Raw genomic sequence first — 115,343 nt, 5'->3', positions numbered from 1 at the left:
ATGCTGCCCTCGCTGAAAACCGACGCCGACGGCGGCCTGACCCTCCATGTGCAGCACCAGCCGCCGGCCAAGGAGCTGCAAAGCAACTGGTTGCCGGCCCCCGACGGCCCCTTCTACGGGGTGCTGCGGATCTACCTGCCCAAACCCGACGTCAGCAACGGCCAGTGGAAGATGCCGCCGCTGACGCCGGTCGCCCCTGAACAACAATAAGCGGAGCCCGTCATGCCCAGCCCTTCGCCCCTGCGTTCATCCCTGGCCCTTTGCCTGCTGGCGGCCAGCCCCTTGCTGCATGCCGCCGAAGGCGGGGTCGGCCGGCCCATCACCGGCCAGCAGATCTACTCCAATGCCGGGATCATCCCCCCGGAACCGGGCTGGGTGATGTCCCTGACCAGCATCTACTACGACGGCGAGCTCAAGGGCAGCGGCCAGGTGCCGATCATCGGCGATCTCAGCTCGGGGCTGAAAATGAAGGTGTCCTACACCATGGGCAACTTCACCCGGGTCTGGGACACCGGCAAGGGCCGCTGGAACTACGCCTCGGCCATCGGCGTGCCGGTGCAGTACACCGACATCCAGGCCAGCCTCACCGGCCCCCGCGGGCGCACGGTGGGTACCCAGGACAGCGGCACCCAGTTCGCCGACCTGCTGGTCACGCCGATCGCCGCCGGCTACCACATCAACGAGCGCGACCATATCGCCCTGTCGCTGCCGATCTACGTGCCCACCGGGGCCTACAACGACAACCGCCTGGCCAACCCCGGGCAGAACAACTACACCTTCATGCCGACCATCGCCTTCACCCATCTGGACGGCAAGGGCGGCGAATTCAGCCTGATGGGCGCCCTGGAGTTCTACACCCGCAACGACGCCGCCGACTACCGCAACGGCGACATCCTGCGCCTCGATGGCTTGTGGACCCACGGCTTCGGCAGCGGCTGGAACGCCGGGCTGGTGGTCGGTTACATCCAGCAGATCAGCGACGACCAGGGCCCCACCGCAGACAAACTCAACGGCTATCGCGGGCGCTCCGTGGGCGCCGGGCCAACCCTGGGCTGGAGCGGCAAGTTCGCCGATGCCCAGGCCAACATCAGCGCGCGCTGGATCCCCGAGTTCGACACCAAGAACCGCCCCGAGGGCAACGGCGTCAGCGTCAACCTGACCCTGGCCTTTTTCTGACAGGAGTGCGCCATGCCGCCTTATCCAAGGGTCCTTGTCGCCCTGCTCGGCCTGCTCTGGGCCGGTGCCCCGCTGCACGCCGCCGATGAGCTGGAACCTCGTGCCCTCGGCGCCCTGCAGCAGATGGGCAGCTACCTGCGCAGCCTGCGCGAGTTCGCGATCCAGGCCGACAGCGTCACCGACCAGTTGCTGGAAAGCGGCCAGGCCGTGGAGTTTCGCCACCACACCGAACTGCTGGCCCAGCGACCCGACAGGCTGCGGGTCAGTGTCGAAAGCCAGGGCGCGCGGCGCAGCCTGTACTACGACGGCGAAGCCTTCACCCTCTACGACAGCCGCGGCCCCTACTATGCCCGAGCCCCGGCGCCCGCCAGCATCGACGCTCTGGTACAGCGCCTGAGCGACAACTACGGCATCGAACTGCCCCTGGCGGACCTGTTCCGCTGGGACGCCGACACCGCGCAGAAGGTCGGCCTGACGTCGGCGCTGTACATCGCCAGCGAGACCCTGGGCGACCAGCGTTGCGCCCACTACGCCTTCCGCCAGAGCGACATCGACTGGCAGCTGTGGCTGCGCGAAGGGCCCCGGCCCTTGCCCTGCCGCCTGGTCATCAGCCGCCGCGACAGCCCCGAGCAGCCGCGCCACAGTGTCGATTACCGCTGGCAACTCAAGTCGGCGCCAAGTGCCGCAAGCTTCGCCTTCAAGCCCCCGGCCGGCGCCACGCAGGTGCCATTGCGGCGCCTGGAGCGCAGCGCAGCACAGGGGGAGGTACAGCCATGAAGCGCAATCACTGGTTGCTGTACAGCGTCCTGACCCTTGGCCTGCTGCAAGTGTCCGCGGCCCAGGCCTGGCAATTGCGCGGCGGTGGCGGCGGTGCCCGCACCTTCGTCGTGCCCCACGGTGGGGGTGGGGGCGGCCCGGCGCCGAGGCCCATGCCCCAGCCGCGGCCGATGCCGCACCCCATGCCCCAGCCACCGCAACCGGGGCCGCATCCCGAGCCCCATCCCTATCCGCAGCCCCATCCCGGGCCAGGACCAGGGCCCGGCCCGCATCCTTATCCCGGCCCGGGCCCTGAGCCACACCCCTATCCAGGGCCAGGGCCCCAGCCTTATCCGGGGCCGCCCGGGCCACCGCCACCACCACCCGATCACGGCGACGACTGGTACCACCCCTGGGCCGCAGCGGCGGTGGTCGGCGCCACCACCGCCGCGGCATTCGCCATCGGCACCCAGGTCGACAGCGTGCCGCCGGACTGCGTTTCGGTGGTGGCCAGCGGCGTGGCCTACCAACACTGCGGCAACACCTGGTACCAGCCGCAATACATCGGCGGCAGCCTGCGCTACGTGGTCGTGGCGGCCCCCTGGTAATGGCTATGCACAAGGAACCGAGCATGAGCGCACGTAACGATATACAGGCCCTGCAAGCCAGCATCAGCGAAGCGGTGCTGGGCCAGGAAGCGGTGATCCGGCAGATCGTCATCGGCCTGCTGGGCAACGGCCACCTGCTGCTGGAAAGCCTGCCCGGGCTGGCCAAGACCCGCACGGTCAAGGCCCTGGCCCGGCACCTGGAAGCCAGCATGCGGCGCATCCAGTTCACCCCCGACCTGCTGCCCTCGGACATCACCGGCGCCGAAGTGCTGCACCAGGAACAGGGGCAGAACCAGATCCGCTTCCAGCCCGGGCCGCTGTTCGGCAACCTGATCCTGGCGGACGAGATCAACCGCGCTCCGGCCAAGGTCCAGGCAGCGCTGCTGGAAGCCATGGAGGAACGGCAGATCACCGTGGCCGGCACCAGCCATGCCCTGCCCGAGCTGTTCATCGTCCTGGCGACCCAGAACCCCATCGAGCAGGAAGGCACCTACCCCCTGCCGGAAGCGCAGATGGACCGCTTCCTGATGAAGGTGCTGCTGGACTACCCCCAGCCCGAGGACGAAAGCCAGGTGCTGCGCCTGCTGCGCGCCGAGGAACAGGCCCTGGGCAGCGCCACGCCCGGGGTGCCGGGCTTTGCCTTGTCCCAGCAGGTGATCTTCGATGCCCGTCGCGAAGTCGGCGCGGTGGCCGTGGCCCCGGCCATCGACCGCTACCTGATCGACCTGGTCAACGCCACCCGCCACCCCGCCGACTATCACCCGGACCTGGGGCGCTGGATCGCCATCGGCGCCAGCCCCCGGGGCGGCATCGGCCTGGACCGCTGCGCCCGCGCCGATGCCTGGTTGCAGGGCGAGGATTTCGTCAGCCCGGACAACGTGCGCAGGGTGCTGCACCCGGTGCTGCGCCACCGCCTGCAACTGAGCTACGACGCGGTGGCCGACGGCGTCGGCGCCGACCAGGTGCTGGACCTGCTGCTCGACAGCGTGGCCATCCCGGCCTGAGGAGAACCGCCATGGCAACGCCACTGCACGAAGCCGACGGGCAGGTCTATGTCGCCCTGAGCCAGCTGATGGCCCTGGAGTTCCAGGCCCGTTCCCTGAGTTTTGTCGCCCGCCAGCCACAAGCCAGCATCCTCGCCGGCAACCACGCCTCGCGCCTGCGCGGGCGCGGCCTGAACTTCGACGAACTGCGCCGCTACCAGCCCGGCGACGATCTGCGTCACCTGGACTGGCGCGCCACCTTGCGCACCGGCAAGGCGGTGGTGCGTACCTTCACCGAAGAGCGCGACCGCCCGGCACTGATCCTGGTGGACCAGCGCATGTCGATGTTCTTCGGCTCGCGGCGGGCCTTCAAGTCGGCCCTGGCCGCAGAACTGGCGGCGCTGGCGGCGTGGATGGTGTTCCAGGCCGGTGACCGGATCGGCGGCCTGGTGTTCAACGACCAGGGCATCGACAGCCTCGCCCCGCTGCGTAGCCGCAAGCGGGTGGAAGCCCTGTGCAGCCGGATCGTCCAGCACAACCAGCAACTGCACGCCGGCAACCCCGACCATGAGGGCGACGCGCAGTTGGACCGGGTGCTGCAGCAATGCCTGAACCTCGCCGCCCACGACCATCTGGTCTGTATCGTCAGCGACTTCGCCGGCACCAGCCCGCGCACCCTGCAGTACCTGCGCCAACTGGCCCGGCACAACGACGTGATCGCCCTGCAGGTCTACGACCCCCTGGCCCTGGAACTGCCGCACAACGGCCGGCTGCTGGTGACCCAGGGCCAACTGCAAGTGGAACTGGCGGTGGAGCAGCGCCAGGTGCACCGGCCCCTGGGGGACTTCCTCAGTGGCCGGCTCAAGGACGTGGCCAGCCTGCTGCGCCGCAGCCAGGTACCGCTGATGATGTTCAGCACGGCCCAGGAGGCCCTGGGACAACTGCGCAGCGAGCTGGGCAGGCTGGGAACGCCGCGGCGATGAACCCGACCCTCCCCAGCATCGACCAGTTGCAGGAAATGCCCCTGCCACCACCGCCCGCCTACCTGCCGCAGACCTGGGGCTGGGCCGTGCTGCTGGCCCTGCTGCTGCTCGGCGCCCTGGCCTGGGGCGCCCGGCGCTACTGGCGCTGGCGCCGGGATGCCTATCGGCGCGAAGCGCTGGCACAACTGGCCCGGCTGCAAGCCAGCGACGAGCGCATCCATGCCCTGCGCGCCTTGCCCGAACTGCTCAAGCGCGTGGCCCTGTCCATGCCCCCCGCCCCCCACGCATCCCGTGGGCGCCGGCTTGCCGGGGAAGCCCTTGCCACAGCCACCCGCGCTTTCACGGGCAAGCCAGCGCCTGCAGGCCCGCGGGGGGTGGCGGGGCTGCGAGGGGCGGATTGGCAGGCCTTTCTGCAACAGCATTGCCCGCTACCGCTGCCCGATGACTTCAGCCAGCAACTGGCCCTGCTGGCCTACGCGCCCCAGGCGCAATTGCAGGCCATGTCGCCCGCACAGCAACAACAGCTGTTCGAGCAGTGCCGCACCTGGGTGGAGCAGCATCATGTGGCAGCTTGACTCTCCCTGGCTGTTGCTCCTGCTGCCGCTGCCCTGGTTCGGCTACCGCTGGCTGCCCGCCTACCGCGAGGCCCGCAGCGCGGTGCGGGTGCCGTTCTTCGCCGCCATGAGCCGCGCGGTCGGCCAGGCGCCGCAACCGTCCGGCAGCCGCCGCAACCGCGGGCAGTTGCTGCTCAACCTGCTGGTCTGGGCCCTGCTGGTGCTGGCGGTGGCGCGGCCGGTGTGGGTCGAGCCTCCCCTCGAACAGCAGCGGCCGGTACGCGACCTGATGCTCGCCATCGACCTCTCGCAATCGATGCAGACCCAGGATTTCAACGACGCCAACGGCCAGCGGATCGACCGTCTGAGCGCAGTGAAAGAAGTGGTCCAGGGCTTTATCCAGCGGCGCAAGGACGATCGCCTGGGGCTGATCGTGTTCGGCAGCGGCGCCTTTGCCCAGGCGCCCCTGACCCTGGACCACGCCAGCCTGAGCCTGCTGCTCGAAGACAGCGGGATCGGCATGGCCGGGCCCAACACCGCGATTGGCGACGCCATCGGCCTGGCGCTCAAGCTGCTGGAACAGGCCAATGAACCAGAAAAAGTGCTGATCCTGCTCACCGACGGCAACGACACCAGCAGCGCCATCACCCCACAACACGCCGCCGCCATGGCCGCAGCCAGAGGCGTAGTGATCCATACCATCGGCATCGGGGACCCCAGCGCCGAAGGTGAAGCCAAGGTCGACCTGTCGGCCCTGGAGCAGATCGCCCGGACCACCGGTGGCCGCTACTTCCGCGCCGAGGACCGCAGCGCCCTGGACCAGGTCTACGCCACCCTCGACCGCCTCACCCCCCATCAAGTGCAGACCCTGCGCCACCAGCCCAAGCGCGATTTGTTCCATTGGCCCCTGGGCGCGGCCCTGGGCCTGCTGGTGCTGTATCACCTGCTGGCCTGGCTGGCGCCGCGCCTGCGCCCGAGCCGGGTTCGCCCGCAGGAGGCCTGAAATGCAGATCAACCTCAGCGACCTGCACCTCCTGCGCCCACTGTGGCTGCTGCTGATCATTCCCGGGGCCTTGCTGCCCTGGCTCTGGCAGCGCCGGCATGACCTGCAGGCCCGCCTGCGGGGCACCATTGCCCCACACCTGCTGACGCACCTGCTGGTCACCCCGCAGGACTCCCAGCGCCTGCGGCCGGTGCATCTGCTCAGCGCGCTGCTGGTGCTGGGCGCCCTGGCCGCTGCCGGCCCCACCTGGGAACAGGACCGCCCGGATTTCCTGCACAACCGCGCACCGCTGATCATCGCCCTCGACCTGTCCCCCTCGATGAACGCCAGCGACCTGCCGCCCAGCCGCCTGGAGGCCGCCAAGCACAAGCTGCAGCAACTGGTGCAGCAACGCCGTGGCGCCCGCACCGGGCTGATCGCCTACGCCGGCAGCGCCCACCTGGTACTGCCGGCCAGCGACGACCCGGCCTTGCTCGACAGCTTCATCCAGGCCCTGGGCAGCGATCTGATCCAGCGCCCGGGCAAGGATGTGCTGGGGGTGATCCGGCAAGCCCAGCGCCTGCTCCAGGCCGAGCACAGCCCCGGCAGCCTGCTGCTGATCAGCGACGGCGCCGACACCTCGCAATTGGCGGCGATCAAACAGCAACTGGCCGACAGCCCCTTGCAGGTACTGATCCTCGCGGCCGGCAGCAGCGACGGCGGGATCATCCGCGACGCCAGCGGCCAGCCGCTCACCGACAGTGACGGCCGCCCGCAACTGGGGCGTTTCGACAGCGCCGCGCTCAAGCAACTGGCAGCCGCCAGCGACGCGCCCTTGGGCAGCCTGACCCTGAATGACGACGACCTGGACTGGGTGCAGTTGCATGCCCAGCAGCATTTCACCGCGGCCAGCGCCCCCGACCGGCAACTGCAATGGAAAGACGCCGGCTACTGGCTGTGCTGGCCACTGCTGCTGTTGGCGTTCTGCTGCGTGCGCCGCGGCTGGAGCCTGAACTGGCTGGGTGCCCTGCTGCTGGGCCTGGGCTTGAGCCTGCAAGCGCCGACGGCCCGGGCCAATACCTTGGCCGACGCCTTCTTCAGCGCCGACCAGCAAGGCCGCTGGGCCTTCGAACACGGCCACTACCCGGCCGCCGCCGCGCTGTTCACCGACCCCTACTGGAAAGGCATCGCGGCTTATAAAGCGGCGGACTTCGATCTGGCCCTGGCCAGCTTCGCCCGCCTGGACAGCGCCGCGGCGTATTTCTACCTGGGCAATATCCATGTGCGGCGCTTCAAGTTCGACGAGGCCATCGCCGCCTATCAGCAAGCCCTGAAGTTGCAGCCCCGGTTTGCCGAGGCCCGCGCCAACCTGGCCCTGGCCCAGGCGCTGAAAAAAGACACCGAGAGCGCGCAGCAGAACGCCCCCGAGGTCAAGCCCGATGCCATCAAGTTCGACAAGCCTGCGGGCAAGGGCCAGAGCAAGAAGGTCGAGACCCAGCAGGCCGCCAGCGACGAGCTTTGGCTGCAGAACCTCAGCACCTCCCCGGCGGCGTTCCTGCGGCAGAAGTTCAGCCTGCAGGATCTCGACAACACCACGCCGCAGGTGACGCCATGAACCCTGTAGCGCTGAGAGGGCTGTGGGCAATGGCGCTTGGGCTGATGCTCTGGGGCTGGCAGGCGCTGGCGGCAGAGCCGCAGTTGCGGGTGCAGGCCCAGTTGCAGCCCGATACCTCGGTGATGGTCGGGCAAACCCTGCAGTTGCAGGTCGATGTGCTGACCAATACCTGGTTCACCCAGGCCGCGACCCTGCCGGAGCTGCAACTGCCCGGGGCCCTGGTGCTGGCACCCGACGGCGAAGCCGAGCACTTGAACCAGACCCTCGACGGGCAGCCGTTCTTCGGCATGCGCTACCGCTACCGGATCACCCCGCAACAGGCCCGCTCGTTCCAGATCCCGCCCCTGGTGGTGCGCGCCACCCCGGCCCAGGCCAGCGCCGAACAGTCGGCGCAGACCCCGCCCCTGGCCTTCAGCGCCAGCCAGCCGCCGGGCTTCGCCCCGGGGGAAACGGTGCTGGTGGCCGATGATCTGCGCCTGACCCAGACCCTGCGCTTGTCCACGACACCAGCGGCGGTGGGCGACACCCTGGTCCGCGAACTGACCCTGCAGGCCGACGGCCCGCCGGGGTTGTCCCTGCCGCCGCCGCACACGGCCGCCGTGGCCGGCCTGGAGGCCTACCCGGTGGCCCCGCGCATCAGCAACCTGGATGACGGTCGCGGGCATATCAGCGGTGGCCAGCGCATCGATCGCCTGAGTTACAGGATCCAGCGCCCCGGGCACTACCAACTGCCGGCGCTGCGGATCAAATGGTGGAACAGCCAGGCGCATCGGGCCCAGGTCAGCGAGTTGCCGGCCTTGAGTTTCGAGGCCACGGCCGCCAGCCGCTATCAACCGGTGTTTTCCATCCGCGACGATCTCCAGGCCCTGGGCCGGCAAAACCCCTGGCGCATTTCCCAGTACCTGGTCGGCCTGGCCCTGCTGCTGGCGCTGGGCGTTGTGGCGCTGTACCTGGGCCGCCCCTGGTGGCAACGCGGGCAGCAGGCCTGGCAACACTGGCGGGCCGCCCGCCAGGCCGCCTGGGAGCGCTCTGCCGCCTGGGCCTGGGAACAGGTGCCGGGCCAGCTCAAGCAGCAGCCGCCGCAACTGGGTGCCCTGTACCTGTGGTGTCGGCGCAGCAGCGGCCGCCTCGATCTGGCCAGCCTGGGCCCGCGCCTGCGCGCCCTGCTGCAGGCCTGCTATGGCCCGGCGCCCCACGCCGGCGCGGCCCTGGAGCAACTGCGCCAGGCGCTGCCGGCGCTGCACGCCGAAGGTACGCCGCAAGCCCCTCCTCAAGGCCACGGCCTGCGCCCCCTCAACCCCCGTCACGAGAAGGATTTCCCATGACACTTCCAGCCCCCTGGCGCGTGCGCCACCTGCCCCTCCTGCTGCTGTTGCTGGCCGCCCCGCTGCTGGCCCTGGCCAACAGCGACCCCTTGCCCTCGTGGAAGGACGGCCCGAGCAAGCAGGGCATTCTCGCCTTCGTCCAGGCGGTGACCACCCAGGGCGGCCCGGACTACGTGAAACCCGCCGAGCGCATTGCCGTGTTCGACAACGACGGCACCCTGTGGAGCGAGCAGCCGGCCTATTTCGAGGTGCTGTTCGCCTTCGACGAAATCAAGCGCCTGGCGCCCCAGCACCCCGAGTGGAAGACCCGCCAGCCGTTCCAGGCCGTGCTCGAAGGTGATCACCAGGCCCTGGCCGCCAGCGGCATGCACGGCCTGCTGCAGATCATCGGCGCCACCCATACCGGCATCAGCAGCGAGGCCTTTATCGACAATGCCCGGCGCTGGCTGGCCGAGGCCCGCCACCCGAAGACCGGGCGGCCGTTCAACCAGATGATCTACCAGCCCATGCTGGAAATGCTCGACTACCTGCGCAGCCAGGATTTCAAGACCTACATCGTCTCCGGCGGCGACACCGCCTTCATGCGCGCCTTCGCCGAAAGCGCCTACGGCATCCCGCCGGAACAGGTGATCGGCAGCAACTTCGTCACCCAGTGGCAGTTCCAGGACGGCCAGCCGTCGATCCTGCGCACCGCCAAGCTGGCCCACAACGACGACGGCCCGGGCAAGCCGGAAAGCATCGACGGGATCATCGGCCGGCGCCCGCTGCTGGCCTTCGGCAACTCCGACGGCGACCTGCAGATGCTGCAGTGGACCGCCGCCGGCAGTGGCAAGCGGTTCATGGCCCTGGTGCACCACACCGACGCAGCGCGCGAGTGGGCCTACGACCGCAAGTCCCAGGTCGGGCGCCTGGACCAGGCCCTGGATCAAGCACAGCAGCACGGCTGGACGCTGGTGGACATGGCCGCCGAATGGCGGCGGATCTACCCCTTCGAGCCCCTGGCACCCGAGCAAGCGCAATGACCACAGGAGAAGCAACAACAGACGCAAGGCAGGACAGCACTCAACGTGGCTCGCCCCAGGCGAGCGAACCCGAAAAAGGAGCAAGTCAGATGACTCGCATACGCAAGTGGCTACCCAAGGCCGCCCTGGTGGCGACCGCGGTGATGGCGTTCTCGGCAACTGCCGGGGCGGCAGAGAAACCCAATATCCTGGTGATCTTCGGCGACGATATCGGCCAGACCAATATCAGCGCCTATTCCATGGGCGTGGTCGGCTACAAGACACCGAACATCGACCGCATCGCCAAGGAAGGCATGCTGTTCACCGACTACTACGCGGAGAACAGCTGCACCGCCGGGCGCTCTTCCTTTATTACCGGGCAGACGCCGCTGCGCACCGGGCTGTCCAAGGTGGGCATCCCCGGGGCCCCGGTGGGCCTGCAAAAACGCGACATCACCATCGCCCAGGCGCTGAAGTCCCAGGGCTACGCCACCGGCCAGTTCGGCAAGAACCACCTGGGCGACCGGGATGAGTACCTGCCCACCGCCCACGGTTTCGACGAGTTCTTCGGCAACCTCTACCACCTCAACGCCGAAGAGGAGCCCGAGCGCCCCTACTGGCCCAAGGACGACCCGGACTTCGTCAAGGCCAACTCACCACGCGGGGTGATCCACAGTTTTGCCGACGGCAAGATCGAGGACACCGGCGCCCTGACCAAGAAACGCATGGAGACCATCGACGACGAAACCACCGCCGCCGCCCAGGCCTTCATCGAGAAGCAGGCCAAGGCCGACAAGCCGTTCTTCGTCTGGATGAACACCACGCGCATGCACGTGTTCACCCATGTGCGCGAGTCCATGGCGGGCCAGAGCGGCATGCCCGGCAACGAATACGCCGACGGCATGGTCGAGCACGACAACGATGTGGGCAAACTGCTCAAGACCCTCGACGACCTGAAGATTGCCGACAACACCATCGTCGTCTACACCACCGACAACGGGCCCAACCAGTTCTCCTGGCCGGATGCAGCGACCACGCCATTTCGCAACGAGAAGAACTCCAACTGGGAAGGCGCCTACCGGGTGCCGGCGATGGTTCGCTGGCCGGGCAAGGTCAAGGCCGGGGAAGTCTCCAACGAGATGTTCTCGGGGCTCGACTGGTTCCCCACCCTGCTGGCGGCGGCCGGCGACAGCGGGGTCAAGGACAAGCTGCTCAAGGGCTGGGCCCCCACCACTGGTGGCGCCAGCTTCAAGGTGCACCTGGACGGCTTCAACCAGTTGCCCTACCTGACCGGCCAGCAGCCCAAGGGGGAACGCCACGAGTTCTACTACTTCAACGATGACGGGGTGCTGGTGTCGATGCGCTTCGACAACTGGAAAGTGGTGTTCTGCGAGCAGCGCCAGCCCGGCGGGTTCAGGGTCTGGAGCGAGCCGTTCGTATGCCTGCGGGTACCGAAGATCCTCAACTTGCGGATGGACCCCTACGAGCGGGCGGACGTGGTGTCCGACCAGTTCTATGACTGGAACACCAAGAACGTCTACCTGGCCGGGGTGGCGGTGACCAAGTCGGCGAAGTTCCTCGAGACCTTCATCGAATACCCACCGAGCCAGAAACCGGCGAGCTTCAGCATCGACCAGATCCGCGCCGCGGTGGATGCCAAGATCGCCGAGAAAATGAAGGCTCAACCGGCCCAATGACCCGACGCCGCCCGGCCCACCGGGCGGCCTCTCCCCCCCACACAGCAGGCGTCGGCTTGCCGACGAAGAGGCCCGCAAGCCCTGCGTCATCCTCGCCAACGCCTTCGCTGGCAAGCCAGCTCCTACGGGCGGGTACGCACATTCCCTGTAGGAGTCGGCTTGCCGACGAAGACGTCCGCCAGTCTTGTACTACGCTTGAGTCCGCATTCGCCGGGACTCCGGCACCTGCCCATCCGTAGGGCATTTCGATTTCTGCATAAGGCCATGGAACATGAGTTCTCCCCTCTCGCGGCCACACCTTGCCAGCCACAGCCTCGATACCCGCGCGCAGTGGTTTCCGGCACTGCTGTTATTCGTCTCCGGCGCTGCGGCGCTGATCTTCCAGGTGCTGTGGATCAAGCAACTGTCCCTGGTGGTGGGGGTCGAGGTCTATGCCATCACCACTGGTATCAGCGCCTTCTTCGCCGGGCTGGCCCTGGGCGGCTGGCTGTTCGGCCGCCTGGCCGACCGGGTGGCCAATCCCTGGCGCCTGTACGCGCTGCTGGAATTGCTGGTGGCGCTGACGGCCGTGGGCGCGACCCTGGCCCTGGCCGGCGCCGCCGCACCCTTCGCTGAACTGGCCCTGCACCTGGGCCTGCTGGCCTGGGGCCTGCCACTGCTGCTGGTGGGCGCCCCGGCGGTGCTGATGGGCGGCACCCTGCCGGTGCTGGTGCGAGCCCTGGCGGCCGACCCGGGGCAACTGGGCCGCGCCGGTGGCAGGCTGTACGCAGCCAACACCGCCGGGGCAATTGCCGGCACCCTGCTCAGCGCCTTTGTGCTGATTGCCACCCTCGGCGTGCGCGGCAGCGCCCTGGCCGCCGCGCTGCTGAACCTGCTGGCGGCCCTCGGTGCCCTGGCCCTGCAACAACAGCAGGCCCTGCCCGCCAGCGCGCCGGCAAAGCTGGCCCGCAACCCGCGGCCGGCACGCCTGGCCCTGCTGCTGTACAGCCTCGCCGGCGGCGTGGCCCTGGGCTACGAGGTGGTCTGGTCGCAGTCCATCGTGCCGTTCATGAGCACCCGCACCTACGCCTTTGCGGTAGTGCTGGCTACCTACCTGGGCGGGCTGTTCCTGGGCAGTAGCCTGATGGCCTCGCGGGCCGACCGGGTACGTGACCCCTGGGGCCTGTTCGGCCTGCTGATTGCCGGTGCCGGGCTGCTGGCCCTGCTGGAAATGGCGCTGCTGGGGCGCTGGCTGATCCTCGCCCAGACCCAGGTCGAAGCCCTCATCCTCAGCCTGGGGGGCAGCCCGCTGCTGGGCATGAGCGGGCGCTTTGCCGTGGCCGCGCTGTGCATCGTGTTCGTGCCCACCCTGCTGCTGGGGGCGGCCTTCCCCCTGGCCCTGCGCCTGTGCTGTGACGGCCGCGCAGTGGGCCGCGACGTTGGCGCCGTGCTGGCCTGCAACACACTGGGCGGGATCATTGGCGTGGCCCTGTGCGGCTTCGTGCTGATCCCCTGGCTGGGGCTGGTGCGCACCCTGGGGCTGCTGGCGCTGATCGCAGCGCTGGTGGGCCTGCTTGCCGTGCGCCAGGGCCCCGGGGTGAACAAGGGCCGGCGCCAGGGGGTGGTTACCCTGGGGCTGCTGTCCCTGGCCGTGGCCCTGCTGACCCCGCCCCAGCGCCTGGCGCAACTCCTGCCCGGGGCCCGCCACGCCGAACTGAGTTTCTACCAGGAAGGCCGCGGCGCCACGGTGGCGGTGGTGACCCAGGGCCAGCCCGAGCGGCGCTTCCATCGCCTGTATATCCAGGGCGTGTCGAACACCGGCGATGCCATGCCGTCACTGCGCTACATGCGCATCCAGGCCCTGCTGCCGCTGCTGATCCACAACGGCGAACCGCGCTCGGCGCTGGTGATCGGCTTCGGCACCGGGATCACCGCCGGGGCCCTGCTGCGCTACCCGGGGCTGGAACAGCGGGTGGTGGCGGAATTGCTACCGGCGGTACTGGAAGCCGCGCCGCTGTTCCAGGGCAGCTTCAATGCCGCCAGCGACCCGGGCATTCAGATCCGCCTGCAGGACGGGCGCCAGGAACTGCTGCGCAGCCCGCAGAACTATGACCTGATCACCCTGGAACCGCCGCCGCCCTCCGCTGCCGGGGTGGTCAACCTGTACTCCCGGGACTTCTACCAACTGGCCGCGCGGCGCCTCAACACCCAGGGCCTGGTGGCCCAGTGGCTGCCCCTGCCGACCCAGAACACCGAAGACTCCCGCGCCCTGGTGCAGAGCTTCCTCGAGGTCTTCCCCTACGCCACCCTGTGGACCAGCGAGTTCCACGAGATGCTGCTGGTGGGTTCCCCGGACCCCATCGAGCTGGACGCGGCCAGGATCGAGCGGCGCTTTGCCCAGGACAGCGTGCGCAGCGCCCTGGGGGAAGTCGGGGTCAATTCCGCCCAGGCGCTGCTGGCCACCTGGGTCAGCGACCGCGACGGCCTGCAGCGCTTTGCCGGCGATGCCCCGGCGGTCACCGATGACCGGCCGCGCATCGAGTACGCACCCTGGGTGCGGCCAAGGGAGATCAACCGGGTTCTGCCGGAGCTGCTGAACCTGCGCCATCCACCGGTGCTGGTGAATGTCAGCCCCGAGTTTCGCCAGCGGATGAACCAGGAAAGCCGCAACCTGATGCAGTTCTACCGCGCCAGCCTGCACGCTTATGAGGGCGACCGCGAAGCCTGGGCCCGGGAGATCCGCGAACTGCTCCAGGTGGATGGCGGCAACCCCTACTACCGCTGGTTCGTCGGCCAGTGAGCTGAAGCGCCCATCCCGGGCCGTTGCATGCGGCCTGGGACTTTTTTTCAGGAAACCGGTAGGGTGCGCAGTTTCAGCGCGCCACTGCCCGGGCGCGGCGGTCTTTCATGGAGTCGTACCGCCCAATGAGTTGCTGGACCCTGCTCGGCCTGCCGGCCACCGCCGATACCCGCACCATCAAACGCCACTACGCCAGGCTGCTCAAGCAGACCCGCCCGGATGAAGACCCGGTGGCGTTCCAGCGCCTGCGCGAAGCCTATGAATCGGCGCTGGAGCAAGCCCGGTGGCTGGGCATGCAGGAGCAGGATCCACATTCGGACGAAGATCCGGTGCCGCTGGCCGGGCAGGCGCCGCAGGGCCCAAAGCCGCTGTCGCCGGCGCAGCGAGTCGCCCCCTTGCTGGAGGGCATCCGCATCGAGCAACTGGACCTGCGCTATCAGCAGGCGATCCAGAGCGACTGCCTGCTGGAGTTCGAGCTGGGCCTGTTGCGCCACTGCGTGGAACGCCCGGACCAATCGCAACAGCTGCTGGCCTGGGCCTTTGCCACGTTCCACTGGCTCAGCGCCTGGCAGCGCCTGGAACTGCCGGAGTACCTGATCGATGCATTGCTGGAACAGTGCCAGGAAAAGCTCTTGCAGCCCCTGCAGGACGCCCTGGCCCAGCGCGACGACCAGGCTCTGCTCCAGGCCTACGCGCAACGCCAGCAGCAGCCCTGGCTGAACAGCCTGGACCAGGGCCAGTGGTTCAACCTGCAACTGGTGGAGCTGCTGCTCAACAGCCCCTACTGGTCCAGCCCGGGGTTCGCCGCGGTGTGTGCCGGCCAGGGCTGGCACAACGGTGCGGACAACGCCTGTCCGGCGCTGGAATGGGAGCGCCTCAAAGCCCGTGACGAAGCACCGGTATTCATTGCCCGCCAGCAGGCCCTGGCCACCCAGGCGCCGGCCAGCCCGCAACAGCGCGCCGCCTACCTGCTGCTGGCGCCCATCAGTTTCACCCGCCGGCGCAACTTCGCCCGGCGCCTGCGCCCCGATGACTGGGCCTGCTGCCGCCAACTGAGCTCGCGGCTGCACGCCAATCACCCCGAGGTATCGGCCGGCATGCCCGGCGGCACGCCGTTCTTCTGGCGCGACTGGGAGTTCGCTTTCAACGCCTGGCCCATGTACCTGGGCATTGTCCTCGCCTGCCTGGCGGGGGCCGTGGCCCGCTATGCGCCGCAAGCCGGCAGCCTGGGGGAAATCATTGGCGTGACGCTGTTCTGGAGCACCTGTTTTGCCGGCGCCGGGGCCCTGCTGGGGTGGCTCTGGCAGCCTCTGGCTCACCGCCTCTGGGTACGCGACCAGGCACTCGGCGCACGCCTGCCGCACTGGCTCGACCCGGATCGTGAGGTGCTGGTCCTGCGCGACCTGCTGCCGGCCCTGCTGATCAGCGGTGCCCTGGGATATTTCTGCGGCCCGGTCAGCGCCGCCACTTACCTGGCCGTGCTGCTGGGGGTGGCGAGCCTGCGGCGCCGCGAACTCAAGGCCCAGGCTTCCTGGGAAAAACCCGCTCCCTGGCGCCGGCGGCTGTTGATCGGCCTGGGCTGCATGGTGCTGGTGGCAGGCCTGGGCAGCCTCCAGCTGTTCACCAGCCAGCGCACGCTCAACCCCAACCAGGGCCTGCAGCAATGGAGCGAACGCCTGTGCGCGCGCATGCCCGCCAATGCCGAGGGCTGCGCGGCCCCGGCCACCGCCCGCCAGTGGTACGGCCAGGAGAGGCAGCCATGAACCCCAATTGGTTGCTGCCCATCGGCCTGGTTCTGGGGTTGACGCTGGTCGGCCTGGCCGGGGCCAGCAAGCCCCTGGGGCGCCTCGACCTGTGGCTGGACCACCAGGACAGCCCGAGCACCGCCCAGGCCAATGCCCTGGCACCGATCGTCAATTGCATGAACCAGGTGGATGTGCCCTGGCGCCTGGCCCACCAGGCCTTCATGGCCGAGGGTGCGCCCCGGGCCAAGGCGCCCGAAGCCTACGACCTGTATGCCTACAGCCACCAGGACATCGACGCGCTGTACCGCCTCAACTGCCCCGGCAGGATCACCGACAAGTTGCAGGTCCTGGCCCCGGACAGCCCTTTGCTCCCCGCCACCGTGCGCTATCTGCAAGTGCTCGGGCCCTTCGCGGCCCTGACCAAGGATTCCTTCATGCGCAAAATGGGCATCGGGCGGCCCCTGACCGAGGCGCAACTGGATGAGTTTGCCCGCCAACTGGCGCAACAGAGCGAGGCTTACCTGGAAGCTTCCAATGCCGTGCGCCAGTTGCTCCCGGCCCTGGATATCGAACCGCGCAGCCAGCAACTGCTGCGCCTGGAGCAACGCCTGGGGCGCAATGCCCATTGGGCATTGCTCGATTACATGATCCAGGCCCGCAGCACCGTGGAATTTGTCGAGGCAGGCGTACGCCAGCAAAGCCTGACCCCGGACCAACTGGCGCAGGTCACCCGGCAGTTGCGCCAGACCTGGGACGCTCGGCAGCAGTACCTGAAAACAGGCCAGCCGGACAAGAACACCGAGCAGGTGCTGTACCTCTGGCAACTGATCGCCCAGCCCGGCGAACAGTACCTCAAGGCGCTGGACACCCTGCACCGCGACTGGCAGCAACATGCCGAGCCGCAACGCCTGAGCGACGACTACCACGCAGTGACCCAGGGTTACGACCAGATGCTCTACCACTACAACAAACTGGCGCGCAGCCAGTACTGAAACCGAACGATGGCCGCGGCACCTTTCAAGATGCCGCGGCCATCAACGGTCGGTCACTTTTTCTTCAGTTGCAGGTAGGACTGGTGCATGTCATAGGCCCAACCGTCGATGACGTTCTTCACGTCGCTGGCCTGCATCACCTGGGTGTCGTTTTCCAGGGGCTTGCCGGTGCCTTTGCGGACCACTTCGGCAATCACCGCGTGGGTGCTGCCATCCAGGAACGCCGCCTCGGTGGCCAGGGTGGTTTCCTGGTCGCGGATGCCACTGGCGGTGCTCACCGCCGCCGCCACCAGGGCCACGGGAATGATTTCATAGGGCTTCAGGCCCTCGGTCTTGCTGGTGACTGCGGTAATCGCCGCGCGCACCACGATCACCCCCGGGCCCGGGCCGGTGGCCAGTGGCAGGGATTTGCTCACCTCGCGCTGCAGTGCCTGGTCGTAGTAACGGGTGATGGCGGTCAGGGTGCTCTGGGGGATCTTCGCCGTCGGCTGCGGCTGCGGGTAGAACTGGGTCGGTTCGATGTACACGCTGCTGTAGTTGCTCAGCTTGAGCTTGGGATCGATCCAGCGCATCACCTCCACGCCGGAGGGCGACTTGGCTTCCTTGAGCTGGCTGTAGTCGCTGAGAAACCCGGAGTACTCGTCAGGCTGGGGCACTTTGCTGGAACAGCCCACCATCCCGAGGGTGGCAAGGCCCAGCGTGCTGAGGGTCAGAGCAAGCTTCATGTGTAACTCCTGTAGGTGCAGCAGCCAGGGACTGGCTAGGGGAAATTAAGGTATAGCCAAAAGCCGGCGCTTTGCCCCGCCGGCGCGGGTTGTTTGTCACGGCTTGCGGGCTGATTCACAGCCCGGATTTGACAGACCGGCAGCTGCCGTCAAAGCTCCATCGAGCCTGAGAGTGCCGATCAAGGCACCGCATTCTGGATACGGACGTCGCAATGCCCAAGCCGAAGAAGAATAACCCACGCCCGACACCCCCTGCTTCAACTGCACCTTCGCCCCACCGCTACCTGTTCCCCTTCGGCGCCCTGCTGTTGCTGCTGGTGCTCGGCGGGCTCGTCTGGTTCCTGCTGGCCGAACCGCCCCGGCTGGCGGCGCCGCAGGTGGCTGCGGCCCAGCCCAAGGCCGTGCCGGCGCTACCGGCCGCCCAGTACGTCGATGAACAGGCCTGCCAGGGCTGCCACCAGGCCCAGGCCAGGGACTGGCAAGGCTCGCACCATCAACTGGCGATGCAGGAGGCCAACCCGCAGACGGTGCTGGGCAATTTCAATGAACAGCGTTTCAAGGCCGAAGGCGAAAGCACCCGGTTGTTTCGCCGCGGGACCGAGTTCTGGGTCAACACCCCCGGCGCCGACGGCAGGCCCGCGGACTTCAAGGTGGCCTACACCTTCGGCATTGAGCCCTTGCAGCAATACCTGATCGAGGTCGGCCAGGGACGCCTGCAAGCCCTGGGCGTGGCCTGGGATACCCGCAAGCAGCAGTGGTTCCACCTGTATCCGGGCCAGGGCGTTAACTTCAAGAACCCGCTGCACTGGAGCAAGCCCAGCCAGAACGCCAACTTCATGTGTGTGGAATGCCACACCACCGGCTACCAGCGCAATTTCAGCGCCAGCCAGGAGCGCTTCGACAGCCGCTGGAACAGCCTCGGCGTTGGCTGCCAGGCCTGTCACGGCCCGGCCTCCAACCATCTGCAGGCCACGGCCAGCAAGGCCACCCTGGCCAACGCCGGCTTCGCCGTGGACCTCAAGGCCGCAAGCGCCACCCAGGAGATCGAGACCTGCGCCCGCTGCCACGCGCGGCGCGCGCCCCTGGGCGACGGCTACCACGTCGGCCAGCGCCTGATGGATGACTACCTGCCCAGCGCCCTGACCCGGGAGCTGTACGCCCTGGACGGCAAGATCAAGGACGAGGTATTCGAATACGGCTCCTTCGCCCAGAGCAAGATGTTCGACAAGGGGGTGCGCTGCAGCAATTGCCACAACCCCCACAGCACCCAGCTCAAGGCCCCGGGCAACGCCGTATGCCTGCAATGCCACAACCCCGCCGGCAAGAGCGCGGCAGCCGGCATCGACGGACGCGGGTTGCAGGCCAAGGATTACGATTCCCCCGACCATCACCGGCACACCCCCGGCCAGCCCGGTGCGCAATGCGTGGACTGCCACATGCCGGGCAAGGTCTACATGGGCAATGACTATCGCCATGACCACAGCTTCAGCCTGCCCAACCCGCTGCGGGCGCAGAAGCTTGGCACGGCCGATGCCTGCCTGGGCTGCCACCAGGGGCAACAGGCCGGCGAACGCATCAGCCGGCAGTTCCAGTTATGGACCGCCAACAGCCCACCCCAGCCACCGCGCTACGACGACAGCCTGTGGTTGATCCGCGGCGGCCACCCAGGGGCAGCCCAGGCGTTGCAGGAACAACTGCAGCGCAGCGATCTGCCACCGATCCGGCGTGCCACCCTGCTGGCCGAGCTGGCCAACTATCCCAGTGCCCAGGCACTGCAACTGGCTACCCAGGCCCTCGGGCATGCGGACCCCCAGGTGCGCGAAAGCGCGGTGCGAGCCACCAGCGCCCTGGTGCCGCCAGCCGAACGTGGCCCGCTGCTGGTGCCCCTGCTGCAAGACCCGGTCAAGGCCGTGCGGATCACCGCGGCTCGCGATCTGCTGGGCGCCGCGCGCAGTGGCCTGGGCCCGGCTCAAGGGGCCTGGGACAAAGCCCTTGGCGAATATGAAGCGGTGCAGTTGAGCCTCGTGGAGCGGGCCGAAGCCAACCTCAACCTGGCCATGCTCTACCAGGCCAGCGGGCGCGGTGCCGAGGTCGAACCCTACCTGCGCGCAGCCTTGCGCCGCGACAGCGACTTCTTCCCGGCCCTGGTGACCCTGGGGCAGTGGCTGGAAGCCAATGGCCGCAGCCAGGAGGCGCAGCAACTGCTGGCCCAGGCCCTGCAACAGCACCCGGAGTCGGCGCTGCTGCAGCACACCCGGGGCCTGAGCCTGATTCGTGGGGGCGACACTGCCCGGGCCATGGCCGCCTTGAAAAAGGCCGCCGAGCTGGAACCGCAGAATGCTCAGTACGCCTATGTGCTGGCAGTGGCCCTGCACGACAGTGGCCAGCAGGACGCTGCCAACCGTCAGTTGCAAGCCCTGCTGCAGCGCCAGCCGACCCAGCGCAATGCGCGCCTGAGCCTGATCCAGTACTACCTGGAGAGCGGCCAGGAACCCAAGGCCCAGGCACTGATGCAGCAATGGAAGCAGCTCAACCCCGGGGACCCGGCGTTGCAATAGGCAGGGTGGCAAGGAGGGCTCGGTTACCCGAGCCCCCCAAAACCAATCAAACAGGATTAACTATCAACTTTAATCCATTGATTTTAAACGACTATTTATTCTAGAAATTACATTAACCAGCGCAACCGCGCGCCACCTTCAGCGCCGACGAAACAGCGGCCGCGGCTCGATCACCGAGCGGCCATAGAGCACGCTCATCCCCGCCAACCCTTTGAGTGCGTCCAGCGCGCACTTGTCTTCACGCACGGCAAAGCTGTCGAAACCGCATTGGCGCATATGGCTCAACTGGTCGCGCAGCACATCGCCAATCGCTCGCAATTCGCCCATCCAGCCCAGGCGAGTGCGCAGCAGGTAGGCCTGGCTGTAACCCCGGCCATCACGAAAGCTGGGGAAGTCCACGGCGATCAGCGGGATCAGCTTGAGCCAGGGCTTGAGGCTTTCCACCTCGTCGTCCGGGCCTATCCATACGCCGTCCCGGGCCGGGTGATGCTCGATGCGGCGCATCAGCCACAGGGCCAGGGGCAGAATCAGCGGCCCGTCCGGCAATGCGTCGTCGACCCCGCGCACCAGGCTCCAGGCATCGTCTTCCACCCGTTGGGCTTCGCCTTCGTGCAAACGCAGCAGGTTGTTCATGCCAGCGCCTCCACGGCCTTGGGATAGACCCGCTCCTTGAACGGCTCCAGGCCGATGCGCTGCAGGGTCTCGACGAAGGGTTCGTCGCTTTCCCGGTAGCGTACGAAGGTGGCGATGATGCGTTCGATCACCTCGGGGATTTCCTCGGCGCTGAAGGACGGGCCTATCACCTTGCCCAGGGCGCTGTCACGGCCCTTGGCCCCGCCCAGGGTGACCTGGAACCACTCGCTGCCGTTCTTGTCGACGCCGAGGATGCCGATATTGCCGATGTGGTGATGGCCGCAGGCGTTCATGCAGCCGGAAATGTTCAGGCTGATGTCCCCCAGGTCGTGGAGGTAGTCCAGGTCGTCGAAGCGCTGCTGGATGGCCAGGGTAATGGGGATCGAACGGGCGTTGGCCAAGGCGCAGAAGTCACCGCCCGGGCAGGCGATGATATCGGTCAGCAACCCGGCGTTGGCGGTCCCCAGGCCATGCTCGCAGGCCCGCTGCCAAAGCTCGAACAGGCGCGACTTGGGCACATCCGGCAGGACGATGTTCTGTTCGTGGGCAATGCGGATCTCGCCAAAGCCGTAGTCCTCGGACCAGTCGGCCACCGCTTCCATCTGCTGGCCGGTGACGTCACCGGGTGGCGAGGCCGGGCCCGGCTTGGTCGACAGCACCACGCAGGTGTAGCCCGGCACCTTGTGCGGGTGCACGTTGCGCGCCACCCAGCGGGCGAAGGCCGGGGACTCGGCCAGGTGGCTGCCGTACTCCAGGTCGGTGTCCGCCAGGCGCTCGTAGATCGGCGGCACAAAGGCGCTGGCCACCCGCTGGAATTCGTCCTCGGTGAGCTGCGCCGGGCCGTCCCTGAGGTGCTGCCACTCCTCCTCCACTTCCCTGGCGAAGGCCTCGATGCCCAGGGCCTTGACCAGGATCTTGATCCGCGCCTTGTACTTGTTGTCCCGCCGGCCGTAGCGGTTGTAGACCCGCAGCACCGCTTCGACATAGGACAGCAAGTGCTGCCAGGGCAGCCCGTCGCGGATCTGCAGGCCGAGGATCGGCGTGCGCCCCAGGCCGCCGCCGACTATCACCCGCAGGAGCATCTCGCCGTTGCGGGCACGGTAAAGATAGAGGCCGATGTCATGCATCATGATCGCCGCGCGGTCCTGCTTGGCCGAGCAGATGGCGATCTTGAACTTGCGCGGCAGGAACAGGAATTCCGGGTTGATGGTGGACCACTGGCGCAGGATCTCCGCCAGGGGGCGCGGGTCCAGGTATTCGTCGCCGGCCACCCCGGCAAAGGCTTCGGTGGTGATGTTGCGCACACAGTTGCCGGAAGTCTGGATGGCGTGCATCTCCACTTCGGCCAGGCGCTGCAGGATGTCCGGCACCTGGGCCAGCTCGATCCAGTTGAACTGCAGGTTCTGCCGGGTGGTGAAGTGGCCGTAGCCGCGGTCGAAGTCCCGGGCGATGCTGGCCAGGGTACGCATCTGACGGGCGCTGAGGGTGCCGTAGGGAATCGCCACCCGCAGCATGTAGGCGTGCTTCTGCATATACAGGCCGTTCTGCAGGCGCAGGGGCAGGAACTCCTCCTCGCTCAGTTGGCCGCCCATGAAGCGCTCGACCTGGTCGCGAAACTGCGCCACCCGCTCAAGCACCAGGGCCCGGTCATAGTCGTCGTACTGATACATGTCCCTACCTCATCGAAGCTGATCGTGCTCTAAACGGCGCGTGTTGTGAGGGGGCGACTATGCGCGTACGGCGCAGAGCGTTACAGATTCAGGTAAAAACTAAAAAACCATATCAGCCAAGGCTGCACCACCGTAGGCATGAGGAAAATCTGATCCGTATTAATGTGGTTTTTCTGAGCCTGTTTTGTTTCCCCGCTGATTCCTACAGTGCACCCCGTGCCAGACCGGGTGGCCTGGCAAGACTTTGCAACCGTGGAAGCATTGACCATGAACTCAGCAACAATCGGACAGGCCTACAACTACAAGGTGGTTCGCCAATTCGTCGTCGCAACAGTGGTATGGGGCGTGATCGGCATGGCCATGGGGGTGTGGATTGCCTCGCAGCTGGTGTGGCCGGAGATGAACCTCGACCTGCCCTGGAGCACCTTCGGCCGGCTGCGGCCGCTGCACACCAGCCTGGTGATCTTCGGTTTCGCCGGCAGCGCGCAGTTCGCCGCCAGCTACTACGCGGTCCAGCGCACCTGCCAGGTGCGGCTGTACTCCGACACCCTGGCCGCCTTCACCTTCTGGGGCTGGCAGTCGGTGATCGTGATCATGCTGATCACCCTGCCCCTGGGCTACACCACCACCAAGGAATACGCCGAGATCGAATTCGCCGGCGCGGTGTGGATGGCGGTGGTCTGGGTCGCCTACGCGATTGTGTTCTTCACCACCGTGGTGCGGCGCAAGAGCCAGCACATCTACGTCGGCAACTGGTTCTTCGGCGCCTTCATCCTGGTGATCGCCATGCTCCACGTGGTCAACCACCTGTCGATCCCGGTGGACTGGTTCAAGTCCTACCCGGTCTATTCCGGGGCCACCGACGCCATGGTCCAGTGGTGGTACGGGCACAACGCCGTAGGCTTTTTCCTGACCACGGGCTTTCTCGGGATGATGTACTACTTCGTGCCCAAGCAAGTCGGGCGCCCGGTGTACTCCTATCGCCTGTCGATCGTGCACTTCTGGGCGCTGATCACCCTGTACATCTGGGCCGGCCCGCACCACCTGCACTACACCGCGCTGCCGGACTGGGCCCAGTCCCTGGGCATGGCCATGTCGCTGATCCTCCTGGCCCCGAGCTGGGGCGGCATGATCAACGGCATGATGACCCTCTCCGGGGCCTGGCATAAGCTGCGCACCGACCCGATCCTGCGCTTCCTGGTGCTGTCCCTGGCGTTCTACGGCATGTCCACCTTCGAGGGCCCGATGATGGCGATCAAGACCGTCAACGCCCTGTCCCACTACACCGACTGGACCATCGGCCACGTACACGCCGGTGCCCTGGGCTGGGTGGCGATGATCACCTTCGGGGCCATCTACCACATGGTGCCCAAGGTCTTCGGCCGCGAGCAGATGTACAGCGTGCCGCTGATCAACCTGCACTTCTGGCTCGCCACCATCGGCACCGTGCTGTACATCGCCTCGATGTGGGTCAATGGCATCACCCAGGGCCTGATGTGGCGCGCGGTGAACGAAGACGGCACCCTCACCTACTCCTTCGTCGAGGCCCTGGTGGCCAGCCATCCGGGGTTCGTGGTGCGTTTCGCCGGCGGCGTGTTCTTCCTCAGCGGCATGCTGCTGATGGCCTACAACACCTGGCGCACCGTGCGCGTTGCCGATGAGCGCCTGGCGCTGAGCGACGCCCGGATCGCCTGACCCACCTGCCCCACGTCGGCCCCCGTGGCCGGCGTGTTGCGTTTCAGGGAGCCTGAAAACCCATGGATATACTGCTCAACCTGCTGGGGGTGGCGTTTCTCTACCTCTGCATCGAGTACTGCCTGCGTCACCAGAGTGCCAAGAGCCTGGACGACGCCAGCCTGATCCCCTTCGCCGACGACCCCGACGTAGCCCGCCGGGTGGAGCTGGCCACGGGCAAGAAAATCAACGCCGTGGCGCCGGAGGAAGCCAAGCCGGGTTGGATCAACCTGGACATGTAGAGCGCTTTGGCTGGCAAGCCAGCTCCTACAGTGGGGGTATTGGCCGGGTCAGGCGCGCTCGCGGGGGATCAGGCTCTGCAACTGAGCGGCGAGGAAATTGCCGTCAAAGGCAAAGACGTCAGGGTCCTTCAAGCCGTTGGTCTTGCGCCATTGCCAGCCGCCCGAAGCCTCGCCGACCAGGGACACGCTGCCCAGCCGCGCCGCAGTCAGGCCGATCACCGCCAGGGAAATCTGCCCTTGGGGGCCCATCACATCCGGCACGAACTCCACCGGTTTGCCGGCGATATGGATGGTCAGCTTCTCGCTCTTGAAGGTCGAGACCTCCAGCGGCACCGCCGGGCTGAAGGCCACATAGGGCTCGCGCTGCAACGCCAGCAGGTCCGGCAGCAATACCGGCGCCAGCCAGTCTTCGATCTGCCCGAACAATTGATGAATGCGACGCGCCCAGACCACCGACTGGCTGTCGAACAGCTGCTTCTTGTGGGCTTCACTGGCCGCGTAGTGGCGCAGCATCTCGCCCAGTTGCTGGATATCGTCCATTGTGCTGTGTCCCTGGCTTCGACCTTTGAGAACAGCAGGTCGCCGGCCCTGAGCATGGCAGATGCCGGTGTCGGGCGTTGAGTTGTTTGCCCGCCGGCTCGCCGAGCCCTGTAGCTGCGTCCATCGATGATGATCCTGCGGTCCGCTGGCGACGATCACTGGCAAGGCATTACCAGGCAAAATCTACAGCGCAGTATCCGCCGCTCGGCACTGAAACTGCAGCCGGTACTGACGCGGCGTCAGGCCGGTGGCTTGGCGCAAGGCGCTGCCCAGGTGGGACTGATGGGCAAAACCACAGTCCTGGGCAACCGCCGCCAGGGGCAGGTCCGTGTGCTCCAGCAGCCGCCGGGCCGCTTGCAGCCGCACCTCGGTGATCCAGGCATGGGGCGTGATGCCTACAGCACGACGAAAGTCGCGCAGCAGGCGCAGTTCGTTGTGGCCGTAGGTCAGGGCCAGTTGCGCCAGTGACAGGGGCCGGGCGTATTCATCGGCCATCTGTTGCAGCACCTGCCCCAAATCCGGGGCCGGGGCTGGCGCCGCACGACCGGGCTGGGCCAGCCCCAGAAACGTCAGCGCGCATTGCTCCAGGGCCAGCTCATCGGCCTCGGGCGCCAGCAACAGGCGCCTGGCTTCGCGCCCCAGGGCCAGGGCGCGGGCATGCCCCGGGCTCTGCATCCGGCGCTGGCCAGGAACCAGCGGCGTCGCGCCCTGCCAGCGCAGCAGCAGGTATTCGCCGCCCATGGCGGATTCGGAAAACACCTCAATGCCTGCGGGCGTCAGGGCCAGGGTGCCGGGCCAGGTATCGAAATCCTCGCGGCGGTCGGAGTCGATGGCATGCACCCCGCGCTGGCGTTCCAGGGTCACCCCCAAGGTCTGCCACTGGGCCGGATCGCGGGCGCTGTAGGCCGCGGCCGGCAGCAGTTGCAGCAGCAGGCGGCCGTCCAGCAGGCGATGTTCGAGCACCTGGGGCATGTGAAATTTCCTGATAGATCGCCACCCGTGGCGGCGTGAAACTGAGGCTTACCCAACCGCACCACAGAGGAGTTGCCCATGCGCACCATCGGCCTGATCGGCGGCATGAGCTGGGAGTCCAGCGCCGAATACTATCGCCTGATCAATCAGCAGGTTCGCGATCGACTGGGGCCGCTGCGTTCAGCGCGGCTGTTAATGTACAGCGTCGACTTCGGGCCTGTCGAACAGGCCCAGCATGCCGGGCGCTGGGACGACGCGGCGGCGATCCTGGTGGAGGCAGCCCGGCGCCTGGAAGCCGGCGGCGCCGAATGCGTGGTGCTCTGCACCAACACCATGCACAAGGTCGCCGGGCAGATAGAGGCCGCCATTGGAGTGCCCTTTGTGCATATTGCCGACCCCGTGGTGCAGGCCGCCCAGGCAGCCGGCACCCTGAGCGTGGGGCTGCTGGGCACAGCCTTCACCATGGAGCAGGCGTTCCTCAAAGGCCGCCTGGAAGACCAGGGCCTGAAGGTGCTGGTGCCCGATGCAGCGCAGCGCCAGGCGGTGCACCGCATCATCTATGAGGAGCTGTGCGTGGGCGTTGTCAGCGAGAGCTCGCGGCGGCTGTACCAACACGTGATCGACGGGCTCCAGGCCCGTGGTGCCGAGGCGATCATCCTCGGCTGCACGGAAATCGGCCTGCTGCTCAAGCCCGAGCACAGCGCCCTGCCCCTGTTGGACACCACCGAATTGCATGCCCGGGCGGCGGTGGATTTCGCTTTGCTGGAGTGAACGTCAAGGCCCGCAGGGCCTTGCATGGCGATCGCCTGGATCCCTGCCTCTGCTGCGGAGCCGGTCGTCCGAACGCGGCCCGAGCCTGCGGCAGCGGCTACACGAACCCGGTCTCAACGACGCAAGCGCGCCATGCTCAGCACATCGACATAACCGCCGTCGCGTACGGCGTAGTCGCGCAGCTGGCCTTCGGTTTCGAAGCCGAACTTGCGGTACAGGCCGATGGCGGCCTGGTTGTCGGCATACACCGTCAACTCCACACGGCGCAGGTTCATCCAGTTGTCGGCCACCTCCAGCACGGCCGCCAGCAGGCGGCTGCCGATGCCCTGGCGTTGCCAGGCCGGGGATACGCCCATGCCGATATCGGCGCAATGGGCCCGGCGCACCCGCGCCACCTGCAGCAGGCTGCAACTGCCGATCACCGCACCCTGGTGCAGGGCAACCAGGGCCACCAGCCCCTCGTTTTCCTGCCCCAGCCCGACGCGCTTGCGCCACAACTCGCGGGACTGGTAAGGCAGTTGCAGGGTCTGGGCCGCCACACTGGGTTCGCTGTACAGCGCCGTCAGGCCGTCGATATGAGCTTCGTTGCACCGCTCGATGACGATGGTGGGATGGGCGTTGGGCATGGCGAGGTCATCCTTGAAGTCGAAATGGCCGTCGAGTGTACGGGCATGCGCCTCTGGATGACGAGGACAATGGTGCTCGTTCGCCGGCAAGGAACCGCCTCGCAGGCACACCCGTAGGAGCTGGCTTGCCAGCGAAGGCGTTTCCGGAACCGGCGCAGGGCTTGCGGGCCCCTTCGCCGGCAAGCCGGCTCCTACATGGAATAGCGGTGGGTGCCCCTGGTAGGAGCTGGCTTGCCAGCGAAGGCGTTTCCGGAACCGGCGCAGGGTTTGCGGGCCCCTTCGCCGGCAAGCCGGCTCCTGCATGGAATAGCGGTGGGTGCCCCTGGTTGGAGCTGGCTTGCCAGCGAAGACGTTTCCGGAACCGGCGCAGGGCTGGCGGGCCCTTTCGCCGGCAAGCCGGCTCCTGCATGGAGTCGCGGTGGGTGCCCGCTCGTGGGCGTGGGGTGAATATCTGCAAGAGCGGGCGGGTCCGTTCAGACGAACCAGTCCTGGCGTTCGCTGAAGGTGTTGAGGATCAGTTCCACCAGTTGCTGTACCTGCTCTTCATGCTCCACCTGGGCATTGACCGCCAGCCAGGCGCGGCGTTGCATGCTTTCCTCGAACAGGCCCGGCAAGGCGGTGAGGCCGCGGTCGAAGCGGCTCATGTACTGCGGCAGCAGGCCAATGCAGGCGCTGCAGCGGATCATCTCCAGCATCAGTTCATAGGAATGCACCTGCACCACCCCGGCCAGGCGCTGTTCCACCAGGCTGTTCCAGGGCCGGAACGGCTCGATATGACGGTCGTGCTGCCACTGCACCAGCATGTAGTCCGCCAGGTCGTCCAGGCTGTCGGGGCGGGCCGCGACCCGGGAGTAGCGCTTGGCGATGTGCGGCAGGTAGTCGATGCGCGCCAGGGGCATGGGTTCGCGGGTGGCGAAGCTGGGGCCCGGCAGGGGTGAGTCCTCGGCCGCCAGCCACAGCACCAGGTCGGCGCTCAGGGCCTGCAGGGACAGGTCGCTGTCGATGGAGATGATTTCCAGCCGCGCGCTGGCGTTGCGCCGCAGCAAGGCGATCAGGTCACGGCCAAGGATGTCGTGGAGGATGGTTTCCGCCACGGCCACGCGGATCAGGGGTTGCTCGATCACCGGCAGCCGCCGCTGGTGGGCCAGGGCAATCAGCTGGGCCTGCAGTTGCAGGCCTTCGCGGCTCAGGCTCAAGGCATTGCCCTGGTAGCAGAACAGCGAACGGCGCAGGTGCTCCTCCAACTGCGCCAGTTGCTTGCGCAGCAGCGTGGCCTTGATGTTCAGGCTGCGGGCCGCCTGCATGAAGCAGCCGCAACGGGCGCTGACCAGAAAATACTGGGCCACCGCAGGTTCGATGCCGGCGGCCAGGGCCAGCCAGGCTTCCCGGGGTTCCTGGGGCGCGGTGTATGGCGCAAAGCCCTGGAGTGGAGCGGGTTCGAGAAATGACATTGATGACTCCCTGTCTTGTTGAATGTTGCTTCCTTGGCGGGCGGACGGCGGGGCCGTGGGATCGCCTTCGCGGGCAAGCCAGCTCCTACAGTTGCCGGTGCTGCGTATTGCCTCGTAGGAGCCGGCTTGCCGGCGAAGGGGCCTGTGAGATCGCCTTCGCTGGTAAGCCAGCTCCTACAGCTTGTCCTCCAGGACCTGGTTCAACACCGCGCCATCGATGCTCAGGGTCGCAGTGTTGAGCATGCCTTCCAGGTAGGCCTTGGCGATCTGCTCCTGGCGCTGGGCGCGCAGGGCCTGGGTCAGGCGATCACGCAGTTCGTCCAGGCTGGCGGTCCGTGCCGGCTGCTGTTCGGTGAGCTTGAGCACGTGGAAACCCGCCGCGCTCTGCACCACCTCGGACACCCCGCCCACCTTGAGCCGGGCCACCGCGCTGCGCACCTCCGGCAGCAGTTGCTGCAAGGGCTGCAGGCCGGAGTCGCCACCGCGCTGGGCGCTGTCCCGGTCCTGGGAGTACTGCGCCGCCAAGGCGGCAAACTCCCCCGGCGCGGCCTGGGCCTTGCGGCTCAGCTCCTGCGCCTGGCGGCGTACCTGCTCGGCCGCCTGGGGCTCGGCGACCCCGAGGAAGATCTGGCTGACCCGGTACAACGGCGGTGTCATCCACGCCGACTTGCCGCTGTCATAGGCCTGCTGCAACTCCGCCGGGCTGGGGTAGTCCGCCGGCACCTGGCTGACCGACTGCAGATAGTCGCGAAACACGATCTGTTCGGTGGCGGCGCGGGTCTGCTGCTCCACCTCCGGCCGCTGGCGCCAGCCCTGGGCATCGGCCTGCTCCAGCACGGCCTTTTCCGCCAGCCGTGAACGAATCCAGGCTTCCAGCGCCGGGCGATTGCCGCGCAATTGCCCCCGGGATTCCTCGGGCAGGCTGGCGAACAGGCGCTTGAGCTCCTCGGCCGCCACCTGCTGATTGCCCAGGCGCGCCACAGCGGGCGTAGACGCCACTTGTTGTTGCAGCAGGGTCGGGGCCGGCTGCTGCGCCGCCACCGGGTCATTGCCCGGGCGCAGGGCCAGGCCCAACGCCAGGCCGAGCAAGGTCAGTGCCCCGGCACCGACCACCAGGGTGGGCTTTTTCACAGGGTGGCCGCCTCTTCCCGGGGTTGGCTTTGCGCCGCCTGGGGCGCTTCGGCCTGGGCCTGCAACTGGGCCGCCTGCTGGCTGTATTCGCGCAGGTAGACGATGAACTCCTGCAGCAACCGATCCCACAGCTCCAGCTGGCTGCGCAGGTGGGTCTCGCCGACGCCGGCCACCACCACGTCCATCTCCATCACCAGGAATTCGCCCTGCAGCGACAGCCGGGCAAAGCGCCGTGAGGCGTTCCACAGTTCCGCCAGCCCGGCCGGCAATTCGCCCTGCACCCGCAGCGCGCAGCTGTAGGTGAAGTCCACGTAGTGCCCGGCTTCGCTGCCCGGGTTACCGAAGCGCACGGCGTAGCCGATGCCCTGGCTGGCGCTGAGCAGTTGCACGATGCCGTTCTGTTCGGTCTGGTTGACTCGGTAGCCGGCGCCTTGCAGCAGGTCGGTGAGGCTTTCGGTGGTGACGCTGTTAATCAAGGTCATGGTCATCTCTTCCCTGGTGATCAGTGGGTGCTCGCCGCCCGCGGGGCGTCGAACTGGGTCTGGTAAAGCTCGTCGCCAAAGCCCTGGGCCAGTTCCTCGAACTTGACCCGGGCGCTGCCGGCGAAGGGCTGGCGGATTTTCACCACCTCGGCCACGTCGATGTTTTCGTAGGCCGCCAGGATCTGCTTGGCGATGCCGTACATCTGCTGATTCTTGACCGCACATTGCTGCACTTGTGTGTCACGCTCGCTCAATTGCGCCTGCAACCTGGCCCGTTCGGCTTCCTTGCCCCGGGCCAGCACCAGCAGGTCCTCATAGGCCTTCTTGAACTTGCCCAGTTGCTCGCTGCTGGCGGCCGCCTGGGCCTGGGCCTGGCTGTGCAGGCTCTGCTGCTGGCCGGCCAACTGCTCTGCCACACCGCGGGTCTTGGCCAGCTCGGCCGTCAGTTGCTTGACCTGGGCCTGGGCCTCCCTGGCCGCGTTCTCGGCGGCGACCCGCGCCGCCGCGGCCTGGGCCTGTTCGCTTTGCAGGGCCTGCAGCTGCTGGGTGGTGCCGCGCAACTGGGTGCGCAGACGCTCCTCCATGCCTTCGGCGCTGGCGCCGACACTGGCCAGCACGCCCCAGACCAGCAACAGGCTCGCCGCCCCTGCCCTCGCTCGGCTGTTCATAACCTTCCTCCCTGCACTTAGAAGCGCGTGTTGAGTTCAAGCTGCATCACGTCCACCTCGTAGCGCGGCCCGTAGACTTCCGAGGCGCTCATGTAGCGGGCCGTGGCATAGATGTTCTTGTCGATGCCGTAGTTGCCGCCCAGGAAATAGCCCTTGGCGTTGGTGCCCCCCAGGTGGAACGAGGAATCGTTGAAGCCGTCGGGCAAGGCATCGGGCTGGATGTACTTGTAGCCGGCCAGCAGGTTCCAGTCGCCGGACTTCTTCATCTCCAGGGCGTTGCCCAGGGTGAACTGCACCATCAGCGCATTGCCGCCGCTTTCGAACTGGCCCTGGCTGTTGATGTTGTTGACGATCTCGCCTTCGCTGCGCTTGAGCATCTCGCCCTTGTCGTAGGCCAGGTTGCGAATGAAGTTGGTCTGGCTGCGCAGGCGCAGGTCGTCCGGCAATTCGGTGTCCCAGGCCAGGTTCAGGTCGAGCACGTCGAACTTCGAGGCCAGGCCCACGAACTGCGGCTGCGGGGTCAGGCCCGGCGTGGCCGGGTTGGGGGTGATGTCGCGCAGCAGGAACACGCTGTTGCCCTTCTGCATGAAGGCGACCCGCGAGCCATCGGTGTCGCAGCCCGGGGCCCCGGCCCAGGGCGCGCAAGGGCTGGAGCGCTGGCCCTCGATGTCGTCGAAGCGGTAGTAGGCCAGGGCACCCTTGAGGCTGTTGCTGCGGTTGATCTTCCAGTTGGCGCCGACCTGCCCGCCGAACAGCCACTTGGTGTCGCTCTCGTTCTTGTCGAAACCGTTGCTGGTGGCGGTGTCGTTGGTGTACTCCACCGGGAAGGCGCCGAGGGTGCCGAACAGGCCCCAGTTGCTGCTCAGCTTGTGGTTGAAGATCGCCGCCACGCCGTCGAAATTGAGGTCGTTGGAGTACAGCATGTCGGTGGAATAGAACGGGTTGGCGATCCGCCCGCCGGTCAGGGTCAGGTCCTGGGTGGCCTTCCAGGTCAGGTAGCCCTGGTCGAGCCAGATGTCCTTCTTGCCGAAGCCGCCGCCCAGGGTCTGGGTGGTGGACACCGGATTGTTGTCCGAGCCGGTGCCGATGCGGATGCCGGCGGTCCATTCCGGCGAGATCACCGCCTTCATCCCCAGGCGTGCCCGCAGGCGGAACAGGTTGTCACGGTCCTCGCGGGTGTTGAGCAGCGGCGGCAGCTTGCTGTTGGTGTCCTTGTTGACGTCGTAGGGGCCACTGTCGTTGAGCTTGGCGTAGTCGACGATCTCGTTGCTGTTGTTGTCGGCGAAGAACCGCGACTCGTCGCGCAGGCGGATGTCGCCGTCGAAGCTGATGCGCGAGATCCAGTCCGGGAAGGTGTTGGGCTGGGCCCAGTTTTCCTGCTTGGCGGTGGCCATGACCTCGGCCTTGACCTGATCGCGGATCTGGTCGCGGACGATGGCCGGCACGTATTGCACTCGCACATCACCGGGCGCCGCAGCCGGGCCGGTTGCCGCCACGGCGGTGGCCGCGCGGGCCTGCTGGGCTTCTTTCTCGGCCTGGGCGATCAGCCCGTCGGCCTGCTCCTGCTTCAATACCCCCTGCTGCACCAACAGACGGATCAGGTTGATCGTGGCGTTCTCCGAGGGCGCGGCCGCGGCGGCCGTGGCCTGTCCGGCCAGGGTCAGGGCGACCATGCCGAGCGCCAGGGTCAATCGATTCACGGTGGAAATCATCTGCACACAACTCCTGTAGAAACTGCAAATAGGGGTTTGCTCATTCCGGTCGCCGGCCCTTGAGGGACAGGCGTACCGGCAAAGTCAGGGAGGCCGGCATGCGCTCTTTCAGGCGCGGCGTGGCCCGCAGCGCCGCCAGCACTTGCTGGTCGGTCTCGGGGTTGCCACTGGAGCCGGCCAGCTCGGCGCGGGTCACCTGCCCGTCGGCGCCCAGCCACAGGTCCACCTGCAAGGCATAGGCTTTCTTGCGCAACTCCGGGTCTTCGCGCAGCGCGCGCTGGAAGGTCGCCGCCAGGTACTGCTTGTAGGTCCCGGTGCCCAGCCCGCCGCCACCGGCGCCGGCCATGCCGCCGCCCTTGCCGGCACCGACGTTGAAGCCGTCGTTGCCGGACTGGGCGTCGCCATCGATCTGCATCGGGTTGGCCAGATCGTCCGCCGGCGATGGTGGTGCTTCCTCCTCCGGCTTGACCTCCTCCGGGGTGGGCGTGGGTTCGGGCTCCGGGATCTTTTCTTCCACCGGCTCCTTGGGTTTCTCCGGCGGCGGTGGGGGTGGAGGCGGCGGAGGCGGCAGCGGGATGATGGTCGGCACCTTCGGCGCTTCCCGGCGCACCCCGGCCATGTCATTGGCCCACTGCCACAGCAGCCAGGCCGCCACGGCACCCAGCAGCAGCCCCGCGCCCCACTTGAGCAGGCGCAGGGCGCGCGGCTTGTTCTGTACCGGCGGCAGCTCGAACGGTTGATGTGCGCTCATGGCTCAGCCCTGGCTCGGTTTGCCGGTGACCAGGCCGACCTGGGACAACTCCAGGCGACGCAGCAGGTCGAGGACTTCGATGACCTTCTGGTACTGCACCGTGGCATCGCCACGGACGATGATCGGGAAGTCCGGGTTCTGCGCTTTCTCGATGCGCAGGCGCTCTTCCAGCTCGCCCAGGGTCACCGGGTAGGCGTCGAGGAACACCTGGCCGCCATCGTTCACCGAAATGGCCTTGGTCTTGGCCTCGGACAGCGACACCGAGGCGCTGGCCTTGGGCAAGTGGATCTGGATGCCCGAGACCTGGGCGGTGGCGGTGAGGATGAACATCACCAGCACCACCATCAGCACGTCCACCAGGGGCGTGATGTTGATGCTGTCGACGGCGGCATCGTCTTCGTCGTCATGGGAGGCGTTCACGGAAGCCATGGCAGTTCTCCTCAGGCCGGAACCGACGCGTTACTGTGGCTGACCCGCCAGTGGGCGTTTTCGCTGTGCTGGCTCTCGCCATGCAGCTCCGCCAGCCGGGTGATGAACTCGTCGACGAATACCCGCATGTCGGCGCCGACTTCCTTGTTGCGGGTGATCAGGCGGTTGTAGCCAAACAGCGCCGGGATCGCGACGAACAGGCCCATGGCGGTGGCCAGCAGTGCCGCGGCCATGCCCGGGGCGATGGCGTTGATGTTGACGTCACCGGCCATGGCGGTGCCGAGGAACACCACCATGATCCCCAGCACCGTGCCCAGCAGGCCGATGTAGGGGCCGCCGGCAATGGCGTTGGACAGGGTCGAGAGCTTGGAACTGAGCTGCTGGTTTTCCCGGGTGCGCACGCCATCCATGGAGCAGCGGATGGCTTCGATGGTGGCCGCCGACACCGACGAGGTATCGGCGCCCTGCTCGCGCCGGGTGCGAATTTCTTTCACTGCCACCAGGTACAGGCGCCACAGCGAGGAATGCTCCAGGCGACTGGCCAGCACCTGGTCGTCGGCAAACATCTCCAGGCGGGTGCCGACCTTGGCGAACTGCTCGCGAAACAGCGCATTGGCGGCGCTGACCCGACTGACCATGCGGTTCTTGCGCAGCATGATCACCCAGGACTGGATCATCATCCCCACCAGCACCAGGATGATCACCCAGGCATCCACCGGCACCGCCTTGAGCAGGAAACCCAGGCTGCCGAAACCAAAACCCGACTGTTCTTCATCGACGCCATAGGCCACCAGCTTCGACTCCGCGCCCTGCGCGCTGGCATCCGCCAGGATCAGCGCCGCCGGACGCGCCACCTTGGACAGGCGCAGCTCGTCCAGGGCCCCGGTGAAGGGCTGGAAGTGACTGGCCTCGGCCCCGGCGGCCGCTGGCAAGTCGGCGCCGATGGCCAACGGCGAATTGAAGGTTGGAATGGCTTGGGCCAGGCTCGCGGTTTCGCGGCCATTGACATACAGCGCCAGTCGGCTGCCCTCGCCGCTCAGGGCCAGGTGCTGCCACTGCCCCGGGTTCAGCGGCTGGGTGGAGGCAGCGCGCTGGCCGTCCACTTCAACAAAGGGCATGCCCTGGTTGATGCCGATCAGCAGGCTGCCGGCACCTTCGCGGCGAGCCAGCAGCAATTGTTCGCCGCTGGCCTGGTCCAGGCGTACCCAGGCGCTGAAGGTGAAGGCGCCGCCGGCGTTGTGCTGCAGCGACGGGCTGGCCGGCAGCAGCAGCGGCTGGCCGCTGAACTGCAGGGCCCGGCCGATCACCCCGTCGATCGCCGCGCCGGTGGCGTTCTGCGCGGTGTTGCCATAGGCGGTGGTGTCTTTGGCCGGCGTGCCGTTGCTGCCGTCGAAGTGGTAGATCGCGGTGTAGCTGGGGTCGAAGGTCAGTTGGCCATTGGCCGTGCTCGGGGCCTTCTGGTTGCCGTAGTACATCCAGATGTCCTGGCGCTGGCCGCCCTCGACCTTGGGCACATCGACCCAGATCAGCGCCATGCCCATCAGCGGGTCGAAGCTTTCGATCTGGTGGTTGAGCACGGTCTTGTCATCGGCGGCGACAAAGCGCAGGTCGGCGCCGTCTTCCTTGACCCCGTCGAAGGTGAAGTTGCCGGTGTGCAGGCGTACCAGCAACGCGGTGCGGCCCAGGGCTTCATTGATGGCGGCGCCTTGCGGGGTGGTGTCCACGCTGATCTGCTTGCGGTAATGCCAGTCGTCCTGCCACCAGGCATGGGCCGTGGCCGGGAGCACGAAGCCCAGGCAGATCAACAGGCTCAGGAATAAGCGTTGCATGTGAAGGGTCTCCGTAAAGTCAGAACGTCGCTTGCACACTGAAGTGCAGGCGCGGGTCGTATTTCTGGGTGTTGGGGCCGTCTTTGAGCGGGTAGCCCCAGTCGAGGCTGCCGGACAGCCACTTGCTCAAACTGGCGCGGGTGCCCAGGCCGACGCTGGCCAGGCTGTATTCGTCCTCCTGCTCGGGCAGCGGGTCGTGCAGCGACAGGTGCGCGCCTTCGGCAAAGGCGTAGAAGCGCCACTCCTGCACGTAGCTGCCGAGGAACTTGGCCAAAGACGGCGTGCGCAGCTCCTGGGAAAACAGGTAGCCCTCGTCCCCCGTGCGCTCGGCGGCCAGGTAGCCGCGCACCGAGGTGGCGCCGCCGGCGGAATACTGCTCGTTGGACACCAGCGGCCCCGAGGCCAGCTGGAACGCCGCCTTGGACGCCGACTGCCAATCGTTGGCGAAGGTGTAGGTGAAATTCAGGTCGCCCTTGAGCACCGAGAAACTGGCGCTGGCTTCGTCGCGCTTGTAGTGAAACTCCTCGGCGTCGCTGCCGTAGCCGAAGAAGCGCCGGGTGCCGACGATCAGGTTCAGGCCCAGGCCCAGCTGGGATTTATCGCTGTAGCGGTAGCCGTTGTAGCCAAAGGTCACTGGGGCGTACTTCAGCGGAATCTGGTCGCTGCTGCGGCCAAAGCGCATCTCTTCCTCGAAGTCCTTGAAGTCCACGCCCACCGACAGCGAGTTGGCCCAGTTGCCCGCGGCGGGCAAGGTGTAGATTGCCGACACCCCGTAGGAATGGCCCTTGCCCAGCACGTTGCTGCCGCCGATGGTGGCGATGTTGCTGTCGGACTGGTAACCGGAGAACTGCAGGGCCCAGCGATCGCTCAGCGGCGCGGTGTAGGAACCGGACCAGACCTTGGCGTTGTCGGTGTCCTGGGGCGCGGTGAAATAGGTCAGGGAAATGCTGTGGCCCAGTTGCCAGAGGTTGTCGTAGCCGACATTGACCACCGTGCGCAGCTTCTCGGTGTCGGCGCTGTAGTCGTTGTTCAGGCCGACGCTGGCGTGCCAGGGATTCTGGTCTTCCACTTGCAGGTCCACGTCCATGGTCCCCGGGCGCTGGCCTTCACGCACCAGCGGCATGACCTGGCGCCCGGCGCCGCGATTGAGCCCGGCCAGCTGGCTTTGCACCGTGGCAAAGTCCGGTACCTCGCCTTCTTTGAGCGCCGGCACCTGGTCGCGGATCTCCACCGGCGAGTAATGCTTGGCCCCCACCACCCGCACCCGACCGACCTTGGTTTCACTGACCTGCAGGTAGACGATTCCGTCCTCGACCTTCTGCTCCGGCAGCTCGACGAACACCGACTGGTAGCCGCGCTCCTGATAGACCTTCTGCAGCGCATCCCGGGCGCCTTCGATATCGGCCAGAGCTTTCTGCGGCCCGAGGAACGGGTACACCGCCTCCTCGATGGCCCGGGCATCGAGCACCGTATTGCCACGCACGAAGTACTCATTGACGTCCACCAACCGCGCCGCGGCCGAGGCTTCGACCGGGGCCGGCTCGCCCTCCTCGGCCTGCACCGCCGGCACCAGCGCCGCCAGTGCCAACCAACCGCACAACGGCCACCAGCGCCCGCCACTGCCCGGTCGCCCTGATTTGCCCAGATGCTCCACACCGCCCCCTAAAAAACTGAAAATTGGCGCGCGTACGCGCATTGCCGTCGCCGTCTGCACAGCGTTTGGCCGCTTCAATTGCTGCTGATCGAGGTGTTTTCGTGGCGCGCCAGCCAGGTGTGCAACAGCGCAAAATTCAGCGAGAACTCGGGCATTTGCAGCAGAGCGCCGCAAAACACTTCACCGATGATTTTCTGGATCAACTGCACCGCCCGCGGGTTGTTCAACAGCGTGGCGATGTCACGACTCAGGACACTGAAGCTCCAGACCTTCTGGTTCAGATCCAGACCGACGAACCAACGGAACAACAGGTTGTAACTGAGCTGTTCATACAGCTGCTGCTCGCTGGGCACCGAATACAGCAACTGCAGCAACAGAATGTGCATCACCGTACGCGGCGCGATCAGCATGCCGGGCTCGGCATTGAGGCCCTGGAGCAGATCGCGGTGCTGATCCAGCAACTCATCGATCTGCGGACGCAGCAGCACCAGCGAATGCCCCGGCGGGATATAGCTGGCCACCTCCTTCAAGGCGCCCTGCCAATCATCCTGGGACACGATCCAGACCCACGGCGCGCCGTAGCGATAGACCGACACCGGCTTCTTGCGCGCGGCCTCGACGATCTTCGATAGCCGTTGATCCAGCTCCTGCATGCCCACTTTCGAGTAGCGTTCCATAGTCCCCATAGCCTCACTCCCGGCGTCCCGCCTCGGCTTAAAAAAGTGGCCTGGCGGCCCCCTCAAGCGCGTTACATACCCAAGACGTGCGTGGCCATGTGCTACCGAACTTTTGTCATAAAAGCTTCATTCACGAGGGAAGCGCGCGAACGTTGTAGGAGCCGGCTTGCCGGCGAAGACAGCCGCCAATGCAGCGCTGGGCTGTCGTTATTCCGCGCACGACCAGGCCGCCCTCTTCGCCGGCAAGCCGGCTCCTACGGGAGGGAATTGTTGTGCTGGAGAAGGCTTAAAAATGCGCCGCCCGGACGGGCGCGCCGTTTGCAGTGGCTCTGGCTCTGGCTTTTGATCTTGATCTTCAAGCCCCTTCCCAGCCGGCCGAACGCAGGCGTTGCGTAGGGGGCAGCTCGGCAAGGATGCCGAGCTAGCCGCCACCCGGCCATGGATGGCCGGGTGGCGGCGGCCCCCGGAGCAATGCCGGAGCTCGGGCACCCCGAGCCCCAGCGAGGGGCCGTATGGAGGGGCAAGCCCTTTTGGTTACTTTTCGCTGGGCCGGCACTCCGGCGTTTGGTAAAAGTGACTCGCCGTAAGGGCGAAACCCTAAGTGGCCGTGACCGCAGCAACGGATATGTACCCCAACCCCCCAGAAAAACTGGCCAGCTCGCAGGCCGCCAAGTCCCACTCCTCAATCCTACAAAACTTGCAGACGCGTCTGACTTGTCACCCCAAGACCCAACGCCCATAGTCCCCACTCGCCCCAATGGCGACCGGGTTTGGCGACCTGGCAACTCACCCACAGGCACTTCCGCTTGCAAGCTTTGCCGAGGACCCTTTATGTTCACGGCGATCTTTCATGGCGGCTGTACGCGGGAGATCCTCGGATCTGCCGATTATTGTGGGATGAGTCGGCTCGCCAACCCGCGTATAGCTGCCACCTATTCGACTGGCGACGACAGGACAGCTCCCTTACCCACAAGCGGAGGTTCCCATGACTCAGCAATACATCCCCATCACCGGCATCGACTGCCTTATTCCCTGCCTGTTTATAGACAAGACCGCACCATTGGACGTGCTGCATGCCAACGGTGCCGCACGTTTACTGGCAGTGACTCAACTGCTGGAAAGCCTCTCCCGCGCAGAGTTCAAGAGTGCTGACGACACCGATCTGCAACATATCTCCAACGCAGCGGCGATTCTGCTGCGTGACAGCTGCGACCTGTTGGGAGTGATGGGCTGGCGCCTTCAAGCCTGACGCCTGGGCGCTCCGCGCTGCTTGGTGGCGCGGAGCGTTTCAAATGGGGCCTTGGACTTTTTAGGGGGAGAAAGTCTTTTAAAAGTGGCTGCAATCGGCCAAAAGCAGCCGATCATGAGGGCCGCTAACGGTCAGTCGATTATAGAGTCAGTTCTGAACGCCTAGTTGGCGCTGTCCGCATACCAGGTAAAGCACGGCAAAGGCCGAAGTCCCCAGTAACGAACTATGCGAAAGCCTGCCGATTTTGCATGCGAATACTCACGCGATGCCCGGCAGATTGAAAAGCTGAAGAAATGAGTGGAGGCTGAACCTCTCATGGATCACAAACTAGGTTCGCCGCCCCCCTTCCTTCGTCGATGCAGCGCCGCTAACGACACAATCCGCGCTCAGCCTTCTTCTGCACCATTACAGTTATCTTCCTTCCATGATTCCATTTTTGGCTTCCCTCGTTCGAACCAAACTACACCTTCAGACCGTCTCCATGCTGCATGAGAATTTCCTCCGCCTGGCCAAACGCCTCGCTCCGATACAAACGTCCACACGCACGCCAAGTCTTTATCTTTCAACAGCTGCTCAAATATGTCCTGCCGTATGTAGGCGTGTGAACCATCGTCAGGGTCCATGTTGCTGATGAATTGTGGCTTCCCTAGCACATCCACATAGACACGCGGATCTAAGAGCATAGGGGTAATGGAAAGCTGATTTGCCAACCAAGGGGCTGGTAAATGTGCAGAGGCTCCGTCCGGAAGGGAGGCATCCAAATGGGACTCCCAATGATACTTAAGGCAGGGAAATGCCACCTCGAGCTCACCTTGGTAATGAAAGTAGGCAGGTGCCCACATCAATTGATCCCAGGTAAAGCGCCATGGGGCCTCAAGCAGATAGCCGTCGTCCGTGCAACTGCGTCCCGACCATCTCGAAACATCTAGAGAACGCTGAGTGCTCAGAAAGCGAATCAGCTGTTTGTGATCTTTTTTCCTGACAACGACAGGCATGAGGAAACGCCATTCCTGCAGACGTAGCCCGTGCTCTCGGCTCTCTCCATCATCGTAACGATTCGCCACGGAGCGATGCTCGTAAAGGACTAGCCACTTTTCCCCTGCCTCGTCGGTTCGACCTACAAGACTTGGCATCCCGAGGCTAGGGTCAAGCTTGAACGGCCATTCCTGTAGGCAGTCTTCGGATACTTCCTCGAGAACAATTGGTGAGATATCTACAAAATCAGCACTCGCATCGGACAGCCCTTGAAGAACAGTAGGGTCGATATCTCGATGGAAACCTAGATCGATGGATGAACGGTAATCACGTGTTCCATCGACTCGCGCTTCGGAGAGCCAATTACTATCGGCTAGCCTGCAAAGGAGTTCATCGAGCGCAAGCCACTCATATTTGGCGCCAATCCGCTCAAAGAGTGGCCTCTCGCGGGAATAGCTGTGACGGTAGCTATCCGATGGGAAGAGTTCGTCTGTCCATCCGAAGTCATAGGCGCGCTTTGCGACCCACCGTTTGGCCGCCGCCATGTCGACACCTTCCAACGTGCGCGGATACTTTTCCGAGCGGGCGATGCACCATCTGAACTCGTCGGTAAATCTTCTTTTTTCGTCAACATTCAGTAGATCAACAAGCTTCTTCTCTAGCTGCTGAAGCTCCTCGGAGTGGTCATGCGCCTCGAGTGCCTCGCAGTCCTCAAGCACCTCGGGCTCCTCAAGCTTCTCGAGTACCTCGACTGGGCGGAGCAAGAATCGGAACGGATTAAATTGGAGAGCACTGATCGCATCTACGATTTCTTGCCTGTCCGGGTAAGGAGCAACTACCTCTATATCGAATCGCTCGTTCATCTCGGATTGTGTGTGGGGCATTTGAGAAGTCAAAGCAACGCTCGAAAATGAGCTGACACGATGCTTGATCTCATCAGCGAACTCACTTATCCCGCCAGTGCAAGAACGCTTGATTTCGTCACCTCCAGCTTTCGTGGCGACATCATCGAGAAGAGCTTTTGAAACAGTAAATTGAACAGGCTGAGATTTATAAGGTGGCCTACAGGCACTAAGATCGACCTCGGTAGGCAGGCAACGATGGTGGGCAGCCAGCTCAACAATCCCCGATGCATAGTCCCTCAGCATGATCGATAGCGGAACGCACTGCTCAGAGAAAACCATCTGGTAAGCTACCGGGGCGTAATGCTCCAACCGCATTGGAGATGGGTCGATACAACATGCGCCATAACCAGCCCCGTGCAACCGTTCCATGACGTAGAGATCATCAAGGCCAGCGAACCTCTCGCACAGTTCACCGTAGAGCTCGACCTTCGAAAGCAGCAATGCGGATAGCGCCTTGGTAGCTTTGTCTCTCATTTCTCTATGCGATGACGCCGTCAGCCACGTGACCGCAAGCCCGCAAAGAAGCTGTACGTGCCGATCCGTTTTCTCGGTCTGACTGGTCAAGCACCAGTCCAGGAGGCGGCGGATCGTGCTGCCATCCACCATATGGAAGTCGTTGATTGGTACCGTCCAGAAAGCATCACGCTCTGGCATCGTTTTATTAATCAGAATGTCGTGAAGCAGTTCAGCGTTCCAAGGATGATCTACGTTGGCACAGAGTTCGATCAGCACGTAGAGCTGGCTATCATCGACATCCAAGATAGCCTGGTAATATCGCCAAGTGCGCTCCGTGAAGGCGTTTGAGCTACGCCAACGCAAGCTCTCTAGGAAGGCACCTCTGACCGAGTCGTCGTTGATCCAGATATCAATATCCCTCGGAAGCACATCCATAAGCTCTGAGCCGAAACGCTCAGGCACTTGGATAGACAAGGCTTCAGCGAGACCAGCCCACTCCCATTTGAATCTGTCGCCGTCAAGAATGAAGCTTAAAACTCCATTCTCCAGTTCGAGCCCTAGATCCGTCACACCCCTGAGCAGCGCATCCGCCATGAGGTGGTCTTGGAGTCGCTGGAAACTGAACCTCACGATATCCTCGACCGGAGCAAGTGGATCAATTTCGAGCTGGCGCGGTGGTGGGTCGAGTCGAAAAATTCCGTTCTTCTGCAGGACATCAAACCAGGTTTTGGAAGGTGGCGAAGGAAAACTCGAAAACACTTCCGTCGAAATTCGCACAGCATCGGCCCAAAGCACGTAATCGCGCCTGTCTGTGGCCATCAACCTGGCGATGGCCGAGATTGCCGCTGTAGTAGGAGCGAGCAGTTCTTCGCTGCCGTCTCTTCCGACACCTAGATTTCGCGCGACACTACGGATGTAAAATGCAAAAACCTGCTTCGTGCCATGCAGGCCTCTGGGGAATTGCTTACAACCGTCTCGGGCAAGGGCAACGCACGCGCTGCGAAGAAACAGCGGATTGACAAATTCAGCGGAAAGCCAAGGCGTATCAGGCTGGGAAATGCCTCTTTTGTGCAGGTAGACCTTCGCGGCCCTCGACTGCTCTACATTCGTCACGAAGCCACGAATGGAGAAGGCAACTGTCGTCTCCATCACTTTTGGCGGAACTACATACGGCGTGTACTCAGTACGACAGGTGACGACAAGAACGAGGTTCTCGTAAGCGTTGACTCGGGCGAGCAGAGCGGGAAGTTCATTCCTCCATAGTTGCGCACCGGCACCTTCGTTGATGGCATCGATCAGAATGAGTCCGCGCTTTTGAGCGGCCTCAGCGGCAGAACTCATGGCCTGCAAGAATACCTCTGGCTCAACAGCCCCCAGCCCGAGTGTTTCTGTCGCTTGCCTCCAAAAACCCTGAGAGCCTAATTGCTGCCCCAAAATCAAAACCACCGGGTGCCCATCTGAAATCGCTTTTTGAGCAACGGTACCGAGTGTGTGCGATTTGCCTGTGCCAGCCTTCCCTGTCAGAAGGGCAAAACGGTTTTGCTCAGCGAAATAAAATTTCCCCTCCAGCTTTGAACTCAAGCCGTAGAGAGCATTTGAAAGCTCGTCCAGCTTGTGGCTCAGGTAGTTCATGTCCGAAGAGGAGTAATCCCTTCTGGATTCAGACTTTGGCATATTTTGCCAAGCCCAGCCCTTCAATTCGTAGACGCTATGAGAGGCGTCTGACAAGGCTGCAACGCAATCGAGAATGGGCCAAGGCTCCCAAGAGTCGGAGCTAAATCTGCTGCCGAATGCTGAAGCCTTGGACGCTTCCTGCTCGACACGCTGGATACCAGCGATGAGCCCGGCGTCGGAGTCATCCTTTACGAAGCTGCTGAGCTTGGCTGCTTTGGCTACGGCGGAAAAAGCAGAGGTGAGTTCGGTGGTGACTTCCTCATCGCGAAGGAGCACTTTAAAGAGGCTCTCGATTCCAACCTCTACGTGATCTTCCGGGTGATATCGCTCATCGAGTGACTCTACGGCGAGTTCTACATTCTTGCGAAACCATTGCCCAGACATCTCCAACTCGCCAAGCCAGAACTTTCGTAGGCCCTCAGCTGTAGGGTGTAACAATTTGTCGGTCAGGTCAGACGCCGTCCAGGCCACGAACTCAACCGTGGGGATGCTGCTTTGGGCACAAAGCGCTTCCCAGGCAAGCTTGTGCGTACTCCAGTGCTCCCACCCTTTTTTCCCTGCGCCCTGCGCCCCGCTGCGATCAGTAAGGTCGCAGGGAATGGCAATCACATACTGTTTCAGCTCAGGGTGAGATTTCAAAGCCTGCTTTACCGACTCGTCGATTTTGCTCCAATCGACATCCCGTGATCTAAGGTAATACTTGGCCTGATAACCGACCTCAGAACCGTCCTGAAGAACCCAATAGCTCTCGATCCCTCCGTCGCCTCCCGAGCCTTCGATCCGCCTGAACTCTTTGGCGTACTCGGGGCGGTCGCGCCTGGCAAGTTGGCAAACGAGCTCCTCGAAAGACAATCTTTGCCCATCGTCCTTTCCGATGATTTTTGAATAGTCCATTGGGTTTCCATCTGAGATCCGGATTTTTCATCGACAGGGCACTGTTCCCATTAGAGCTAGGTGCTCAGCGGCGAGTATGCGCTGAAAACATTTGACGATAAATGGAAGATGGATAGCCTCTAGTTTCGTAGACACCACTGAACGGCGGCTTCTGGCCGGTTCCTGCCCTTCGTGAAGGGCAGCTTCGAGAAACTCTGTACGAAAACCCGGAACTCCAATCATGGCCCCTCGTTGGCTCAGTTTTTATAGAGCCCCCACTACTCCACAAGAAGGAATTCTGCAATTGCAAAGCGTTACGAGTTCTCGGATGAGGCCTGATACAGGGTTGCCGATCTCTTCGAACCCCAAAGCGGGCCATGCACGCGCCCGTAGCGCAGGTCGACGACCACTGTCTTGATGCGCATGTTCGTAGAATCTGCCCTCGCCAGTGGCCCATTCCTACCCTGCCGGCCCCATCTCGACCGCTACACAACGCCCTTTAGTTCGCACCTTCTCCACCAATCGCGCTCTGTTGACGAACACATTGATTTCGCAACTGCCTGAGTGCTGCACGTCTTCCCAGTATTCTGCGTGCACAAGTTGCCCGTTCTGCGGCCCCGTGTAAGTACCCGCGGCTTCACGTGAAACATAGCTACTGTCACGTACATATCTGAGCACGACCATATCTTCCTCCGGCGCCACCATGATCTGCCTTGGCACGCCGAAGAAGTCGATCAGTTCGCCCACCGGGCGATCTTTCCAGGCACTGCTGGCCGACAATGATGCGCAGCCACTGAGCAAGGTGGCGAGCAGTGCCAACATAAACAATCGGTTCATAAGGTCTTCTCCCTGAAGGCCGCGTTACTTGGCAGGCATCTGCGCGAACCCTTCATCTATCTTCTGCATGATGGCCGTCTTGGCGGCCTCGCGGTTCAATATCTCGAAGAACTGCGGCCCTGCCTTGCTCATTTGCGACGCGGACATCACACCCAAGTGCTCCATCTTCTTGGCCTGGCGTTCAGTCGGCTTACAGACAAAGTCACGGCTTTGTGCCAGCCAGGCGTCAGGTTTGCTCTGCCACTGGCTGGAATACTTCGCATTGCGAAATTCATTGAACACGCTGTGGAAATCCGCCGCATCCATGATGCGCACGCGGTTCTTCGCACAATCGATTTCGACATCGTAAGAGGTGAAGTTGGGTTTACCGGGCTCTTCGTAAAGTTGATAGACACCCAATGATTTCGCGCCACCCGGACGATTGATGATGTGAGTGGGGTCGCCGTCTGCGATGAACACCTGATTCTTGCCCAAGGCACCCTGGTAGTGAACGACCCAGTAGTCGCCCTTCAGCACTTCGCTCGCCTGGGCAGCGAGGGCACTACACAGTAATGCGGCAGGCAAAAGCTGCCTTGTAAAAGCGATCATGGGGGCGGTCCTTTGCCGTTATTTTTGAAGGCAATAGCTTCGCACCCTGAACATGTAGCAAAGAGCTATCTAGCACATCCGTCCTATGCCTTTGACGAAAACAGCAGTTGCAAGCCACCCATGGGGCAAGCCAGCGGAACCATCGTTGCGCCGTCAGGTGGGCCACGGCGTTGGCCCTGGTGGCTGAGGAACGTCCGCAAGTGACCGGGAGCATTTTCGCGGACAAAAACAAGCGAAGTGCAATCTGCCAGACCGTCTTACTTTTTAAATTCCACCCTATATATGTTCCAGGTACTCCAAGAGAACCTCTCCGCCGATATAAGGGCCGTCATCACTGCAATCCATTGCCGGCTCGTCAAAATCAATCCATACACAGGTAATAATCCTGTCTTTTCCAGCCATAGTTCGTTGAGTACTAGAGAGCTCCACTTCACCACCCAAGGCTTCCTTCACATATTCTGGGGGTAACGAAACCACTCCAACCCCGCCATTCGGCCACCACACGTGGGGCTTAACTTTTACCCTGTCACCGTCATTGAATTTCATTTATTTACTGACCCGTTCTCAAACCGCCAAGCCCCATAATGCAATCCTACAAAACTTACAGACGCGTCTGACTTGTCCCCTCCGGGACCCAACGCCCATAGTCTCTCTCGGTTCGCCAACCCGCGTTTCGAGCGCATCTCGCGCACCGAAAAAATGCTGACAACACCAACCGACAGCACATCACCCAGGTCGCTGAAATGACTCTGCGCGACGGTCGCAACTTGCTGGAGGAATAGCCCGAATGGCCCCCTCGCAAGGTTGAACCATTAAGTCTCAGGCTGTCGACAAACCGCAGTTGTGAAAAAACACAACCAGAGTAGCATTGGCTCGAAGACAGGGAAGCCTATGGACATTCTCACGCCATCACGTTTTACCGATGCTGCGATTTTGTATCCGGACGACAAGGCCGGGCTCGATCGTTGCCTGCGGATTTTGAGGATGGCACGCCCAAAAGGATTCGCAGACCTGCAAAAGCTTTTCGGTACGCAAAGGATCGACTTGTTCAAACCGAGAGCCGCAGCGAACTGGGTCGTGATCGACGTAGGCGGAAACAATCTCAGGGTGATCGGCGGCGTCAACTACACCCGACAGAAGTTTTACGTCAAACACATCTACACACATGCTGACTACGACCTTGCCAACGACTGGTATGCAAGCAACCAAGGGGTAAAACGATGAGTACAGCCCGAAACGAACTTCAAACCGTGATCGCAACGCTTGGCGAACTACACGCGGTACTGGAGCGCCTGCGTGGTGAGTTTGTGCACGGCCTCAAGACCCCCGCCGACTATGAGCGTGCGACCAACCTGCTCGATGAACTCACTGACGGGCGCGAGCTGAGCAAGATCGAAGAGAAAATTCTTGTCGAACTTGAGGATGAAATCCTGGCCTACCAGCGCCACTCCGAGCAGTTTCGCGAATCGAACGCTGCATTTGAGGCGACCTGCACCCCCGTGCAGTTGATCAAGGATCTGATGGAAACGCTCGGGCTCACGGGCTCTGACCTCCCTGAAATTGGCGATAAAACAGCGGTATCCAAGGTACTCAGTGGAGATCGCCCCATCAGTCACAAGATGGCATACGCGCTGGCAGAGCGATTTTCGATGGAGCCTAGGGCGTTCGTATCGGCAGCCTCGGGAAAGGCGGCGCCACTCGAAACCGTTTGGACGAAGGCTAAACAGACTTCAGCTTATTACCGCACTAGCAACATCTCCCGGAACTTACTCCCAGTGAAAGGTGCCGACGCAGGTGAATCCAAACGGGTAGCGTCCAAGAGCCGCAGACACTTGGGTAAAGCTCCGACCAAGGGATAGCGCGTTTCCATCCTGCCGTTCTGAGTTCCGTACGCTAACGCCCTATCGCCCTACCCCAACTGCAAAAAGAACCGACCAATCCCCGCGCCTATCCGCTCTGAAAAATCCTCATCCAGAAACAGATACCCCATGCCATCCGAGAGCGCGCCTTTGTGCTCAGGCAGCGCTCTATCCAGATCACCCCCATAAATGGATACCCTTCTGCGCCCTGCCTCCGCTGAAACAGGCGCCTGCAGCCAAGCGTCCACGCCATCCAGCTTCGAGGCCAGGTTCTCGTCATCATCCACGTCGCGGTTCACCCCCAGCCGTACCGCCCCGCGATCTGAAATCGGCTGAGCCGCCTCATTCCGCTCGGAACCGGCTCGAACATAGCCCATGACAACCGCTTGCGAGCGCCCCTGGATGGCACGCAACTTTCGATAGTGGCCGACTTCGCCCGGCAAGTACGGCACAAAAACCGAAACCCAATAACTCCTGTCGATCAGGGCCTCTGAAAACCAATGTCCAGGAAAGGCCATCAGGTGTGTCAGCGGCACTCCATCAGGCGAACAGGGCCAAGCCAGCTCTGTGGGCAGGCAGGCCCCACCACCGACATAGGCATCCTCTTTTGCAGGCGTTTCACCGGTAAATATCAGCTCGTCAAACATCCGTTTCTCTCCACTCCATCACAGGTTGCCGCATTCGTTAACAGCCTCTGGCCAATACTTGGGTCAAGACTTCACGCCACGCACCGCACGTCCACAATCCACCATCAGTTCCTCCAGAAAGGGGCGCAACTGCGCCTCGCCCACCGCCAGCACCCGCTTGTACTCATCCTGCCCGTACCATTCCCAGACAGTGGTGGAAAACCCCATGTTTTCGGCTCCGAAATTTGTCCGGGCGAATATACCGATATCAACGTACTGGCGCGCATCCAGCACACTCGCCGCTTGTATCGCGCCGCAATCTCTGAAATCTTCTGCCCCCTTGCCCACGATGCCAATGCCCATGAACCCGCACCTCGCCCATCTTGTTTCCGACTACCAAGCCAGCATCCGCACGGCTGTCGAACTGATGCAACAATCCGCCATTCCCCTCCCTGCCAGCAACGCCGATTGGGTGGGAACCGATATCCCGGATCAAGGAGAACTGGCTGGCGGTATTCGCTACTTCAAGCACGGCTATGGCTGCGCCGTTCACCTGCCAACGGCAACGGTGAGCTTTGACTTTGGCGAGCAGGGCGAAATCGACGGCGTAACCCTATCGAGGCTGGCCGGTTTTGCCGAGAACAGGCTCGTGGAATACGGCTTTACGGATGAGGATGAACTAAAGCAGTGCTTCGACCAAGAAGTGGCAGCAGGCTCGCTGGTGTATTCGGGCTATATCCTTTATTACGTCGCAACCGTTAGATCCCAAGCGCGCACGCTCGAAGATAGCGACAGTCCTTCACCCCCCGAGCACCCCGGAAGCCCATCATGAAGTTCACCTCAGCCGGCCAAATCATCGACCCACGAACCGTCGGCTATCGCAGCCTGGGCTTCGGCGAGGCACTGACGATCCCGGTAACGCCCTATGAACTGCGCATCCACCACGGCGATCTGCCGCAACGCTTTCTTGAATGCGCGGACACCTTTGCCGCCGAATGCAAAACCGACGATATCGACCAGGGTTTTGTCGACATCCAGGAACTTGCAGAGCTGGGCTACCCAAGCTTCAGGACGCTGTTGAAGGACCATCCCGATCTGGCGGCGCGCCTGGTCCAGGACTACCTGTATTTCGAGTTGCTGTTTTCGCTGTTTCCGCATTCAAGCGGCCTTGAAGTCGTGATCAACAGCATCACCCGCGTCTGCTCAAAAGAAGGCGTCATGCTGCTGACGGGCCAGACCTACGCGGCCAGACACTAATGAGAAAGCCCTGGCGTCAGGACCGAGGCCTGGGATCAGGCCACTGATGGCAACCGACGATTCACTATCGAGCGCGGTCCGGACCTTCTTCCTGGCGGCTTGATGCGCGTTCAGGGCAATGGCGTATCAGCCGCAACACAGGCAACCGCTGATCAGCGGTTGATCGGGGTCGTTTTCAAGAAATGCGACTTTGACCTCCACACCGGGTCGCAGCGGCGTCACTTCACAACGCCAATTGGCAGTACCGGCCAGCCAACAACTGCTCTTGTCGTCGAACCGACCTTCGCGGTCCCAGGGAAACTTGACCTTGACCCTTTCGAAGCGCTGACCACGTGAGTTCGCCTGGTCTTCCAGGGCGATGACCAGCGCCGTCTGGTTGCCTGGCGCCAGAGGCTTCTCATGAGCCAAAGGCGGGCGATAGCAAAGGTCCAACGCAAGCGCGGTGAAACGGTTGCGATAACCCTGGCGCAGTTGATCCTGGTTGTCAGTGTGGCCATTGGCGACGCTCTCATCCGCAACCTGTGGTTGCTTGCCCTCATGAATGACCTGAGTCAGTAGCCAGAGGTCGCTGCCCTGGCCCGAGGTTTCCAGGACATGACCACTGAGCAGCCCGCTCTGCGTACCTTGCCCTTCAACCTGGCGCGATTCCCTGGCACGCAGGCTTGTCGGCGTGCCGTGACCGATCGGTAACAGGGTGGTGAGCCCATCGTGCCCGGGGGTAAAAGCCGTGGTCGGCCCGATCGCGGGGAATACTGCCTGCTGATCGCCAAAAACCAGCACGTGGCCTTGAGCGCTGTGCTGGAAGTGGAAGTGAATTCCCTCTTCCTCGCACAGGCGCTGAATAAAATGCAGATCGGTTTCATCGTACTGGGTGCAGCAGTCACGCTCGGGGTAGCTCGCCCCGAGCTCAAAGCGGTAGGCATCTCCCAGAATCCCATGCTCCTCCAGGACCAGGGCGACGATAGCGGGCACCGAGAACTGCTGATAGATCCTCTTGTTGATACGGTGACGCAAGTAGGACAGGTGCGGCACCAGGGCCAGGTTGTAGTGCGTCAAGCCTTGAGCGTCCGGGCCTCGCGCAATGTGATAGATGCGCCCATGAATGCTATTGCCCCAAGTGTCGAATGCCAGAAAAGCCGGCACATCGAAGAGGCATTGCAGATCCAGATCCGGTCGCTCGCTCACACACTCCACATTGAAGAAATAAGGCTTGCTGATCGCCTCTTCTCCGGTGAACGCGCGCACCTTGAAGTCGTGCGCAAAACCGTCGATTGTCAGGCTGAACCGGGGTGCATTGGCTGGGCTGAACATCCACTGTTCTCTTATTGCATAACCTGTTGAATGGGCACGGTCGTGCAGCGCCTTGCGCAAAAGTTCATCTTGCACAAGACGCGTACATGTCTCCGAGTGTTTGAACAATGCGCTCACACACAATAACGATGTGCATGAAACAGCAAGCGAAGAGTCAACTCAGATCAGATACTGCTCTTCACCTTGGTCCAGACCCGAGTGCGGATTCTTTCCAGTTTCAAAGGCAGCGGCTCAAGTGGAACCAATGTGGCGATGGTTTGCTTGTCTGGATAAATCCAGGGGTTATCGCGCAACTTCTGCTCGACAAACTCGGTGGCATCTTTATTGCCATTAGGATAAAGCGTGTGATTCGAGGTCTTGGCAATCACTTCCGGGCGCAACATATAGTTGATGAAGGCCAGCCCTTCCTTGGGGTGAGGGGCATCTTTCAACAGCACCAGGTTTTCCGACCAGACCAGCGCACCTTCACGAGGAAGGCTGTAGTTGATCCTGCGCCCGGTATTGGCACTTTCATTGGCGGCCTGCGCAGCCAGGGCGCCATTGGCCCAGCCCACAACGACACAGATGTTGCCGCCAGCCAAGTCGGTGTCGATTCTGGAGGAGTCGAAATAAAGGATATAGGGGCGAATCTTCAACAGCAGCGCTTGCGCCTTCTGGTAATCATCCGGGTTCTTGCTGTTGCTGGGCAGCCCGAGGTAATTCAAGGCAATCGAGATGATCTCGCTGGGAGAGTCGAGCATGGCCACACCACAAGACTGCAGCTTGCTGATGTTCTCTTCCTTGAAGATCAGGTCCCAACTATTGACCGGGGCATTGTCACCCAGGGCTGCCTTGACTTTATCCACGTCATAACCAATGCCGGTGGTGCCCCACAAGTAGGGCACGGCGTAGCGATTGCCAGGGTCATTGACCGCCAGTTGCGCCAGGATGGCGGGATCGACATGGGACAGGTTACTCAGTTGACCTGAATCAAGTGGCTGCAGGACTCCGGCCTGGATCAGGCTGGGCAGTACATTGGAGGTCGCCACCACCACGTCATACCCCGTGCGCCCGGCCATGACCTTGCTCTGCATGATATCGGCGCTGTCGAAGGCATCCATGTGGATACGGGTGCCGGTGGCCTGTTCGAACTCCTTTGGAGTCTCTGGTGCGAGCAGCCCGAACCAGTTGTAGAGGTACATGGCAGGCTCTGCGGCACCCGCCGTTGTGCTTATTCCGGCATAGAGAAACGCAGCCGAAAAAATGGTTCGCAAACGTGACTTTCTCATGCAACATCCTTGTCCAGACGACGTGCCCTCATGGCGGTCGTAAACCCGTGCCAGCGAATATACCGGGCATCAGCCAATAGTAAATACCTACGATTACTTAGCTCCGGCCGACCATTCCCTAACCCTAAAGGGGTAGAAAATGCCACTCGATCTTCATAGCCTGGCCTGGCACCGTTCGATTGGAAAACTGATTCTGCAGTTGAATCGCCCAGAGTTCTGGAGCTCACTTATCCGCACACTCAATGAATATGTGCAGATTGATAACTGGGTGGTTTTGATCTTCAGCAATCAACAAGTGCAAGTTGTCAGCCTGCCCGAGGTGGCAGATGCAGAAGAAGTGGATGCGTTCATTCACCTCTATGTAAAAGGCCTGTATTTGCTGGACCCCTTCTATATCGCCAACCGGGAAAACCCGCAGAGCGGCTTCTTTCATCTACTGGATATAGCGCCGGAGTACTTTGTTGAAACCGAGTACTACCACAAGTACTTTGCACAATATATTTGCGTAGATGAAGTGCAATACAACATCCAGCTCGATGCTGACAGAACACTGTGCATTTCCATTGGCAGCAACGCCCATTTCAGCCAGGAACACATCACCATGCTGGACATCATCAAGCCGTGGGTCACGGCACTCATGCATCAACGCATGTGCTTCGAAGTCGATGTGGAAAAAAGCCTCAGCGAACCGCCGCAATGGCCGGAGACGATCACCCAGTTTGGTACCCAGATAACCACGCGGGAAAGTGATGTGCTCAGGCTGCTGCTCAGTGGCTTTTCCAACAAGGAAATCGCAGGAAAGCTCTCCCTCTCCACAGAGACGATCAAAGTGCACCGCCGCAACATCTACGCCAAGTTGAACATCAAGTCCCAGTCCGAACTCTTTGCACGCTTCTTCATGCCCAGGCAGGATGTGCTCTCTTTAAGCTAGGCCCCGGGCCTGGAATGAACTCACGGGCCTGGCACGAACAGCGAGAGCACCAGCAGGCTCACGTACGTTCGACCGAGCGTTGCTCATTCGCCTGAACACCCACATGGAGCCGGTAGCCATTCGATGGATATCCAATTTCGCGGTAACGCAATGCCTGGCAACCCCGCCGCTGGCACCTGCGATGAATACAGCCTGAGCGCCATTTCCAGCCTGGATGAGCTGATCGACGCCTACCGCAAGATCGCGGGCGACCACCCGGGTTTCCAGCCCCTTCTCTCGCTGGATGATCTGCCACAGGCCCGCTACACCTCCGGGCATGCCCGCAACAACCTGGGGCTGGACGATGCCTCGGAGCAGGAGATCGCCCTGCTACCTGCAGAGTGCTTCGAACAGGGTGAATACCTGGGCTACCCCACCACCAAGGCCGAGTTCGCGATCTGCTTGCGCAACTTCACTGACCTGGTGGCAGGCAGCTCGTTCGAAGACGCTTGCGCCCACGGCCTGACCCTTGATGAGCCAGCCCTGCACGAATGGGTGGACTATCAGCAAAACCCTGTATCACTGCTCGACCAGCCCCTCTCGGCACTCCTGGTGCCCGTCGAGCAGTCCTATCAGGCGCTCGCCGCTTTTCCCAACGGCTACTTCAGTTGCGACCTGGGCCCCGCGCAGAACTTTGCGGTGGCCCGCCATTTCGCCCAGGCCCATGGCTATGAGTTGATCGGGGTGGGCGCGTCCTACCTCGGCTTCCTGCGTGCAGAGCCTGCCGACCTTTGCGTCGCCAGCGCGGTGGCGAGCGATTTTTGTGCGCTCTACAACACCCCTGAGAAGGACCGGCAAGCCGTGGTTTCAACGGTTGTCGAGGCTGTTCGCGGTCGCACTCACCTGTGGCTGCGCTACGTGGAATGACGCTCGGAGAAAGGGAACTGCAACAGCAGCCAATTGATGGTGGCTGGGGCGGGTCATGAATCAACTAGAAAAGCCGATCGGTTAAACCTGCTTCAACTTTTCGACAAAAAGAGTGATTTGGGCCGGGGGGCATATTTTTAGTTAGGTTTCAGGCCCGTTCAGTTGCCAGATGTCTTGAATCAGGCTGACGCCTTTGCGCAAGCCGGGAAGAAGGAGGCAAAACGATCTTGAACTCCTTCCGTTCAATTTGAATGCTCCAACAAAACATCATGAGTTGAGGGCCCCTTTAGATTTCACTGAGTACCTACCCCTAAGACCAGCGCGTGATCATCGAGCAGCCATCATCGCCCCTGCCAGGGCAGGGGCGGAGAAAGCCAAAGAAATCCTAAGCACCTATGCAAATCGTATTCATCGTGTATAGTTTACGTATGAATTCGTAATCTTTTGGTGGCGTCCGTGAGCGAGCAGAAAGTAAAAAAATCCGTCAGCGTCAGGCTGGACCAAGATGTTCTCAACGAATATCAAAGGCTGGTCGAGGGCGCTGAGCTGTCGATCAGCGATGACATGCGTTTACTCGTCCAAAACACCATCGACAAAGCCGAGATTCTCGGTATCGAAGGTAAGAATGTGGTGGCTTGCACGTTTAACTGGAAAAAACCGCCGAACGCGTTCCCCGAGCTTGTGGGACATCTTCTGGTGACCATTACCCCTCCCGAAAATCTGCCGGAACAAGTTCTGCAGAGACTGGTTTTTGTCATTCCCGAGTTTTGGACTCCGCGAAACGACCACAGAGAATCATACGAGCACTTCAGGATCGACTCGGCCTACTTCAATCGAGTGACCGATGAAAAACACATAAAAACTAGCACCAGAACGACACGCAACGTCATGAGTTTCCACCTGCTCAAAAACAAGTGGTTTGTCAGCATTTTCGATTATGGAACCCAGTATTCAAAGGAGGAGATGCAGGCCGAGATCGAGGAGAAAATTACTCAGCACATCATAAGTACTATCAAGTGCTACCTAATCGGCCACCTGCCCGACTCACGGATTATTTCCGAAGAGAGGCACAAAAAAATGATAAGTCTGTATGAGGACAGCGATATAGATAAGATGAACAAACTCTTCTGAATTAACAAAAGGTGGGCTTGAGAAAGCGTACAGGAAAGGGGGTGCAACCCCTCCCTGTACTAAAGGCTCAAGCACAGAACGGTAATTTCGCGGCATCTGTCTGCCGGAACACTCTGAACTGAGTCCTCACGAAATCAGAATACAGAGTGCGTGGGCAGCCGACAATGTCCACCGCGTTCTCTCTCTTTAAAAGGGGATAGAAAATGTCTTGTACTGATGAAAAGACTGTCTCTGTTCGCGCATACGATCGTACCCGCAATGGTCAGCGTGAACATATAAGACGCCACCTCCGTAGCGCTCCGAAACGCTAACGGAAACCGTGCTCATCCCAATGAGCACGGTTCTTCATTCGATACAGACATATCAAAGAAAGGGAGATGCAGTACCACATTCAGACATCCCCATTCGACATTCTGTTGCGAAAACCAATGAGCTGCACTCAAGCAACGCTAACTCGCTGCCCCTCCCCGCACAAAAACCACCCCACAACCCGGTAAAAACCCGGATAATGCCCCCCATTTTTTTGCCTCGTCACGCCGGTGCCCCCCATGGAAATCAAGGTCAACTTTCTCGACAACCTTCGACTTGAAGCCAAGTTCGACGACTTCACGGTGGTGGCCGACCAACCTATCCGCTACAAGGGCGATGGTTCGGCGCCGGGGCCGTTCGATTATTTCCTGGCTTCTTCGGCGCTGTGCGCGGCGTACTTCGTCAAGCTGTACTGCCAGACCCGCAATATCCCCACCGACAATATCCGCCTGTCGCAGAACAACATTGTCGATCCGGAAAACCGCTACAACCAGATCTTCAAGATCCAGGTCGAGCTGCCGGCGGACATCAGCGACAAGGACCGCCAGGGCATCCTGCGTTCCATCGACCGTTGCACGGTGAAGAAGGTGGTGCAGACCGGCCCCGAATTCATCATCGAGGAAGTGGAAAACCTCGACGCCGATGCCCAGGCGCTGTTGATGCCGCAATCGGGCTCCAGCGAAGGCACCTACATTGCCGGCAAGGACCTGCCCCTGGAGCAGACCATCGCCAACATGTCCGGGATCCTCGCGGGCCTGGGGATGAAGATCGAAATCGCTTCGTGGCGCAATATCGTGCCCAACGTCTGGTCGCTGCATATCCGTGATGCGCAGTCGCCGATGTGCTTCACCAACGGCAAGGGCGCCACCAAGGAAAGCGCCCTGGCCTCGGCCCTGGGCGAGTTCATCGAGCGCCTGAACTGCAACTTCTTCTACAACGATCAGTTCTGGGGCGAAGAGATCGCCAACGCCGAGTTCGTGCATTACCCGGACGAGCGCTGGTTCCAGCCGGGGCGCAAGGATGAGCTGCCCAAGGAGATCCTCGACGAGCACTGCCTGGCCATCTACAACCCGGATGGCGAGCTGCGCGGCTCGCATCTGTACGACACCAACTCGGGCAATATCGAGCGCGGTATCTGCTGCCTGCCCTATGTGCGCCAGTCCGACGGCGAGGTGGTGTATTTCCCCTCCAACCTGATCGAGAACCTGTACCTGAGCAACGGCATGAGCGCCGGCAACACCCTGGCCGAAGCCCAGGTGCAGTGCCTGTCGGAGATCTTCGAGCGGGCGGTCAAGCGCCAGATTCTCGAAGGCGAGATGGCCCTGCCGGATGTACCTCAGGAAGTGCTGGCCAAGTACCCGAGCATTCTGGCCGGCATCCAGGGCCTGGAAGAACAAGGCTTTCCGGTGCTGGTCAAGGATGCGTCCCTGGGCGGTGAGTTCCCGGTGATGTGCGTGACCCTGATGAACCCGCGCACCGGCGGCGTGTTCGCCTCGTTCGGTGCCCACCCGAGCTTGGAGGTGGCGCTGGAGCGCAGCCTCACCGAACTGCTCCAGGGCCGCAGTTTCGAAGGCTTGAACGACCTGCCGCAGCCGACCTTCGAAAGCCAGGCGCTGATGGAGCCGAACAACTTCGTCGAGCACTTCATCGACTCCAGCGGCGTGGTGTCGTGGCGTTTCTTCAGCGCCAAGGCGGATTTCGAATTCGTCGAGTGGGACTTCACCAGCCAGGGCAGCAGCGGTGAAAGAGCGGCGGCCAACGCCGAGGAGGCCGCGACCCTGTTCGGCATCCTCGAGGGCCTGGGCAAGGAAGTCTACATGGCGGTGTACGAACACCTGGGGGCCACGGCCTGCCGCATCCTGGTGCCGGACTACTCGGAAATCTACCCGGTGGACGACCTGATCTGGGACAACACCAACAAGGCGCTGTTCTTCCGTGAAGACATCCTCAACCTGCACAGCCTGGACGAAGACGGCCTGCGCTCGCTGGTGGAGCGCCTGGAAGAAAGCGAACTGGACGACTACACCGACATCACCACCCTGATCGGCATCGAGTTCGACGACAACACCGCCTGGGGCCAGTTGACCATCCTGGAGCTGAAGCTGCTGATCCACGTGGCCCTGGGGCAGTTCGACCCGGCCAAGGAGCTGGTGGAGATGTTCCTGCAATACAACGACAACACCGTCGAGCGCGGGCTGTTCTACCAGGCCCTGAACGCGGTGCTGGAAGTGGAGCTGGACGACGAGCTGGAACTGGGCGACTACGAGGCCAACTTGCGGCGCATGTTCGGCAACGAACGGATGGACGCGGTGATCGGCTCGGTGCAAGGCAGCGTGCGCTTCTACGGCCTGACCCCGACCAACCTGCAGCTCGAAGGCCTGGACCGCCACCTGCGGCTGATCGACAGCTACAAGAAGCTGCACGCAGCGCGAGCCAAGTGGAGCGCAGCAAACCGCTGATCAACAGCCCCTTGTAGGAGCGAGCTTGCTCGCGAAGCACTCAAGCACGCCGCGCTCCCCCAGTGAACGCGGCGTTTTCGTTAACGACCATCGCGAGCAAGCTCGCTCCTACAATTGGCCAACCAGTATCCGGGCAAGCTGCTGGCGCAATGGGCCGTGCTCGGCCTCGACATAGGGCGGCGCGGTCTTCCAGTCGTAGAACCACACCGGCATCCGGCGCTTGCCTTCCGGCTCCGAGGCGTAGCGGGGAAAGATATGGCAATGCAACTCAGGCTCCGAGTTGCCGAGGATTTCATAGTTGATGCGCAGCGCTCCGGTGGCCTCGAGCAGCGCATCGCCGATGCGGGCCATGTCCAGCAGGTAGGTGGCCCGGGCCTGGGCATCCAGGTCGTTCAAGCTGGCCACCACCGGGTCTGGCAACAACAGGCAATAGCCCTCAAGAAACTGCACATCGCCCATCACCGCCCAGCCCGAAGCCATGCGGCAAATCACCTTGTCGTTGGCACCCTGTCGGGCCAGTTCTACACGTTGCGAAATCAGCGACATTCATAATCCTTGATGAGGGGGTTCGTCGTTTCGAAGCCATAGTGCCAGAGGCTTGTATCCAGCCGTCGAAAAACCTAGGCCACGCCGGCTGGCCAGGGCTTGCTGTCGTCCCGCTCGGGCGGGCCGTACAGCTCCTGCTCCCAGTCCTCGAACGCCGGCCGTGCCTGGTAGCCCGGATCGCAATACTGGCGGATGTACTGCGCCGCCCGGTGCTCGGCGTACTTGGCATTCACCGGTACGCCCTGCTCGTCCAGCTCCAGCACATTGGCAAAAATGGCATAGGCCATCTCCAGCATGCTCGGCTCGTCCCCGAGGCAACTGCGGTAGTCGACGCCTTCCAGCAACGGATAGCCCAAGGTGCCGTTGGCGACCCAGAAACTGAAGGTTCTCAGTGCCCCGGAAAACTCCGGACTTAGCTTCTTCGGGTAAGACATGCTGATCACTTTCCTTGATAGCGGACCGGGGCGGATTCTCGGGCAGCCACACCGGCAAGGCAAGGCTTCGTGCAACTTGCATCCGTCGGTTTCCATGGGCACGGCAAACCCGTCACAATGTGCCCCCTCTCTCTACCCCTGTGCTGTGCGCCTTGTGCAACGCACTTGCCCCGCAAGGATCGCCCGATGAATTTCCTGGAAAAACTGCTCAGCGTCTTCAAAAAGCCGGCGCCACAAAAGGCCGAGCCCACCCTGCCCGCCGGCGAGCCGGCCGCCGCAGAGGAGCCCTACGCCCAGTACCAGCCAACCCAAGCAGAGCTGGCCGGCATTGCCCTGATGGAGGCCGGTGCCGCCTGCCTCGATCGCCACTGGCAAGCGGTCGGCCACTGTGAGCAAGACGTCCTGGGCTTCGCCATCAGCCCCAGTTTCATGGGCGGCTCGCACTGGCCCTCCACGCGCCAGGCCTATCGCATCGTGCGTCGCAACAACGGCATCATTCTCGCCACCGAGGGCCTGTCCGACCCGTTCGATGGGGTCACAGGCGATGATCTGGGCAATGGTTTCGAGATGGAACTGTTCGTCGAAACCCCGGACATCCCACCCCATGCCCAGGGCGCGGTGGGTGATGTCTATCCGTTCGCCGATAGCTGGGCTTTCGAACTGCTGCGCTGCGTGGCCAACACCACGGCCGATGCCGGTGGCCTCACTGCACGCCTGCAGCGCTACGGGGTGCTGTCCCTGGAACTGCCCGGCGTCAGCCAGTCCCGCGCCATGAGCGAGCAACTGCCAGCGCATTTCATCAGCGCCGACGACTGCGCCGGGGTACTGGTGGGCGGCCCGGCCCCGGACTTCCCGACACGCCTGGAAGACATGCCGCTGTCCCCCGTGACCCTGGTGCCGGTGGTGCTGATCACCGCCGCGGAGCTGGAGTACGTGCGCAGCGGCGGGGCCCAGGCCCGGGAAGACCTGGCCGTGCGCTTGAGCGCCGCCGGCCATGGTCATATCAGCCATTTGCAGCGCGCCAGCCTGATCTGAACCAAGGAGCCTAGCCGTCCATGTCAGAAGCCGATGCCTACTTTCCTTTCTACCTGTTCGCTGCCCGGTTCCCGGACCAGGCAGAGGCCGAACGGTTTGCCTTCGAACAGTGGGAGCCCGAACCCGGGGCCGACGCCAGCGACGCCGAGTTCAGCGCCTGGGAAGCACGCAACCCCAGCTGGGGCCTCAAACAGGAGCTGGGGTACTACATGGACTCCGATTTCGTCGAGCTGATCGGCAGTGAAGACGGCCCGCAATACCTGGAATCGCTGATCCGCAGCGACGCCGAAAAACACCAGCTGCGCACGCGCACCGACTCCGGCTACAGCCATTTCATCATCGTTGGCTGCGAGTCGATTTACGGTGACCACAAATCGATCTCCGGCGGCGCCAATCAACGCCTGCCCGCAAGCACGGCAACCCTGGACTACCTTGGCGAGTTCAACGTGGAGCCCGCAGGCCCTGGCGCAGCTGGCCTGAAGCAATAATCCATCAAGCCGATTCCTCTGCCCCGCACTAGATGCTAAAAAGGCCCCCAGCGTTCCCATGCCACCCTTGTCGTGCCAGCCGTACCACGAGAATCACCATGCACAGCCAATACCCGAAAACCCGCGCCCCGTTGCGCCCTCTGCACCTCATCACCCACCAGCCAACGGCGGTAGCAGCATGATCGAAGTCACCGAAGTCTCCATTGCCCACCTGCGCGCTGCCCTGGAATCCGGGCAGACCACCTCGGTGGAACTGGTCCAGGCCTATCTGGCGCGGATCGAGGCCTATGACGGCCCGAACACCGCCACCGCCCTCAACGCCGTGGTGGTGCGCAACCCCGAGGCGCTGAACGAGGCGCGGGCCGCCGATGAGCGCCGCGCCAAGGGCCAGACCCTGGGCCCGCTGGACGGCATTCCCTACACCGCCAAGGACAGCTACCTGGTCAAGGGCCTGACGGCTGCTTCCGGCAGCCCGGCCTTCGCCGAGCTGGTGGCCTACCGCGACGCCTTCACCATCGAGCGCCTGCGGGCTGCCGGGGCCATCTGCCTGGGCAAGACCAACATGCCGCCCATGGCCAACGGCGGCATGCAGCGTGGCGTGTATGGCCGCGCCGAAAGCCCCTATAACGCCGCTTACCTGACCGCGCCCTTCGCCTCGGGCTCGTCCAATGGCGCCGGCACCGCCACCGCCGCCAGCTTCGCCGCCTTCGGCCTGGCCGAGGAAACCTGGTCCAGCGGCCGTGGCCCGGCCTCCAACAACGGGCTGTGCGCCTATACCCCGTCGCGCGGGGTGATCTCGGTGCGCGGCAACTGGCCGCTGACCCCGACCATGGACGTGGTGGTGCCTTTTGCCCGGACCATGGCCGACCTCCTGGAAGTGCTGGACGTGGTGGTGGCCGAAGACCCGGACACCCGCGGCGACCTGTGGCGCCTGCAGCCCTGGGTGCCGATCCCCAGCGTCGCTTCGGTGCGCCCGGCCTCCTACCCGCAACTGGCGGCCGGCGCCGCGGCGCTCAAGGGCAAGCGCCTTGGCGTGCCGCGCATGTACATCAATGCCGACCCTGAGGCCGGCACCAGCGAGAAACCGGGCATCGGCGGCCCCACCGGCCAGCGCATCCATACCCGGCTCTCGGTGATCAGCCTCTGGGAACAGGCGCGCCAGGCCCTGGAGGCCGCCGGCGCGCAAGTACTGGAAGTGGACTTCCCCCTGGTGTCCAACTGCGAGGGCGACCGCCCCGGCGCGCCGACCGTGTACAACCGCGGCCTGGTCAGCAAGGAGTTCCTCCACGACGAGCTGTGGGAGCTCTCGGGCTGGGCCTTCGACGACTTCCTGCGGGCCAACGACGACCCCAAGCTCAACCGCCTGGCGAATGTCGACGGGCCGCAGATCTTCCCCCACGACCCCGGCACCCTGCCCAACCGCGAAGACGACCTGGCCGCCGGCATGGACGAATACGTGAACATGGCCAAGCGCGGGCTCAAGACCTGGGACCAGATCGCCACCTTGGCCGACGGCCTGCGCGGCCTGGAGCAGACCCGGCGCATCGACCTGGAAGACTGGATGGACCGCCTGGGGCTGGACGCCGTGCTGTTCCCCACCGTGGCCGACGTTGGCCCGGCCGATGCCGATATCAATCCCGAGTCGGCAGACATCGCCTGGAGCAACGGCGTGTGGGTGGCCAACGGCAACCTCGCCATCCGCCACCTGGGGGTGCCCACCGTTACCGTGCCCATGGGGGTGATGGCGGACATCGGCATGCCGGTGGGGCTGACCTTCGCCGGGCGCGCCTATGACGACTCGAGCCTGCTGCGCCTGGCTTCGGCCTTCGAGGCCACCGGCAGCAAGCGCCTGATTCCACCGCGCACGCCGGCCTTGCATAGCGGCCAGTGACAAACCGGGACCGGGGCCGCAACGGCCCCGATTCACGCCGCGGGTAATCCACTTGCCATTTGACTTGCCTGCACCAGGCTCAGACAACCACCTGACTCTCAACGGCCACCTGGAGCCTATGGAACAGCTCTTCCAGCGCTGCATCGGCCAGCCGATTCAAGCCTGATCCGGGCGTTTCAAGCGCCCCTCATGCAGGCTCCGGCCCAGGGTCTGCAAACCCTGGACTTAACCTCACTCCCTCACTGCTCATCCTCTGGCCGCAATGGCGAGTGCTGCCAATCGAAGTGGGTGAGCAACTGCCGGCACAGGTCGTCCAGCTGCGGGTGGTAGTGGTGGGTATGGGGCACGGGCAACTGCGGCTCGCCATGGCCGAAGCCCAGTGCGCGCAGGGCCGTGGCGTAGTCTTCCAGCGGCCCGTAGCCATAGATCAGGTTGTGCCGGTCCCAGACCACGGTGGCCTGTTGCTCGGGCGAGTGGACCCACAGGTCGAAACGGCTGTCGCCACAGAGCAGTGGCTTGAAGTCGTAGATGAAATCCTGAACGTCCTCACGCGACAGCTGCGGGCTCCAGTAGCGTCCGGCTTGCGATTCGTCCCGGGGCGTGTGCAGCACGAACAGCAGCACCAGCGGTTCGGCCAGGCAGCCCAGCAGGCTGAGCAGGACCTGCGGGTCCGAGCCTGGAACGCCCGCCACCACGCGCTGCCCCTCGCCAACGGGGGCCACCACGAATACCGGCGGATAACTGTGCTCGACCCACTGGTTGTCTATCATGTGCCCAAGTCTGTACATAGCCAGCCTGATCCTCCTGATCAATTCCTAGGTTTAGCCAAAACGGCCGCGCATTATGCCGTACCCTGCAGGGCCGCTCACGGCCTGATTGACCCAACAGCGCGCGGCAACACAGCCCATCAAGGACATCCCCTCCGTGCTTCATGCCCTGATCCACAACGGCCAACCACTGGCCCCACAGCAACCCCAGCCACTGGTGCCCTGGTGGAGCTTCACCAAGACCGTGCTTTGCGCAGCGGCCCTGACCCTGGTGCGCGACGGCCTGCTGGGGCTGGATGAGCCGCTGCCCCAGGGCCCCTTCACCCTGCGCCAGTTGCTGCGGCATCAGGCCGGGCTGGCGGACTACAGCGAGCTGAGCGACTACCACGACGCGGTTTTGCGCAACGAGGATGCATGGCCCGGCGCACAGATGCTGCAGCGCCTGGACGCCAGCCGCCTGCGCTACGCCCCCGGCAGCCAGTGGCGCTACTCCAATGTGGGCTACCTGTTCGTGGCGCAGCTGATCCAGCAGGCGACGGACCTGCCCCTGCACCTTGCCCTGCAACAACGGGTACTGGCGCCCCTGGGCTTGTCTCGCACGCGCCTCGCTGTGACCCGCGAAGACCTGCGGGATGTGGACCTGGGCCAGTTGGGCGACTACCACCCCGGCTGGGTCTACCACGGCCTGCTGGTGGGGCCCCTGGCGGAGGCGGTGCTGCTGCTGGATCGGCTGTTGAGCAGCGCGCTATTGCCCCCGGCACTGCTGGCAGGCATGCAGCAGGCCCAGGTTCTGGGCGGGCCGATGGCCGGCCGGCCCTGGGTCGCTCCCGGCTATGCCATGGGCCTGATGGTGGGCACTGTCGAGTCTGGCCTGACGCTCTACGGCCACACCGGCAGCGGCCCCGGCAGCACGCTGGCGGTCTATCGCGCCAACGTCGCCGGCACCAGCGCCTGCTGCGCGGTCTTCAGTCCGGGGAGCGACCAGGGCCAGGTCGAAACCCGGGCCCTGGCGCATCTGCGCCACGCACTGGCGAACTAGCCACAGGGCACGGCCACAGTCACAGGACAGCTCGCATGCTGGCATGACTGACCGGGCGCCACGGGCCCTGCCGTTTCGCACAGCGGCTGACGTACAATCCCCAGCCTTCAGGGACAGCCATCACCAGGACGACAATGACCACACACCGCATTACCCTTGCCAACGGCTGGACTGCCGAATATACCGAGCAGGGCGAGTTCCGCATGGGCGCCGTCGGCTGGAACCTGCAGTTGCGCGGCCCCGAGCAACAGGCCATCCGCTACTTCGAAAGCCAGATCGTGCTGGTCAACGATGAGGATGGGGTACAGGCACGAAAAGCCATCAGCCTCTCCGAGGATGGGGTCTACGGCTACCTGGGCAGCGACATGAGCCATGGCTGGGTGATCGACTTCTCCCGCTGCATGATCGCGCCCCATCGGGTGACGATTTCCCACTACCACTACGCCTATGACGAATACATCTCGCTGCTGGAACAGCCGGCGTACAAGCGGGTGCGGGAGTACATCAGTGTCACCGGTCGGACTTACTACCTGACCTTCCCCCTGACCCGGGACGAGGATTTCCCCAAGGTCTGGGAGGAGTACCTGGTGATACGCCGGCGGCAGCTGGACGAGCTGTATTTTCGCAACTGAGCCAGGGCCGGGTGGCACAGTGATGCGCATGGGCCATTAGCACACTCGGGCTAATAGTGCCGGAGGCAGCACGGGCCTATAGTCCGCAGCAGCCCCCCCTTCAGGACGGCGCCTACAAGAACGTGCGGATTCATAACAAGGAGTTTTCCCATGTCGCTCAAGAAAATCGTCTATGCCTCGGCCATCGCCCTGGCCCTCACCGCCTCCAACGCCCACGCCTTTGCCAGCGACTGCGGCGACTCGCTGTGGAAGTTCAGCGCCATCGAAGCGCTGACCTGCGTGTTCTCGGGCCAGTGGTAAATCACTGCCGCCCGGGCTGACACCGCCCGGCATGAACCAGGTGCCCGCTGCTGCGGGCACTTTCATTGGCGGGTGTCGGCTCGCTCGCGGCCCTGCTTTCAGCGCAGGCTCCAGGACACCCCCAGGTACACCCCCAGCCCCTCCCCCGGCGTTGAACGCGCCGCGTCCAGCCCCTTGTCGTCATAGCCCGGGGTCACGGTGGCGGCGTAGCGCTTGTCGGTCAGGTTGCGCACATCGACCCAGGTCTGCCAGTCGTTCTTCGGCGCGTTGTAGCCCAGGGTGGCGCCGAACAGCGCATAGGGATCGGCGTAGTAGCTGTTGGCGTAATCCACCGCCACCTTGGACACCAGCTGGGTATTGACCGCGGCGAAGAAGCCCAGGGGCCAGTCGTAGCGCAGCTCGCCCTGGTAGTAGTGCATGGGCAGGCCCGGCAGGCGGTTGTCGGCGAAACGCTGATCGTCGCGGTAGTGGAAATCACTGAAGGTATAGGCCTGGCGCAGGCTCAGGCGGCCGACGCCCGGGCGCGACCACAGCTCGCTCTGCAGGCTGGCTTCCACACCCTGGTGCACGGTGGGGCTGGCGTTGAGTTCGTAAGGCGTGGTGGCGTTGGCGTCCGGCAGCACCGAAAGCAGTTCGTGGCGCACCTGGGCGTAGTACCAGGCCAGGCTCCACTGGCCCAGGCTGCTGTCGCCGCGCCCGCCCAGTTCCAGGGTGGTAGCGGTCTGATTGCGCAGCTTGACCGGGTCGCGCTGGGCACCGGTGGCGACGCCGCTGCCGGCCGGAAAACGCTGATTGGCGCTGTAGATCAGCGACCAGGGGTGTGGCGCTTCCACCGAGCGGCTGAGGTTGGCGAACAGTTGCAGATCCGGGTTCAGTTGGTAGCGCAGGCCCAGGCGCGGCGCGTAGTCCCAGTCGCCAAGGCTGGTCTTGCCGCCGCCCTCGGGGTAGGTCACCGCGCTTTCGCGGCGGGTGTAGATGGCCGCCAGCCCGGTGGTCAGCCACAGGTCGTCGGCGATCTCCAGGTCATTGCCAACGTGCAGGACGGTGTCCGAGCCCTGGTAAGTGAAGTTGCGGATCCGCGTGCCCGGCGCGTAGGTCGCGGTATTGCCGGTGGGAATGCGCACGAACTCGCTGGCACCGTCATTGGGCAGGTGCTTGGTCACCCGCAGGCCCAGGGTGCTGCGGCTTTCCAGGCCCCAGAGGCTGTCGCGGCGCTTGTAGTCCAGGGTGCCGCTGACGTCGCTGTAGGCCACCTTCAGACGGTTGGGGCCTTCGCGCAGGTCCATGGGGTAGTCGTGGTACACCAGCCCGGCCTGGATACTCGAATCGTCGTCCAGGTAATAGGTGGTCTTGTTGCCGACAAAGGTACTGCCCGGCTGCTTGCGCCGGTCGTCGCGGCTGACGTAGGCCGGGTTGGCCGCCCGCGGGTCGTGTTCGATGGAGCGCTTGGTCACGCGCCCGGCCAGATCGTTGTCGGTCTCGCGGTAGCGCAGGTAGAAGCGGGTTTCCAGGTTCGGGTTGAAGCGGTAGCCGAAGTTGCCGATCAGCCCCTTGCTCTGGCTGCGGGTGTGATCCTGGTAGCCGTCGGCATTGGAGTCGGTCAATGACACGTAATAGTCGAAATCCCCCAGCACTTGCCCGGAACTGACCTGACGCTGCTGATAACCGTGGCTGCCAGTGGCGTAGCGCACCTGCAACAGCGGTGCGTCATAGCCGGTGTGGCTGACGTAGTCGATGGCCCCGCCCAGGGCCAGGGCGCCACGGTCGAACCCGTTGGCGCCGCGCAGCACCTCTACGTGGTCGACCCACAGGGGCTCCAGCAACTCATAGGGGGTGCCGCCAGGGCCGGTCAGGGGCAGACCGTCGAGCATGGTGTACAGCCCCGAGGCATGGGCACCCGGCGCGCGGTTGATGCCCGAGCCGCGGATCGAGATCTTCACCCCTTCGTTGCCCGCCGATTGGGCATAGACCCCGGGCTGGTAGGCCAGCACATCCTGGTTGCTGGCCACCCGGCCCTGCAGCGGGCGGCGCATGTCCACCACATTGGTGCCGCCGGGCACCTGGGCCAGCCGCGCCGCGGCTTCCTGCTCCGGCTGCCCCTCACCGCCCTGTTCCTGCCCCAGGACCTGCGCCGGAGCCAGCTCCACGGCACGGGTTTCGGCAAATGCCGGGCAGGCCAGGGCCAGGCCCAACAGGGCCGTGGGCAAGGATTTTGGCGAAGACATCGAGAAAACTCCGACAGGCAGAAAGAGGGCAATGCAAGGTGCGACGTAGGAAAGAACGAAGAGAACACAGGGGAATTTGGCTTTTTTCGCCAGGAAAGCGGATGTCGGCAGTCAGGCTTTCACTGGCGAAGAATGGCGCCCCGGGGACTAGCGGCCCTTGCTGGCCGCCAGGAAGTGCGCCACCAGGGCATTGGCGTGGCCATGGCCCATGCCGTGTTCGGTCTTGAGCCAGGCCACCAGCTCCATATGCTTTTTGCCGTCGACCGTTGCCAGCAGCTCCAGCCAGTGCCCGATGGGCTGGCCGTAGTGCTTTTCAATGGAGGGGAAGTACGACGCCGGCCCTTTGCTCTGTTCACTCATGGCTGATTCTCCGTCTTCTGGCTGCCCTTGATGTTGTCGATCAGGTCCACCACGTAGTTCTGGTTGAACCCCGCGACAAAGGACCAGAACAATAGCTTGGCGTAGGCGGCATAGCCACCGGCGTGCTGGCAGAAGATCACATAGAAGCTGTTCTCGCTGTAGCGACAGGTTTCATCGGCGACGATCTTTGGAAACAGCTCCCCTTGCACCACCCCGGAAATGAACAGGATATACAGCAGCCCCGCGAGGATGCCGCCGATGAATGACGGCAGTACCAGGCTGAACCAGGAACTGCACAGCCCAATGATTTCCTCCTCGCTGAGGCTGGAAAGCTGGCGGTGAAAACCGACATAGCCGCCGATGTTGCCGGCAATGAACACCACCGAGGGAATGGTGTAGCCATCGGCCATGGCCACCGACACCAGGGATGCCGCCAATAGCAGTACAAAGATGAGGAACAGTCGCTTCCACAGGATGTTCAGCGCTTCCTGGCGGTTCATGCTCGTCTCGCAGGCGTGGGGGGTCGAAGGGGCCCTGCCCCTTGATCACGATAGATCAGCCCTGGCGCCTGGAAGAACTTTTTACCCCGCAGAGGTTCGCCCCCCTGCCGGCCGCTGGCCGGCGCTTTCGCTAAGCCGGGTAACCGGTGATCTCGCGAATGCTCTGGTACAGCGGCTTGAGCTGGCGGTACATGCGCAGGTAGACCTCGCTGTACAGCCGCTGGTACATCTGCTGCGCCTGGGGCTGGGGCTCGAACACTGCGCCAACCCGGGTCATGGCACTGATGGCCGTGGCGAAGTCCGGGTACAGCCCCAGGCCCACTGCGCAGGCGATCACCGCACCCAGCCCCGAGGCTTCATAGACATGGGGCCGCTCCACCGGCAGGCCGAAGATGTCCGCCGTCAGTTGCATGGCCGCGTCGCTCTGGGAGCCGCCGCCGGCCACCCGCAGGCGGCTGATCTTCAGCCTGGAGCGCTTTTCGATGCGCTCCATGCCCTGGCGCAGGGCATAGGCCAGGCCTTCGAGAATGGCCCGGTAGATGTGCGCCCGGGTGTGCACGTCGCCAAAGCCGATCATCGCCCCCTTGGCTTCCATGCCCGGCTCGCGGATGCCCGGCGACCAGTAGGGTTGCAGGGTCAGGCCCATGGACCCGGGCGGCACCGCCTGGACCAGGGCGTCGAACAGCTGCTCCGGCTCCAGCCCCTGCTCCGCCGCCTGCTGCACTTCGCGCAGGCCGAACTGCTGCTTGAACCAGCTGACCATCCAGTAGCCGCGAAAGATCATCACCTCGCAGTTGTAGTGGTCCGGCACCGCCGCCGGGTACGGCGGGATCAGCGGCACCACTTCCAGGTAGCGCGAACGGGTGGTGGTGATGGTGGCCGTGGTGCCGTAGGACAGGCAGGCGGTGGTCGAGTCCTGGACGCCCGAGCCCAGCACTTCGCAGGCCTTGTCGGCACCCGCGGCAATCAGCGGCAGGCCTTCGGGTATGCCGGTATGGCGGCTGGCCTCGGCGGTGATCCGGCCCAGGGTTTCCCCGGGCTTGAGCAGGGTCGGCAACTGCTCCTGGCGCACCGCCAGGGCCTGCCACTTCCAGTCACTGGGGGCGGCCCAGCGCAGGCGTTTGTAGTCGAACGGCAGGTAGGCCACGCAACAGCCCACCGAGTCGACGAAATTGCCGGTCAGGCGATGGGTGAGAAAGCCCGAGAGCAACAGGAACTTCTCGGTGGCGGCCCACACTTCGGGCTGCTCCTGAGCCACCCAGTTGGCCTCGGCCTGGGCGCGAAAATAATCCACCGTGGCCTCGGCGCCGATCAACTTGAACAACCAGCCCCAGGGCCCCTTGATCTTGCCTTCGACCTCGGCCTGGCGCTGGTCGAGCCAGAGGATCGCCGGGCGCAGCGCGCGGCCCTGGGCATCGACGTTGATCAGGGTGCCGCGCTGGGTGGTCAGGGACACGCCGCGGATCTGCGAACGGTCGATGCCGGTCTGCTGCCAGAGCAGTTGGCAGGCTTCGCCGAGCTTGGCCCAGTAGTAGTCGGGGTGCTGTTCGGCCCAGCCGGGCCGGCTGGAAAAATAGGCTTCAAGCTCCACCTTGCCCTTGCCCAGCAGGTTGCCTTTGAGATCGAACAGCAGCGCACGAACGCTCTGGGTGCCGTTGTCGATGGCCAGCAGGTAGTCCTGCTTATTGTTGTTGTGGTTATCCATGGGGCTCTCTTGGTTGAGCATCGTTAGGCGAGTGGCGGCAGGCTGTGATGGCGTTGCCACAGGGCCCGGTAGCGCTGTTCCTCGGCCTGCCAGCGCTCGTCGTCCCAGCCCAGCTGTGGCTGGCACAGGCGGCGGATGGCCGGCAGGTACTGGGCGGCGCCCTCGGCCAGCAGCAAGCCGATGCGGGTGCGGCGCAGCAGCAGGTCGTCCAGGTGCAGGACCATTTCCGCCTCGGCGGCAAACGCCAGCTCGGCCCACAGGGTGTCGCTGGCGCCGACGCAATCGCCGCCCAGGGTCGCCACCCACTGCGCCAGCCGCGGCAGATGGCGGCCGTGGCGGCCAGCCAGGCGCCGCACCTGGGCGCCGCTCAGGCCGGGGATCTCCAGGGGCGCCACAGGCGTGAAGACCGGGGCGCCGTCGTCCACCACTTCACGCCCGAGCATCGCTCCGCAGGCCTGCAGCACTTCGATGGCCTGGGGCCGGAAGGTGGTGAGCTTGCCGCCGGCCAGGGTCACGCAGCCGGGTTCCTGCCACAGCACATGCTCGCGGGTTTCATTGGAAGGCTTGCCCTGCTGGCCGTCGCTGCTGGCCACCACCGGGCGCACCCCGGCCCAGGTCGACAGCACGTCGCCGGCAGTGATCAGGGCCTGGGGAAACTGCTGGGCGCAGGCGGCCAGCAGGTACTCAAGCTCTTCCTGGCTGATGCTGGCGCTCTGGTCCAGGTCATCGCGGTGATCCAGGTCGGTGGTGCCGACCACGGTGGCGCCCTCCCAGGGGAAGACGAACACCGGCCGGCCATCCTCGGCATGCATGAAGCTGAAGGCCTGGGCCACCGGCAAGCGCCAGCCCGGCAGCAGCAGATGGCTGCCGCGCAAGGGCCGCAGCTGGCGCACGCGGTCCGCCGGGCGCAGGCGCTCGGCCCAGGCGCCGGTAGCGACCGCCAGGGCCGCGCAGCGCACCTGTTGCGGCTGCCCGCCTTCACTGTCCTCGATCTGCACCCCGCAGACCCGCCCGTTCTCGCGCAAAAGGCGGGTGACCCGAACGCCGTTGAACACTTGGGCGCCATCGGCCCGGGCCTCGGCCAGCACCCGCATCACCAGCCGCGCATCGTCGGTCAGGGCGTCGAGAAAACTGGTCCCCCCCAACAGCCCCGGCTCCTTGACCCCGGGGGCCAGGAAAGCCAGCTGCCGGGCATCGTGGAAGCGATGATTGCGCCGCCCGGCCAGGGCGTCATACACACTCAGCAGGCCGCCGAACACCCTGGGCCCGGGAAACTTGCCGCGGTAATGGGGCATCAGGAAGCTCATGGGCTCCACCAGCCCCGGGGCCTCCTGCAACAGGCGCTGGCGCTCGCGCACCGAATCCCGGGTCAGGCGCCACTGGCCCTTGGCGATATAGCGCAAGCCGCCATGGACCATCTTCGAGGAGCGGCTGGAGGTGCCCCAGGCAAAGTCTCGCTGTTCCAGCAGCAGGCAGCGCCAGCCGCGCCGCGCCGCTTCGCGCAGGATGCCGGCGCCGCTGATGCCGCCGCCGATCACGATCAGGTCCCAGGCTTGCGCCGCCAGCCCGGACAACGCCTCTTGGCGCCACTGGGCATTCCAGTCCTGGCTCATGGTTCACGGGGCTCCAAAAGGGTGCCGGGGTTGAGGCGCCCGGCCGGGTCGAAGTGGCGGCTCAGGGCCTGCAGCGCATCGATGGCCAGCGGGCCCTTCTCCCGCAGCAGGTACGGCGCATGGTCCTTGCCCACGCCGTGCTGGTGGCTGATGGTGCCGCGGTGGTTGACGATGGTCTGGCTGGCAGCGTGCTTGAGCGCCTGCCAACGGGCCAGGGTCGCCGGGTACTGGGCATCCGGGCGGAACACGTAGGTGGTGTAGATGCTCGACCCTTCGCCATAGACATGGGACAGGTGGGTGAACACATGCACCTGCTCGCCCTCAGCGGCCAGGCCGTCACGCAGGCTCTGCTCGATGCGTTGCAGCAGGCGGTCGACATTGCTCCAGTCAGTGGCGGTCTCCAGGGTGTCCACCAGGTAGCCGGCATTCCACAGGCTTTCGCGCAGGTAGGGAAAGCGAAAGCGGTTCTGCGCCCATTTCTTGCCCAGCAGGGTGCCGGTGAACACCCCGCCGAAAGCCTTCAGGTGCTGGCGCGCCTGGCGCAGGGACAGGGCATTCTGCCGGCGGTTGCCGGTCACGCCGAAGGTCAACAGGCACTTGCCCGCCCCGGCGCCGCGCAAGGCCAGGTACTTTTCCAGCCAGGCGATCTGCGTCGGGTGGCCGGCCAGGGCCAGCTGGGTTTCGGTCTCCAGGGCATTGGACAGGCGCAGTATCGACAGCGGCACCCGGGCCTGGGCCAGGGCGCGCACCGCCTGCAGGGCCTGCTGCCAGTCGGGCAGGAACACCCCGTAGAAACGTTCGTCATCGGGCAGGCGGCTGACCCGCACCTTGACCTCGGAAATGATCCCGAAGCGCCCTTCGCTGCCCAGCACCACCTCGCGCAGGTCCGGCCCGGCGGCGGACGCCGGAAAGGTGGCGATGGGCATCGGCCCGGCAAAGGTTTCCAGGGTGCCGCCGGCGAACAGCTGCTCGATGCGCCCGTAGCGCAACGACTGCTGGCCGCTGGAGCGGCTGGCGACCCAGCCGCCCAGGGTCGACAGTTCCCAGGACTGGGGAAAGTGCCCCAGGGTGTAGCCCCGGGCCCGCAGCTGGCTTTCCACCTGAGGGCCGCTGGCCCCGGGACCGAAGGTCGCCAGCAGACTGTCTTCGTCCAGGTCCAGCAGGCGGCTCATGCGCGCCAGGGACACCGTCAGCACCGGCCGCTCGGACCAGCCGGGGTTGATGTGCCCGGCCACCGAAGTGCCCCCGCCGTAGGGAATCAGGCACAGGTCGCGGTCCTCGGCCAGGGCCAGCAACTGGCGGATCTGTTCGGCGGTTTCCGGGAACGCCACGGCGTCCGGGTAGGCCCCCAGCTCGCCCTCGCGCAGCGCCAGCCAGTCCGCCAGGCTCTGGCCGCGGGCGTGCAGCAGCCGGTCCTCGGCACTGATGCTGTACAAGTCATGGGCTTGCAGGCGCGATGCCGGCACCCGGGCCAGGGCCTGCTCCAGGGTCGCCTCCGGCAACCTGCGTCCCGGCCCCAGGCGCTCGGCGAGAAACCCCGCGCCCTGGGCCGGCAATTCGACCACCGTGGATGCATCCCCCCAACCGTTCCAGCGTCGCATGCGTGTGTGTCCTTCTGCTGTTCTTATAGGTCTTGCCCAAGGCTCCCTATACTAGTGCGCGGCAGCGGGCTGTCACGGTCACATTGAGCCAGCGGATGTAGCCGATTGAGTCAGACAGAGGTGACATCCGGCGCCAGTTACCGAAGAATCCTCCCCCTCCCCATCACAGGCTCGCGTCCATGCCGGCAACCCTGAGAACCTGCACCCCCCTGTTCTGGTCCACCGACCTGGGCATCGACTACGGCGCGCCGACCTTGCAGCTGCGCGACCTGCTGCCAGTGGTGGGCGAGCAGAGCTCAGCCTTCTTCCAACGCCAGGACGGCATCGTGCTCGGTGAAACCCTGCAACTGATCTGGTGCCCGCCGCTGGCGGACCTCAATGGCTGGAACGAGCAACCCTCGGAAATCGCCCTGAGCCACCTGCTGCACGTGCGGATCACCGGCCCGGCCGCCGAGCCGCCCGCGCCACGGCATGCCAACCACCACGGCAGGCTCAGGTACCGCTTCCAGGTGCTGTCCTGCCAGCCGCTACCGGAGGCCCTGCGCGCCCAACCGCTCGTACCGAACGCCTGGCACCTGCCGCTGATCAGTGGCGAACAGGGCAGTTGCCTGACCTGGGATGACATTCACGAGTGCGAGCGCGCCGAGGTCCAGGGGCTGATCTACCTGTGCGCCTACGGCCGTTACGAAAGCTATATGGAAATGTTCATCGAAGCAGTGGGCGAGCAGCTGTTCGGGCTGCTTTCGGTGCACCTGGGCCCGGGGGGCGACGACTATCAATTTGGCCGGCGCGCCCTTGAAGGGGCGGAGTTGCGGGCCATCCGCCGCGCACTGGACATGGCCCGGCCGCTGAAGGAATCACAGCCCGGCTACCTGGTCCCTTGAACCCCGGGACGGATAAAAGTGCCCTGAAAAAGACTAAGCAGCTGTTTTCAAACTCATTTTTTTACCAGGGGGCTTCCCAGCCCGCCGATAAGTTGATAAATTTGCGCCCGTTCTTGCAGCGGCCCTCCCCGGGCCGGCAGTTCAGGCAAGTAACGTCGCAACAGCTACAGGGGCGTCGCCAAGCGGTAAGGCAGCAGGTTTTGATCCTGCCATGCGTTGGTTCGAATCCAGCCGCCCCTGCCATTTTTTCTCATCGTTATCCCCGCAGATTCCGTTCCAGCATCTCCAGCAATGCACTGACCTTGGGCAACCCCTGCCGGCTTTTCAGCCACAGCAGATGGATCGCCTGCCCTTCGCTGGCCCATTGCGGCAGTACCTCCACCAGGCTTCCGTCCTCCAACTGGCGCTTGACCAGCCAGGAAGGCAATTGCGCAATGCCGTAGCCTTGCTGCACCGCCATCAACAGCCCCTCGCCATCGCCCACCACGCAACTGGCGGACATCACCCGGCGCTCACTCTCGCCCGGGCGGCCGCTGGCGAAGTTCCAGGGGCTGACCCGGCCATCCACCCAGCCATAGGCAATGCACTGATGGCGCTCAAGGTCCTGGTCGGTCAGCGGCACGCCATGGCTGCGCAGGTAGTCGGGCGAGGCGCAGAACAGGTGCCATTCGCGGCCCAGGCAGCGGTGCCCCAGCGCCGCCGGCCACTGCCCCGAGCCGCCAAGGCGCACGGCGATGTCCGCACCGGCTTCAAGCGGCTCGACACCGGGATCGGAAAAGGTGATGTGCGGCTGCAAGCCCGGATGCTCCCGGGCAAAGCGCAGGACGGCGCCCAGCACCTGGGAGCGGCCGAAGGTCCCGGGCAGGTCGATGCGCACCCGCCCCCGCAGCTCGGAGTTTTCCGCGTTCAGCGCCAGCTCGGCCTCTTCCAGGTCTGCCAGCACCCCGCTGCAGGTGCGGTAGAAGGCCGTGCCCGCGTCGGTCAGCGCCAGGCTGCGGGTGGTGCGCTGGAACAGCCGCGCCTGCAGGCGCCCTTCCAGCCGGGCGATGGCCTTGCTGACGGCGGAAGCCGTAAGGTTGAGCCGTTCGGCGGCGGCCTTGAAGCTGCCGCAGTCGGCCACGCAGACAAACACATCGATCCCCTTCAAGCGTTCGGAAGAAAACATTGGCGCCTCTTATTCACGAATCTGATTCCATTCACTGGGTAAAAAACATCATAAAACAGAACCAGATTCCCCAGTAAGCTGGCTGCCATTCTCAAAAACGCCGTTACAGACCGATGAGGCACGGATGCTGCGCACCCTGAAAAGCTACCCGAAAGCAATCAACCTGCTGCTGGCCGGCACCCTGGTGCTGACCCTGGCCCGGGCAATCACCCTGCCCTACCTGGTGATCTACCTGAGCAGTGCTTTCGGCCTGCAAGTGAGCGACATCGGCCTGGTGATCGGCAGCAGCATGATCCTCGGCTCGCTGCTGAGCCTCTACGGTGGTTTCCTGGTGGACCGCACGCCCAGCTACCGGCTGATCCTGGCCTGCTGCGCGCTGTTCACCCTGGGCTTCATCGGCGCCTTCAGTGCCCGCCAGCTGTGGCTGTTCTACCTGTGCCTGGTGCTGGTCAACCTGGCCTATGCGGTGATCGACATCGCGATCAAGGCCGGCTTTGCCCAGCGCCTGTCGGTGGAACAGCGCAGCGAAGCCTTCTCGATCAAATACACCCTGACCAATATCGGCTACGCCGTGGGCCCGTTCCTCGGCGCCGGGCTGGCGCGCCTGGACATCAGCCTGCCGTTCCTGATCTCCGCCGCCCTGGGCGCCGGGTTCCTGGCGATCCATATGCGCTGGGGCGACAGACAGCTGAGCGCCGCCGGCCCGACGCCAGGGCCGCTATCCTTCGCGGCCCTGGGCAAACAGCTGCTAAGGGATTACCGCCTGGTGTGCTTCACCCTGGGCGGCCTGCTCAGCGCCGTGGTCTTTGGCCAGTTCTCGGCGTACCTGTCGCAGTACCTGGTGGTCACCACCTCGGCCGAGGCCACCTATCGCATCATCAGCACCCTGGTGGCGACCAATGCGCTGCTGGTGATCGCCCTGCAATACGCCATCGGCCGCAGGATTACCCAGCGCCACCTGAGCCGCTGGCTGGCACTGGGGCTGGGCCTGTTCCTGCTGGGGGTCAGCGGCTTCGGCCTGGCCACCAGCCTGGCGCTGTGGGTGCTGTCGATGGTGGTGTTCACCCTGGGGGAAATCATCGTGTTTCCCGCCGAGTACATGTTCATCGACCTGATCGCCCCCGAACACCTGCGAGGCCTGTATTACGGCGCGCAGAACCTCTCCAACCTCGGCGGCGCCCTGGGCCCGATACTCTGCGGCATGCTCCTGGCCAGCCACCCGGCGCACTGGATCTTCTACATGCTGGGAGCGTTCATAGTCGCCGGCGGGCTGTTCTACTGGCTGGGCGCGGCCAACCTGGAACAGGCCAGGAGCAGGACCGGCGCGTGATCATTGATGCCCTGGCGCGCGGCAATCGGCGCCTGGGCTGCCCGACAGGGGGGCGAGGCCGCCAGTGGCGGCACATTGCTCATGTACAGCAGATGCTCAAAGGCGATACCAGCCTCGCGGGCTGACCCGGCATGCGGCGACACTCCATGAGTGATGACCTTGTGGAGCTTGCCGGCCTGAAGGCGTGCCAGGCTCCGAGCTACGCTGTTCGAGCGGCCCCTCAGCAACGCTTGCGGCTCAACCAGGCGCCCCAGAACAGGCTGCTGAAGAAACGTGTTCCCGCGCTGAAACCGCCCTCTTCGAGCAACCGTTGCACCGCCGCCTCGGAATGGGGCGGGTCGGCGCCCTGAAGGATTTTCCCCAGCTTGGCGTGTACCTCATCCGCCGTCGCGCCCTGCTGGCGCCAGCGTTGCCCCCAGGCCGCCAGCAGCAGGGGCTGGCTGGCGTAGGCGTAATGATTGCCGGCGACGATCAGCGGTGCGCCGGGCTTGAGGCGCCGGGCGATGGCCCGCAGCAGTTGCCGCTTGGCTTCATCACCGGGCAGATGGTGCAGCACGCCGATCAGCGTGGCCCCGTCGAAGGGTTCGTCCGCCGCCAGTTCGTCCACCGTGGCCAGACGCACTTCGGTCCTCTCCAGCAAACCCTGCGCCTGCAACTGCTGGCGCGCTGTCTCCAGCATCGGTGCCGAGGGGTCTACAGCGGTAAAGCGCCAGCCCGGTTCCAGGGAAGCCATGGCGATAATCTCCTGGGCCGTGCCACCGGCCCCCACGGCCAGGATGTGGGCCGCACGCCCCTCACCCAGGCTGGCCGCCAACATGCAGGCGGCAAGGTCATGGCAGGCGTCGTAGCCCGCCAGGGCGATACGGCTCTGGCGGGCGTATTCGTCGGCCCGCGAGCGGTCGAATTTTTCAGCCGGGTTTACCGAGGATGAGGTCATGGCAGGGCTCCATTCAAAGGATCGGGACAGGCTAGGCCCTGCGGTTTGATAATTAAAATTCATTGTTTTTATTCATTGCATTCCTTCCTGGAATAGCACCTCCCCTGCTCCCAAAAAAAGGGGGCGATCGACGATCGCCCCCCAAGCCTTGCTACCACGAGAGAACCTACAGCGTCAGTTGCCCGCGCTCCTCGTCGGTCAAACGCGCCCGGGCCTGGTCGCTCAAGGGCCCGGCGCCCAGCACCTGCACCGGGCTGTCGGGGTTGTAGCCCGGGGCGCGGCTGGCGTCTTCACGGGGGCGTTGCACCGGTTCGCTACCAAAGCCCAGCACTTCCACGGTGACGATGGACGCCCGGCCCTGCTTGGCCGCCGCCTGCTGGTTGCGGGCCGCATCTTCCGCGGCCTGGGACGCGGCGGAGCCGGCGGCGCTGGCCGAGGTCATGGCGCCGGTGTTGACCGCCGCCGTGACCGGCACCCCGCTGGACTTGCCCTGGGTCTGGATGTTCGCCGCGTTGACCACCCGCAAAGCGGCGATGTTGACGTTGCCCGAGACCCGGATCCCCGCCTCGCCGGCATCGATGGTGCCCAGGGGCGCGATCAGGTCGATGTCGCCGGCCGCCACTTCGGGTATCGGGTTGAGAGTGGCGATCCCCGCCCCGGTGCTGGGCACCGACGGCGACAGGCTGACGTTGCCCCAGTTGTCGTAGACCCGCTTGGGCGGTGTATAGACCACGGTGGTCTTGGAACCGCGGCCGGCGTTGATGTCGCCCGCCGCCGACCAGCCCATGATCGAGCCGCCGAAGGTGGTCATGATCCGGCTCTGGCCCAGCAGGATGCTGCCCAGGGAGTACAGCTGGATGTCCCCCGCGCCCTGGGTGATGATCCCCGCCGAGGCCGGTGGCGCCGTGCCTTCGATGCCAAAGGTCTGGTTGCCGCCGGGGGTCAGCATCTGGATGTTGCCGCCAAAGTCGGTGTGCACCCCGGCACCGCCGAACAGGGTGATATCGCCCTGGTAGGTGATCGGGTTGCCCGCCACGTCGGTGCTCGGGAACAGCCCGGCAATCGCCGCACGGCCACGGGCATAGCTGCCCTGGCGCATGCCGCCTTCCTCGGTGTACTCGCGGCCGGCGGCCTTGAGCTCGGCAAAATACACATTCCGGGCAAACACCCGCTGTTGTTCCGCGGGCAGGGCCGCGTAATAGGCCCGGGCCTGGGCGCTGTCGCCGACAAAGCCGAAGCGCTCGGCCAGCCAGTCCAGCAGTTCGCCCTCGTAGGTCTTGGCCACCCTAGCGCCCGACAGGCTTTCGCCCGGCTGGGCGAGGTTGGCCGGGTCCAGGTAAGCCTCGACGAAGCGCCGGTAGTCCGGGCCGTTGGGGCCGAACCCGGCCTGCATCACGATGCTCGCCCCGGGCCGGCGGTCCCCCGGCGCCACGGCGCCGATGCTGGTGACGCTGACCTTGTCCTCCATGAGGATGTTGCGCCCCGCGGTCAGTTCCAGGGTACCGGGGCCGGCGACGTTGAAGCTGCTGTAGAGGATGTCGCGCCCGGCACTGACGACGGAGATGTCGCTGGGGTTGTTGTGCACGAACAGGTTGCCCTGGGAGGTCGAGCCATTGACCGGGTCCTCGACGCCGAAGGTCCGGCCACTGCTGACGATATCGCGCCCGGCCATCATCCACACCGGGCGGCTGCCCTCGTACCAGGTCTGCCCCGAGTGCAACTGGGAGGCCGCCTGGCCGAAGGTGATGATCCGGCCGCTGTTGACCCCCATCAGGTCGCCGTTCACCGCATAGAAACGCGCCGGACCGGCCGGGCCGGCAACCAGCCCGGAGACGCTGCCGGAACCGAAGGCGAACAACGGCAGGATCGAGCCGATGACCGGGTTGCCGTTGACCGACAGGTTGCTGGTCACCACTTCACCCTCGATGCTGCCGACAAATGCCGGACGCCAGGGCGTGGCCACCGAAGCGGCCGCGGCGCCCGACTGGCTGACGGTGAAACCGCCCGCGTAGATCGAGTCCTGGGCCAGGAACTGCAACTGCCCTGCGGCGCCCGGCGCCAGGAACAGCGGCACCCGGTAGTTGAGGTCGCCGACTTGCGCGCTGGCGGCCTTGCCATAGTAAAGGCTGCCGCTGGCTGCCACGGCCCTGAGGATCGACGGATAGACCACCGCCAGATCGGTGCTGCCAGGGCTGGTGAGCGGGGTCAGGTTGCCGCCCAGGGACATCAGGTCGATGGCGGTACGCTCGGTCCACAGGGTGAACCAGCTCCGGCCGCTGCCTTGCTGGCTGCCACGGCTGAAGAGCGCGGTGTTGAACTGGCGGACCCGGCCCGGGTCCTCGACGTTCTGCACCACCAGGTCGCCGCGGCTCTGCAGGTTGAAGGTGGCATCGCCGGGCACCAGGGTCAGGCCGCCCTGGGCCAGGCCACGGGTGGCGCGCAACGGGTCGAAGGCCCGGGCTTCGCTGGGGTTGTGGTCAACGGCGGTGCCGCCATAGTGCAGGTCGATGCTGCCCAGGGAGGCACTCTGCAAATGGCTGCTGCCACGCAGGTTGACCACCACCCCGTTGCGATGCTCGATGACCAGGTTGCTGGCCGGGTTCAAGGCGCCCGCAATGTTCACCCGCAGGTCGCCACCGCCGGTCAGTTGCAGGCTGCCATCGCTGGCGACCCGGCCGGTACTGCCCACGGCCAGCACCAGCCCCTGGCTGCGGGGCGCCACGGTGGAGGCGCCGGCGCTGTCCGTCAGGCGCTGGAGGATGCCCGCGTCACCGCCGACATTCAGCTCCAGGTTGCCGCCGCCCAGGGTGCCGAACCCGGTAAAGCCCAGCATCCGGTCGGCGCTGCCGTTGGCCGCATAGGTGCCGAAGTTGATCCACCAGGCAACGGGTTGCGCCGAACCGCCGGTGGCGACATCGCCGCTGCCCTGGCGCCACAGCCAGTTGCCCACTTCGGCCGAGTCCTGGCCGTTGTCCTTGGGGTTGGGCCAGGCACGGCTGTCGTTGGCGGTACTGCTGATGTTGCCGGTCAGGTTGCCCCCGGCACTGACCCGCAGGTTGCCCCCCGCCTCCGGGTACCAGGCGCGGTACAGGCTGGTGCCGCTGCCATTGACGAACTGCTCGAAGTAACTGCCCGGGTCATTGAGCACCGTGGCTCCCGTTCCCAGGGCCCGTGGCTGGTTGTAGGGATCGCCGGCCGTCGTCGCCGTGGAGGAAGTACCGGCGGTGTAGACCCCGTACAGCGAGTCCATGCTCAGGTTGCCGGCGCTGAGCAGTTCAAGGTCGCCGGTGCCGGTGCGGATCACGCTGAAGCGGCTGCTGGACGGCGTTGCGCCATAGGTCTTGCTGTCCAGGGCCATGCAGAAGGCGGGCGACTCTTCACAGAAGGCCGCGACGGACGACTGCCCCAGGTCCAGCAGGAGTTGCTCATCGATCGGATCGCCGGCCTTGACCACCACCCCGGCGCCCGCCAGCTCGTCCACCGCCAGCTGGGTCCAGGCGTAGCTGGCCTTGATCGCGCAATAGGCCGGGCTGTCGGCACAGAACTGCTCGATCGAGGTCTGCCCCAGATCCACCAGCAGTTGTTCGTCGATCGGATCGCCGGCCTTGACCACTATCCCTACGCCGGCCAGGTCATCCACCGCCACCTGGGTCCAGGTCCGCACCACCTGGCTGGGCAGTTCCTTGGCGAACATCCCGTAATGGCTGTCCGCCAGATGCAAGTCACCGCTGCGTGGGTTGGCCTGCACGATGCGGCTGTCGGCTGCGCTGGTATCGGCCCCGGCCACCAGGCGCAGGGACCAGGATTGCGAGCCTTCGGCAAGCATCGGCGCAATGGCCCAGAGCTTGCCCTGGCGCCCGACGTCTTCGGGCCGCAACTGCACCGAGTCGACGCCGCTCGGCAGCTTGACGTTGGTGCCGGCCGGGATCAGCCCGCCCTTGGGCAGGGCCTTGCTGCCGTCGAGCATGACGATGTTGTTGTTCACATTGGCCAGGTGTACTTGCGGCAGCGGCACGCCCTTGGGCCAGGTCATGGACCGCAGCTGGGTGCCCTGGGTCAACAGCGTCCCGGCCTCCAGACGGGTGCCGGCGACCAGGGTCCGGGGCTCGCCGAGCAGGGTGCCGGCGGCGAACAGCAGGTTGCCCGAGGCATCGCGAATCGCCGCCGCCAGTACCGTACCCGCCGGCAGTACCAGGGTCTGGTCCAGGGTCGCCGTGACCGGCAGGCGCGTGCCCGCGGCCACGGTCAGCCCCTTGATCGGCAGGTCGTAGTTGAGGGTGCTGCCCGCCGGGAAGGCGGTGCCGTCGGCCAGGGTCACGCCGTTGCCCGGCACGATGATAGTGCCGCCGGTGAAGTCCACGCCCGGCAGCAGCACCCAGCCCTTGTCGTCCACGGTGGCAGGCGGCGGCGCGAAGCCGTCGTTGATGCTGCCATAGACATTCAGGTCGCCCCCGGCGCGCAGGGTCAGGCTGCCGACCTCGCCGGAACCGTAGACCGAGGTCTTCTGGCTGTGGGGGTTGAGGCTGGCATAGCGATAGCCCGACAGGTCCAGGTCGCCCTGCACCACCAGGTCGCCGTCTGCGCTCTTGCTGACGATCTCGACCCCGGGCCGCAGATGGAAGGCGTCGGCATAGCCGGCGTTGTTCAGGCCGGCCAGCTTGTTCTGCAGCAGGTCGCTGTTTTGCAGGGCCGCGTTGATAAAGGCCGTGCTCTGGGCATGCTTGGCATCCAGGTAGGCCTGGGTGATTTCCTGGTAAGGGCGGCCGCTGGCGGTGGCGTCGGTTTTTTCCGGAGCATCGTCGTAGCGGAGCATGCCGTTGACCGCAATCGAGCGCGCGCCCTGGATATCCAGCGGGCCGCGGGCATCGATGTCGATGTCGTTGCTGCTCTGGTCCGCCTGGACGAGGCGCGGCGCGTTCAGCTCCAGGGTGCCGCGGCTGCGGCCGTCGTTCTGCCCCGCCGCGCTGCCCACAGCCACGTCGGTGCCGTGGCGCAGGTCGATGCGCGCACCGTCGGCCAGGGTCAGGCGGCCCTGGCCCGAGCTGAGCACCACGCTGGCGCGGTTCGGTGAGTCGATGATCTTGCCGTAGCTATCCACCCGCAGCTTGCTGCCGTGGGCATCGAGCACCGCGCTACCGTCCAGGGTCAGGCCCTTGCCGGCCGCCAGGTTGATACTGCCGACCCGCTCGCCGCTGGCGTCCACTCGCCCGGTAACCCGCAGGCTGCCGTTGTCCACCGAGACGTTGACGGTGCTGGCCCTGACCCCGTCGCCGATGGTCAGGTCGCCCTGCTTGAGCTGGAAGCTGCGTGCGCCAAAGACCTGGCCCTGGTTCAGGCGCTGGTTGAGGGCGGCGAACTGCTCGTCCAGGGTGCCGCTGCTGCCCAGGTGCTGGGCCTGGATTTCCACCGTGGCGCCGAGGAACGGCACCAGGGTGCCGCCGGCATCGTAGTAGCCGCTGCTGCCGCCAAGGACCTTGCCCGCCAGGTCTACCCGCCCGGCCGCACTGTCCAGCGCCACCGCCCGCAGCTTGCCGGCCTGGTTATGGGTGGCCGAAAGGTCGATGGTCGAGCCCGTGGCCTGCAGCACATTGCCGGTAGCGCTCTGCAGCAGCACTTCGCCGCCGGCGCCGTATTTGCTCAGGTCATTGAAGGCGATGGTGCGGCCAGCCACATCGATCAGCGCCGCATCGGTCAGGCTGACATCACCCCGGGCCCCCAGGATCACCTTGCCGCTGGGCAGCACCACGGCACTGGCCAAGCGGATGCTGTCGCCCTGCAGAGACAGTTCCGCGCCCTGGCCATTGGCCTGGCCACGAGGGCCGGCCGAGGCGCCGATATCCATGGCGCCGCCAGCAGTGATGCGGTTCACCGAGCCGGCCTCGCCGGTCATCAGTGGGGTGAGGATATTCAGGTTGCCGCCGCTGTAGGCAAACCCCTTGAGCGGATCGAAGGCGCCCTGGCTCTGATAGACCGACAGGCTGCCCTTGTGGTTGGCGGTAATGCGCTGGCTGGCATTGAGGTCGACATTGGCAAAGCCCAGGGCCAGGCGGTCGAAACTCTTGGTGGTGCTGGGCTGGGCAAAGGCCCCGTAGCCGAACTCGATGCGTTCGGCATTGATTTGCAGGCGGCCGCTGCCGGTTCCGGCACCGCCGGCCACCACCGCGCCTGCCGGGGTCTCGGAACCCTGCCAGATCAGGTTGGCGGTGTGGATGCTGGCCACATCATTGGCGCCCCCGGCACCGTAGATCGCCGGGGTGGAGAGCATCAGGTTGCTCAGCAGCGACTTGCCGGTCGCCGGGTCGTAGGTGTCCAGGCTGGCGCTGCCGTAGAAGTTGAAGCCGTCCCGGGCCGAGAGCTGCAAGGTCTCCAGGGCCGGGGCGCCGAACTGGGTATCGCCGCGCAGCAGGTGGTCGAGCAGTTGCTGGGTCAGGGTCATGCCGCTGGGCAGGCGATTGCCCGCCGCCGCTGCCGCCAGCGCCTCCGGGCTGCCGACGTTGATGTTGTTCAGGCCCAGGTTCAGGTGGCGGGTGCCGTAGCGCACCTGGTCACCCAGCTCGAAGGCGTTGTCGGTCAGGGCAACGAGGCTGCCATCGGAATACAGTGCGGTCTGCCCGCTGCACGGCGCGCTGGCGCACACCCCGAGCCGGATGCCGCCGCTGGTCTGTCCGCCAGCCTGGGCCTTGCTGATCACGTTGAGCAGGCCGTTGGACACCGCCAGCATATTGGCCACCTGGTAGGTGAAACCGTCACGGGCGTCATAGCTGGCCTTGCCTCGGCCCAGGGTATTGATCGAGGCGCCCTGCTCCAGGACGATCTCGCCGGTGTTGCTCACCAGGAACACTTCCGGCGCGGCCAGGGTGGCGCCCTCGCGCAAGGTGATCGAGCCCTTGGGCGTGTTCACGCCTTCGGCCACGGTGATGTAGTTGCCGCCCTGGCCGTACTTGACCAGCGTCAGGCCGCCCAGCATCAGGCGCGCTGCGCCCATGGCGTTGAGGCTGTCGGCATCCAGGGTAACGCCGTTGAAACCCTGGGTGGCCGACTTGCCGGCCGCCACCACTTCGATGTTGCCACTGCCCATGTTCAACACCGCGACGGTGCCGCCATAGCCCCCCGCAGCGGCATCGAAACGGCCAATGCCCTTGAACGAGAAGGCATCCGCACCGGCCCCCGGCTCCAGGGCCAGCTTCAGGGTCTTGGCGTCCACCGGCAGCATCGGCCGTGGCACCCCGAGCTTGGCGGCATCGGCCAGGGCGAACTGGGCATAGCCGGTTTCGTTGTACTGGGAATAGCGGCGCAGGGTGTCGGCCGAGGTCAGGATCAACTGGCTGGCGACGCTGTTGCTGATCCCGGTATGGGCGATCGACAGGCGCCCGGCGGTGGACCAGGAGCCATTGCGCAACGGCTGGGTCGCGCCTTCGGTGCCGAGCCCGGCCAGGCCGTTGATCTCGACGCGAAAGCCCCCCGGCATCAGCGCATAGGTGGACGGCATCAGGGTGTAGGTGCCCGCCGCCAGCCCCGGAACCCCGGCGCCGATGGTGATCTGCTGGCCGATCAGCGGGTCCACCGCGCCGCCCTCCGGCGCCACCGGTGCATAGCCCGGCTGTACCCCGGGCACTATGGCGTAGATCGGGTTGCTGCCCAGGCCCGGGAGGATGAAGCTGCCGTTGGCGCCGATCTGCACCAGCGGGCTGTAGCGCGCATCGGTGGAGCCGCCGCGCCCGGAAATGAACCCGGCGCCCAGCAGTTCGCCACCACCGGACAGGTCCACGGTGGCATCGGGCTGTACCTGCACCGACTTGCCGCCCAGGATGACCCCGACGCTCAGGTCGCTGTTCTCATTCACCAGCGCGCCCTGGCCGAGGAAGGTCACGGTCTTGCCGTTGTACTTGTAGACCTGGCCATCGACGGTGCCGCCGTAAGGCAGTACCAGGCCCTTGCCGCTGACCGAAGTCAGGCTGCCAGGCAGCAGCTCGACCTTGCTCGCGCCCAGGTTGCCGATCTCGATCAGCCCCAGGGGCGCACGGACTACCCCGCCCTGCTGGATGTTGGCCGCGCCCAGCTGCAAGCGGCCGAAGGCCGAGTACGGCACAGGCGCCTCGCCATGGCCGGTGCGGCCGATGGTCAGGGTGCGCGTGGGGTCGAAGTTGATGCTGGTGCCGGAAATATCGTTGAGGTAGCCGGCAATCACCCGGGCCCCGACCTCGGTACCCGGGTACAACTGCGCGGCCCGCAGGGTCATGTCGCCCTGGGTCAGCAACTGGGTGCTGATGCCCTTGGCGATCACATCGGCCCCGGCCCCGGCGAGAAAGCGCAGGTCGCCCTGGCTGGTCAGTTGCACATGGTCGAACCCGCGGCGCTCGACGCTCAGCAGGCTGTTGTCGGCCTGGCGCAACGTGCCCTTGCTGCCGAACACCACGTTGCCACGCACATCGATCAGGTTGCCGCTGGCATTGAACTGCGCCTGGGTGGCCTGTTGCGACGGCGTGCCGGTGGAGACCGGACGCACGTACTGGTCCTTGGCTTCCAGCGGCGCGAGGATGCCCGCCAGCAGCAGGTAGGGTGCCGACAGGTCGACCCGGCTATTGGCCGCGGCGCTTTCGCTGAGGTTCAGGGCACCGCTGTACAGGCGCAGGCTCTGGCCCATGTTCAGCGACACATCGCCATCGAAGCTCAACAGGCCGTTGCTCAGCAGTGCCAGGTTGTCGAAGCCGCCGGCGGTGACTTGATCCACCCCGAGGCGGCCGTGGCCATACTCCAGGCTGGCGGCCGCGGCGTCGGCGCTCGCGGGCAGCGCACTGCCCTGGTGGGTCTGGCTGAGCACCAGTTCCCGGGCCTTGAGCACCCGGTCACTGACTGCGTTCTTGATGTAGTACGGGCTTTCCAGGGCCAGCGACAAGGTGCCCCCTGCAGCGCCAGCACCTCCGGCCCGGGCGACGAAGCTGCCGTCCAGGTACAGGCCGTTGTTGGACGCGAAGCTGATGCTGCCACCGTTGCTGGCCACCTGCACCCGGCCCTGGCCGGGAATGTCCAGGGCCGCCTGGGCGCCGGAAGCGTCGAGACGCGCCCCCTCGCGCACCACCACAAACAGGTCGCTGGCCTTGGCGATACCGGTGGCCAGGTCGATCTCGCCGCCGATGGCGATCTTGCCGCCATTGCGCACCTGGCCGTAACGACGGCCACGGTTGTCCACGGCGCTCACCGCCCGCGCCGCCACATCAATCACCGCCTGCTCGCCGACCCAGATCGAGCGCCCGTGACCGGCGGCATTGGCGGCCTCGGAACTGGCCACCGTCAGGCCGCCCAGACTGACGCTGCCGCCCCAGGCATTGAGCGTGCCGTTCAGGGTCAACTGGCCGACGCTGCGCAGGTTGATGGCCTGCCCCGGGTCGACACTGATCACCGCGCCCTGCCCCACGCTCAGCGCCGTGGTGGCCAACTGGGCGGCCGTGGAGTACTGGTTGCCGGCGCTCAGGGTCAGGCCGGCGCCACGGCGCTGGGTCAGCACGCCCCTGGTTGCATCCTGCTGGTACAGCTGCGGCAACCAGCGCTCCAGCACCGTGGCCGGGTCGCTGCCAGTGGCACTGCTGCTGGCCTGGGCCCCGAAGCGGTAGACCGGCATGTTGACCTCGACCTGCGCGCCCTCGGCCACGGTCATCCCTTCGTTGCCGGTGATGTCGTAGGCACCGAAGCCCTTGTTGAAGAAATCCCCGGCCAGTTGCAGGGTGCCGGCCTCGGGGGCCGGATCATGGGCGCCAATCAGCACCTTGTGCGCCTGCAGGGCCAGGGTGCCGCCACCGTTGACCCCATACCCGCGCAGCTCGCCATCGAGGTCGAGCTTGCCGTCGGCGGCCAGGGTCACGTCGCCGCCCTTGCCACCGCTGGTCTTGCCGTCATAGGCAATGCTGGCGCCGGAGCTGGCATCCACCAGGGTGCCGTTGGCCAGGTTGAGGTCGCCGCTGCTGCGCAGCGACACCTTGCCCCCGTTGATAAAGGCCAGGCCGCTGCTGTCCGAGGGGTCCAGGGCCAGGTTGTTCCAGCGCCCGCTGGCATCCAGCTTGACCCCGCTGGCTACATCGACTCGGGCCTGGGCGCCGCCGGTGGGCGCGAGGATCACATCGCCGACCACGAAATTGCGGTTCACATCCACCTGGTTCAGCACGTTGCCGGCGTTGATGCTGCCACCGTGGGCGGTGAGGTTGGCGTTGATCTTGACCTCTGGCCCGAACAGGGTGATGTCGCCGCCATCGGCCACCTTCAGCGCGCCGTTGACCTGGACCTGCTGCCTGGCGCCGACCTTGATCGCCCCCAGCTGGAAGCCGTTGAGCTGGTCGCTGTCCAGCACCAGCTGGCCCTGGCGGTTGGCCGGCAGGGCTGTGGCGAGGTCCAGGCCGTCGGCGATCTTCTGCTGGTTGGCCTCGATCAGCACCTTGTCCACGCTGGGGCTCAGGGCGTAGCGCAGGGTGCCGCTGGCCTTGTTGTAGATCGGCGTGTAATTGCCAATGATCAGTTGCGCGCGCTGGGCCGCGGCCTTGTGCGATTGCTGGTAGCCGTCGAGGTTGATGTTCGGCGCCTGGGTCTGGCGGTCGCCCTTGAACACTTCGCTCACCAGCTGGCCTTCGAGCACGGCGTTGCTGGTGCCGATCACCAGCTTGCCGGCGTCGCGGCCGACGCTGTAGCCGGCCTCGTAGCGGCGCTGCTGGGCGATCAGCGGGTTGTAGTAGTAATCGGTGCGGCCCCAGCGCGGGCTGCTGTCCACATAGCCCTTGTAGATGCCGGTGTAGAGCAGGTCCCCCGGCGCCCTGGAGAGCTCGTACAAGCGCCCGTCGGCGCCCTTGAGCCAGGTCTGCTGGATGTAGCCGCCCTGCACATCGACGGTGCCGCCGGAGAGGTTCAACTGGGCGCCGGACTGGGTCACCACGTCCTTGCCGGTGAAGGTCAGGGTACCGCCCTGGGCCATCCACTCGCCGACGTTGTGGCCCTGGGTGCCCAGGTAGCCGCCCACTTCCAGCAGGCCGCCGGCGGTGTACCAGCGATCGGTGGCGTAGCCGTTGGTGCCCGCCGGGACGAACACCAGCTCGCGCAGGTCGACCCAGACGTCGTTGTTGATCAACTGGCCGCTGTCGCGGTTGCCCGCCGAATCGCGCTGCTCGTTGCCCTGGACGTTGATCTTGATGTTGTTGGACTCCATCGCCACCTTGACCCCGACGGCGCCGGCCACATCGATCACCGCGCCATCGCGCACCAGGCTGCGCTGCCCGGCACTGACCGCCACCTGGCCACCGGTGGCCAGGGTGATGGAGCCGTCCTGGAAATCCACGGTGCCGCCGCTGACGATCTCCACCCGGGACTGGTCGCTGCGGTCGGCCACGCTGCTGAGGTTGTTGAACTGGCCGATGATCAGGTTGGTCGGGGTGCCGTCGAGGTTGATCAGGCCGTTGTTGCGCTGGCTGTCCAGAGCGCTGCTGCCACTGCTGTCCAGAAGGATTGCGGTGGTGCTGCCCTGCCCCAGGGTCACGCTGCCGGTGCTGTCGCTGGCGGAGTTGAGCAAATGGATGGTGCCGCGGGTGTCCACCGAAGTGCTGGCCAGGGCCACGCCGTTCTGCGCCACCTGGTGCCCGGTGAGGGTGATGTCGCCCGTGGAGGCCATGATCAGGCCGCTGTTGCTGACCTTGCCGGCGCTGCTGCCGGCCTTCAGCGAAGTGGCAACTTCATTGCCCCGGGTGGTGGAGTGCTGGTTGCCGCTGGTGCCGACCCCGCGGCGGATGTAGAAGCTGTCGCCGGCCGCCAGGGTGGTCTGGCCCTTGGCAGTGACGATGGTGCCGGCGTTCTCCACTTCCGAGCCCAGCAGCAAGGCATAGCCGCCGGATTCGGTGGAGGTGGCCGCCGGGTGGGTCTGGATCAGCGCGCCGCGCTGCACCTGGACCTTGCCCAGGGCATCGCTGAAGGTCGGCTGGGTGCCGTTGGCGTCCACATAGAGCCCGCGCTGGGTGAACTGCTCGTCGCTGATGGTGGCCGCGGCCGCCACCAGGTTGCGCACATTGACCTGGCTGGTGCCGCTGAAGATCACCCCGTTGCGGTTCATGATCATCACCGTACCGGCGCCCTTGATCTGGCCCTGGATTTCGCTGGGCCGTCCATTGGGGTCGTTGACCTTGTTCAACAGCGCCCAGTTGGACTGCTGCTGGAAGTCGACGGTGGTGTTGCGCCCGACGTTGAAGGTCTCCCAGTTGAGAATGGCCTTGTCGGCGGTCTGCTCGATGGTCACCGTGGTCTTGCCGCCGGACTGGCTCTGCACCGGCCCTTTGGCATTGAGCCAACCCTGGGTCAGGCTGTTGTCGACCTTCAGCCCGCCTTCGCCGAGACCATCGGGAATGGTGCTCACCGTGCCGAATGCGGCCTGGCGTGCGGCAGCCTGGGCCGCTTGCTGGGCGGCGATGGCGGCAACGCTGGAATTGAGGTTGCTCAGGGAGCGCTGCAACTGCTGGTTGGCGCGGGTCTGCTGGGACAGCGGCGGGATCCCCGGAACCTGGCCGTTGGTGCGCGCGGCGGTGGCGGCCTGGGACGCGCCCTTGTCGGCGAACCAGCCGGAACTGAAGGCCGTGGCGCCATGGGCACTGCCCGCCACCATCAGCAGGGCGATGGCCTGGGCCAGGGGCTTGAGCCGCAGGATCGGCAACTCGCCATCAGGGCGCAGCGCGGGGGATTTGACCGGTGGTTTGCAGCGAACCATTACTACTCATCCTTTGTTATGACGCCCACGGGAGCGCGACGCTTGTAGGGCCCAGGGCGCGCGTCACTGCTTTAGGGGATAGGCCGTTGGCGCGAGGCGCGACCGAACGGATGTCACGGAAAATTCATCTTTGGGGTGCAGGGTGTTGCCCCTGCCCCTGCGTGCCACGGCGGCAGGCAGGGGCAAGCGGCGCTGGCCGGCTAGAAAGGTCGGCCAATGGCGTTGCAGATATTGGGGTTGCCGATACTGCGCAGGCTGGCGGGCGTCACGAAGGCGTTCCGTATCGCAGCCTTCCAGATCGCCGGCAAGGGTTGCAGGTTGTTGTTGAGCAGTGCCGCATCGTTAGTGACCAGCGAACCGTACTGGCGGGCAAAGAACGCCCGCACCTGGGCGGTTTGCGCCGCATCGGCGTAGCACTGGCTGAAAATCGCGGTGCTAAAGCCCAGGATCGGATACCCGACGCTGGGAAATGGCACCACCGAGGGGTCATTGCCATCGAACGAAGCGGCGAACACCGGTACCCACCTGATGGGGTCGCTGAACGGGCCGGTCGATAGGTTCGCCGTCGGCGGGCTGATCAGGCTGATGGCGTTGACGATGTTCGCCGGTGTCGGGGCTATCCCCCCTACCCGCGCTACCTTGCTGCCATCTTCCAGCCCGGCAAGGGTGCTGGATGCGTGGCTCGAACCGATGAAGGTCACACTCCCCGGGGTTGCATTGAGCACTTCCATGATCTGGGGGCTGCCCTGCGCGCTCTTGGCGGTCTGTGGCACCGAGGCTGGATAAGCGTTGGCGAAGAACCGGGTCACCGCGAAAGGCCCGGCCGGTTCAGAGCACTTGGCATTGAGAAAACGGGTAAACAGCTCGGTGGTGCCACTGGGCCCTTGCGGGTAGACCACCGTCAGTGGTCCGTAAGTGCCTGCACCGCTCGACAGGTACTCCCAACGGTCCAGCCGGCCCGAGAAGATCCCGCACACGTCATTGACGCTCAGGTCCAGGTTGCCAATGCCGGCCTTGTTGAAGCGGATCGCCACCGCCGTGGCGGCGACGGGCACCTGGATCAACGGCCCCCAGCTCGCGCCATGGGCCATGGAGTAGCCGTCGAGCTCGTTGCCTCTCAACTTCGATTCAGTGGCCACCCAGTGCACGTTCCGGGCAGGGGCGCCCGGAATCAGGCGGTTGTAGTCGTTGTTCAGAAAGGCTTCCTTGTCCCCGAGATCAGAGCCGATGTAGGGCGCAAAACCCGCCGTCAGTACGCCGGGCGCCAGGTAGTACGACTGCGGCAGCGTCGACCCGCCACCGTTGATATCCGCCAGGGCCAACTGGGCACATAGGGCGCTGCCCACCAGTGACGTGGCTAACCAATGCATTTTGAACATGACATGACTCCTGTCGTATCAGGACGGGCGAGCACTCGTGCCGGACCGTTGTGCCGAGCATGAAAAAAATCAGCAACGGTCGAAACCGTTGCTGATCCGGGTGCTGCAGGTATCGGACGCGAAAGTTACAGCGGACGGCCGATGGCGTTGCAGACGCTGGCGTTACCGATGCTCAGGCCGCTGGAGGCAGTGACGAACGAGTCACGTACTGCGGTTTTCCAGGCAGCTGGCAGAGGCACGAAGCGGTTGTTGTTGATGGCGGTGTCGTTGTTCACCAGGGCACCGTAGTGACGGCTGAAGAAAGCCCGTACTTGCGAAGTCTGGTTAGCGTCGGCGTAGCACTGGCTGAAGATCAGGTTGGTGAAGCCCAGGATTGGGTAACCGCTGGTTGGGTACAGGCGCAGGCTCTTGTCGCTTGGGTTGGCGTCGATGTTGGCCTGGGAAGTGAAGACAGGAACCCACAGGTTCTGGTCGCCACGAACAGTGGTATCAGGCACGGCAACCGCGGCGATAGCCGAGGAAACGTTGGCAGGCGCCGGGGAAACGCCAGCCACCTTGGCCACCTTGGTAGCGTCGTCCAGGCCGGCCAGGGTCGGCGCGGCGTAGTCCGGGCTCATGTAGGTGATGCGACCGTCGCCAGCGTTCAGCGCGTCCATGACGCCTTGGCTGGTAACAGCGGCAACCGCACCGGCAGGCAGGCCGCCCGAGTAGCTGGAAGCGAAGTTGGTGGTCACGGCGAAGGTGCCGGTCTCGGCGCACTTGGCGTTCAGGAAGCGGGTGAACAGCTCGGTGGTGCCGCTGCTTTCATTGCGGTAAACCACGGTGATGGCGCCGGTACGGCCCGAAGTCGGAAGCTGCTCCCACTTGGAAACGCGCCCCGAGAACACGCCGCACAGGTCATTGACGCTCAGGTCAACGGCGGTGGAACCAGCCTTGTTGAATGGAACGGCAACCGAAGTGGCCACCGAAGGCACCTGGATCAGCTTGCCCCAGGCCGCTTGGTGATTGTCTTCATAACCTTTGAGCTCTGCTGCGCTGAGCTTGGAATCGCTACCGGCCCAGTGCACGTTCTTGCCGGTGGTGCCGGCCACGAACTTGGTGTAGTCGTTGTTCAGGAAGGCAGCCTTGCCGTTGCCGCTGCCTACGCCGATGTAGGGAGCGAAGCCGGCGGTCAGTACGCCAGCGGTCTGGTACAGCGGTTGTGGCAGGGTTGCGCCACCGCCGTTGATATCAGCCATTGCAGCCTGTGCCGAGCACAGGGCAGCCAGGGTCAGGGATGCCGCGAGAACGTTGCGCTTAAACATGAAGAATCTCCTTTCGTCGTGTTCGTACGTTGGGTGAATAGCTCTTGCATGACGCCATGGCACTCGGGCCAGAAGCCTTGATCCAGACGGCTTGATGGGTGAGGCCATGGGGAGAGAAGTTCGCAGTTTCCGGTGACAGATAAAGGAAAAAACCTCGGGAGAAAGCGCCTGTTTTTGCAAAAGATTCTCGGGTGTTTGTCCGAGGTTTTCGCGCCTTTCCCGGGAAAATGACCGCCAGGTTGCCGGGGCTGGAAGCGGCATTGCCCTGCAAGCGCCGAGGGGGCTGGCCACCGGGTCTGAACATGACAGAACGAGGAACCCGAGGTTGGCCCGTTGCCCGGTCGGGAGTGAGGCACGCGGCGCGAAATTTTATGGCTGCCCTGCCCTGTGCTTCGCACCACCGCTTCGCTCTCGTAGGAGCCGGCTTGCCGGCGAAGAGGCCCGCCAGCCCTGCATCGCCGCTGCCGACGCCTTCGCTGGCAAGCCAGCGCCTACGGACCGGGCCAGACCGGGCCGGACGGGGTCAGGTCGGGCGGGGTTGTGCGGTTCAGGTGACCAGCTGGTTGATCTCGATGATCGGCAGCAGTACCGCCATCACGATCACCAGCACCACACCGCCCATCACCACGATCATCAAGGGTTCGAGCAAGGCGGTCATGCCCATGGCCCGACGCTCGATATCCCGCGACAGGGTCTGCGCCGCCCGTTCCAGCATCGGCGGCAAGGCGCCGGTCTTCTCGCCGCTGGCGATCAGGTGGATCAGCACCGGCGGAAAGACTTTTTCCACCCGCAGCGCCGCCGCCAGGTTGGCGCCTTCGCGCACCTTGGCCGTGGCCTCGCTCACGCTCTGGCTCAGGCGGTCGTTGGACAGGGTCTGGCGCGCCGCTTCCAGGGCCCGCAACAAAGGCACCCCGGCGCTGCCGAGGATCGCCAGGGTCGAGGCAAAACGCGCGGTGTTCAGCCCCAGGACAAAGCGCCCGATCAGCGGCAGGCGCAGGATCCGGCTGTGCCAGTTCAAGCGCGCCCGGGGGTTGCGCAGGTACACCCGCCAGCCCCAGAACCCGGCGACCATGGCGGCAAAGCACAGGCCGCCCCAGGCACGGATGAAATCACTGGCATTGAGCATGGCCAGGGTCAGCCCCGGCAGGTCCTGGCGCGCCTGGGAGAAGGCACTGACCACCTGAGGCACCACATAGCTGAGCAGGAAGATCACGATGCCTATGGACACCAGCCCCACCACCCCCGGGTAGATAAAGGCGGTGAGGATCTTGCCCCGCAGGCCGTTGCGCTCTTCGATGTAGTCCGCCAGCCGCTCCATGACCTGGGCCAGGTCGCCGGACTCTTCGCCGGCGGCGATCAGCGCCCGGTAGATCTCCGGAAAATCCCTGGGCCGCGCCGCCAGGGCCTCGGCCAGGCGCATGCCGCTGCGCACATCCGCGCGCACCGCGCTCAGGGTCTGGGCGATGTGCTTGCGCTCGGCCTGCTCCACCGTGGCGCTCAGCGCGGCCTCCAGCGGCAGGCTGGCCCCCAGCAGGCTGGCCAGCTGGCGGGTGGCCCAGGCCAGGTCGTTGTCCGAGAGCCTGGGGCGCAGCAGCCCCCCTGCTCCGCCGTCGCCGCCGTTGCCATCGAGCTGCACCAGCAAGGCGGTCAGGCCGCGGCTGCGCAGGCTGGCGAAGGCCGCACCCTGGCTGTCGGCTTCCAGGTGCCCGGATTCGATCTTGCCGAGGGCGTCGGCGGCTTCATAGCGATAGCGATTCATCAGGCGTCCCGTGTCACACGCAGGATTTCTTCCGGCGCGGTGGCGCCGCTGCGCACCCAGCGTTCACCGTCCTCGCGCATGCTGAACATCCCGGCCCGGCGCGCGGCGGCACGCAGGGCCTGCTCCTCGGCGCCCTGGTGGATCAGGCTGCGCACATCGTCATCGATGCAGAACAGCTCATGGATCCCGGTTCGCCCGCTGTAGCCGATGTGGTTGCAGGCCGGGCAGCCCACCGGGCGCCAGGTGTCGGGGTTGGCCGGGTCCTGCTCCTTGCACTGGCTGCACAGGCGCCGCACCAGGCGCTGGGCCAGCACCCCGAGCATCGACGAGGCCAGGAGAAACGGCTCCACCCCCATGTCGATCAGGCGGTTGACCGCCGATACCGCGTCGTTGGTGTGCAGGGTCGCCAGCACCAGGTGCCCGGTGAGCGAGGCCTGGACCGCGATCTGCGCGGTCTCCAGGTCGCGGATCTCGCCGATCATGATGATGTCCGGGTCCTGGCGCAGGATCGCCCGCAGGGCCAGGGCGAAGGTCATGTCGATCTTGGCGTTGACCTGGATCTGGCTGATGCCCGGCAGGTCGTATTCCACCGGGTCCTCGACGGTGAGGATATTGCTGGTGCTGGCATCCAGCCGGGCCAGGGCCGCGTAGAGGCTGGTGGTCTTGCCGCTGCCGGTGGGCCCGGTGACCAGGACGATGCCGTGGGGCTGGCGGATCAGGGTATCCAGGCGCGCCAGCAGGTCCGGGTCCATGCCCAGGGTTTCCAGTTGCAGGCGCCCGGCCTGCTTGTCCAGCAGGCGCATCACCACCCGCTCGCCATGCCCGGTGGGCACCGTGGACACACGAATATCGATGGGCCGCCCGGCCACCCGCAGGGCGATGCGCCCGTCCTGGGGCAGGCGTTTTTCGGCGATGTCCAGCTGGGCCATGATCTTGATCCGCGACACCAGCGCGCCGTGCAGCGCCTTGCGTGGCGACACCACGTCGCGCAGGGTGCCGTCGACCCGGTAGCGCACCACCGAATGGGTCTCGAAGGGTTCGATATGGATATCGCTGGCCTCGTCCCGCGCGGCCTGGGTGAGCAAGGCGTTGATCATGCGGATCACCGGGGCGCCGTCCTGGGTGTCCAGCAGGTCGGTGATTTCCGGCATGTCCTGCATCAGGCGGTCCAGGTCCACCTCGTTCTCCGCCGCCCCGACCACCGCTGCTGCGCTGCCGGTGTCGGCGTAGGCGGTGGCCAGCAGGCCGTCGAGTTCCTCGTCGCGAATCCGCTCCAGGCGCGCCGGGCCGAACTGGCGGCGGGCTTCGCTGATGGACCAGCCAGGCGTCGAGGGGCACACCAGCAGCACCGCGCCCTGCTCGGTGTGGCGCAGGAGGATGCGCTGGGACTTGGCCCAGGCGTAGGGCAACTGGGTGGTCATGGCTGTGGCTCCTTGTGGGGTGCGGCGCCATTGCGTGGGCTGCCACGGTGAAACCCGCGATGCCCGCCGGCCTGGAAAAGAATGGGGGCATCCCCCATAAGGCGCCGGCTTGCCAGCGCAGGCGCCAGCAAGATCAGCGCCCGATCCACGGGCCTCTTCGCCGGCAAGCCGGTGCCTACGAAGGGCTTGGCAGCCCGGATTTGGGGCCCCTTTGCCCCGTTCATTGCACCGGCACCGCGCGAATCGGCGCCCGCGGCGTCTGCGGTACGCCCTGCAGGGACACCGGCACTGCCCCGGGGATCGCCTTGCTCGCCGCAGGCAGTTGCGGCGCCTGGATATCCGGCATCACCCAACTGCGCTCCGGCTGCAACTGGCCCTGTACCCGGCGCATGAAGTCATAGCGATTGAGGGTAATGCTGCGCCCCGCGCCACTGTCGCGAATGATGTAGGGCCGCAGGAACACCATCAGGTTGGTCTTGGTCACGCTGCGCTTGTCGTTGCGAAACAGCACCCCGAGCCCGGGGATGTTCGACAGCCACGGCACTGCGTCGTTGCTCTGGCTGTAGCCGTCCTGCAGCAGGCCGCCGAGCACCATGATCTGCCCGTCATCCAGCAGGATGCTGGTGTCGATCGCCCGCTTGTTGGTCACGGTGCCGGCGTCCACCGAAGCCCGCTGGTCGACGCTGCTGACCTCCTGGTAGATGTCCAGCTTCACCGTGCCGCCTTCGGAGATCTGCGGCCGCACATTGAGCTTCAGGCCCACTTCTTCACGCTGCACGGTCTGGAACGGGTTGTTGCTGGTGCCGCCACCGCCGGTCACATAGCTGCCGGTGACAAAGGGAATGGTCTGGCCGACGAAGATGCTCGCCGCCTCGTTGTCCAGGGTCAACAGGTTGGGCGTCGACAACACGTTGGTGCCGCCCTTGCTCTTCAGGGCCCGGGCCAGGACCTTGAGGTCCAGCACCTTGCCGATCCCCGGGATGTCCACCGTGCCGTTGACCACGCCGACGTTCAGGCCCTTGGGCAACACGTCGATGCTGGTCTTGCTCGCCGGCGTGCCCACCAGCCCGCTGCCGCCGAGGTTGACCCCGCCAAAGCCACCGCGCCCGCCGAGGTTGCCGGCCTGCCACTGCACGCCGAACTCGCTGGCATCGTCTTCGCTGACTTCGACGATCAGGCTCTCGATCACCACCTGGGCACGACGCTGGTCGAGCTGGTCGATGACCTCCCGCAGGTTGCGGTACAGCGGGTCCGGCGCCGAGATCAGCAAGGTGTTGGTGGTGGCATCGGCCTGGATGGTCACGCCACCGGCACTGAAGGCGGTGTTCTGGTCATTCTGCTGGCCCGTGCCGCCCTGGCCGGCGCTGCTGCCCTGGCCGTAGGCACCACTGCCGCTGCTGCTGTTGTTCAGGTTGCCACTGGCGGTGGGCGTGCCGCTGCTGTTCTGGCTCGCGCCCTGGGCGCCCTGGCTGTTGCCGCCCATGCCGCTGAGCATGGCCCGGGCGCCGTCGCTGCCGGCGCTGTCGCTTTCCCCGGTGAGCAGCCCGCGCAGGGCCTGGGCCAGCTTGCCGGCCTGGGCGTTGCGCAGGTACACCACGTGCAGGTTGCTGGGGTTGCTCTGGGCGTTGTCCAGTTTGTAGATCAGGTTGCGCGCCAGTTCGGTGCGCTCCGGGCTGCCGGCGCGGATGATGATGGAGTTGGAACGCGGGTCGCCGATCACGCTGATCTTCTGGGTCTGGTCGGCGCCCTGGGTTTCCAGCAGTTCGGCGACCATGGTGGCGATGTCCACGGCGATGCCGTTCTGCACCGCCACCACATCGGTGTCGATGGCGCTCGGGGTGTCGATGCCGTTGATGATCTGCGCCACCCGCTGCAGGTTCTCCGCGTAGTCGGTGACCACGATGGTGTTGTTGCCCGGGTAGGCATTGATCGGGTTGTTCGGCGAGACGATGGGCCGCAGCACCGGAATCAGGTTCACCGCATTTTCATATTGCAGGCGGAAGGTGCGGGTCAGCATGCCGTTGCCCGCCGGCTTGTCGGCGCTGTAGATCGGCCCGCCCAGCAGCTTGGCGTCGGCTTCGGGCACCACCTGGGCCACCCCGCCCACGTCCACCACGGAGAAACCCTGCATGCGCAGGGCCGCCAGCAGCATGTCGTAGGCCTGGTGCGCCGGCACCTGGCCTTCGCTGACCAGGGTCAGGTTGCCCTTGACCCGTGGGTCCACCAGGAACTGCTGGCCGGTGGAACGGGACAGCGCGCGCACCACCGCCTGGATATCGGCGTCGACGAAGTTCAGTTGCACCGGCTGATCCCCCAGAGGATTGCGCGGCACGCTGGTGCTGCGCGACGTGCCCTGGGCGCGGCTGCTGCTGGTCACCGGGTGCAGGACTTTCGGCCGTTGCGCCTGCTGCGCCTGCAAGCGCTCGCGGTCCGCCAGCAGATCGCCGCTGCGCCGGGTGTCGGCCAGGGGCTGGCCCAGCTCGCTGTCCACCAGCAAGGGCGGCGGCGTGGTGGAGGTGGTGTTGCTGCAAGCCCCCAGCGCCAGCAGCAGAAAAGGTGCGGCCTTGCGACACTGGCGCACGTAGTTGGAACCTGACCACTTCATGAAGCTTCCTTAGCGCCCTGCGCCTGATCCATGCGAACGGTCCCGGACAGTGTGCCTGCCGAGTCTTGGGCGGCGGCCGCGTCTGCGCGTTGCAGACGAGCCTCCACCACCTGCAGTGAAAACTGCCGGGGAGCCCCCAGCAGCCAGCCGACCACGGCATCCGCCGGGGCCTGCTCAAAGGTCAACCGCCAGCTCTCGGGGCCGGCTTGATCCGCGTGTTGCAACTGGTAGCGGCCCTGGAGCCCGGCCGCATCCAGGGCCTGGCGCAGGGCCTGTTCCAGGCTTTCGCCCGGGGCATTGCGAGGGCCCGCCGCGACCTCGTGCAGCAGCACTTCCAGGGCCTCGGCCTGGGAGCGCAGCTTGGGTGTCTCGGCTTGCCAGTAGTCGATCTTCTTCAGCGGCGGCTGGATCAGCAGCAACCACAGCAACAGCCCCAGCAACCCCAGGGCAGTGGCCCCCAGCAAGCGCTTTTCCCGCAGGGCCAGGCCGTTCCAGTGGCCCAGGGCCTGGGCCCGCAGGCGCGACCAGCGCGCCCGATACGGCGCCAGCATGGCCTTATTCATTGTCTTCTCCCGTTGCCTCGGCTGTGCTCTCTTCGGCTGGAGCCTGCCCCGGGGCCAGGCTCCAGCCATTGCCCTGGGCCTGGACGCTGTAGCCGGCCTGGATCAGGGCCCCCTGCCAGGCGCTGTCGGCGGTTTTCGGGGTGTCTGGCAACAATTGGAGCTGCAAGCGCTGCCCGGAAAACTCCAGGCTTTGCACGCTGCCCACCATGAACGGCATGGCCAGCCCCGCCTGGGCCAGCAGGTGGGCGAAGCCCTGGCTCGGGTCCGCCGCAGCGCCGCTCTGGCGCGCCGCCAGTTGCTGGCGAGCCTGTTGCAACGGATTGAGCACCACCGGCAATTCGGGGAATACCTGCTTCACCCGCTGGCTCATCTGCGCCTTGAGCCGCTGCCCCTGCTCTGCCTCGCGGGCGGCGTACAGGTTCAGGCCCAGCACCCAGACCGCCACCGCCAGGGCGCAGCAGCCCAGGGCCCGGCCCCAGCCTTGGGGGGCGCGGGTGCCGGCCAGCGCGCCGCTGTGCAGGCCCCAGGAAGGCGGCGTGCCGCTCCAGCGCAATTGCGCCGGCAGGGGTTGTGGCGCTGGCAATGGTTGCCCCGGCAGCGCTGGCACTTCGCCGATCCAGCACAGCTCGCTGGCGCTGGCGCGCAACTGCTCCAGGGTCTCGGCCACCAGGGGCTGCACGCTGCCCTGGGTGGCGCTCTGGCGCACCAGCAACTGCTCGTCCAGCAGGCACAGGTTGATCTGCCCCGGGGGCGGCACCGGCAAGGCGTAGGGCGCCGGGTACAGGCCGGCGAGCTTCAACCCGGCCTGCTCCAGCAGCCGCCCCAGGGCCTGCAGGCGTTCCCGGGGCAGCCAGCTCAGCGCCACCTGGCCCTCTGCATCGCGGGGGCCGTGGGCCACATGCATCTGTTCACTGGGGCCGAGGATCAGCGCCTGGGCAGCGCAGGCCACCGCGGCCTTGATCCGCGCAGCGGGCAATTGCGGCAATGGGATCTGGGTCAGCAGGCTGTCCAGTGGATGCAGGAAACACTCCACTGCGGGCGGCTTGTCCCCCTTGCCCGGCAACCCCAGCTGGCCCAGGGCACAGCAACCGGTATCCGTGACCCGCCCGCCACGATCGAGCCTTGCAAAATCCACTCGGCACTGCTGCGGCTGCTCGGTGCCGAGCAACAAGTCCAGGGGCGGCAAGCCGATGCGCAGGCGGCTCATGCGCCCACCCGCGACCAGATCACCTGGGGCATGCGGTCCTCGGGACGGTGCAGCAGCGCTTGCAGGCTGACCCGGCGCTGATCACGGCGGGCCTGGCCCTGAAGCAGGAACCACTCGCTGGTGATGCCGACCTTGATCTGGTCCACCTGCAACTGCGGCAGGCGCAGGCGATTGACGAAGTCGCCACGGTTGATGAACCAGTGCCCGGCGTCACGCTCGGCCACCAGGGCCCGGGCCCGGGACAGATCCAGGCCCGGCACCGCCGCCACCAGCACCTCGGCGCTGGCGGTGTTGCCGTTGATCCAGGTATTGCCCGGCAGGATGCTCACGTACGGCTCCAGGCGCGCCAGCAGTTCCGGGGTCACGCCCTCAAGGCCCAGCAAGTCGTCCAGGCTGCGCAGCATCGGCTGCCTGGGCGCCAGGGTCTGCGCCGCAGCGCCTGCCGAGGTCTGGCGACCGCTGTTGAAACTGCCATGGCGGCTGGTGGCGGCTGGCGCCTGCAGGCGCTGGGGGTAGGAAGCGATCACCCGCTGGCTGATGCGCCGGCCCAGGGCGCCGTCGATGCCGATCAGTTGGCACAACTGCTGGAAGCTCTGCAGTTGCCCCGCATCCACCTGCTGGTTGAACACCAGGTTGCGCAGGTTGAACTTGCCCTGCAGGTCTTGCAGGTGGCCCTGGAACCCGGCGTTGAATCCACCCAGGGCCTGGTCGCCGATGGGCCGCGCCCAGGCCTGGTCGAGGCGTGTCAACACATCACGCTGGCGCGCGTCCCAGAGCAGTTGCCGACTGTATTCCAGGCCGCCCTGAAGCACCCCGGCAGCGACGATCCGTGCCTGTTCGGCTTCCACCGCACGGGTGAAAGAGGTTTGCCGGGTAAGCATGCCCCCGGCGATCACCGCCACCACCGCGGCGATCAGCAAGGCGCTGATGATGGCCATGCCACGCTGCTTCGCCGCACTGGGCGAATGGGCTTTCACGACCGGCCCTATAGTTGCCAGGAGCCGATATCGGCATTCACGCCGTCGCCGTCGGGCTGGCCATCGGCGCCGAGGGAAAACACATCCACTTCGCCGTTGGCACCGGGGTTGAGGTAGTGATACGGGCGGCCCCAGGGGTCATTGGGCAGACGTTCCAGGTAGGAGCGCCAGTTGCTGTCCTTGGCATTGGCCGGGCGCTCCACCAGCACCTTCAGGCCCTGGTTCATGTTCGGGTAGCTGCCGTGGTCCAGGCGATAGAGCTTGAGGGCCTGCATGAGCCCGGCGATGTCCTGCCTGGCCGCCGTGGCCCGTGCCTGGTCCGGGCGATCCAGGACCTTGGGCACCACCATGGCTGCCAGGATCCCGAGGATCACCACCACGACCATGATCTCGATCAGGGTGAAGCCACGCTGGCCGCGCAGGCCTCGGGGCGGGGATGTTACAGGCGCGATATCCATCTCGACATTCCTTGGCGTAAGTTCGATTCGTCGCGCAGTGTTGCAAGAAGATATGTCAGTGGTATTGAAAAACCTCGGGAGTTTCGGTCGCCATTCGGTCAAGCCCGCAGGCTAGTCTGCGAGGCTGTTTCCCGGTCTCGAGCGGCCCATGCAAGCCCTGCGCAAACAAGCTGGTTTCACCCTGATCGAAGTGCTGGTGGCCCTGGCCATCATTGCCGTGGCGATGGCTGCGGCGGTGCGCGTGGCGGGCCTGATGACCCAGAGCAACGGCCTGCTGCGGGACAAATCCCTGGCCTTGCTGGCGGCCCAGAGCCGGGTCGCCGAAGTGCGCCTGGAAGGCCGCCTGAACAGCGGCGTGAAGAACCTCGACTGCGACCAGGGACGGCTCAAGCTGCGCTGCGAAACCCGCATCGCCCCGGGCAGTGCGCCGGGGCTGGTGCGGGTGCAGGTGCAAGTCAGCGACCGCAGCCGCGAGGCGCCGCCGCTTGCGCGCCTGGAAACCCTGGTCAGCCGGCCGCAGGTACAACGCCAGTGAGGCCTAGCGGGTCAACCGCGGCAGCTCCGGTGAGTCCGGCAGCTTGCTGACCTTGATCCGCGACTGCTCGGCGCCGCGCTCGATCAGCACGCCGTCGGCCTCGATCGCAGCCAGGCGCACACCCTGGGTCAGGGTTTCCCCGGCCAGGAAGCTGCGCGGCGGGCCATCGTTCAGATGCAGGATCGCCACTGCGCCACGGGCCCCGGCCATGACCCCGGACACCTTGATCTGCACCTGGGCCGGCTGGTTGGCAAACCACTGCAGGGCCGGGTTGTCGGAACGCGCGGCCAGCACCTGGGGCGCCACCGCCGGGGTCTGGGATTCGGCCGGGGTCAGCAGCAGCGACGACCAGGTGGCGACCCCACCCAGGGCCGCCAGCAAGGCCGCGTACTGCAGCAGTCGAGGGGCATCAAGGCGCGGGGCGAATGACATGGCACGTAGCATCGGGGGGACCTCCTGTTTGTCCGTGCCCCCAGCCTACCGCTCAATTCTCACGGTTTTATTTCACCGGACGATCATCTGCGTCTGGCAGGCTGGTCCGAGGGCCAAGGAGTGCAATCCGATGCAGGCAGGCAAGCAACAAGGCTTCACCCTGATCGAGCTGATGGTGGTGCTGGTGATCATCGGCATTGCCAGCGCGGCCGTGGGCCTGAGCATCAAGCCCGACCCGCTGCAACTGCTGCGCAAGGACGCCGAGCGCCTGGCGCAACTGCTGCAAGTGGCCCAGGCCGAAGCCCGCGCCGATGGTCGGCCGATCACCTGGCGAGCCACGGCCAAGGGCTTTGCCTTCAGCCGCCGGAGCGAATCCGGAGGCGGCATCGATGACTTGCGTGGCGACCCCCAACTGCGCCCCCGGGCCTGGGAAACCCCGGCGCTGCAAGTGCGCATCGAACCCAGGCAGCGCCTGGTATTGAACGCCGAATGGATCAACCCGCCGCTGCGCCTGGTGTTGTCCGACGGCCAGCACAGCCTGAGCCTGGAACGCAGCGCCGCCGGCCAACTGCGGGTGGTGACCCAGCCATGAAGCGTCGGCAGCAGGGGTTCACCCTGATCGAAGTGATGGTGGCGATCATGCTGATGGCGGTGGTCAGCCTGATTGCCTGGCGCGGCCTGTACAGCGTCACCCGGGCCGACAGCCATCTCAAGGCCAGCACCGAACAGACCGAAGAACTGCTGCGCACCCTCAACCAGCTGGAACGTGACGTGGCCCTGCGTGCCGGCACCCAGCTGCGCGAGCCGGCCCTGGGCGACAGCGAAGAAGCCGAGCCCGACAGCCCGGCCCCACTGAGCGTGCGCAGCTCCGACAGCAAGGGCTTTCGCCTGGAGGTGATACGCAGCGCCGCCACCCCGGGGGAAGGCTTGCAACGGGTGCGCTGGTGGCTCAAGGGCGACACCCTGTACCGCGCCGTGGCCGAGCCCCGCGACCGCTACCCTTTGCCCGCGCCGCGCGACGGCGTGGCGGTGCTGAACCGGGTCAGCGACCTGCAAGTACGGGTCTGGGATGCCGACAAAGGCTGGCGCCAGCTCAGCGGCAACCGCCAGGACAGCCCCCTGGGCCTGGAGATCCGCCTGGTGCGCCAGACGCCCCAGGGCGAAGAGCGCTACCGGCAAGTGCTGGGGCCGTTGCAATAACCCTCTCCCGTAGGAGCCGGCTTGCCGGCGAACCGCGTAGCGGCCAGGCCCTGAGAATTCGGCAAATAGCGCCGGCCCCTTCGCTGGCAAGCCAGCTCCTACAGGGGGCTGTTGGTGTTTCGCGGATCAGCTCAGGAGCACCACGCCGCCAGGCAGTTCGGTGCACTTGGCGCCGTAGGCGTCGCGGATCAGCAAGGCCACGCCAGCCAGCTGGTTGAGGTTGAAACGCGCCTGGACCTTGCGCTTGCCCAGTTCGGCATTGAGCAGCACCAGCATTCCCGGGCGGTAGCGGTTGATCTCGCTGATCACCGTGTTGAGGCTGGCGTTGTCGAACACCAGGACCTGTTCGCGCCAGGCGATCACGCTGTGGATGTCCACCACCTGGGGTTCGCCGATGCTGCGCGGGTCGTAGGTCAGCTGGCGGCCGCTGTCCAGGCCAATGCTGCGCCCGGCCACGTCCACTTGCAGGCTGCCTTCGATGCAGGTGACGCACACCTGGTGGTCGGTGTTGCGCAGGTTGAAGCGCGCCTGGCGCGCGCTGAGCCAGCCCTCGCCGGCCTGGACCTTGAGCGGCTGCAGGCGCTGGCTGAAGACTTCCACTTCGCCTTCCAGCAGTTCGATGCCCTGCTCGCCCGCGCCCAGGTCACGCCGGCTGATGCGGGTCTGGGTGTTGAGCTCCAGGCTCACGCCCTCGGCCAGATCCACCCGGCGCTGTTCGCCGACTTCGGTGGCAAAGTCGGCGGTCAATCCGGCAAAGCCGCCCGGCACCGTGAGCCGCACCATGAACAGCGCCGCCGAGGCCGCCAGGGCGCCGCCAAGAAAGGCCCGGCGGCCAAAATGCCGCGGCCGCGCTTGCTGTTCCAGCAGCGCCGCTGCCGGTTGCAGGCAATGCCACAGGGCCTTGGTCTGCTCGAAGGCGGCCGCGTGCTGCGGGCTTTGCCCGCACCATTGGCGCAGCGCCCGGGCATCGGCGGCGGTGGCCCGCCCCGACGTCAGAAGGACCAGCCAGTCCCGGGCTTCGCTCAGCAACTGCTGGTCCGCCGAGGCCTGGGGTGTGGAGATGCTAAAAATGTTCAAGCGCGCAGGTACTCACGGATTGATCAGGGCTCTTTGTCTAGGACGGTTTTCCGGCCCCGGGACCGAACCGCTGAATGACTTTTCTTTCCAGGCGCAGGGCGCAATGGCCGAGGGCTGCCTTGAGTTCCTTCTCCACCATCCGTGTGGAAATGCCGAAGCGCTGGGAAATTTCCAGGTGCGGCGCCTCTTCCAGGCGCGCGGCAATGAAGATCTTGCGGCGCCGCGCCGGGAGTTCGTAGAGGGCCTTGAGCAGGGTCTGGATTTCCTTCTGGCCACCCACCACCCGCGAGGGGTCCTGGGCTTCGTCGGCGATCTGCAACAGCTCCTCGACCTCATCGCCGGTCAGCAGGCGGGCATCGGACTGGCGCCGGTCGGCGGCAATGTTCAGCGCCATGCGGTACAGGTAGGCATTGGGTTGCGCCAGGTTCGGCGGCTCTTCCATGCGGTCGACCCGCAGGTAGGTTTCGTGCAGGACGTCGTTGGCCAGGTCCTCGGACCCCAGGCGCCTGCGCAAGCGCACCCGAAAATCCTCGTAGGACGTCAGGAACAGCCTGACCATCGCACTGTGTCCGGTATTTTTCATACCCCGGAAGCTCCTTCCCATTCCTTGCAGTCCATGCGTTTCCCTGTCGTGTCCGGTATCAAGAGTAAGGTCAGCGGCTGGCGCAACGAGCTCGGTGCCTGGCGCTCGACCCGGGTCTGGGCCAGGCGCTGCACCAGCGCCTCATCCCGTTGCAGGTCGCCGGTGGAACTCACCAGGCGGCTGTGTTGCACCGCTCCGTCGCCGCCGATCCACAGTTGCAGCAGGGCGCGAAAGCTCCCCGGCCGAGTCAGCGCCGAGCCGCACAGGCTGCGTTCCACCGCCCGTTGCAGGGCGCTGGCGTAGCTGCTGTTGAGCCGCGCCGCACGACTGCCCGCCGCGCCGGGCTGCACGGCCGGCTGTGTGGCCTGCGGCACCTGCAGGGTGAAAGCATCGCTGCGGGCGTAGCGGGCCATCAGGCCACTGCCGGCCAACAACCGGCTCAGGCCTTCCCGGGCGCTGTAGTGACCGTTGATCCCCACCGAGCGCCGGCCCCGGGTCAGCTCCCGGTCCACCAGCACCGCCATCCCGGTGGCGCGGCTGAACACCTCCAGGGCATCCGCCAGGTTCTGCGCCGGTATCTCCAGTGCCAGCAGGGCCTGTGAATCCACCCGCGGCGGCCCGCCGGGAGGGCCCTGGGCCCAGCCCGCCGGCATCCACAGCAGTAGCCCGAGCGCCACCACACAGGTCGCCAAGCCCCCGTGCAATGAAGTCCATCGCCCGACCTGCGCTCTGCGTCGCTGCACTGCGGTCCAATCCCTGAAAAGCGTCATCCTGAGGCCAGTTTATGAATCTGGTGTTACGGCCACGGCAAAAAAACCATCACTTTTTCAGGCCGGGCTTTGCACTACACTCGGCCGGCATCGAAGCCCGATTCCCCGGGCCAGCCAGGAGGCCAGGATGAAACGATTAAGCCGATACAGCGCAGCCCTGTGGCTGCTCAGCGCCCTGCCCTGGACGCTGCATGCCGAAGAAGCCAGCGAGGGCTGCGTGGAAGTCAGCGTCGGCGGCTACAAGGCCCCCGACTACAACTGCCTGAGCAAACAGATGGGCAACAACCCGGACGCAGTGAAGGCGGCCCAGGCCAACCAGCAGGCCCTGGAGGACCCGGTGAACAAGCGCCCACCGAATCAGGTCGGGCTCTCGACGCCGGCGGCCACCGGCGTGCGCATGGGCAACACCTTCGGCACCTCGGTCAAGCCGCAACGGCACTGAACGGCGCCGTGGGCGGCCGATTGCCGGGCCGCTACCCGCCACCGGGCCCGTCCCAGGGCCCGCCTGGACAGCGGCGAAGGCAGCGGGCGACGGTCGCCCCGTGGCCAATCGCGCACTGCGCCGCGCCCCCTTGATCAGCCCCTGCCCGTATACCGGGCGTTAACCCCGGGCGCGCTAGATTGCCGAGCCTTGAACCCCGGTGCCGGCAACGGCCCCGAACACGGCGCGTGGATGGCGTTCGCCTGCCGGCCACCCTATCATTGGTGTTTTTTTGCGTGTTGGACGCATGGAAGACTATAAAAAGCTGATCCTGCAGCGCCCCTGCCAAAGCATTTTCCTGATTGCCCTCGCGCTGTTCATGGCGCTGCAGTACAAACCGGCAGTCCTCAACTACACCACGCGCTTCGTCGACTTTGCCGACTACATGCTGCAGCACGGCATGACGCTGTTCCCCATTGCCGACGATCTGCAGCCCTACCCCGACTACACCATTGCCAACACGGTGCTGGTCTATCTGGCGTCGCTGCCCTTCGGCCAGCTGTCCGTGCTGTCGATGGGCCTGCCCTTCTGCATCGCTGCGTCGCTGATGCTGGTGTTCATCTACAAGCTGGGGGCCCTGCATGAGCGCAAATGGGGCCTGTGCGGCGTGCTCTTTGCGCTGTTCACCTGGGCCTTCGTGGATAGCGTCAACTCCCTGGCTCTGGACATCTACCCCGCCCTGATCACCGCAGGCTGCTTCTACCTGGCCTACTCCGCCGACCTCAAGCAGCAGCGCGGACGCCTGGCGCTGGTGTTCCTCGGCCTGATCCTGGGCTTTGCCCTGCGCGGGCCGATCGGCATGATCGGCCCGGCACTGGTGGTCGGCAGCTATTACCTGCTGAGCCGGCAGTGGCGAACCCTGGTCGGGTTCTCGCTGGTGAGCGGCCTGCTGTTCGCCGCCGGGGTCGCGCTACTGGCCTGGGCCGCCCACGTGCAGGGCGGCGATGCCTTCATGCAGCAAGTGCTGGAGATGCAGGGCCTGGGCCGGATCGCCAGCGATCACTCGCCGCGCTACTACTTCTACTTCAGCGCCGGGCTGATCACCTACAGCTTCACGGCGTTCTACGCCCTCTGCGTGATGGCCAGGAGCGGCCGCCAGTGGCTCGGCGCCCCGTCGCTGTCGGCGCCGCGCCTGCTGCTGCACCTGGGCGCCTGGTTCGTGGTGCTGATTGTGTTCTTCACCATCCCCAACTCGAAGAAGGCGCGTTACGTGCTGTCCATCACCCCGGCCATTTCCCTGCTGGCGGCCTATATCTTCATCGACCCCAACGGCCTGTTCAGCGCCACCCGCAGACGCCTGCTGCGCCTGTGCCTGAACCTGCCGGCCATCGGCGCGTTCCTGGCGCTGCTGGTGCTCGGCTACAACAGCTTTGCCGCCCGCCCCCTGCAGCCCGACTTCGCCGGGGTGTTTTCAAGCTTTGCCCTGCTCAGCGGCGTGCGCTACTGGATCGGCCGGCAGTACACCGGGCACCGGCATTACGAGGTCATCGTCCTGGCATTCGGCGTGGCGGCCTTTCTCTTGCTGGATGGGTTCTTCTTCAACGCCATCACCTATCATCTGGAACTGGCCAAAGAACCCACTCCCAAATTCCTGCCTTACTGGTTCTGGTAAGGCGGGCGTCCACACCTGGCCCGCAGCGCCCGGCCGGAAGCAGGCAACGGCGCTCACCGGCAGCGTGCAAGATTTGGTAACACTCCCGGGGCCCCCCGACGATGAAACCGAACTGGCACAGTGCTGTCACATCGCAATCGGTAACGGCGGAGGTCGCCCTGCGGCGGCTTGCGGCCCACGCAGCACTGGCCCGACGACCTCACCGCCACAGGTTACCGGCCTGGGCCTGCCCCCCATGCGGCAGGCCATACTCCATCAAGGCTGAAAGAGCGAACCATGAAGCAAAACATCCTCCTCGTATCCGTCTGTGCCGCCCTGCTCCAGGCCTGCACCCCGGCTTCCACCACCCCTGAAGGATCTTCTTCCATGCCCGCCAGTACTGCCTCCGTCAGCGCCCAGCCTGCGCTGTCCGCCTACTACTGGCAGCTGGTTGCGGCCCGCGATGCGGCGGGCAAGCCCGTCGCCGCCCTGGACAAGGGCATCGAGCGCCAGCTGCGCCTGACCTTCGCCGGGCAGAACCTGAGCATCAGCGGCGGCTGCAACCGCCAGTTCGGCGGCTTCCAGCATGAAAATGGCGTGCTCAAGGTACAGCCACTGGCCGCCACCCTGATGGCCTGCGAGCCGAAACTGATGGCCCTGGACGCACAAATCGCCAACCTGCTCAAGGGCGACCTGCGCACCACCTTCGGCGGCGACCAGTCGACCCCGACCCTGCAACTGGCCACCCAGGACGACACCCTGCTCACGTTCGAAGGCCAGCCCACCCCGGAAACCCGCTACGGCAGCCAGGGCCAGACCCGCTTCCTGGAAGTGGCGGCCAAGACCGTCAAGTGCAGCCACCCGCTGATCCCCGACTTCCAGTGCCTGCAAGTGCGTGAGCGCCGCTACGACGACGCCGGCCTGCAACTGCCGACCCAGGACACCTGGCACCCGCTGTACCAGTCCATCGAGGGCTACGAGCACCAGGACGGCGTGCGCAATGTGCTGCGGGTCAAGCAGTACGAGTGGAAGAATGCACCCGCCGATGCCCCGTCCAGCGTCTATGTGCTGGACATGGTGGTCGAGCAGGACGCCTCGGCGGCCCACTGAGCCGAGCCACCCGCCAGCCGACACAAACCGGCAGGCAATAAAAAAGCCCCGTATCGCAAGATACGGGGCTTTTTTGGTTCTGGGCGGGGTCAGGCCGTTACAGCACCGACTGACCGCTCATGGCCAGGTCCAGCAACTCGCGGTTGGCCACCGCATACATGGCGTAGTCGGTGCCGCTGGCGGCACGGATTTCCACCATCATGGCGCGCCAGCGATCGGCCATGCTCGCGTTCTGCTCCAGCCACAGAGCCACGCGGGCCTCCATGTCATCCGGCGCATCGGCCATCTGCAGGACCTTGATGGTGATCGCCCGCTGCTGCCAGTCCACGTCATCGCGGAAGGCTTCGCGCGCCGCCGCCTGCCAGTTGTTGGCCACCGGCAGATCGCTGATCTGCTGCAGGTACCACGGCAGGTCGAGGGCACTGCCCACGGCGAAGTAGGCCTTGGCCACTTCCGCCGCATCGTGGCCGGTCACATCAGCGGCCTCGATGATCGGCAGCAGGGTGTACAGGTGAGTAGTGCCTGCAACCATGCGCGCCAGCAACTCCGGCACACCGGCTTCGACATAGGCGGTGTAACGGGCTTGCCAGCCCTCGCGGGTCGGGCCTTCGAGCAGCTCGTCGAGCTTCAGGCCCAGCGCCGCCAGGTGCGGACCGAAGTGCGCAACGTCACGCGCCGCATCCTGCTCGTTGCGCCGGCTGCGCAGGAACCAGCGGGTGGCACGACGGCCCAGGCGCATCAGCTCGTCCATCAACGCCAGTTGCACTTCAGCCGAAACCTGGTGGTCCAGGGCTTCGATCTGACGGAACCAGTGCGGGAGGTGGAAGATGTCCCGCACGATCACATAGGCACCGGCGACGTTCGCCGGGCTCATGCCGGTGGACTCCTTCAGGCGCTGCACGAAGGTGATGCCCATGTGGTTGACCAGGTCGTTGGCGATCTGGGTGCTGACGATCTCGCGCTTGAGACGATGGCGACGCATGGCCTCGGAGAACTTGGCCACCAGGCTTGGCGGGAACGCGGTCTCCATGTCACGGGTCAGGTAGTCGTCATCCGGTACCAGGGACTTGAGCAGGGCTTCCTTGAGGTCGATCTTGCTGTAGGAAATCAGCACCGACAGTTCCGGACGGGTCAGGCCCTTGCCGGTGGCGGCGCGCTCGGTGAGCTGCTCCTCGGTCGGCAGGTACTCGATGGCGCGGTCCAGTTTGCCACGGCCTTCCAGGTCGCTCATCAGGCGCTTGTACTCGGCGGCACGCTCGTAGGCACGGCGCGCAGCCAGGGACAGGGCCTGGGTCTGCTTGTAGTTGTTGCCCAGCACCAGGCCGCCGACTTCGTCGGTCATGCTCGCCAGCAGCTGGTTGCGCTGCTTGTCGGTCATGTCACCGGCCTGCACCACTTCGTTGAGCAGGATCTTGATGTTCACTTCGTGGTCGGAGCAGTCCACGCCACCGGCGTTGTCGATGAAGTCGGTGTTGGAACCGCCGCCATTGAGGCCGAACTCCACACGACCCAGCTGGGTCATGCCCAGGTTGCCGCCCTCGCCCACCACCTTGCAGCGCAGCTCGTTGCCGTTGACGCGCAGGGCGTCGTTGGCCTTGTCGCCGACATCGGCGTGGCTCTCGGTGCTGGCCTTGACGTAGGTGCCGATACCACCGTTCCACAGCAGGTCCACCGGCGCCTTGAGCAAGGCGTTGAGCAGCTCGGTCGGGGTCAGCTTGTCGGCCTGGATGTCGAAGCGCTCTTTCATCTGCGGCGAGATGGCGATGCTCTTGGCGCTACGGGAGAAGATACCGCCGCCTTCGGACATGATGCTGGTGTCGTAGTCGCTCCAGGCCGAACGCGGCAGCGCGAACATGCGCTGGCGCTCGACGAAGCTGGTGGCCGGATCCGGGTTCGGGTCGATGAAGATGTGCAGGTGGTTGAACGCCGCCACCAGTTGCAGCTTGTCGGACATCAGCAAGCCGTTGCCGAACACGTCGCCGGCCATGTCGCCGACGCCGACCACGGTGATGCTGTCTTCCTGGACATTGATGCCGCGCTCGCGGAAGTGGCGCTGCACGCCAACCCACGCGCCCTTGGCGGTGATGCCCATCTTCTTATGGTCGTAACCGGCCGAACCGCCAGAGGCGAAGGCGTCACCCAGCCAGAAGCCGTAGTCGATGGCAATGCCGTTGGCGATGTCGGAGAAGGTCGCAGTGCCCTTGTCCGCCGCGACCACCAGGTAGGGGTCATCGTCGTCATGGCGCACGACGTTGGCCGGCGGCACCAGGGCGCCGTCCTTCAGGTTGTCGGTGATGTCCAGCAGGCCGGAGATGAAGATGCGGTAGCAGGCGATGCCCTCGGCCGCGATCTCGTCCCGGCTGCCGCCCAGTGGCAGGCGACGCGGCAGGAAGCCGCCCTTCGCACCGACTGGCACGATCACCGAGTTCTTCACTTGCTGGGCTTTGACCAGGCCCAGGACTTCGGTGCGGAAGTCTTCTTCACGGTCGGACCAGCGCAGGCCGCCACGGGCAACGTTGCCGAAGCGCAGGTGCACGCCTTCGACACGCGGCGAGTAGACGAAGATTTCGAACTTGGGCACCGGCTTGGGCAGCTCGGGGATCAGGTGCGGGTTGAACTTGAAGCTGAAGTAGGACTTGTTCTGGCCGTTGGCGTCGGTCTGGTAGAAGTTGGTGCGCAGGGTGGCCTTGATCAGGTCCAGGTAGCGCCGCAGGATGCGGTCTTCGTTGAGCACCTGGACGTCGTCCAGGGCGGTGAGGATCGCCTGCTCCAGACGCTGCTGCTTGTCTTCCAGGTCGTCGCTGGTGAGCTTGCGCGCCAGGTAGAAGCGGGTCTTGAACAACCGGGTCAACTCGCGGGCGATGTCGGTGTGGTTGTTCAGGGTGCTGGCGATGTAGCCCAGGTCGAAGCCCAGGCGGATCTGCTTCAGGTAGCGGGCGTAGGCACGCAGCAGCGCCACGTCGCGCCATGGCAGGCCGGCGGTCAGCACCAGGCGGTTGAAGGCATCGTTCTCGGCATCGCCGCGCACGATATGGACGAAGGCGTCCTGCAGCGTGTCGTTGAGCTGCTGGATGTCCAGGTCCAGGCCTTCGGCGGCGGTGAAGGCGAAGTCGTGGATCCAGAACTCACGGCCATTGTTGTGACGCAGGCGGTACGGGAATTCGCCCAGCACGCGCAGGCCGAGGTTTTCCAGGATCGGCAGCACGTCGGACAGCGCCAGCGGGGTGTCGGCGTGGTACAGCTTGCAGTGCAGCTCGCGCTGGCCGGAGACCTGGCCCAGGGGCTGGTAGAAGCTCATCACCAGCGGGTTGGCTTCGGTGAGGCTCAGCAGGTGCTGCATGTCCACCACCGCCGAATGGGCAGCGAAGCGCTCGCGGTAGCCGGCCGGGAAGCCTTTGGGGAAGTCCGCCAGCACATTGGTGCCGTGGGCTTCGCCGAAGCTTTCCACCACCAGGCTGGCGTAGTCGTCCTGCCAGCTGCGGCAGGCCTGCACCACTTCTTTTTCCAGCAGCAGCGGATCGATGTCGATGCGCTGTTTCGGGTCCACCCGCAGGATCAACTGCACACGGGCCAGCACCGACTCGGAGAAGAAGGTCCAGAACTCGCAGTCAGTGGCTTGCAGGCGATCCATCAGCACTTGCTGGATCTTCTGCCGCACTTCGGTGGAATAGATGTCGCGCGGCACGTAGGCCAGGCAGTAGCAGAAACGACCGTAGGGGTCTTTGCGCAGGAACACGCGGATCTTGTTGCGTTCCTGGATCTGCACGATGGACATCACGGTGCTGAACAGCTCGTCCACCGGGGTCTGGAACAGATCATCGCGGGGCAGCACTTCCAGGACCTGGGCCAGTTCCTTGCCCAGGTGCGCCTTGGCCTGGAAGCCCGAGCGCTGCTCGATGGCTTCGACCTTGCGGCGGATGTAAGGAATCACCCGCACGCTTTCGCCGTACACCGAAGAGGTGTACAGGCCCATGAAGCGGCACTCCTTGATGACCTTGCCGTCGGCATCGATCTGGCGGATCGAGACGAAATCCGGGTAGGCCGGACGGTGCACGCGGCTCGGGTGCGCGGCCTTGGCGAAGGACAGCGGCGTCGGTTCGCGCAGGTAGTTGACGGCGTAGTCTTCGATGCGCAGGTCATCGCTGGTCAGGCCGGCGCGCAGTAGCTTGGCCAGGCCGAGGAAGGAGTTCGGGTCATATTCGATATGCCCGCCGTCCTGGTCGGCGCCGACCACGAATTCTTCATAGCCGAGGAAGGTGAAGTGGTTGCCCACCAGCCATTCGAGGAAGCTCTTGATCTCGGTCTTTTCTTCGGCGGCGATCGGGAACTGGCTGTTGTCGATGCTCTGGATCAGTTCCTGGACCTTGGCCTTCATCGGCTCGAAGTCGGCCACGGCGACCCGCACTTCGCCCAGTACCTGTTCCAGCTCCTTGCCCAGCACGCTGAGTTCGGCGGCGTTGGCGCAACGGTCGATCTCCAGGTACATCAGCGACTCTTGCTGGATGCCTTCGCCCTGGGTGCCCTTGGGCAGGATTTCCAGCAGCTCGCCCTTGCTGCCACGACGTACGCTGAGCACGGTGGTCTGCAGGGTGTGGATGCTGTAGCCGCGACGGTTGAGCTCGGTGCGTACCGAGTCCACCAAAAACGGCAGGTCGTGGTGCAGGACTTCCACAGCAGTGTGGGTCGACTGCCAGCCATGGCGTTCGTAATCGGGGTTGTAGACGCGGACCTGCGGTTGCCCGTGGTCGAAGCGCTCAAGCAGGCGCCAGGCAGAAAGGGTGCAGCCCGCCAGGTCGGACATGCGACGCTGGGTGAGTTCGTCCAGGGAAATGATGCCGAAGAATTGTTCAGCGAACAGCGCCACTTGTGGCAGTGCCTGTTCACTGATGTGCTGCGCCAGTGCCGCTTGCAGTTGGTGCTGGAAGTCGGCTTTGCTGGCTGCGGTGAAGAACGCCATCTGTGGTACTCCGCTTGGGCTTGTTATTGATGGAAGCGTCGCGTGCAAACCCCTCGCGGGGCGGTGCTGCATCCTGCTCCTGGTCTCGGGCAGAGGTAGCAGGATGACAGGTGGGTGAAGCTGGACGAGACGCACAGGTCACATTCACCTTCCGGGGATGGGCATCTGCAAAAACGACTGACGCTTGCCGGGAAACCGAGCGCAATGCCTTTACAGGTGACCATCACAAATCAGACGCAACCTATTGCACTAAGAACAAATTGTCCGCTGCGCAGCTTAACGAGTGCGATGTGACAGCTGCTTGCGATGCTGCGACATATTCGGTCAACGGCACGCAGCAGAACGCTCACGCTTTGAGCAACACTAGCAGCCGCGGTGGAAAAACCGGTTTTTTTCCCCGGATTCACGGTACTTGCGTACCAAAAGTGACTGCCGCAGCGATTGTGTTCACGACCTGTTCTCTGACAGACAAGCCAGCAGAAATTCCATCGGGCTGGCAGAATTGTTTCCTTTCTGCCCGCCCGGCCACTCTCTCAGGAATGCCCCCATGCACATGACCACCGCCCACCTGATCGCCAACCCATGCGACGACGAAGAAGACAACATGGCCATGCTCTGCTGCCACAGCACCCAGGGCGAGATGTTCCTGATGAGCCGCTACCCGGACGAAGACGAACTGGAGATCAC

92 protein-coding genes and 1 tRNA gene (2 of these 93 only partly in view) are annotated in these 115,343 nt (G+C 65.0%); 44 read left to right on the top strand and 49 right to left on the bottom strand.

The features are described from left to right. The 15 genes from AC1RMG_RS04450 to AC1RMG_RS04380 all read left to right on the top strand — a co-directional run. A protein-coding gene (locus AC1RMG_RS04450; protein WP_493168766.1) for a DUF1254 domain-containing protein crosses the window boundary here: on the top strand, positions 1-210 show its 3' end. It extends 1,188 nt beyond the left edge of the window; only the last 210 of its 1,398 coding nucleotides appear in the window; its start codon lies beyond the left edge, outside the window; the stop codon is at positions 208-210. A gap of 12 nt (positions 211-222) precedes the next feature. After that, positions 223-1,176 carry a SphA family protein gene (locus AC1RMG_RS04445; RefSeq protein WP_011061142.1) on the top strand — a complete coding sequence of 318 codons (954 nt, stop codon included), beginning with the start codon at positions 223-225 and terminating at the stop codon, positions 1,174-1,176. 12 nt (positions 1,177-1,188) lie between these two features. Continuing rightward, positions 1,189-1,953, top strand: a complete 765-nt coding sequence (locus AC1RMG_RS04440) for a DUF2092 domain-containing protein (RefSeq protein ID WP_493168489.1) — start codon at positions 1,189-1,191, stop codon at positions 1,951-1,953. Then, positions 1,950-2,540 carry a hypothetical protein gene (locus AC1RMG_RS04435; RefSeq protein WP_185070202.1) on the top strand — a complete coding sequence of 197 codons (591 nt, stop codon included), beginning with the start codon at positions 1,950-1,952 and terminating at the stop codon, positions 2,538-2,540. Before AC1RMG_RS04440 ends, AC1RMG_RS04435 begins: the two co-directional genes overlap by 4 nt. Before the next feature lie 23 nt (positions 2,541-2,563). Next, entirely contained in the window at positions 2,564-3,544 is a 981-nt protein-coding gene (locus AC1RMG_RS04430; RefSeq protein ID WP_072441949.1) for an AAA family ATPase, read from the top strand. An 11-nt stretch (positions 3,545-3,555) separates the two neighbouring features. Next, positions 3,556-4,506, top strand: coding sequence for a DUF58 domain-containing protein (locus tag AC1RMG_RS04425; protein ID WP_493168487.1), 951 nt, complete (start codon positions 3,556-3,558; stop codon positions 4,504-4,506). Continuing rightward, on the top strand, positions 4,503-5,081 hold the full coding sequence (locus tag AC1RMG_RS04420; RefSeq protein ID WP_493168485.1) for a DUF4381 domain-containing protein: 579 nt from the start codon (positions 4,503-4,505) through the stop codon (positions 5,079-5,081). The genes AC1RMG_RS04425 and AC1RMG_RS04420 overlap by 4 nt, the downstream gene beginning before the upstream one ends. Continuing rightward, complete coding sequence (locus tag AC1RMG_RS04415) at positions 5,068-6,063, top strand: vWA domain-containing protein (protein ID WP_103408118.1); 996 nt, start codon at positions 5,068-5,070, stop codon at positions 6,061-6,063. The genes AC1RMG_RS04420 and AC1RMG_RS04415 overlap by 14 nt, the downstream gene beginning before the upstream one ends. A gap of 1 nt (position 6,064) precedes the next feature. Further along, positions 6,065-7,657, top strand: a complete 1,593-nt coding sequence (locus AC1RMG_RS04410; protein ID WP_493168482.1) for a VWA domain-containing protein — start codon at positions 6,065-6,067, stop codon at positions 7,655-7,657. Continuing rightward, a complete protein-coding gene (locus AC1RMG_RS04405; RefSeq protein WP_493168480.1) occupies positions 7,654-8,982 on the top strand; it encodes a BatD family protein in 1,329 nt (442 codons plus the stop codon). The genes AC1RMG_RS04410 and AC1RMG_RS04405 overlap by 4 nt, the downstream gene beginning before the upstream one ends. Beyond that, a complete protein-coding gene (locus tag AC1RMG_RS04400; RefSeq protein WP_123430842.1) occupies positions 8,979-10,004 on the top strand; it encodes an HAD family hydrolase in 1,026 nt (341 codons plus the stop codon). The genes AC1RMG_RS04405 and AC1RMG_RS04400 overlap by 4 nt, the downstream gene beginning before the upstream one ends. 89 nt (positions 10,005-10,093) lie before the next feature. Continuing rightward, a complete protein-coding gene (locus AC1RMG_RS04395; protein ID WP_011061132.1) occupies positions 10,094-11,680 on the top strand; it encodes an arylsulfatase in 1,587 nt (528 codons plus the stop codon). Between the two features lie 271 nt (positions 11,681-11,951). Next, positions 11,952-14,459, top strand: coding sequence for a spermidine synthase (locus AC1RMG_RS04390; RefSeq protein WP_493168478.1), 2,508 nt, complete (start codon positions 11,952-11,954; stop codon positions 14,457-14,459). Positions 14,460-14,584: 125 nt separating this feature from the next. Continuing rightward, the gene (locus tag AC1RMG_RS04385) at positions 14,585-16,222 is read left to right on the top strand and encodes a molecular chaperone DnaJ (protein ID WP_493168476.1); all 1,638 of its coding nucleotides are present in this window, start codon (positions 14,585-14,587) and stop codon (positions 16,220-16,222) included. Beyond that, positions 16,219-17,196, top strand: a complete 978-nt coding sequence (locus tag AC1RMG_RS04380) for a DUF3829 domain-containing protein (protein WP_103291175.1) — start codon at positions 16,219-16,221, stop codon at positions 17,194-17,196. Before AC1RMG_RS04385 ends, AC1RMG_RS04380 begins: the two co-directional genes overlap by 4 nt. A gap of 53 nt (positions 17,197-17,249) precedes the next feature. Here the strand turns inward: AC1RMG_RS04380 and AC1RMG_RS04375 are convergent, their stop codons facing one another. Next, complete coding sequence (locus AC1RMG_RS04375; RefSeq protein ID WP_493168474.1) at positions 17,250-17,921, bottom strand: DUF3313 domain-containing protein; 672 nt, start codon at positions 17,919-17,921, stop codon at positions 17,250-17,252. A gap of 212 nt (positions 17,922-18,133) precedes the next feature. Between AC1RMG_RS04375 and AC1RMG_RS04370 the strand changes: the two genes are divergently transcribed. Next, a complete protein-coding gene (locus tag AC1RMG_RS04370; protein ID WP_493168472.1) occupies positions 18,134-20,479 on the top strand; it encodes a tetratricopeptide repeat protein in 2,346 nt (781 codons plus the stop codon). A 138-nt stretch (positions 20,480-20,617) separates the two neighbouring features. Here the strand turns inward: AC1RMG_RS04370 and AC1RMG_RS04365 are convergent, their stop codons facing one another. Continuing rightward, on the bottom strand, positions 20,618-21,112 hold the full coding sequence (locus AC1RMG_RS04365; RefSeq protein WP_011061127.1) for a DUF934 domain-containing protein: 495 nt from the start codon (positions 21,110-21,112) through the stop codon (positions 20,618-20,620). After that, a complete protein-coding gene (locus AC1RMG_RS04360) occupies positions 21,109-22,782 on the bottom strand; it encodes a nitrite/sulfite reductase (protein WP_019095208.1) in 1,674 nt (557 codons plus the stop codon). Before AC1RMG_RS04360 ends, AC1RMG_RS04365 begins: the two co-directional genes overlap by 4 nt. A 267-nt stretch (positions 22,783-23,049) precedes the next feature. Here AC1RMG_RS04360 and ccoN point away from each other — a divergent pair, with 267 nt between their 5' ends. Together ccoN and AC1RMG_RS04350 are read left to right on the top strand one after the other, a co-directional pair. Then, complete coding sequence (ccoN, locus tag AC1RMG_RS04355) at positions 23,050-24,477, top strand: cytochrome-c oxidase, cbb3-type subunit I (protein WP_011061125.1); 1,428 nt, start codon at positions 23,050-23,052, stop codon at positions 24,475-24,477. A 62-nt stretch (positions 24,478-24,539) separates the two neighbouring features. After that, positions 24,540-24,758 (top strand): hypothetical protein, encoded by a 219-nt coding sequence (locus AC1RMG_RS04350; RefSeq protein WP_011061124.1) that lies wholly within the window; start codon positions 24,540-24,542, stop codon positions 24,756-24,758. Between the two features lie 48 nt (positions 24,759-24,806). Here AC1RMG_RS04350 and AC1RMG_RS04345 read toward each other — a convergent pair whose 3' ends face one another. Beyond that, positions 24,807-25,298, bottom strand: a complete 492-nt coding sequence (locus AC1RMG_RS04345; RefSeq protein ID WP_015635490.1) for an SET domain-containing protein — start codon at positions 25,296-25,298, stop codon at positions 24,807-24,809. A gap of 183 nt (positions 25,299-25,481) precedes the next feature. Further along, positions 25,482-26,270: a helix-turn-helix domain-containing protein gene (locus tag AC1RMG_RS04340; RefSeq protein ID WP_065363959.1), complete on the bottom strand. Its 789-nt coding sequence runs from the start codon at positions 26,268-26,270 to the stop codon at positions 25,482-25,484. Positions 26,271-26,348: 78 nt separating this feature from the next. On the opposite strand from AC1RMG_RS04340, the gene AC1RMG_RS04335 reads away from it, so the two are divergent. Continuing rightward, on the top strand, positions 26,349-27,041 hold the full coding sequence (locus AC1RMG_RS04335; RefSeq protein WP_011061121.1) for an aspartate/glutamate racemase family protein: 693 nt from the start codon (positions 26,349-26,351) through the stop codon (positions 27,039-27,041). Between the two features lie 113 nt (positions 27,042-27,154). On the opposite strand, the gene AC1RMG_RS04330 is transcribed toward AC1RMG_RS04335, so the two are convergent. The 11 genes from AC1RMG_RS04330 to AC1RMG_RS04280 form a co-directional block, all read right to left on the bottom strand. After that, positions 27,155-27,667, bottom strand: a complete 513-nt coding sequence (locus tag AC1RMG_RS04330) for a GNAT family N-acetyltransferase (protein ID WP_011061120.1) — start codon at positions 27,665-27,667, stop codon at positions 27,155-27,157. A 473-nt stretch (positions 27,668-28,140) separates the two neighbouring features. Then, positions 28,141-29,118: a LysR family transcriptional regulator gene (locus AC1RMG_RS04325; RefSeq protein WP_011061119.1), complete on the bottom strand. Its 978-nt coding sequence runs from the start codon at positions 29,116-29,118 to the stop codon at positions 28,141-28,143. Between the two features lie 174 nt (positions 29,119-29,292). Beyond that, entirely contained in the window at positions 29,293-30,249 is a 957-nt protein-coding gene (locus AC1RMG_RS04320) for a peptidylprolyl isomerase (RefSeq protein ID WP_011061118.1), read from the bottom strand. Continuing rightward, complete coding sequence (locus AC1RMG_RS04315; protein WP_011061117.1) at positions 30,246-30,731, bottom strand: YbjN domain-containing protein; 486 nt, start codon at positions 30,729-30,731, stop codon at positions 30,246-30,248. The genes AC1RMG_RS04320 and AC1RMG_RS04315 overlap by 4 nt, the downstream gene beginning before the upstream one ends. Before the next feature lie 20 nt (positions 30,732-30,751). Next, positions 30,752-31,399: a DNA repair protein gene (locus tag AC1RMG_RS04310; protein ID WP_493168468.1), complete on the bottom strand. Its 648-nt coding sequence runs from the start codon at positions 31,397-31,399 to the stop codon at positions 30,752-30,754. Between the two features lie 17 nt (positions 31,400-31,416). Further along, positions 31,417-33,111 carry a putative porin gene (locus tag AC1RMG_RS04305; RefSeq protein WP_493168466.1) on the bottom strand — a complete coding sequence of 565 codons (1,695 nt, stop codon included), beginning with the start codon at positions 33,109-33,111 and terminating at the stop codon, positions 31,417-31,419. Between the two features lie 40 nt (positions 33,112-33,151). Further along, entirely contained in the window at positions 33,152-33,862 is a 711-nt protein-coding gene (locus tag AC1RMG_RS04300) for an energy transducer TonB family protein (protein ID WP_493168464.1), read from the bottom strand. Between the two features lie 3 nt (positions 33,863-33,865). Next, the gene (locus tag AC1RMG_RS04295) at positions 33,866-34,291 is read right to left on the bottom strand and encodes an ExbD/TolR family protein (RefSeq protein ID WP_011061113.1); all 426 of its coding nucleotides are present in this window, start codon (positions 34,289-34,291) and stop codon (positions 33,866-33,868) included. Between the two features lie 11 nt (positions 34,292-34,302). Next, the gene (locus tag AC1RMG_RS04290; protein ID WP_072441975.1) at positions 34,303-36,120 is read right to left on the bottom strand and encodes a DUF2341 domain-containing protein; all 1,818 of its coding nucleotides are present in this window, start codon (positions 36,118-36,120) and stop codon (positions 34,303-34,305) included. A 19-nt stretch (positions 36,121-36,139) separates the two neighbouring features. Continuing rightward, complete coding sequence (locus tag AC1RMG_RS04285; RefSeq protein WP_493168462.1) at positions 36,140-37,774, bottom strand: ShlB/FhaC/HecB family hemolysin secretion/activation protein; 1,635 nt, start codon at positions 37,772-37,774, stop codon at positions 36,140-36,142. A gap of 74 nt (positions 37,775-37,848) precedes the next feature. Beyond that, positions 37,849-38,451, bottom strand: coding sequence for a transposase (locus AC1RMG_RS04280; protein WP_019093945.1), 603 nt, complete (start codon positions 38,449-38,451; stop codon positions 37,849-37,851). Positions 38,452-39,436: 985 nt separating this feature from the next. Here AC1RMG_RS04280 and AC1RMG_RS04275 point away from each other — a divergent pair. Further along, the gene (locus tag AC1RMG_RS04275; protein ID WP_016967368.1) at positions 39,437-39,700 is read left to right on the top strand and encodes a hypothetical protein; all 264 of its coding nucleotides are present in this window, start codon (positions 39,437-39,439) and stop codon (positions 39,698-39,700) included. A 386-nt stretch (positions 39,701-40,086) separates the two neighbouring features. On the opposite strand, the gene AC1RMG_RS04270 is transcribed toward AC1RMG_RS04275, so the two are convergent. The 3 genes from AC1RMG_RS04270 to AC1RMG_RS04260 all read right to left on the bottom strand — a co-directional run bounded on the left by AC1RMG_RS04270 (position 40,087) and on the right by AC1RMG_RS04260 (position 46,008). Next, the gene (locus AC1RMG_RS04270) at positions 40,087-44,604 is read right to left on the bottom strand and encodes an ATP-binding protein (RefSeq protein WP_493168460.1); all 4,518 of its coding nucleotides are present in this window, start codon (positions 44,602-44,604) and stop codon (positions 40,087-40,089) included. A 438-nt stretch (positions 44,605-45,042) separates the two neighbouring features. Next, positions 45,043-45,420 carry a hypothetical protein gene (locus tag AC1RMG_RS04265; RefSeq protein ID WP_110653312.1) on the bottom strand — a complete coding sequence of 126 codons (378 nt, stop codon included), beginning with the start codon at positions 45,418-45,420 and terminating at the stop codon, positions 45,043-45,045. A gap of 24 nt (positions 45,421-45,444) precedes the next feature. Continuing rightward, a complete protein-coding gene (locus AC1RMG_RS04260; protein WP_493168458.1) occupies positions 45,445-46,008 on the bottom strand; it encodes a hypothetical protein in 564 nt (187 codons plus the stop codon). Positions 46,009-46,899: 891 nt separating this feature from the next. Between AC1RMG_RS04260 and AC1RMG_RS04255 the strand changes: the two genes are divergently transcribed. Next, on the top strand, positions 46,900-47,232 hold the full coding sequence (locus tag AC1RMG_RS04255; protein WP_493168456.1) for a type II toxin-antitoxin system HigB family toxin: 333 nt from the start codon (positions 46,900-46,902) through the stop codon (positions 47,230-47,232). After that, complete coding sequence (locus AC1RMG_RS04250) at positions 47,229-47,867, top strand: helix-turn-helix domain-containing protein (protein ID WP_493168454.1); 639 nt, start codon at positions 47,229-47,231, stop codon at positions 47,865-47,867. The genes AC1RMG_RS04255 and AC1RMG_RS04250 overlap by 4 nt, the downstream gene beginning before the upstream one ends. 50 nt (positions 47,868-47,917) lie before the next feature. Here AC1RMG_RS04250 and AC1RMG_RS04245 read toward each other — a convergent pair whose 3' ends face one another. Together AC1RMG_RS04245 and AC1RMG_RS04240 are read right to left on the bottom strand one after the other, a co-directional pair. Beyond that, on the bottom strand, positions 47,918-48,514 hold the full coding sequence (locus AC1RMG_RS04245; RefSeq protein ID WP_493168452.1) for a hypothetical protein: 597 nt from the start codon (positions 48,512-48,514) through the stop codon (positions 47,918-47,920). Between the two features lie 63 nt (positions 48,515-48,577). Further along, on the bottom strand, positions 48,578-48,856 hold the full coding sequence (locus AC1RMG_RS04240) for a hypothetical protein (RefSeq protein WP_011061106.1): 279 nt from the start codon (positions 48,854-48,856) through the stop codon (positions 48,578-48,580). Here AC1RMG_RS04240 and AC1RMG_RS04235 point away from each other — a divergent pair. Both AC1RMG_RS04235 and AC1RMG_RS04230 read left to right on the top strand, forming a co-directional pair. Beyond that, positions 48,855-49,325, top strand: coding sequence for a DUF6896 domain-containing protein (locus AC1RMG_RS04235; protein ID WP_072450532.1), 471 nt, complete (start codon positions 48,855-48,857; stop codon positions 49,323-49,325). The genes AC1RMG_RS04240 and AC1RMG_RS04235 overlap by 2 nt on opposite strands. Continuing rightward, positions 49,322-49,750, top strand: coding sequence for a hypothetical protein (locus tag AC1RMG_RS04230; protein ID WP_493168450.1), 429 nt, complete (start codon positions 49,322-49,324; stop codon positions 49,748-49,750). Before AC1RMG_RS04235 ends, AC1RMG_RS04230 begins: the two co-directional genes overlap by 4 nt. A gap of 126 nt (positions 49,751-49,876) precedes the next feature. Here the strand turns inward: AC1RMG_RS04230 and AC1RMG_RS04225 are convergent, their stop codons facing one another. Further along, positions 49,877-51,061 carry a contractile injection system protein, VgrG/Pvc8 family gene (locus tag AC1RMG_RS04225; protein ID WP_493168764.1) on the bottom strand — a complete coding sequence of 395 codons (1,185 nt, stop codon included), beginning with the start codon at positions 51,059-51,061 and terminating at the stop codon, positions 49,877-49,879. Between the two features lie 164 nt (positions 51,062-51,225). Next, complete coding sequence (locus AC1RMG_RS04220; RefSeq protein ID WP_015635473.1) at positions 51,226-52,329, bottom strand: extracellular solute-binding protein; 1,104 nt, start codon at positions 52,327-52,329, stop codon at positions 51,226-51,228. 139 nt (positions 52,330-52,468) lie between these two features. Between AC1RMG_RS04220 and AC1RMG_RS04215 the strand changes: the two genes are divergently transcribed. From AC1RMG_RS04215 to AC1RMG_RS04200, 4 genes are all read left to right on the top strand, one after another. Continuing rightward, positions 52,469-53,260: a response regulator transcription factor gene (locus AC1RMG_RS04215; protein WP_011061102.1), complete on the top strand. Its 792-nt coding sequence runs from the start codon at positions 52,469-52,471 to the stop codon at positions 53,258-53,260. A gap of 123 nt (positions 53,261-53,383) precedes the next feature. Beyond that, on the top strand, positions 53,384-54,166 hold the full coding sequence (locus AC1RMG_RS04210; RefSeq protein ID WP_493168448.1) for a hypothetical protein: 783 nt from the start codon (positions 53,384-53,386) through the stop codon (positions 54,164-54,166). A gap of 456 nt (positions 54,167-54,622) precedes the next feature. After that, the gene (locus AC1RMG_RS04205) at positions 54,623-55,297 is read left to right on the top strand and encodes a hypothetical protein (RefSeq protein WP_493168446.1); all 675 of its coding nucleotides are present in this window, start codon (positions 54,623-54,625) and stop codon (positions 55,295-55,297) included. A 548-nt stretch (positions 55,298-55,845) separates the two neighbouring features. Further along, the gene (locus AC1RMG_RS04200) at positions 55,846-58,065 is read left to right on the top strand and encodes an OsmC domain/YcaO domain-containing protein (RefSeq protein WP_015635456.1); all 2,220 of its coding nucleotides are present in this window, start codon (positions 55,846-55,848) and stop codon (positions 58,063-58,065) included. Positions 58,066-58,173: 108 nt separating this feature from the next. Here AC1RMG_RS04200 and AC1RMG_RS04195 read toward each other — a convergent pair whose 3' ends face one another. Continuing rightward, on the bottom strand, positions 58,174-58,611 hold the full coding sequence (locus tag AC1RMG_RS04195; protein ID WP_493168444.1) for an HIT family protein: 438 nt from the start codon (positions 58,609-58,611) through the stop codon (positions 58,174-58,176). 74 nt (positions 58,612-58,685) lie between these two features. Then, entirely contained in the window at positions 58,686-59,045 is a 360-nt protein-coding gene (locus AC1RMG_RS04190; RefSeq protein ID WP_065363932.1) for a DUF7677 family protein, read from the bottom strand. 186 nt (positions 59,046-59,231) lie between these two features. On the opposite strand from AC1RMG_RS04190, the gene AC1RMG_RS04185 reads away from it, so the two are divergent. From AC1RMG_RS04185 to AC1RMG_RS04175, 3 genes are all read left to right on the top strand, one after another. Further along, entirely contained in the window at positions 59,232-60,080 is an 849-nt protein-coding gene (locus AC1RMG_RS04185; protein ID WP_493168442.1) for a suppressor of fused domain protein, read from the top strand. A 20-nt stretch (positions 60,081-60,100) separates the two neighbouring features. Continuing rightward, entirely contained in the window at positions 60,101-60,568 is a 468-nt protein-coding gene (locus AC1RMG_RS04180; RefSeq protein ID WP_493168440.1) for a hypothetical protein, read from the top strand. Between the two features lie 178 nt (positions 60,569-60,746). Continuing rightward, positions 60,747-62,459, top strand: a complete 1,713-nt coding sequence (locus tag AC1RMG_RS04175; RefSeq protein ID WP_493168438.1) for an amidase — start codon at positions 60,747-60,749, stop codon at positions 62,457-62,459. A 239-nt stretch (positions 62,460-62,698) separates the two neighbouring features. On the opposite strand, the gene AC1RMG_RS04170 is transcribed toward AC1RMG_RS04175, so the two are convergent. Continuing rightward, positions 62,699-63,229 carry a hypothetical protein gene (locus AC1RMG_RS04170; RefSeq protein ID WP_047336651.1) on the bottom strand — a complete coding sequence of 177 codons (531 nt, stop codon included), beginning with the start codon at positions 63,227-63,229 and terminating at the stop codon, positions 62,699-62,701. Between the two features lie 136 nt (positions 63,230-63,365). Here AC1RMG_RS04170 and AC1RMG_RS04165 point away from each other — a divergent pair, with 136 nt between their 5' ends. From AC1RMG_RS04165 to AC1RMG_RS04155, 3 genes are all read left to right on the top strand, one after another. Beyond that, positions 63,366-64,265: a serine hydrolase domain-containing protein gene (locus AC1RMG_RS04165; RefSeq protein WP_493168762.1), complete on the top strand. Its 900-nt coding sequence runs from the start codon at positions 63,366-63,368 to the stop codon at positions 64,263-64,265. A 134-nt stretch (positions 64,266-64,399) separates the two neighbouring features. Continuing rightward, complete coding sequence (locus AC1RMG_RS04160) at positions 64,400-64,897, top strand: hypothetical protein (protein WP_493168435.1); 498 nt, start codon at positions 64,400-64,402, stop codon at positions 64,895-64,897. A gap of 150 nt (positions 64,898-65,047) precedes the next feature. After that, on the top strand, positions 65,048-65,197 hold the full coding sequence (locus AC1RMG_RS04155) for a hypothetical protein (protein ID WP_015635448.1): 150 nt from the start codon (positions 65,048-65,050) through the stop codon (positions 65,195-65,197). Positions 65,198-65,295: 98 nt separating this feature from the next. Here the strand turns inward: AC1RMG_RS04155 and AC1RMG_RS04150 are convergent, their stop codons facing one another. The 6 genes from AC1RMG_RS04150 to AC1RMG_RS04125 all read right to left on the bottom strand — a co-directional run bounded on the left by AC1RMG_RS04150 (position 65,296) and on the right by AC1RMG_RS04125 (position 73,201). Beyond that, complete coding sequence (locus tag AC1RMG_RS04150; protein ID WP_492575943.1) at positions 65,296-67,422, bottom strand: TonB-dependent receptor family protein; 2,127 nt, start codon at positions 67,420-67,422, stop codon at positions 65,296-65,298. Between the two features lie 147 nt (positions 67,423-67,569). Beyond that, positions 67,570-67,782, bottom strand: a complete 213-nt coding sequence (locus tag AC1RMG_RS04145) for a DUF4287 domain-containing protein (RefSeq protein ID WP_011061063.1) — start codon at positions 67,780-67,782, stop codon at positions 67,570-67,572. After that, positions 67,779-68,282 (bottom strand): hypothetical protein, encoded by a 504-nt coding sequence (locus AC1RMG_RS04140; RefSeq protein WP_011061062.1) that lies wholly within the window; start codon positions 68,280-68,282, stop codon positions 67,779-67,781. The genes AC1RMG_RS04145 and AC1RMG_RS04140 overlap by 4 nt, the downstream gene beginning before the upstream one ends. A gap of 130 nt (positions 68,283-68,412) precedes the next feature. After that, on the bottom strand, positions 68,413-69,987 hold the full coding sequence (locus AC1RMG_RS04135) for an FGGY-family carbohydrate kinase (RefSeq protein ID WP_145712171.1): 1,575 nt from the start codon (positions 69,985-69,987) through the stop codon (positions 68,413-68,415). Between the two features lie 23 nt (positions 69,988-70,010). Next, positions 70,011-71,600: a glycerol-3-phosphate dehydrogenase/oxidase gene (locus tag AC1RMG_RS04130; protein WP_401154519.1), complete on the bottom strand. Its 1,590-nt coding sequence runs from the start codon at positions 71,598-71,600 to the stop codon at positions 70,011-70,013. Next, a complete protein-coding gene (locus AC1RMG_RS04125; protein ID WP_493168432.1) occupies positions 71,597-73,201 on the bottom strand; it encodes an FAD-binding oxidoreductase in 1,605 nt (534 codons plus the stop codon). Before AC1RMG_RS04125 ends, AC1RMG_RS04130 begins: the two co-directional genes overlap by 4 nt. Before the next feature lie 179 nt (positions 73,202-73,380). Between AC1RMG_RS04125 and AC1RMG_RS04120 the strand changes: the two genes are divergently transcribed. Together AC1RMG_RS04120 and AC1RMG_RS04115 are read left to right on the top strand one after the other, a co-directional pair. Next, positions 73,381-74,085: a hypothetical protein gene (locus tag AC1RMG_RS04120; protein ID WP_493168430.1), complete on the top strand. Its 705-nt coding sequence runs from the start codon at positions 73,381-73,383 to the stop codon at positions 74,083-74,085. Between the two features lie 168 nt (positions 74,086-74,253). Beyond that, positions 74,254-74,328: transfer RNA gene (locus AC1RMG_RS04115), tRNA-Gln, on the top strand. Between the two features lie 13 nt (positions 74,329-74,341). On the opposite strand, the gene AC1RMG_RS04110 is transcribed toward AC1RMG_RS04115, so the two are convergent. Next, positions 74,342-75,250, bottom strand: a complete 909-nt coding sequence (locus AC1RMG_RS04110) for a LysR family transcriptional regulator (protein WP_011061057.1) — start codon at positions 75,248-75,250, stop codon at positions 74,342-74,344. A 124-nt stretch (positions 75,251-75,374) separates the two neighbouring features. On the opposite strand from AC1RMG_RS04110, the gene AC1RMG_RS04105 reads away from it, so the two are divergent. Continuing rightward, positions 75,375-76,580 carry an MFS transporter gene (locus tag AC1RMG_RS04105; RefSeq protein WP_493168428.1) on the top strand — a complete coding sequence of 402 codons (1,206 nt, stop codon included), beginning with the start codon at positions 75,375-75,377 and terminating at the stop codon, positions 76,578-76,580. A 220-nt stretch (positions 76,581-76,800) separates the two neighbouring features. On the opposite strand, the gene AC1RMG_RS04100 is transcribed toward AC1RMG_RS04105, so the two are convergent. The 11 genes from AC1RMG_RS04100 to gspG form a co-directional block, all read right to left on the bottom strand. After that, positions 76,801-77,517: a class I SAM-dependent methyltransferase gene (locus AC1RMG_RS04100; protein WP_220224298.1), complete on the bottom strand. Its 717-nt coding sequence runs from the start codon at positions 77,515-77,517 to the stop codon at positions 76,801-76,803. Positions 77,518-77,683: 166 nt separating this feature from the next. After that, on the bottom strand, positions 77,684-90,247 hold the full coding sequence (locus tag AC1RMG_RS04095) for a filamentous hemagglutinin family protein (protein WP_493168426.1): 12,564 nt from the start codon (positions 90,245-90,247) through the stop codon (positions 77,684-77,686). A 200-nt stretch (positions 90,248-90,447) separates the two neighbouring features. Beyond that, complete coding sequence (locus AC1RMG_RS04090) at positions 90,448-91,626, bottom strand: substrate-binding domain-containing protein (RefSeq protein ID WP_262214711.1); 1,179 nt, start codon at positions 91,624-91,626, stop codon at positions 90,448-90,450. Positions 91,627-91,751: 125 nt separating this feature from the next. Continuing rightward, the gene (locus AC1RMG_RS04085; RefSeq protein WP_011061052.1) at positions 91,752-92,930 is read right to left on the bottom strand and encodes a substrate-binding domain-containing protein; all 1,179 of its coding nucleotides are present in this window, start codon (positions 92,928-92,930) and stop codon (positions 91,752-91,754) included. Positions 92,931-93,477: 547 nt separating this feature from the next. Then, positions 93,478-94,689 carry a type II secretion system inner membrane protein GspF gene (gene gspF, locus AC1RMG_RS04080; protein WP_011061051.1) on the bottom strand — a complete coding sequence of 404 codons (1,212 nt, stop codon included), beginning with the start codon at positions 94,687-94,689 and terminating at the stop codon, positions 93,478-93,480. Further along, positions 94,689-96,110, bottom strand: a complete 1,422-nt coding sequence (gene gspE, locus AC1RMG_RS04075) for a type II secretion system ATPase GspE (protein WP_493168424.1) — start codon at positions 96,108-96,110, stop codon at positions 94,689-94,691. Before gspE ends, gspF begins: the two co-directional genes overlap by 1 nt. Before the next feature lie 220 nt (positions 96,111-96,330). After that, a complete protein-coding gene (gene gspD / locus AC1RMG_RS04070; protein ID WP_093402938.1) occupies positions 96,331-98,715 on the bottom strand; it encodes a type II secretion system secretin GspD in 2,385 nt (794 codons plus the stop codon). Then, complete coding sequence (gene gspM, locus AC1RMG_RS04065) at positions 98,712-99,278, bottom strand: type II secretion system protein GspM (protein WP_015635434.1); 567 nt, start codon at positions 99,276-99,278, stop codon at positions 98,712-98,714. The genes gspD and gspM overlap by 4 nt, the downstream gene beginning before the upstream one ends. Next, entirely contained in the window at positions 99,271-100,485 is a 1,215-nt protein-coding gene (gene gspL, locus AC1RMG_RS04060; protein ID WP_065363916.1) for a type II secretion system protein GspL, read from the bottom strand. The genes gspM and gspL overlap by 8 nt, the downstream gene beginning before the upstream one ends. Next, complete coding sequence (gspK, locus tag AC1RMG_RS04055; RefSeq protein WP_161466944.1) at positions 100,482-101,462, bottom strand: type II secretion system minor pseudopilin GspK; 981 nt, start codon at positions 101,460-101,462, stop codon at positions 100,482-100,484. Before gspK ends, gspL begins: the two co-directional genes overlap by 4 nt. Positions 101,463-101,470: 8 nt before the next feature. Then, on the bottom strand, positions 101,471-101,920 hold the full coding sequence (gspG, locus tag AC1RMG_RS04050; RefSeq protein ID WP_011061045.1) for a type II secretion system major pseudopilin GspG: 450 nt from the start codon (positions 101,918-101,920) through the stop codon (positions 101,471-101,473). Positions 101,921-102,068: 148 nt separating this feature from the next. Between gspG and gspI the strand changes: the two genes are divergently transcribed. Beyond that, positions 102,069-102,455, top strand: a complete 387-nt coding sequence (gspI, locus tag AC1RMG_RS04045) for a type II secretion system minor pseudopilin GspI (RefSeq protein WP_011061044.1) — start codon at positions 102,069-102,071, stop codon at positions 102,453-102,455. A 3-nt stretch (positions 102,456-102,458) separates the two neighbouring features. Here the strand turns inward: gspI and AC1RMG_RS04040 are convergent, their stop codons facing one another. After that, a complete protein-coding gene (locus AC1RMG_RS04040; RefSeq protein ID WP_011061043.1) occupies positions 102,459-102,887 on the bottom strand; it encodes a type II secretion system protein N in 429 nt (142 codons plus the stop codon). Positions 102,888-103,017: 130 nt separating this feature from the next. On the opposite strand from AC1RMG_RS04040, the gene gspH reads away from it, so the two are divergent. Both gspH and AC1RMG_RS04030 read left to right on the top strand, forming a co-directional pair. Beyond that, positions 103,018-103,479, top strand: a complete 462-nt coding sequence (gene gspH, locus AC1RMG_RS04035) for a type II secretion system minor pseudopilin GspH (protein WP_047336634.1) — start codon at positions 103,018-103,020, stop codon at positions 103,477-103,479. After that, positions 103,476-104,087: a PulJ/GspJ family protein gene (locus AC1RMG_RS04030; RefSeq protein ID WP_493168420.1), complete on the top strand. Its 612-nt coding sequence runs from the start codon at positions 103,476-103,478 to the stop codon at positions 104,085-104,087. Before gspH ends, AC1RMG_RS04030 begins: the two co-directional genes overlap by 4 nt. A gap of 126 nt (positions 104,088-104,213) precedes the next feature. Here the strand turns inward: AC1RMG_RS04030 and AC1RMG_RS04025 are convergent, their stop codons facing one another. The 3 genes from AC1RMG_RS04025 to AC1RMG_RS04015 are packed head-to-tail and all read right to left on the bottom strand — an operon-like array spanning position 104,214 to position 106,400. Next, a complete protein-coding gene (locus tag AC1RMG_RS04025; RefSeq protein ID WP_015635428.1) occupies positions 104,214-105,164 on the bottom strand; it encodes a FecR family protein in 951 nt (316 codons plus the stop codon). A 37-nt stretch (positions 105,165-105,201) separates the two neighbouring features. Beyond that, complete coding sequence (locus tag AC1RMG_RS04020; protein WP_011061039.1) at positions 105,202-105,747, bottom strand: RNA polymerase sigma factor; 546 nt, start codon at positions 105,745-105,747, stop codon at positions 105,202-105,204. After that, complete coding sequence (locus tag AC1RMG_RS04015; RefSeq protein ID WP_370059494.1) at positions 105,744-106,400, bottom strand: STN domain-containing protein; 657 nt, start codon at positions 106,398-106,400, stop codon at positions 105,744-105,746. The genes AC1RMG_RS04020 and AC1RMG_RS04015 overlap by 4 nt, the downstream gene beginning before the upstream one ends. A 244-nt stretch (positions 106,401-106,644) precedes the next feature. Between AC1RMG_RS04015 and AC1RMG_RS04010 the strand changes: the two genes are divergently transcribed. From AC1RMG_RS04010 to AC1RMG_RS04000, 3 genes are all read left to right on the top strand, one after another. Further along, positions 106,645-106,959, top strand: coding sequence for a hypothetical protein (locus AC1RMG_RS04010; protein ID WP_493168418.1), 315 nt, complete (start codon positions 106,645-106,647; stop codon positions 106,957-106,959). Between the two features lie 286 nt (positions 106,960-107,245). Further along, positions 107,246-108,610 carry an ArnT family glycosyltransferase gene (locus AC1RMG_RS04005; protein ID WP_015635426.1) on the top strand — a complete coding sequence of 455 codons (1,365 nt, stop codon included), beginning with the start codon at positions 107,246-107,248 and terminating at the stop codon, positions 108,608-108,610. Between the two features lie 366 nt (positions 108,611-108,976). Beyond that, the gene (locus AC1RMG_RS04000) at positions 108,977-109,699 is read left to right on the top strand and encodes a DUF4377 domain-containing protein (protein WP_493168416.1); all 723 of its coding nucleotides are present in this window, start codon (positions 108,977-108,979) and stop codon (positions 109,697-109,699) included. A gap of 97 nt (positions 109,700-109,796) precedes the next feature. Here AC1RMG_RS04000 and AC1RMG_RS03995 read toward each other — a convergent pair whose 3' ends face one another. Further along, positions 109,797-114,656 (bottom strand): NAD-glutamate dehydrogenase, encoded by a 4,860-nt coding sequence (locus AC1RMG_RS03995; RefSeq protein ID WP_011061034.1) that lies wholly within the window; start codon positions 114,654-114,656, stop codon positions 109,797-109,799. Positions 114,657-115,203: 547 nt separating this feature from the next. On the opposite strand from AC1RMG_RS03995, the gene AC1RMG_RS03990 reads away from it, so the two are divergent. Next, on the top strand, positions 115,204-115,343 hold the 5' end (the start) of the coding sequence (locus AC1RMG_RS03990) for a hypothetical protein (RefSeq protein WP_019094865.1). 217 nt of this gene lie beyond the right edge of the window; 140 of the gene's 357 nt are visible here — the first part of the coding sequence; the start codon lies at positions 115,204-115,206; its stop codon lies beyond the right edge, outside the window.

It is taken from the genome of Pseudomonas sp. GW822-FHT04H02 (assembly GCF_058800645.1).
Note: the sequence above shows the minus strand (reverse complement) of the source record. Positions and strands in the feature narration are given on the sequence as shown.

Bases quoted from the DNA above. Each gene is read 5' to 3' on its own strand.
- AC1RMG_RS04435 (WP_185070202.1), top strand. From the start codon at position 1,950: ATGAAGCGCAATCACTGGTTGCTGTACAGCGTCCTGACCCTTGGCCTG.
- gspI (WP_011061044.1), top strand. From the start codon at position 102,069: ATGCAAGCCCTGCGCAAACAAGCTGGTTTCACCCTGATCGAAGTGCTG.
- AC1RMG_RS04225 (WP_493168764.1), bottom strand. From the start codon at position 51,061: ATGTTCAGCCCAGCCAATGCACCCCGGTTCAGCCTGACAATCGACGGT.
- AC1RMG_RS04030 (WP_493168420.1), top strand. From the start codon at position 103,476: ATGAAGCGTCGGCAGCAGGGGTTCACCCTGATCGAAGTGATGGTGGCG.
- gspD (WP_093402938.1), bottom strand. From the start codon at position 98,715: ATGAAGTGGTCAGGTTCCAACTACGTGCGCCAGTGTCGCAAGGCCGCA.
- AC1RMG_RS04005 (WP_015635426.1), top strand. From the start codon at position 107,246: ATGGAAGACTATAAAAAGCTGATCCTGCAGCGCCCCTGCCAAAGCATT.
- AC1RMG_RS04365 (WP_011061127.1), bottom strand. From the start codon at position 21,112: ATGAACAACCTGCTGCGTTTGCACGAAGGCGAAGCCCAACGGGTGGAA.
- AC1RMG_RS04150 (WP_492575943.1), bottom strand. From the start codon at position 67,422: ATGTCTTCGCCAAAATCCTTGCCCACGGCCCTGTTGGGCCTGGCCCTG.
- AC1RMG_RS04340 (WP_065363959.1), bottom strand. From the start codon at position 26,270: ATGCCCCAGGTGCTCGAACATCGCCTGCTGGACGGCCGCCTGCTGCTG.
- AC1RMG_RS04380 (WP_103291175.1), top strand. From the start codon at position 16,219: ATGAACCCCAATTGGTTGCTGCCCATCGGCCTGGTTCTGGGGTTGACG.
- AC1RMG_RS04230 (WP_493168450.1), top strand. From the start codon at position 49,322: ATGAAGTTCACCTCAGCCGGCCAAATCATCGACCCACGAACCGTCGGC.
- gspG (WP_011061045.1), bottom strand. From the start codon at position 101,920: ATGGATATCGCGCCTGTAACATCCCCGCCCCGAGGCCTGCGCGGCCAG.
- AC1RMG_RS04370 (WP_493168472.1), top strand. From the start codon at position 18,134: ATGCCCAAGCCGAAGAAGAATAACCCACGCCCGACACCCCCTGCTTCA.
- AC1RMG_RS04440 (WP_493168489.1), top strand. From the start codon at position 1,189: ATGCCGCCTTATCCAAGGGTCCTTGTCGCCCTGCTCGGCCTGCTCTGG.
- AC1RMG_RS04015 (WP_370059494.1), bottom strand. From the start codon at position 106,400: ATGCCGGCGGGCTGGGCCCAGGGCCCTCCCGGCGGGCCGCCGCGGGTG.
- AC1RMG_RS04130 (WP_401154519.1), bottom strand. From the start codon at position 71,600: ATGAGCCAGGACTGGAATGCCCAGTGGCGCCAAGAGGCGTTGTCCGGG.
- AC1RMG_RS04215 (WP_011061102.1), top strand. From the start codon at position 52,469: ATGCCACTCGATCTTCATAGCCTGGCCTGGCACCGTTCGATTGGAAAA.
- AC1RMG_RS04315 (WP_011061117.1), bottom strand. From the start codon at position 30,731: ATGACCTTGATTAACAGCGTCACCACCGAAAGCCTCACCGACCTGCTG.
- AC1RMG_RS04395 (WP_011061132.1), top strand. From the start codon at position 10,094: ATGACTCGCATACGCAAGTGGCTACCCAAGGCCGCCCTGGTGGCGACC.
- gspM (WP_015635434.1), bottom strand. From the start codon at position 99,278: ATGAATAAGGCCATGCTGGCGCCGTATCGGGCGCGCTGGTCGCGCCTG.
- AC1RMG_RS04040 (WP_011061043.1), bottom strand. From the start codon at position 102,887: ATGTCATTCGCCCCGCGCCTTGATGCCCCTCGACTGCTGCAGTACGCG.
- AC1RMG_RS04250 (WP_493168454.1), top strand. From the start codon at position 47,229: ATGAGTACAGCCCGAAACGAACTTCAAACCGTGATCGCAACGCTTGGC.
- AC1RMG_RS04445 (WP_011061142.1), top strand. From the start codon at position 223: ATGCCCAGCCCTTCGCCCCTGCGTTCATCCCTGGCCCTTTGCCTGCTG.
- AC1RMG_RS04110 (WP_011061057.1), bottom strand. From the start codon at position 75,250: ATGTTTTCTTCCGAACGCTTGAAGGGGATCGATGTGTTTGTCTGCGTG.
- AC1RMG_RS04085 (WP_011061052.1), bottom strand. From the start codon at position 92,930: ATGTTTAAGCGCAACGTTCTCGCGGCATCCCTGACCCTGGCTGCCCTG.
- AC1RMG_RS04335 (WP_011061121.1), top strand. From the start codon at position 26,349: ATGCGCACCATCGGCCTGATCGGCGGCATGAGCTGGGAGTCCAGCGCC.
- AC1RMG_RS04155 (WP_015635448.1), top strand. From the start codon at position 65,048: ATGTCGCTCAAGAAAATCGTCTATGCCTCGGCCATCGCCCTGGCCCTC.
- AC1RMG_RS04345 (WP_015635490.1), bottom strand. From the start codon at position 25,298: ATGGACGATATCCAGCAACTGGGCGAGATGCTGCGCCACTACGCGGCC.
- AC1RMG_RS04430 (WP_072441949.1), top strand. From the start codon at position 2,564: ATGAGCGCACGTAACGATATACAGGCCCTGCAAGCCAGCATCAGCGAA.
- AC1RMG_RS04185 (WP_493168442.1), top strand. From the start codon at position 59,232: ATGAATTTCCTGGAAAAACTGCTCAGCGTCTTCAAAAAGCCGGCGCCA.
- AC1RMG_RS04160 (WP_493168435.1), top strand. From the start codon at position 64,400: ATGACCACACACCGCATTACCCTTGCCAACGGCTGGACTGCCGAATAT.
- AC1RMG_RS04375 (WP_493168474.1), bottom strand. From the start codon at position 17,921: ATGAAGCTTGCTCTGACCCTCAGCACGCTGGGCCTTGCCACCCTCGGG.
- AC1RMG_RS04000 (WP_493168416.1), top strand. From the start codon at position 108,977: ATGCCCGCCAGTACTGCCTCCGTCAGCGCCCAGCCTGCGCTGTCCGCC.
- AC1RMG_RS04360 (WP_019095208.1), bottom strand. From the start codon at position 22,782: ATGTATCAGTACGACGACTATGACCGGGCCCTGGTGCTTGAGCGGGTG.
- AC1RMG_RS04405 (WP_493168480.1), top strand. From the start codon at position 7,654: ATGAACCCTGTAGCGCTGAGAGGGCTGTGGGCAATGGCGCTTGGGCTG.
- AC1RMG_RS04125 (WP_493168432.1), bottom strand. From the start codon at position 73,201: ATGCGACGCTGGAACGGTTGGGGGGATGCATCCACGGTGGTCGAATTG.
- AC1RMG_RS04240 (WP_011061106.1), bottom strand. From the start codon at position 48,856: ATGGGCATTGGCATCGTGGGCAAGGGGGCAGAAGATTTCAGAGATTGC.
- AC1RMG_RS04120 (WP_493168430.1), top strand. From the start codon at position 73,381: ATGCCGGCAACCCTGAGAACCTGCACCCCCCTGTTCTGGTCCACCGAC.
- AC1RMG_RS04090 (WP_262214711.1), bottom strand. From the start codon at position 91,626: ATGTTCAAAATGCATTGGTTAGCCACGTCACTGGTGGGCAGCGCCCTA.
- AC1RMG_RS04140 (WP_011061062.1), bottom strand. From the start codon at position 68,282: ATGAACCGCCAGGAAGCGCTGAACATCCTGTGGAAGCGACTGTTCCTC.
- AC1RMG_RS04330 (WP_011061120.1), bottom strand. From the start codon at position 27,667: ATGCCCAACGCCCATCCCACCATCGTCATCGAGCGGTGCAACGAAGCT.
- AC1RMG_RS04280 (WP_019093945.1), bottom strand. From the start codon at position 38,451: ATGGAACGCTACTCGAAAGTGGGCATGCAGGAGCTGGATCAACGGCTA.
- AC1RMG_RS04180 (WP_493168440.1), top strand. From the start codon at position 60,101: ATGTCAGAAGCCGATGCCTACTTTCCTTTCTACCTGTTCGCTGCCCGG.
- AC1RMG_RS04310 (WP_493168468.1), bottom strand. From the start codon at position 31,399: ATGAACAGCCGAGCGAGGGCAGGGGCGGCGAGCCTGTTGCTGGTCTGG.
- AC1RMG_RS04105 (WP_493168428.1), top strand. From the start codon at position 75,375: ATGCTGCGCACCCTGAAAAGCTACCCGAAAGCAATCAACCTGCTGCTG.
- AC1RMG_RS04255 (WP_493168456.1), top strand. From the start codon at position 46,900: ATGGACATTCTCACGCCATCACGTTTTACCGATGCTGCGATTTTGTAT.
- AC1RMG_RS04170 (WP_047336651.1), bottom strand. From the start codon at position 63,229: ATGATAGACAACCAGTGGGTCGAGCACAGTTATCCGCCGGTATTCGTG.
- AC1RMG_RS04190 (WP_065363932.1), bottom strand. From the start codon at position 59,045: ATGTCTTACCCGAAGAAGCTAAGTCCGGAGTTTTCCGGGGCACTGAGA.
- AC1RMG_RS04200 (WP_015635456.1), top strand. From the start codon at position 55,846: ATGGAAATCAAGGTCAACTTTCTCGACAACCTTCGACTTGAAGCCAAG.
- AC1RMG_RS04195 (WP_493168444.1), bottom strand. From the start codon at position 58,611: ATGTCGCTGATTTCGCAACGTGTAGAACTGGCCCGACAGGGTGCCAAC.
- AC1RMG_RS04385 (WP_493168476.1), top strand. From the start codon at position 14,585: ATGAGTTGCTGGACCCTGCTCGGCCTGCCGGCCACCGCCGATACCCGC.
- AC1RMG_RS04260 (WP_493168458.1), bottom strand. From the start codon at position 46,008: ATGATCGCTTTTACAAGGCAGCTTTTGCCTGCCGCATTACTGTGTAGT.
- gspL (WP_065363916.1), bottom strand. From the start codon at position 100,485: ATGAGCCGCCTGCGCATCGGCTTGCCGCCCCTGGACTTGTTGCTCGGC.
- AC1RMG_RS04300 (WP_493168464.1), bottom strand. From the start codon at position 33,862: ATGAGCGCACATCAACCGTTCGAGCTGCCGCCGGTACAGAACAAGCCG.
- AC1RMG_RS04145 (WP_011061063.1), bottom strand. From the start codon at position 67,782: ATGAGTGAACAGAGCAAAGGGCCGGCGTCGTACTTCCCCTCCATTGAA.
- AC1RMG_RS04210 (WP_493168448.1), top strand. From the start codon at position 53,384: ATGGATATCCAATTTCGCGGTAACGCAATGCCTGGCAACCCCGCCGCT.
- AC1RMG_RS04270 (WP_493168460.1), bottom strand. From the start codon at position 44,604: ATGGACTATTCAAAAATCATCGGAAAGGACGATGGGCAAAGATTGTCT.
- AC1RMG_RS03995 (WP_011061034.1), bottom strand. From the start codon at position 114,656: ATGGCGTTCTTCACCGCAGCCAGCAAAGCCGACTTCCAGCACCAACTG.
- AC1RMG_RS04100 (WP_220224298.1), bottom strand. From the start codon at position 77,517: ATGACCTCATCCTCGGTAAACCCGGCTGAAAAATTCGACCGCTCGCGG.
- AC1RMG_RS04305 (WP_493168466.1), bottom strand. From the start codon at position 33,111: ATGATTTCCACCGTGAATCGATTGACCCTGGCGCTCGGCATGGTCGCC.
- AC1RMG_RS04220 (WP_015635473.1), bottom strand. From the start codon at position 52,329: ATGAGAAAGTCACGTTTGCGAACCATTTTTTCGGCTGCGTTTCTCTAT.
- AC1RMG_RS04295 (WP_011061113.1), bottom strand. From the start codon at position 34,291: ATGGCTTCCGTGAACGCCTCCCATGACGACGAAGACGATGCCGCCGTC.
- AC1RMG_RS04425 (WP_493168487.1), top strand. From the start codon at position 3,556: ATGGCAACGCCACTGCACGAAGCCGACGGGCAGGTCTATGTCGCCCTG.
- AC1RMG_RS04010 (WP_493168418.1), top strand. From the start codon at position 106,645: ATGAAACGATTAAGCCGATACAGCGCAGCCCTGTGGCTGCTCAGCGCC.
- gspE (WP_493168424.1), bottom strand. From the start codon at position 96,110: ATGACCACCCAGTTGCCCTACGCCTGGGCCAAGTCCCAGCGCATCCTC.
- AC1RMG_RS04275 (WP_016967368.1), top strand. From the start codon at position 39,437: ATGACTCAGCAATACATCCCCATCACCGGCATCGACTGCCTTATTCCC.
- AC1RMG_RS04410 (WP_493168482.1), top strand. From the start codon at position 6,065: ATGCAGATCAACCTCAGCGACCTGCACCTCCTGCGCCCACTGTGGCTG.
- AC1RMG_RS04390 (WP_493168478.1), top strand. From the start codon at position 11,952: ATGAGTTCTCCCCTCTCGCGGCCACACCTTGCCAGCCACAGCCTCGAT.
- AC1RMG_RS04290 (WP_072441975.1), bottom strand. From the start codon at position 36,120: ATGCAACGCTTATTCCTGAGCCTGTTGATCTGCCTGGGCTTCGTGCTC.
- gspF (WP_011061051.1), bottom strand. From the start codon at position 94,689: ATGAATCGCTATCGCTATGAAGCCGCCGACGCCCTCGGCAAGATCGAA.
- AC1RMG_RS04400 (WP_123430842.1), top strand. From the start codon at position 8,979: ATGACACTTCCAGCCCCCTGGCGCGTGCGCCACCTGCCCCTCCTGCTG.
- AC1RMG_RS04175 (WP_493168438.1), top strand. From the start codon at position 60,747: ATGATCGAAGTCACCGAAGTCTCCATTGCCCACCTGCGCGCTGCCCTG.
- AC1RMG_RS04325 (WP_011061119.1), bottom strand. From the start codon at position 29,118: ATGTCATTTCTCGAACCCGCTCCACTCCAGGGCTTTGCGCCATACACC.
- AC1RMG_RS04350 (WP_011061124.1), top strand. From the start codon at position 24,540: ATGGATATACTGCTCAACCTGCTGGGGGTGGCGTTTCTCTACCTCTGC.
- AC1RMG_RS04135 (WP_145712171.1), bottom strand. From the start codon at position 69,987: ATGGATAACCACAACAACAATAAGCAGGACTACCTGCTGGCCATCGAC.
- AC1RMG_RS04095 (WP_493168426.1), bottom strand. From the start codon at position 90,247: ATGGTTCGCTGCAAACCACCGGTCAAATCCCCCGCGCTGCGCCCTGAT.
- AC1RMG_RS04020 (WP_011061039.1), bottom strand. From the start codon at position 105,747: ATGAAAAATACCGGACACAGTGCGATGGTCAGGCTGTTCCTGACGTCC.
- AC1RMG_RS04420 (WP_493168485.1), top strand. From the start codon at position 4,503: ATGAACCCGACCCTCCCCAGCATCGACCAGTTGCAGGAAATGCCCCTG.
- AC1RMG_RS04245 (WP_493168452.1), bottom strand. From the start codon at position 48,514: ATGTTTGACGAGCTGATATTTACCGGTGAAACGCCTGCAAAAGAGGAT.
- ccoN (WP_011061125.1), top strand. From the start codon at position 23,050: ATGAACTCAGCAACAATCGGACAGGCCTACAACTACAAGGTGGTTCGC.
- AC1RMG_RS04415 (WP_103408118.1), top strand. From the start codon at position 5,068: ATGTGGCAGCTTGACTCTCCCTGGCTGTTGCTCCTGCTGCCGCTGCCC.
- AC1RMG_RS04265 (WP_110653312.1), bottom strand. From the start codon at position 45,420: ATGAACCGATTGTTTATGTTGGCACTGCTCGCCACCTTGCTCAGTGGC.
- gspH (WP_047336634.1), top strand. From the start codon at position 103,018: ATGCAGGCAGGCAAGCAACAAGGCTTCACCCTGATCGAGCTGATGGTG.
- AC1RMG_RS04235 (WP_072450532.1), top strand. From the start codon at position 48,855: ATGAACCCGCACCTCGCCCATCTTGTTTCCGACTACCAAGCCAGCATC.